Raw genomic sequence first — 114,004 nt, 5'->3', positions numbered from 1 at the left:
GTTGATCGATGGCAACAACCAGGACCTGCAGACCCAGGCGTGGGTGAACTATCTGCTGGTCGGAATGCTGATCGCGTACACCGCGGTCTCGGTCGTCAACACGATGGTGTCGGCCACGGTCCGCCGGCGCCGGGAGTTCGGTCTGCAGCGGCTCACCGGATCCACCCGCGGCCAGGTCCTCCGCATGCTGACCACCGAAGGCGTCCTGGTCGCCTTCGCCGGCATCACCCTCGGCACCCTGGTAGCCCTGGCCAGCCTGCTCCCCTTCGCTGCCGCAGTCTCGTCCTCGGCATTCCCGAGCGGCCCGATCTGGATCTACCTGGTCATCATCGCCACGGCCTTCTTCCTGACCCTCTTCTCCACCCTCCTCCCGGCCACCACGACCCTCCGAACCCGCCCCGCCGAAGCCGCCGCCCGAACCGACTAACCACCCCACCCCCAGCGCGGGCCGGCACCCCGGCCCGCGCTCTCCCCTGTCCCGGACGTGCTCTTGCAGCTGACCTCCTGCTCGGCGTTCCGCGTCGGCGTACCGGCTGTCAGAGGTCGAGGTCGCGGTAGAGGCTGCGGTAGTAGTCGGCGACGCGGACGAGGTACTTGCCGCGGTCGCCGCGGCAGGGATCCGACGGAGGCGCGGCCTTGATCTCAGCGAGACTGCAGTCGAGCTGGACCCGGTGTTCGTAGTGGTCGACGTACTGCACGGTCCCGACCGGCAGCGCGATCCGCTGCGCCGCCACCCAGGCACTGGTATCGACGATCAGCGCCTGCAGCCCGGCGAACGCCAGGAACCCGTCCACCTCGCCGACCTCGCCCTCAGTGGCCAGAACCGAATAGCCGATCAGCCTCGTCGGCTCGCCGCAACCAACACCCAGCCGGAACTCCCAAGGCTCGAACGGACTCCTCGTCCCAGCTTCCGTTCTCGCGGCATCATGCATCATCCGGTCGATGGTGCGGCGGATCCCGGACGCCGTGACCGTGGCGTTCTTCAGCCGCAGTACGAGCCGCTCGGCAACCAGATTCAGTTGCATGTTGTACTGCTCGGCGTACCACTTCAGCAGCGCGACCGCGGCGTCCGCGCTCATGCCGTACGCGAGCATCAGCGCACCCTTCGCCTGCTCGATCGCCGCCCGGTTCTCCAGCTCGGCCCGTACGACCTCGGTCCCCACCGGGAGCGCCTGCGATGGCTCGGCGTCGGTGAGGTCGATCGCGTATCCCTCGACCCTGCTGACCGTCTCGGCAGCGTCACGCGCGGTGGTGCCGATCACCACGATGTTCCGGCTCCGCCCGGTGGTGTCGACGATGCGATGCGGGAAGCAGAACGGCTCGCCCTCACTCAGCACCTTCTCCAGCACTTCCCGCGGCGGGATCAGGTCATCGGGATGCTTGAACGCCAGCAACATCTCGGTAGTGACCCGGGACCCGGCCGGCAGCCCGTGCATGGCGCAGGTAGCCGGCGACAGCCACCAGGTGTCCTCTGCCACCAGATAGCTGAAGGTTCCAACCTGTTCGGCCCCCGTGATCACGCCTCCGGCAAGGGAGGGTGTGCCGGGTTCGATACCGGACATCCTTCAGGATTACCCCACCGACTCTCCCGAGGGAACCGTCGACCGATCCCCAACCCCCCAACCGTCCGCTCAGCGTTCGCCAGTACTCCGAACACCTGCACGACCGCAGTACTCGCGATCAAGCTGGAATCACCCCGGCCCACCAGCCCGAGCGCACTCCCGCTACCGCACCCGAGACCAGACCAGACCCACCACGAGCCAGGTTGGATTCTTGCGGCTGGACCTCGGGTCGGCTGCACTACTGGGCTGGGGTGGGTTCTGCTACTGGCTGGAGGGCGATAGTCGTTGCCTGGACCAGGCCGGCGTTGTTGCGGATCCAGGCCGAGACCGGCAGTTGCAGGTCCTCGAAATCGCGCTCCTCCAGCGCCACGGGCGGCGTCGGCACACTCGCACCGAGCTCCGCGAGCACCGGGCGCAGGTGCAGATCCGCCAGCAACTTGTGACTCGGCGCGGCCGACACCGTCACCGGCACCACGACCGACCCAGCCAGCGCCTGCGGTGGCAGCACATCCAGGAAGCTCTTGAGCAGCCCGGTGTAGCTGCCCTTGTAGACAGGCGTCGCGAGCACCAGCAGAGACGCGGACGACGCCAGCTCGATCGCGCTGTCCAGCGCCTCCCGATCCTCCTCCGAGGCGGCTTCCCCCTGGAAGATCGCCGACGCGAACGTGACCAGATCCACCAGCTCGTCGATCCGGTACGGCGTACCGAGCTCGGAGGCGAGTAGTTCCGCGACGGAGGCGGCCGCGGCGGCGGTCCGCGACGCCGCCTTGGGGTTACCCACCACGGTGACGACGGACTGCGGCCAGACGGGCGGGTCCGGCACGATCCGTGGCTCGAAGGCGACTGAGGGCATCGGGACGCATCTCCCAGGGTTCGGCAGTGAGATCTCGAGCCTAACCAAAGTCGAGCGGACTACTGGACATTCTCAGATGGTGAACGCCTGGCTCTGAGCTTGACCACAATGAACCACACCACCGCCAGCACAGCCGCCGCCAGGACGACCCACTGCAGCACCCCGACATAGGACTCGACCACGTTCCACTTCTCGCCCAGCAGGTAGCCCGCAATGATCAGCGCTGAGTTCCACACCAGGCTGCCGATCGCGGTCAGCGCCAGGAAGAGCGACAACCGCATCCGCTCCACTCCGGCGGGGATCGAGATGAGACTGCGCACCACCGGCACCACCCGGCCGATCAGCACCGCCTTCGCGCCGTGCCGGGCGAACCAGGCCTCGGCTTTGTCGACGTCCTCCAGTTTCATCAGCGGGATGCGTGCTGCCAGCGCCCTGGTCCGGTCGCGGCCGAGGATCGCGCCCACGCCGTACAGGGCGAGCGCTCCGACCACGGAGCCGAGAGTGGTGAAGAAGATGGCGCTGACGAGCCCGAGGTCGCCGCGGTTGGCGGCGAAACCGGCGAGCGGCAGGATCACCTCGCTGGGCAGCGGCGGGAACAGGTTCTCCAGCGCCACCGCGAGACCGGCACCCGGGGCTCCCAGCCTGTCCATCAGGTCGACAGCCCAGCCGGCCACTCCACCGGTCGGTTCCTGTGTCGCTTGTGCCAGCGCGGTCATCATCACCTGGTTCGTCGAGATCATGGCGTCGACGCTAGGTCTGCGAACACTGCTCGCACCCTGCGGTCGACCGTAAGATTTCCTCGGCTTTTCCACAGTACAGAACTGCGGAAAACCACAGTCCGCTGTCCTTCGGTGCCCACTAACCTTGCGGACATGCGAGAACGGGGACTGGCCGAGAAGCGCGACGCGACTGATGTCCGTCCCGCGCAGCATGGGCCTGTGCGGAAGAGTGCGAACCTCTTGGCGGGCGTTGCGCTCGGCGCGGTGCTGGCGGTCGCCGAGTTCGCCTTCCTGCTGGTGTCGAGTGTCGGTCTGGTGCCGATCATCGCGGCGCCGCGGTCACGCGATCGAGTGGTGGGTTTCGTTCATCGTTGCTCACGGCAACTCGTCGTGCTCGAGCAACGACGCCTGGCCCGCTTCCACGACATCGAGGACCTGGGCCCGTACTCCGATCGCAACGCCTTCCGCTACATCGCCAGACGCTGGCCGGTCGGTGGGCTCGGCGGGCTCGTCCTGCTGCTGCTCCTGTTCGGCCTGGTCGTGGCCGGCTCCATGGTCACCGCCTGGATCACCGGGGGGAGCTGGGCCCTGATCGAGGACGGTGCCGACCGCATCAGCACCGCGACCGTCATCGTCGCGGCCATTCCCGGCGCGCTGCTGCTCTATCTCAACATCATGGGCATCGTCGGGATCGCCGGACTGGACGAGCGCCTGGCCCGCCGACACCTGGCACCCTCAGCGGAGGAAGTACTGGCGCGTCGCGTCTCGGAGCTCACCTTGAGCCGCGCCGAGGTGGTCCAGGTGATCAACGACGAACGTCGCCGGATCGAGCGGGACCTGCACGACGGCGTACAACAACGCCTGGTCGCGCTCGGGATGTTGCTCAGCCGCGCACGTCGGACCGACGACCCGGACCACGCGTCCGCGCTGGTCAAGCAAGCGCACGAGGAGTCCCAGCAGGCACTCGACGACCTCCGCCAAGTCGCCTGGCGCGTCTACCCGACCGTGCTCGACCAGCAGGGCCTGCGCGACGTCATCGCCGTACTGGCCGAGCGATCGAGTATCCCGGTCACCTTGCACTACGACTTACCCACCCGCCCACCGGCGACGATCGAGACCGTGGCGTACTTCGTCGTCGCCGAGGCCGTCACCAACGCCGCCAAACACTCTGGCGCGACCCAGATCGACATAACCCTCCGCCTGCTGGCTTGGCCCCCACCCTCTGCGACCGCCTCGTCGGCGACGTCAGGGGCAGTCGGGGCCGCCGCGAGAGTCGAAGCGGCCAAGGCGGCCGGGATAGTCGGGGCGGTCGAGGTATCCGGAGTTGCCGGGGTACCGGGAGTGTCCGACGCGGCCGGAGTGGCCGAGGTATCGGGGGTGGCCGGGGCAGTCGGAATGGCCAGGGTGTCCGCGGCGACTGGGACGACCTCACTGGCAGGAATGAGGGCGGCGCCCGAGACGACATCGCCGACGGGAACGTCGTGGGCGGCGGCACCGACAGGGGCCGCGATGACGGGGGTGCTGGTGACTGTGACGGACGACGGACGGGGTGGGGCGGACCCGGCTGGACGAGGACTCAGCGGACTGGCGGGCCGGGTCGCGGCGAGTGACGGGAACTTCAGCGTTCACAGCCCGGTCGGCGGTCCGACCACCATCAGAGCGGAGCTACCGTGCGAGTGATCCTGGCCGAGGACCACGCGTTACTGCGGCAAGGGATGATCCTTCTGCTGGAGGAGGAGAAGCACGACGTGGTGGCTGCCGTTGGCGACGGGGACGCGCTCGTCGCCGCAGTGGAAGCCTGCGGAGAAGACCTTCCTGATGTCGTCGTGGTCGATGTGCGGATGCCGCCGACGCACACCGACGAGGGCATTCGCGCCGCGCTGACCATCCGCGAACGCTGGCCGGCCGTCGGCGTCCTGGTGCTCTCCCAATACGTCGAAAAGGTCTACGCCACCGAGCTGATCACCTCACAGCAGGACGGCGTCGGGTACCTCCTGAAGGATCGGTTGTCGGATGTCGGGGAATTCCTCGCCGCTCTGGAACGCGTCGGCGCGGGCGGTGTGGCCTTCGACCCGGACATGGTCCGCCAACTGCTCGCGCGCACCACCCACACAGACCCGCTCAGCCAGCTCACCAAGCGGGAGCAGGAAGTCCTGGCCGCAATGGCCGAGGGTCACACCAACCCGAGCATTGCCGAGCAACTCTTCATCTCCCAGAGCGCCGTCGAGAAACACATCAACTCGATCTTCGACAAGTTCGCCCTCAACCACGTCACCGGCTACAGCCGCCGAGTCCTAGCCATCCTCCGCTACCTGGGCACCTGACCCTCCATCAGCAGGTGGGACCGGCTGCGGGTCGATCAGACCTGCCCGCATGCGGGGTGGTCGGGCCTGCGCCGGGTAGGGGTGGTCTGGGCTGGGTGCCGGGGTTAGGAGGAGGTGGGGTGAGGGGTGGGTAGGCCGGGTCCGGATAGGTGGGAGTGGGCTGGGGTGGGGCGGTTGGTCAGGAGGAGCAGTAGGGCAGAGATGGGGCCGCGGATCTCGGGGCCCTGGCCGACGGTCCAGGTGATGTCGGTGGCGACCAGGCGGACCCCGGCCAGGCGTTTGCGGGCCTTGAACGGGAAGGACTTCATCCAGATGCGGTCAGCCGCGACCCTGGCTGCTTCTGGCGGCATCTCGCGGTGGCGACCGAGCGGTACGGCAATGTCCTGGCCGTGGATCAGCACGTCGAGCAGCGGATCCGCCGGCGTCGTACCGAGTGGGTGGCGGCGCGATCCGGCGTACTGGTGGAACTGCGCGACGATCTGCTCGGGTGAGTACGACGCGGCCGCGCGCTGGCCTTCCTCGAGGATGAGCCGGTTGAAGTCGCCCCTGGTCCGGATCAGCCCGACCACTACCGGCCAAGCGCGAACCTGCGGCGAGGAGATCACGTGCGCGGCGACCGCCTGGACGGTCCAACCCGAGCACAGGGAGGGTGTAGTCCACTCGGTGGCGCTCAGCCCGGACAGGAATTCGGCGAGACTCGCGCGCTCGGAGTCGACGTACCGCCAGATCTGCTCAACTTCCACATCTGCCCCCAGATATTCGCGACGATCTAGTAAGCCTCTCTGACCATATTAGACAGCTTCTCTGACTACCGGTCAAGATGGGGAGGTGCCGGACGACCTGAATCTCGGATTGCTGCTGTTCATCCCGTACCGCGCGCTGGAGAACCGGGTGTTCGATGCACTCAGGGCAGCGGGGTTCGACGACTTCACCCCGGCGCAGGCGCGCATCTTCCAGCGGATCGGTCAGGACGGCACGCGGCTGACCGAGCTCGCCGAACAGGCCCGGGTGACCAAGCAGACGGCCGGATTCCTCGTCGATCAGCTTGAGCGCTCGGGCTACGTCCGCCGTGTCCCGGACCCGACGGACGCCAGGGCCCGCCTGGTCCAGATCGCTGAGCGGGGACACCGGACGATGCCCGTCGCCGACGCAGTCGTCGCCGAGGTCGAAGCCGAATGGACCGCCCACCTCGGTGCCGCTCAAGCCGCCCAGCTCCGCAAAGCCCTGACCTCCTTGCGAGAGATCACAGACCCGTACGCCTAGCCACCCAAGCCGACTGCCCATCGGCCACCCCGCCCTCGCGCCGCAAGGTGATCTGGATGGGTCACGAGCAGCTCAGGCGGTTATATTCCTGGTATGGCAACTACGTTCGAGGTGCTCGCCGAGCCGCGGCGGCGGGAGATCCTCGACCTGCTCCGCGGGGGCGAGCGGCCGGTCGGGGAACTGGTCGAGCAACTCGCGCTCAGTCAGCCCGCCGTGTCGAAGCACCTGAAGGTACTGCGCGACGCCGGGCTGGTCGACGTACGTCAGGACGCCCAGCGCCGGTGGTATCGCCTCCGGCCGGCGCCTCTCGCCGAGATCGACGCCTGGCTGGAGCCGTACCGCGATCTGTGGCGCGACCGCCTGGACGCGCTGGAATCCCACCTCGACCGGATGAGCGACGACCAGTGACTCCTGAAGAACAGCGCGCTCGCCGATGGTGGGTGCGGGGCCGCCGGGTCGGCTCTGTGCAGAGAGCCGGCAAGTTCGTGGAGGACGTCGGCTTCGCGCTGCTCTTCCCGGCACCGCGGCCGATCGGCCCTTCTTTGTGGGAGGCCGTCGCCGGCGAGGATGACGAGCCGTTCGGCACCGGCATGGGCGAGAACGAGCAGAAGGTCTGGAGCTGGAAGGACGAACTCCCCCGCCGCGGACTGGCTTGGTACGGCGCTTACCTCGGCGGGCGGGGCTCGTTCCTGTCGCCCGCGCTCCTGGCCGTCCTCTATCCGGGAGCGGGCGAGCTCGACGACCACGAGGAACTCGAGTTGTCACCAGCGGCGCACGAGATCGCCGCAGCCCTGGCGGTGGAGCCCCTCTCGAGTGCCGCCCTGCGATCCCTGCTCGGCGACCGCAACAGGTACCAGCGAGCGATCGCTGAACTGCAGCGCAATCTGCTCGTCACCACGGCGGGCGTCGACGAGTCCAGCAACGGGTGGCCCGCCGCGCTCCTGACGCTGACCTGCGAGCAATTCGACGTCGGCGGCCGCCGCGATCACAGCCAGGCGACCGTGCAGTACCTCGACACGATGCTCGACACCTCCCCCGCCGAACTGGCCCGCGCCTTCCGTTGGTCCACACCGCAGGCCCGCGAGCTCCTCGACGAACTGGTCGACACCGACCGCGCGACCTCAGACGGCCGCCGCTACCAACCCATCACTTCCTGACGCCGGTCCACCGCCACCAATCCACTACTTCCTGACGCTGCACGGCCGCCCCTACCAGGCCGGAAGTACCTGACGCGGCGGGCCGAAGTGGGGTGCCCAGCGCGTCAGGGAGTCAACGGATCCGTCAACGAGTCAGCGGATCTCGGCGAGGTCGAAGACGTTGCCTTCCGGGTCGGCGAGGGTGACCCAGTGCGCGCCGTACTCGTCGTACTCGCCGACCCGCTTGGCGCCCAGCCCGACGATCCGGTCCACCTCGGCGGCCCAGTCGGCGGTCGCGAGGTCGAGGTGCAGCCGGTTCTTGCCGGCCCGCTCCTCCGGTACCTGGATGAACATCAGCGCCGGTCCGTCGCCCGCCTTGTTCACCGTGGCGAAGAACTCGTTGCCGTCAGCATCGACCTGCTGGGACATCACCTGGGCCCAGAAGCCGGCCAGCGCGGCGGCGTCGGCGCAGTCAAAGGTGACGTGCTCGAGAATGATGGGCATGGGAATCAACCTTTCGGAGTGGGGATCCGCTGGATCGGCCAGCAGATCTCGGTACGGAAGTCGTCGGGGCTGGCGTTGTCGCCCGGGCCCACGACGTACAGCTCGCGGATCGGTCCGGGCGCGATCTCGCAGTACTCCGCGACGTGGCTGCCGAGGGCGCCGTAGGTGCGGTCGAAGTCGGTGAACGGCCCTTCGTGCACGGTCACCGCGAAGAACGAGGCCGGCAGGTCGACCAGCCCGACGCGCTCGATCGCCGGCTGGTTCGGCGCCACCGGCAGGAACCCGACCACCTCGCCGATATCCTCGGTGAAGAACTCGTCGCTGTACGTCGCTCCCGCCGTCGCCGTGATCCCCTGCGTGCCGGCGATCTCGCCCAGCAGGCCGAAGGTGGTCTCGCACCACTCGTCGATCCGCGTTCTCTCCACCCGCTCGGACAAGGAGTACGCGCGGAAGGCAGGTACGAACCGGTACTCGACGGAGAAGTCCGAGATCGGCAACGTCAGCATCGACCGGAGCGACGCGACCACCTCGCGGGTGTGGACGAGCTCGTGCTCCATCTGGTCCAGGTGTTGCCGCAGCGCCTGATCCCGGGATGCGACGTCTGGCGCCTCGACCACTGAGCGGACCTGGGCCAGCGGCATCTGCAGATCCCGGAGCCGGCGGATCAGCTGCGCGGTCGGGACCTGGGTGGTCTCGTACCGTCGGTACCCCGAGGATGGGTCGATCCGGGCCGGGGCGAGCAGGCCGATCTCGTGGTAGTGATGCAGCGTCTTCACGCTCAGATGTGTGAGCCGGGAGAACTCACCGATGGTCACCGACGCGGTCATGACCACAGCCTCTACCCTCCGGCGACCGGAGGGTCAAACCCCCTCCCGAAAATCACCCGGCCGGACGCGGATCGACCGCCACCGGGGGCGCGGTGACGGTCGATCCGGAGGTGTCCCCGTGCGGACACCCGGTCCGTGGGTGGTCAGACGTTCCACTTCTGGTTCGCGGCGCCTGTGCAGGACCAGATCTGCAGCGGCGTGCCGTTCGCGGAGTTGTTGCCGGTGACATCGAGGCACTTGTTCGCCTGTGGATTCACCAGATCCCGCCCACTCGTATAGGTCCACTGCTGAGCAGCACTGCCGTTGCACGAGTACAGCTGCACCTTGGCGCCGTCGGCGGTCGAACCGGCGCTGACGTCGAGGCACTTGCCGAGCGCGCGGACCGTGCCGTCACCGGGCCGGGTCCACTGCTGGGCCACCGTACCGTTGCAGTCGTACAGGTCGACAACGGTGCCATCGGCGCTGTTCGCTCCGGCGACGTCGATGCACTTGCCGGCCAGACCGGTGATCTGACCACCGCCGCCACCGCTCTGTTGGCCGGACCAGGTGAAGGTCGCCGAGGTCTTGGTGGGCAGGGTGTAGACGAAGGACTGGTTGCCCCAGTTCACCCGCACCGACTGCGAGCCACCGGTGGTGTTGTAGGCGATCAGCGCCTTCGACCCGTCCGGGTTCTTCCACGCCACGTTCTTCACCGAGTTGTTCGCGTCGGACTGGATCCGCGCCGCACCGGGCTTCACGAACTTGGTCAGGTGACCCATCGTGTAGTACTCGACGGTCTTGTCGACTTGGCCGGCCCGGGCGCCGCCGCGCTGGATGGTGACGAGCCCGGTGCACACGTTGCACCCGGCACCGACGTACGGAAGCATGTTCTGGTCCTGGCCGAGGCTCCACTTGACCCAGGACTTGCTCCAGTTCCGGGTGTAGTCGATCAGGTTGTTCATGTCCTCGGTCTGCTGGTTCGCGATCCAGGTGCCGCCGGAGTGCTCGGTCATGTAGTGGTTCACGGCCGGGTACTGGTTGTGCACCGTCGTCTGCAGGTTCACGTCACCGCCGTACCCGTGCCAGGCGATACCGCCGAACAGCGGGTCGTTGCGGAGCCCGGCATCCGCGAGCGGGACGGAGCCGAGGTCGTTGTAGTTGCCCCAGTTGTAGTCGAGGATCAGCACCTTCGTCGTGATCCCGGCCGCCCGGAACGCCGGGATGAGGTGGTTCTTGGTGAAGTTCAGCAGCCCGGCGCCGTTCCAGTTCATCGACGCGTAGCCGGTGTCGTCCGTACCGCAGCAGGTCGGCTCGTTCTGCACCGACACGTAGTCGATCTTGAGCCCCTGCGCCGCGTTCTGCTGGACGTACTTCACGAAGTACTGCGCGTAGAGCGGGTAGTACTCCGCCTTGAGCCAGCCGCGGTTGGTGAACTTGTTGTTGTCCTTCATCCAGGCCGGCGCGCTCCACGGCGCGCCCTTGACCTTGAGCGCCGGATTCAACTGCTTCGCCTGCTTGGTCAGCGGGACCACGTCCGCCAGGTCATGGTTGATGCTGAAGTCGTTCAGGTCGCAGCAGGTGTCGTCGTAGGAGTAGTTGAACCGAGCCAGATCCGAGGCCCCCATCGGGTTGCGGGTGAAGGCCAGGCCGATGCCGTTCACCGGGTCGAACAGGTCCTTCATCACCTGGTTGCGGGTCGCGGCGGTGATCGTGTTGCTGCTGTTCAGCAGCCAGGCGGCGCTGTCGGTGAAGGACGCGCCACCACCCTCGAACGTTTGGTACGTCGTGTTCTCGTTGACGTTGACGGTCTGGTTCGCGCTGCCGCCGGCCGGGCCGAAGTTGACCGGGGTCTGCTGCTGCAGCCCGCGCGTCACGTTCCGGCCGCCGGCGTCGTTCGTCGTGGTCAGCCAGACGTTCACCTGCTCACCCGCGGCGTGCGCGGGCTGCGAGGTGCCGATGCTCAGACCGGTCGCGGTCACGCACAGGGTGGCGAGCCCTGCCAGGGCAGGAAGAAGGCGTCGGCGGCGAGTGCCGCGGCGTGAGGTCCCGTTCGGGGGCATGGCGGAATCTCCCTTTTGCTCAAGGGCTTTCACAGGGCGGATGGGACCCCGTGTGTCGGCGTCTGCCCGCGCCGCAACAGGTGGTCACCACGAGGTAACCATCGGTACAGGGCGGTGTCAACGCCACGGCGAGACTTTTTTCACGTCTTATATTTATGCCTGGTCTTGACGTGGGAGCGTTCTCACACCAAGCTGCCTCCCAGCGATTCCCTGTCTCGTTCCAGTCCCGCCCCCGCCCCCACGGCCGGACTATCGACCGTCCGGCCGAACGAGAAATGAGGCACGCATGAGGTTCCAGCGTCCCCGATTCCGAACCACCGCCCTGCTCGCGGCCGGCGCCGCACTGCTCGGCACCGCTCTGCTCCAATCCTCCGCAACTGCCGGTACTACGGCCGCCGATTCCGCTCACCCGGGTGTTCCGATGGCTGCCACGGCAGTGGGTCCGACCATCTGGGAGGACAACTTCGACGGCCCGTCCGGCCAGGCGCCGGACTCCAGCAAGTGGCGCTACGACATCGGTGGCTCCGGCTGGGGCAACGACGAGCGGCAGTACTACACCAACAGCACCCGCAACGCCGCCAAGGACGGCGCCGGAAACCTGGTGATCACGGCGCGCCAGGAGAGCGGCGGCTTCACCTGCCACTACGGCCCCTGCCAGTACACGTCGGCCCGGCTGCTCACCGCCCAGACCTTCACCCAGACGTACGGGCGTTTCGAGGCGCGGATCAAGATCCCCGGCACCCAAGGGGTCTGGCCCGCCTTCTGGATGCTCGGCGGCGGCAACTGGCCGACCGACGGCGAGATCGACATCATGGAGAACATCGGCCGGGAGCCGAACATCGTGCACGGCACCATCCACGGGCCGGGCTACTCCGGCGCCGGCGGGATCGGCGCGGCGTACAACTCGCCCAACGGACAGCCGTTCAGGAACGGGTTCCACACCTACACGGTCGACTGGGAGCCGAACTCGATCACGTGGTACGTCGACGGAGTCCAGTACCAGCGGCGTACTCCGGCCGACCTCGGCGGCAAGACCTGGGTCTACAACCACCCGTTCTTCATGATCATGAACGTCGCGGTCGGCGGCTACTGGCCGGGCTACCCCGACGGCAGCACGCAGATGCCGCAGACGATGACGGTCGACTACGTCCGGGTCAGCAGCCTCAGCGGAGGCGGAGGTGGTGGCGGCCAGATCACGGCGCTCGGCAAGTGCATGGATGTCGCCGCCGCGAACTCGGCCGACGGTACGCCGGTCCAGCTGTACGACTGCAACGGCTCCGGCGCCCAGCAGTGGACCCGTCCGGGTGACGGCACGATCCGCGCCCTCGGCAAGTGCCTGGACGTCGCCGGAGGCGGAACCGCCGACGGCACCAAGCTCCAGATAGCCACCTGCAGCGGCAACGCGGCCCAGCAGTTCACCTACACCGGCGCCCACGACCTGGTGAACCCGCAAGCCAACAAATGCGTAGACATCCCGTCCGGCAACGCCGCCAACGGCAACCGCCTACAGATCTGGACCTGCAACGGCTCCCCAGCCCAGAAGTGGACCATCTAGCCCTTCCAGCACCCCAACCCCGTTCGGCCTCCTCTCGGGGGTAACCCCCGAGAGGAGGAGGTGGGTGGGTCAGGGGGCGCGGTGGGTTTGAATCAGGTTGGTGTAGGTCTTGCCGCTGGTTTTCATGACGCGCTTGCCGGTCGGGTAGTCGACGTGCGCGAGGCCGAAGCGTGGGGCGTACCCGTAAGCCCACTCGAAGTTGTCCATCAGGGACCAGGCGAAGTAGCCGGCCAGCGGGGCGCCCTGTTCGACGGCGCGGACGCAGGCGGCCAGATGGCCTTCCAGATAAGCGGTTCGGTCGGTGTCGTCGACGTTGAAGGACGCGTCGGGTGAGTCGACCCAGGCGGAACCGTTCTCGGTGATGTAGATCTTCTCGGCGCCGTACTCCTTGGTCAGCCGGAGGATCAGCTCCTCGAGACCGGCCGGGTGGACCTCCCAGTCGAGCATCGTGTGCTCGGGATTCGGGCCCTCGACCTGGCTGAATCCCAGCACAGGAACGGATTCGTCGGCCTTGATGAGCTGGCGGAAGTAGTAGTTCAACCCGACGAAATCCGTCGGCGCCGCGATGATCTCGGCGTCACCCGGCTGCTCGGGAAGCTCCACGCCGTACGCCTCGGTCATGTCCGCCGGGAAGCCGCGGCCGAACAGCGGGTCAAGCCACCAGCGGTTGATGTGGCCGTCGGCGATCTGCGACGCGCGGATGTCGGCGGCGCCGGCGCTCGCCGGCTCGCACGGGCTGAGGTTGACGACGAGCCCGACCGACGGGGGCTCCGGCGCGGACTCGCGCAGCGCTGCCACTCCGAGACCATGCGCCAGCATCAGGTTGTACGACGCGCGCACCGCGATCGCCGGGTCCTTGATGCCCGGCGCCATCCGCCCTTCCCAGTGGCCGATCCAGGCCGAGCACAACGGCTCGTTCAGGGTCACCCAGTCGCGGACCCGGTCGCCGAGCTTCGCGCCGACGACCCCCGCGTACTCCGCGAACCGGTAGGCCGTGTCGCGGTTCTCCCAGCCGCCGAGATCCTGCAACGCCTGCGGCAGATCCCAGTGGTACAAGGTGACGAACGGTTTGATGCCCTCGGCAAGCAGATCGTCGACCATCCGGTCGTAGTAGTCCAGACCGGGCGCGTTCACGGCGCCGGAGCCGGTGGGGATCACCCGCGGCCAGGCGATCGAGAAGCGGTACGCGTCCACCCCGAGCTGCTTCAGCAGGGCGAGATCCTCCGGCCAGCGGTGGTACGAGTCGCACGCGACGTCACCGGTGTCGCCGTTGTCGATCGCACCGGGCACCCGGCAGAAGGTGTCCCAGATCGACGGCAACCGGCCGTCGGCGTCGATCGCGCCTTCGATCTGGTACGCCGACGTGGCGGTACCCCAGACGAAGTCCTGCCGGAGCGGGGAGAGCTCGACCATCGGTGACCCCCAAGGGGTAGAAGTAGGTTTCTTCAAAGGATAGTTGAAGTCCTGAACCCGCAGAAGCAGACAGCCGCGTTCCGGGACGAGACGACCGCCGTCAGCGGCCGGCGCGGCGCTTAGCGGGAGGCGGGCGGCCTGAGCGGCGGCGTGGCGTCAGCGGGCTCGGGCGATGAGGCCTGGTTCGCGCGGGGTGGCGCCGCCTTCGCGGAGGAGGCGGAGTACCGGCAGGGTGGCGGCGCCCATCGCCACGGCGTCCCGGCCGAGCTCGCACAGCTCGATGGTGACCTGGGCGTACGGCTGACGGAGTGCGTGCTTGCCGACGGCCTCGCGGAGTTGCGGGAGGTACCGCTCGCCCAGCAACAGCCCGGACCAGCCGCCAAGCACGATCCGCTCCGGGTTGACGAGGTTCACCAGGTTGGCGAATCCCGCGCCGAGGTACCCGATGGTGTCCTCGACCACCTTGGCCGCGACCTCCGACGTACCGACCGAGTCGAGCAGGCCGATGAAGGCCGCCTCCTCGTCGCCACCCGGTGCGGGCTGTCCGCCGTTGGCTAGCTGGAACCGCTCGAGCACGCCCTCGGCGCCGACGTACGCCTCCAGGCATCCTTCGGCACCACACCTGCACTGGCGACCGCCGTACACGATCGTCGTGTGGCCCCACTCGCCGGCGCTGCTGCGGGTGCCGCGGTAGCTGGTTCCACCCGTGACAAGGGCCGCGCCGACGCCAGAGCCGACCAGTGCCACCACGGCATCGGTCGCACCGCGGCCGGCGCCGAACCACATCTCGGCCTGGCCGAGGGTGTTCGCGCCGTTGTCGACCTGGATCGGGATGTCGGTCCCGGCGGCGAGCATCGCACCCAGCGGTACGGCGTCCCAGCCGAGCGTCTGCGCGTGGACGACCGCATCCGCGGGCCCCTCGACAACACCCGCGACCGCGACCCCCATGCCGAGGACCTGCCCGGGCGAGATTCCCACCTCGCCGATCACCGCGTTGAGGCCTTGCAGCACGTACTTCACGGCCAGTTCGGGAGCAGGCTTCGCCGTCTCGATCGGGTAGACCTCTGTCGCGAGCACCTTCATCGCAAGGTCGAAAAGCTCAACCCGGACGCGGGTCTCCCCCACTTCCGCCCCGACGACATACCCGAAGGTCGGGGCGACCCGCAGCAGTACGCGCGGCCGACCGCCGTCGGACTCGACCGACCCGGCCTCCTCGACGACACCTTCGTCCAGCAGTTCGCCGACCAGGTTGCTGACGCTCGCGGCGCTCAAGGAGGTCTGGTGGCCCAGTTCGTAACGGCTGAGCGGGCCGTCGCGGTAGATGCTGGTCAGGATCACGGAGCGGTTGGACCGGCGCATGTCGCGCACAGTGGTCCGACGTACATCCATTTCGTGTGACCCCGCCCTTGAAAGTGCCGCCGACAGCTCGTGCGGACCGCTGAAATCGATCCCGCATCCCGAAGTCCATCATGCACCAGGACCGGACCGGAAGGGCTGGAGCACACCAGCGCGGCGGACTTCCTACAAATCGTGAACTTAGGCCTGGTTTCGTTATCCCGCCGTGATTGACGTGACCTGACTCACTCCGCTTCACTCTACGGAACCGCTTCCGAAACCGGTTCCGAACAGCGCGTTCACACACCGGCAACAGAAGGCCCGCCCACGCCCCGACCGCCCGAGGGGAGCTGAAGTGTCGATCACCATCGCCGACGTCGCGGCCCGAGCCGGAGTCAGCAAGACCACCGTCTCGCGCGTCCTCAACGGCAAGGGCGAGCTCGACCTCCGCACCGCCGAGCGGGTTCGCCAGGTGATCGCGGAGCTCGGCTACGTGCCCAGCGCCCGCGCCGTCGGCCTCGCCCGTGGCCGGACCCGGATCGTCGGGATGCTGGTTCCCTCGCTCACCTGGCCCTGGATGGGCGAGGTGCTGCAAGGCGCGGTGGATGTGGTCGAGTCCGAGGGCTACGGCCTGCTGCTGTTCACCTGCAACCGGGGTGAGGAATCCATGCAGCAGTTCGCCTCCCAGGTCTCGGCGCAGTCCTTCGACGGCCTGCTGGTGATCGAGCCGGAAGGCGCGCTCGCCTACATCGAACAACTGCACTCCCGCGGGCTGCCCGTCGTACTGATCGACGACCGGGCCAAGCAGCCGTTGTTCCCGTCCGTCGCCACCACCAACCGCGCCGGCGGCGCGGCCGCGGCCCAGCATCTGCTGGAGCTCGGCCGGCACCGGCCGCTGGTAATCACCGGCGTGGGCTGGTTCGGCTGCACCCACGAACGTCTGGACGGTTTCCGCGATACCTATGCGGCGGCCGGCATCGAGCTGGACCCACGGCTCGTCTTCGAAGGCGACTTCACCCACGACTGCGGCCGCCGAGGCGTCCAGCAGGCACTCGACGCAGGCCTGAAGTTCGACTCGATCTTCGCGCACAACGACCTGTCCGCCGGTGGCGCCATCCAGGCCGTCCGGGAGACCGGGCGGAACGTTCCGAACGACGTGTCGGTGGTCGGCTTCGACGACATCCCCTACGCCCAGCACACCGAACCGCCGCTGACCACGGTGCATCAGCCGATGCGCCAGATGGGTCAGGCGGCGGCCCGGATGCTGATGGGCTACTTCGGCGGCCAGCCGCTGTCCGAGGAGCCCAAAGTGCTGCCGACGACGCTGATCGTCCGCAGCTCAACCGCCCCCGCGTCCGCCCGCCCAGCTCAGCACACCTAGGACCCCGGCGGCGGGGTAGCTGCCCCTGCCCCGCCGCTCGGACAAAAGACACCGATACCGATCTGTTAGCGCCGCCGATATTCCCATGAGAGCGCTTTCACGGCACGATGCGAAGGCCCCCCAGGCTCCACCCGACAGTCATCCGACAGTCATCCGCCAACCAGTTGGACGAAACACAGGAGGAACGATGCGAGCTCGACGCTCAGTCGCGCTAGCCCTCACGGGCCTGCTCGCGGCAGTCACACTTGCTGCCTGCAGCAACGGGGATGGAAACAACGAAACCGCCGGCTCAACCAGTACCACCACGGTGCTGAACGTGGGCATGCCGAACGGCCCGCAGACGGAGAACCACAACCCGTTCCTCAGCTCGTCGTCGGGCGCGTCGCTGGGTTACCGCTGGATGATCTACGAACCGCTGGTGATGATCAACGGCATCAAGCCGGCCGAGGCCGGCAAGCCGTGGCTGGCCACCGAGTGGAAGTGGGCCGACAACTTCACCAAGCTCTCGCTCACCATCCGCGACGGCGTCAAGTTCACCGACGGTACGCCGATGACCGCCGACGACGTCGCCTACTCGTTCCAGCTCCGCAAGGACAACGAGGGCCTGAACGGTGACGCGATCCCCTACGGCACCATCACCGCGTCGGGCAACAAGGTGGACCTGACCTTCACCCGGTCGCAGTTCGTGAACCAGAACAAGGTGCTCACCGTCTTCGTGGTGCCGAAGGCCCAGTGGTCCACGCTCAAGGACCCGACCCAGGACACCATCAAGAACCCGATCGGCACCGGCCCGTACAAGCTGAAGTCGTTCACCCCGCAGACCACGACGCTCGAGCTGCGCGACTCGTACTGGCAGGAGCTCCCGAAGGTCAAGGAGCTGCGGTACACGTCGTACAACGACAACAACGCGCAGACCACCGCGCTGGCCAACGGCGCCTCGGAGTGGAGCTTCGTCTTCGTCCCGAACGTCAAGGCGGTCTACCAGGACAAGGACCCGGCGCACCACAAGCTCTGGTTCCCGGCGAACCTCGGCATCCACGGTCTGTGGATCAACACCACCAAGAAGCCCTTCGACAACCCCGCTCTGCGGCGTGCGATGGACAAGGTGATCAGCCGCGACGACATCTTCGTGCAGGGTGAGGCCGGCTACTTCTACCCGAAGGTCGAGTCCGTCACCGGTATCCCGACCCCGGCCGGTGAGTCCTTCATCGCGCCGGAGTTCAAGGACAAGTTGCACTCGGTGGACGTGGACGGCGCCAAGGCCGAGCTCGCCTCGGCCGGCTTCAAGCTCGAGGGCGACGTGCTGAAGGACCCGTCCGGCAAGCCCGTCACGATCACGCTGACCGACCCGGCCGGCTGGTCCGACTACATCACCGACCTCGAGATCATCAAGGACAACCTGTCCACGATCGGGATCAAGGCCACCGTCGACAAGGCGAACCAGGACGCCTGGTTCAAGGCCATCGACGAGGGCAACTTCGACGCCGCGATGCACTGGACCAACGGTGGCTCGACGCCGTACGACATCTACCAGAACATCATGGACGGCAAGATCCTGAAGCCCGTCGGCACCGGCAAGGTCAGCGGTAACTACGGCCGGTTCAGCAACGCCGAGGCGACCAAGGCGCTGGACGAGTACGCCAACGCCACCGATGACGCGGCTCGCACCGCCGCGCTGAACACGCTGCAGAAGATCATGGTCGACCAGATGCCCGTCATCCCGACCTCGGCGTCCAACGTCGGCGGCCTCTACAGCACCAAGAACTGGGAAGGCTGGCCGGACGAGCAGAACCAGTACGCTCCGGCCCAGCCGACGCAGCAGAACGCACTCCAGATCGTCCTGAACCTGAAGCCCGCAGGCGCCTAGCCAGATGGGCCGGGACTCCGTGCGTTGGCTCCGCCGTCCAGGTGGGTGCATCGCAAGGCGGAGAAGCGTCCTCGATGCGGAGCATCGTGGACGGTTCTCCAACGCAGCGAGGTGCCTGCCTGGGCGGGGGAGACGACGTGCGGAGGCCCGGCGCATGTGGCTTCAGGAATCGTCGCGGCCGGGACTCCTCCACCTGGGGGTCCCGGCCGCGGTGCCGCGATCAAGCTAGGAGTTCCCAACGTCATGACGGCGACCCAGACAGACCCGGTGACCACCGGCGACGTGGTACTCGAGGCCGAGGGCCTCACCAAACACTTCCCCGTCCGGCGGGGCCTGCGCGACCTGTTCACCAAGGAGCGCAAAGCGGTGCACGCGGTGGACGACATCCGGCTGACGCTTCGCCGGGGCCGGGTCACCGCGCTTGTCGGCGAATCCGGCTCGGGCAAGTCCACCGTCGCGCGGTTGCTGGCCCAGCTGTACTCCCGCACCGACGGCGACATCCGGTTGCACGGCAAGTCGGTCACCGTGCACGGCGGGCGCAAGTTCCGCGCGTACTGCCGCCAGGTGCAGATGATCTTCCAGGACCCGTTCGCCTCGCTGAACCCGGTCCACACGGTGCGCTACCACCTGACCCGGTCGCTCAAGATCCACGGCCGCGCGGGCAAGACGTCCGCCGAGCTGGAACAGAACCTCAACGACCTGCTGCTGCGCGTGCAACTCACCCCGCCCGAGCGCTACCTGGACAAGTTCCCGCACGAACTGTCCGGCGGCCAGCGCCAGCGGGTGTCGATCGCCCGCGCGCTCGGCGCCGACCCAGAGGCACTGCTCGCCGACGAGCCGGTGTCGATGCTGGACGTGTCGATCCGGCTCGGCGTGCTGAACCTGCTGCGGGACCTGAAGGAGCGGCTCAACCTCGCCATCCTCTACATCACCCACGACATCGCGTCCGCGCGCTACTTCGCCGACGAGACGATGGTGATGTACGCCGGCCGGATGGTCGAGGGCGGCGACTCCGAAACGGTCACGCAGAACCCCGCCCACCCGTACACCCGGCTGCTGATCGAGAGCGCGCCGGACCCCGACCGGCTGGACCGGGTCGGCGATCCGAAGGACGCGCCCGAGGACGGAGCGGGCGGTGAGCCGCCGAGCCTGATCGCGCCGCCGACCGGCTGCCGGTTCCACCCGCGCTGCGTGCACGCGATGCCGAAGTGCTCCACCGACCTGCCGCCTCGCTTCGAGCTCCCGGTGGTCGACTCCGGTACCGAGCACTGGGCGGCCTGCTGGCTCTACGAGGAAGGAGCCGCGAAGTGAAGTTCCTGCTGCAGCGGATCGTGTTCTACCTGTTCACCGCGTGGGCCGCGATCACGATCAACTTCTTCATCCCGCGGATGATCCCGGGTGACCCGGTCACCTCGCTGATCAACAAGTTCCAGGGCCAGATGAGCACCGAGGCGATCAACTCGCTCTACGTGCTCTTCGGCCTGGACAAGAACGCCAGCCTGTGGAGCCAGTACGTCGACTACTGGGGCCAGATCTTCCACGGCGACCTCGGGTTGTCGTTCACCTTCTTCCCCACGCCGGTCTCGGAGATTCTCAAGCAGAGCCTGCCGTGGACGATCGCGCTGGTCGGCATCACCACCTTCGCCAGCTTCATGATCGGGACGTCGCTGGGCGTGCTGGCCGGCTGGCGGCGTGGTTCCTGGCTGGACGGGTTGTTGCCGGTGACAACGTTCCTGTCGTCCATCCCGTACTTCTGGCTCGGGCTGCTCGCCATCACCCTGTTCGCCGGCCCCGACAGCTTCTTCCCGTCCTCGGGCGGTTACGAGCCCGGGCTGGTGCCGTCCTGGGACCGCGAGTTCATCGCCAGCGCGATCCAGCACAGCCTGCTGCCGGCGATCACCATCCTGATCTCCTCGGTCAGCGGCTGGATCCTCAGCATGCGGAACATGATGGTCACGGTGGCGTCGGAGGACTACATCACCGTCGGGCACGCCAAGGGCCTGAGCGAGCGCCGGGTGATGGTCAGCTACGCCGCCCGCAACGCGCTGCTGCCGAACGTGTCCGGGTTCGCCCTGTCGCTCGGCTTCATCGTCGGCGGGACCCTGCTGGTGGAGATCGTCTTCTCCTACCCCGGCATCGGCTACAACCTCTTCCAGGCCGTCGGTTCCAAGGACTACCCGTTGATGCAGGGCGTCTTCCTGGTCATCACGATGTCGGTCCTGGTCGCCAACCTGGTGGCGGATGTCGCGTATCTGCTGCTCGATCCCCGCACCCGCAAGGAGGGCTGACCGATGTCCGCACCAGCCACCACCATCGTCGCGGCCACGCCCGACGGACCCGTCGACGCGGCCGCCGCGGCCAAGCGCCGGCGGCTGCGGTTCGTCGCCAACCCGAAGGCCGCCACCGGCCTCGTCGTGCTCGGCTTCTTCTGCCTGATCGCGATCATCGGCCCGTGGATCGCGCCGTTCGACCCGTCCGCCCGCAGCAGCGACCTGATCCAGAGTCCGTCGGGCAAGCACTGGTTCGGCACCACCCACCTGGGCCAGGACATCTTCAGCCAGGTGCTGGTCGGCACCCGCGGGGTGATGTTCGTCGGCCTGCTGGCCGGCGTGATCGCGACCGCGCTGTCGGTTCTGATCGGGGTCAGCTCCGGCTTCCTCGGCGGCGCGGCGGACGAGAGTCTGTCCGCGTTGTCGAACGTCTTCCTGGTGATCCCGGCCCTGCCTCTGATCATCATCGTGGCCTCCACCATCCCCAGCGCCGGCGACCTGATGGTCGCCCTCGTCATCGGCCTGACGTCATGGGCCTGGGGAGCACGCATACTCCGGGCCCAGACGCTGTCGCTGCGACGGCGGGACTACGTCGAGGCGGCCCGCGCCACCGGTGAGAGCACCTGGCGGATCATCACCGTCGAGATCCTGCCGAACCTGACCGCGATCATCGCGTCGGGCTTCGTCGGCACCGTGATCTTCGCGGTGATGTCCGAGATCACCCTGGCCTTCATCGGGATCTCGACCATCTCCGAGTGGAACTGGGGCACCATCCTCTTCTGGGCGCAGAGCCAGCAGGCCCTCGCCCAGGGCGCCTGGTGGTGGTTCGTCCCGGCCGGTCTGGCGATCGCGTTCCTCGGCACCGCGCTGTCACTGATCAACTTCGGCATCGACGAGTTCGTCAGCCCGCGGCTGCGCAGCAGCGGGCACACCAAGGTGAAGACCACGGACGGCCACACCGTCAAGATGCGGGTTGGCTTCACCCCGGTGCTGAGCACGACCGGCAAGGACGCCCCGGTCACCCCGGTCGTGCGCAAGACCTCCGAGAAAGCGAAGGGTGCCGCCTGATGCAGACCTCAAATCGAGTGAAGGCTCCGGTACTGGAGATCAAGAACTTCAACGTGGACTACGGCCTCGGCGACGAGGCGGTCCAGGCGGTCCGTGACGTCACCCTGACCCTGCACCGCGGTGAGGTGCTCGGGCTGGCCGGCGAGTCCGGCAGCGGCAAGTCCACCCTCGCGTACGGCGTCACCCGGCTGCTCCCGCCGCCCGGCGTGATCAGCGGAGGAAGCGTCGTCTACCACCCGCCGACCGGCGATTCGTACGACGTGATGGGGCTGACCAACGCCGAACTGCGAGCGTTCCGCTGGGCCGAGACCTCGATCGTGTTCCAGGGGGCGATGAACTCGCTGAACCCGGTGCACAAGGTCTCGACCCAGATGCTCGACGTGATCCGCGCGCACGAGCCGCAGCTGAGCCAGGAGGCGCGGGTCGCCCGGGCCAAGGAGATGCTCAAGCTGGTCGGTATCTCGGCCGACCGGATGGACGCCTACCCACACCAACTGTCCGGCGGTATGCGCCAGCGGGTGATGATCGGGATGGCGCTCGTGCTCGAGCCGCAGGTCGTGATCATGGACGAGCCGACCACCGCGCTGGACGTGGTGATGCAGCGCCAGATCCTGGCCCAGCTGGTCGAACTGCGCGAGCGGCTCGGGTTCTCGGTGCTGTTCATCACCCACGACCTGTCCCTGCTGGTCGAGTTCTCCGACCGGATCGCGATCATGTACGGCGGTCGCATCGTCGAGGAGGCCCGGTCGGCAGATCTCTACAAGGACTCCCTGCACCCTTACAGCGAAGGGCTGCTCAAGTCCTTCCCCGCCCTGCGTGGCCCCCGCCGGCAACTGTCCGGGATCCCCGGGTCGCCGCCCGACCTGCGCGGCATGCCCAGCGGCTGCGCCTTCCACCCGCGCTGCCCGCACGCTTTCGACCGCTGCTCCACGGAGATCCCCGTCCTAGGTGTTCCCGAGGCCAGGAACGACCCGGACCGCTCGGTGGCCTGCTGGCTGCCCGGTCGCGTCCCGGTCGCCTGACCCTCGCCTCGCCACCGCCCCTCTCCAGCGCCGTCCCGAAGGGAGCCAGTACGGCGCACGCCCACCGGCGCGCGCCGTACGTTCACCATGAACACAACAGCTGTCCCCACCACCTCAACTGTCGCGTTCACCGCACAGGCGGCCGAGCAGGAGCTGATCGCCGGCCTGCCGTCGGACTTCCGCTGGGGCGTCGCCACCTCCGCCTACCAGATCGAGGGAGCCGTCGACGTCGACGGCCGGACCCCGTCGATCTGGGACACGTTCTGCCGGGTCCCAGGCGCGATCGACAACGGCGACACCGGAGACATCGCCTGCGAGCACTACACCCGGATGCCCGCGGACGTTGCCCTGATCAAGGACCTCGGCCTGGACACGTACCGGTTCTCGGTGTCCTGGCCGCGGGTCCAACCGCACGGCACGGGCCCGGTCAACCCCGCCGGCCTCGCCTTCTACGACCGCCTGGTCGACGAACTCCTTGCCCAGGGCATCGACCCGTGGGTGACGCTGTACCACTGGGACCTGCCGCAGGAGCTCGAGGATGCCGGTGGTTGGCCGGTACGCGACACGGCGTACCGGTTCGCCGACTACTCGATGCTCGTGTTCGATGCGCTGAGCGACCGGGTGAACACCTGGACCACGCTGAACGAACCGTGGTGCTCGGCGATGCTCGGTTACGCGTACGGCGCCCACGCGCCCGGCCGGAAGGATTACCCCGCAGCCGTGGCGGCGGTGCACCACCTGCTACTCGGACACGGCCTGGCCACCGAGCGGATGCGCGCGGCGGCTCCCCGCGCCATCGACATCGGGATCACCCTGAACGCGGCGACGGCGTACCCGGCGAGCGACGCCCAACCCGACCTCGAGGCGGCGCGGCGCGCGGACGGGATGGGCGCACGGCTGTACCTGGACCCGTTGGTGCACGGACGCTACCCGGCCGACGTGATCGCCGACCTCGCGGCCGAAGGTATCGAGATCCCAGTGCAGGAAGGCGATCTGCCGACGATCTCCGCGCCGATCGACGTCCTCGGGGTCAACTACTACTTCAGCCAGAAGTTCACCGGGTTCGACGAGAACGGTCGCACGGTCGGTGACAACGGGCTCCCGATCAGCCGGACGCTGCCGCTCGACAAGCCGCGTACTGCGATGGACTGGGAGATCGTGCCGGAGGGCTTCACCGACCTGCTGGTCCGGATCAGCCGCGACTACCCCGGCCTCCCGATGGTCGTCACCGAGAACGGCGCCGCCTTCGACGACACCCCCGACACCAACGGCTACGTCGTCGACGACGGCCGCACCGCCTACTTCTCGTCCCACCTGGCCGCCGTCGCCGCCGCGATCAAGCAGGGCGCCGACATCCGCGGCTACCTCGCCTGGTCCCTCCTCGACAACTTCGAATGGGCCTACGGCTATGAAAAGCGCTTCGGCATCGTCCGAGTCGACTACGACACTCAAGCCCGCACCCCGAAACAAAGCGCTCTCTACCTGCGCGACCTCATCCAACAACACCGCACCAACTGACTCTGGATGAAGGCGAAGCGGTCGGCCGCTGAACTGACTGGCCATCCCGCCTGAATGCCGAAGCGTCGCGATCTACTGGTGATCGGTGTACCGACCGACAGGAAGTGGTTGGTGGTGGCAGGACTTGTTGCGCTGAGGTCGGCGGTGGGTGCGCCTCGCTCGCGGAGCATTTCCTGTCGCTCGGTACGCCATTGCGAACGACCTGCAGCCGACGGGCACCTTCAGCCAGCACCACGGGTTCGTAGTACGGGGCGTCATGGCTGGATGTTGTGGGTTCGGTGGAAGACGTTGGTGGGGTCGTACTGGCTTTTGACGGTGGTGAGTCTGGTGAGGTCGGGGGTGGAGTAGACGCGGCGCAGGGCGGCTGTGCCGGCCTCGGCCAGGGTGTTGACGTAGGTGCCGCTGGCGAACGGTTCGAGGCCGGCGGCGTAACGGCGGGTGGTCTCGATCCTGGCTTCGTCCTCGGTCGGGTCCGTCCAGCCGGCCGAGGTGGTGAACTCGACCAGTGCGTCGCGATGGCTGTACGCCGACGCTCCGGGCGGCACGTCCGCGATCGCGCCGTGGTTCATGGCCAGCCGGGCGCCTCCTTCGTTGCCCAGAGCAAGGAAAGCGTCGATCGCGGCGTCGGGGAGTTCGCGCAGGTAGTGGCCCTCGCAGTAGGCCTTCGCGGGATTCGCTGAACTCTGGTGGGCGCCGTACGCCCACGCGGCCGGGGCTGAGCTCGCAGTCGTCGCAGGTCTGCCCGATGCCGAGCGCTGGCTGGCGGCCGCTGCCCCGACCGCCGCCGAGAACGACTGGGCCGAGGCATGCCTGACTCGCGCCACCGCCCGATTGTCCGGTGATACCGCCGCCATGCTTGAGGCCGCCGACGGTTTCGCCCGGATCAATGCCCGGTTCGAACACGCCTGCACCCTGGTACTGATCCCCGACCGCGCCGACGAAGGCCTGGCCGCTCTCTCGGAACTAGGCACTCCGCCGGAGCTACTGGCTGAGCCCGGCCTGGGTTCGCCGCGCTCACGCGGTCAGGTAGTGCAGGGCCAGGACGGTGAAGACGCCTAGGGCGCAGGCGATGGTGACGTTGCGGGTCTGGTAGGCGACTGCGGTGATGATGGCGGCGGCTGCCAGGAGAGCGGTGGCTTGGGTAGGCGAGGCACCGCGGAGCAAGGTCACTAGTTCTACGGCCACGATGGACGCCAGTACGGCGGGCGCGAGGTGGTCGAGGGCGGTCTGGAAGCGGGTCGGTAGGCGCTCGGCGGGTAGCAGGGTGATGAAGGCGATGCGGAATACCCAGGAGACCGCGCCGAGGATGAGCATCGACAGTAGTGCGGTCATCGTCGTACTGCCGATCCAGCTACGACGCCTGCGATCGCTCCCCCGAGGATGCCGAGTTCCGGGCGCACGAGGCCGATGGTGGCGGCCACCAGTCCTCCCGTCACTGCGGCCGTGACGGCGGGGCGGTTCGTCAGGCGGGGTGCCAGCATGCCCAGGAACATGGCGGTGCCGACGAACACGAGGTGAGGCAACTCGGGCAGTGCGGGCCCGGCGAGGATGCCGACAGCCATCGACGACGACCAGAACACCAGGACGAGGAAGCCGAGCCAGAGCCAGTACCGCCGGAACGTGCGTGGGTCGAGATCAGGGCGGGCGTTCGACAGCAGGTACGTCTGGTCGACGATGAAGTGCGGGGCCAGCCAGCGGAACCAGGTCGGCTGCTCCCTGAACCGCCGCGACAACGACGCGCCGTACAGCATCAACCGCGAGTTCACGATGGCGGCCGACGCGACGACGACTGCGAACGCGGCGCCTTGATGGACCAGCGTCACGGCGGTGAGTTGCGCACTTCCGCCGTACACCACTCCCGCACCGACCAGACCCGGCAAGGTGCCGAAGCCGAGCGCGGAGATCGTCACGCCCAGCGTCACGCCGAACGCGGCCAGGCCCGGTGCGACCGAAGCGACGTCGTGCAGGGCCATCACCTGCGGCGGCGCTGTCTTGCCGAGAAGAGACCTCATGACGCAACCGTCCTGCTGATCGCGTACGACGGCTTGGCGGCCAGGCGGTGGAAATGTGGAGAAACGTGGCGACTGGTCCTCCACCCCGCCTCCACCTCGTCTCCAAGCTTCTGGCGGCGACCCCACCGCAGAGTCGTCGTGACGAAATGGGGCGGAAATGAGCAGGTACGACGTTGTGGTGGTGGGCGCACGGTGTGCCGGAGCCGCGACCGCGATGTTGCTGGCCGAGCTGGGCCACGACGTCGTGATGGTGGACAAAGCGCGACTGCCGAGCGACACGCTGTCGACCCACGCGATCGCTCGAGGCGGTGTCGTCCAGCTCGCGCGGTGGGGACTGCTCGACCGGATCGGCGCGCCGCCGGTCAGGAACGTGGTCTTCGACATCGAGGGCAGCGCGATAACCCGCCCGATCAAGGACCGTGCGGGTGTCGACGCCCTGATCGCCCCGAGACGCCACCTGCTCGACGGTGTCCTCGCTGACGCTGCACAGCAATCCGGCGCCGGCCTTGTCACGGGCCTGACCGCGACCGGCGTACTGCGGTCCAGCGAAGGTCGGGTCACCGGCATCACCGCCCACACCTCGAGTGGCGAATGCCTGGAAGTGCCCGCGCGGTTCGTGGTCGGTGCGGACGGACGCCAGTCGCGGATGGCCGGGTTCATGGGTGCCGAGACGCTGGAGCACTTCACCCCGACCTGCTCGACCTACTACACCTATGTGGCCGGTCTCGGATCGGACAGCTTCGAGTTCCATGTCGCGCCCGGTGCCTACGCCGGGGTCTTCCCGACCCACGACGACCTGGCCTGCGTCTGGCTGATCCAGCCGACCGATGCGCTGGATTCGGTGCGTACGGCGGGTTCCGCGCGCATCCCGGCGTTCCTCCAGGCACTCGAACAGCTGGTGCCCGGCCTCGGGCGTCGCGTGCGCGCCGGTCGGGTGACAGCGCCGGTCCGCGGTGCTGTCGAGCTGCCGAACTACCTTCGCCGACCGTATGGTCCAGGGTGGGCGCTGGTCGGTGACGCCGGCTACCACCGCGACCCGATCACCGGACACGGCATCACCGACGCGTTCCGTGATGCGGAGTTGCTGGCGACCGCCCTCGATCACAGCCTCCGGGACCCCACGGTCGAGCGGGCCGCCATGGCGTCGTACCAGGACGTCCGGGACGCGATGCTGCGCGAGGTCTTCGACCTGACCCGCGCCCTGACCGCCTTCCCACCGATGGACCGCTTCGTCGAGCTGCAGATCCAGCTCAGCGTGGCACTCGACCGCGAGGCCGAACAACTGGCCGGATTCCCCGGCCGCAACGACCTGATCGCTTGTTGAAGGGAACAGAACCATGACCACCACCACGACCGACAACCGCCGCAACGGCGTCGACACCGCGACACTCTTCGCGACGCTCGACGCGGTCAAGGCACAGCCCGAGATCGCCCGGTTCCAGTTCCGCGCCACCAACAGGTGGATCAGCGGCACGCACAACCGCGGCGTGATCAACGGGTACTACGGGGCCGGGCAGGAGAACACCCGCCCGGCGGACTTCACCTTCGACGCCGACCACCCGCCGGTGCTGGTCGGCGGCGACAACGGTCCGACGCCGGCTGAGCACCTGCTGCATGCCTTGGCCGCCTGCCTCACCAGTGGTCTGGCCAACATCGCCGCCGCCCGCGGGATCCACCTCGAGGAGGTCTCGTCGACAGTCGAAGGCGACATCAACCTCCTCGGCATCCTCGGGCTCGACCCGGAGGTTCGCAACGGGTACGAGGGGATCCGCGTCGTCTTCCACGTCAAAGGCGACGCCGACGCCGAGAAGCTGGCGGGCCTGGTCGAGCAGTCCCGTCGGCGCTCAGCGGTGTACGACGTGATCACGCACGGCGTGCCGGTGACGATCGACGTCGCGACCGCCTGATCACCCCCCACAGACCGGTCTGCCCTTCCCCGGGCAGGCCGGCCTTCATTGCGCGGCGACCGCCAGGAAAGCCTCGAAGCCATCAAGAGGTTCAGTCACTACGCCCGAACCGGCGATCAGATCACACACCGCCGACGAGAGCCACAACGATCCCGGCGTCGCCAGATCGGCCAGCGTGATCGCGAGCTGAACGCCGTGCGCGTCGAGCTTGGTCTCGTCACGCGGTACCTCCGCGATCGCGACTCCAAGCTTGTCGCCGGCGCGCAGCTGGGCGAGTCCGGCGCGCACCGCGGTCGCGGGACCATCGAACAGCACCACTTCACGATCCCCGGGACCCGAGCACAGGCGACCACCGGCCGCGGCCAGCCCGGACGCCAGATCACCGGCCCGCGGTCCAGCCGGCGCGGCCGCGGCAGCCAGCGCGAGCGGGCGGTCTACCGCATCGGGCAGGTCTGCCACGAACCGCTCGATCGCGTCGACGATCTGGTCAGGATTCCCCGAGACGAAGTGGTCGTCACCTTCGAGCAGTTCCAGCCGGGCGCCGGGAATGCGCTCGGCGATGAACTGCGCACCCCCGACATCGACGAGCGCATCGCCGACCCGGTGCAGCACGAGCGTCGGAACCCGTACCGCCGGCAACGCGTCCCGCACATCCACCAGCGAGTTCATGTCCATCAGCGCTCGTACGGTCGACGGCGTCGCGGCCGCTCGCATGCGCTGCGCCCACCACCGCTGCATCGGCCCGTCGGCCGACGGGCAGCGCATCCGCATGTCGGCCTCCCAGTCCCAGCCGTTGACGAGCCGGTCCGTGTAGGCCTCGCGTTCCTGCTGTTTCTGCGCCCACGGGTAGTCCTCGGACCAGACCCGCTTGGCGTACGTGCCGTACAGCACCAACCCCGCGACCCGCTCGGGATGAGCCGCCGCGCACAGGATCGCCATCGGCCCGCCTTCCGAGTACCCGACGAGTACCGCCCGGCGGGAGCCGACGGCGTCCATGACGGCCAGTACGTCGTGCATCCGCGTCTCGACATCCGGCAGACCGGACGGCCGGTCCGACATCCCGGTGCCCCGCTTGTCGAACCGGATCAGGCGTCCGTACGACGCCAACCGGTGCAGGAAATGCGCGTGCCGTGGATCCGCCCAGTCCAGCTCGAGGTGCGACACGAACCCTGAGATCAGCACGATGTCGAGCTCACCGCCGCCGGTCACCTGGTAGGCGATGTGGAGTCCGTCGCTGACGGTGTACCGGATCGGCTCGATCGACCGCTGCTCAGCCCGCGCCTCGACCGGCGCGACGAACCGGTAGCCCCGGCCGTGCAGCGTCCGGATCATCCGCTGACTGTGGCCGTCGTCGCCGAGAGCCCGCCGGACCTGCTTGATCCGGCTGGTGACGGCCGTCTCGCTGACGAAACGGCCGCCCCAGACCCCGTCCATCAGTTCCTCTTTCGGAACCACTCGATCACGGTGCGACACGAGATAGGCCAGCACATCGAAGGCCTGCGGCTCCAACGGCACCGCAACCCCACCCCGCCGCACCTCGAACAAGACCGGGTCGAACTCCACATCCCCACCGAACCCAAGCACCACACCTCGACTATGCGCCTTCGATCGTCACGAGGCGAGCGGGCGGATGTCACTACCGAACGGCGAGTCGGCAAACTCGGTAGGAATTTGTCGCGGGAGCGCTGTGCCCAAAGAGTTGAAGTTCTGATCAAATAGACGAAGTGGTGGTCGGTGTTCCCGCGAAGTCACCGACCACCACCTCAAGCACACTCCCCCGGCCGCAACTCAGCGTCGACTGCAGGGACCTTGCCGACTGGTGGCCTCAGCTGTAGAAGCCCCCCGAAGCGTCAGCAGGTGGCCGTGGGTGCGGCCCAGTCGGCGCGGTCGTTGTAGCCGCCGTCACCCGCGTCGCCGACCATCAGGTCGAGCACCCGGACGCCGGTCAGGTCCACGTCGACCTGCTTCGGGTTGTCCCGGTCGACGGTGCCGCTGTCGTACAGGACCTTGCCGTCGCCGATCACCTGGAAGGTCGACGTGCCACCCTCCGGACCGACGTTGCGGACGGCGTCGTCGATGCCGACGGTCGCGATCAACCGGCTGCACTGCTGGCCGAGGTAGTACCGGACCTGGGACGGCGAGGCGACCCCGATGCCGGTCGGGTAGGTCTGCCCGACCAAGCTGATCGGTGATCCACCGCCGACCGCCTCGTCGATGGTCGGCGACATCCAGCCACTGGTCGCGGTGATCCACTGGTGGTGCGACAGCGCCGAGGTACCGTCCGGCGGCGCCGGCGCCACGATCAGCGGCGAGACCGTTGCCTGACGCAACCGCCCGTGCCCGATCACGTCGTACGACGTGGTCGCGGTGAGGGCGGCGTTCCCGGCGGCGGCGCCGGCCGGGAGCTGCACCTTGAAGACCAAGGTGGTCTGCTGCCCACCGGCGAGGAGCGCTGGCGCCTTGCCGACCGGGGTCACCGTCCAGCCCGCAGGTGCGGTCAGCGCGACGGCCGGCTTGAAGACCGGGAGGAGACCATCATTGCGGACGGCAACCTCGGCACGGAGCTCGTCGCCACCGGCAACTACCGGTGCGGTGCCTTCGGGCAGCACCTGGCTGCCGACCTGGGTGACCTGCGGGATCCCCGCGGTCACATGCGGGATCCCCGGCAGACCGCGAGCGGGCTCGATCCGGAACAGCGCCGTACCGTGCGCGGGAACCGCCGCGCTGATGGTGCCCGCGCTCTCGGTGACGGAGTTCGTCCATGCGTTCTTCAGGGTGAAGCGGGCGCCGTTCAGACCGACGGCCGACGCCGTGGTGGTGAGAGTCTTCGCGCTCTCACCCCGGTTGAGCAGTACTACGGCACGGCCGCCGTCGGCGAGCCGCTTGACCCACGTCTCCGTAGTACCGGCTGCTCCCACGCGCACGGCCTGGACGGCGGCCTGGTCCTGGTTGATCGCGATCACGTCCGGGTCGGTCAGCATGCCGACGGTGGTAGCGCTCAGCTTGCGGATGTCGCTACCGACGACCAGCGGCGCGGCGGCCACCGACCACAGCGTCAGCTGGGTGCGGAACTCCTCGTCGGACATGCCCAGCTCGGGAGCGAGGTAGTCCGGGTCGCTGAACGCCCCGGGCTTGACGACCTCCGGGTGCCTGGCGTTCGCGTCGTAGTTGCGCAGTACATCCTTGAACTTGATGTCGCCCTGGAAGCCGACGTCGGTGTACGTGCGCCACGACTGCGCGATCCCCGGCGCGTAGGTCCAGGAGTTGATCGACTGCTGCGATTCCGGGTAGTTGCCCCAGTCGGGCGAGGTGACCGGGTTGCAGAGGTTGAAGATCATCGGCCGGTGGCTCGCGTTGTTCCGCAGCGCCTGGGCGAACTCGGTGAACACCGTCTTCGGATCGAGGTCCGCCGCGATACCGCAGAGGTAGTCGACCTTGACGGCATCGAAGCCCCACGCGGCGAACTGGTCGGCGTCGCGCTGGTAGTAGCCGCCGCTGCCGAGCCCGCACCTGCCCGGGATGTAAGGACCGGCGTCGGTGTAGATACCCGCCTTCAGGCCCTTGCTGTGGATGTAGTCGACGAGAGGCTTGAGGCCGTTCGGGAACTTGGCCGGGTTCGGGACCAGATCGCCCGCGTCACTGCGCGACTGGTCGGCCTGCCAGCCGCCGTCCAGCCAGACGATGTCGTAGCCGGCCTTCTTCAGGCCGCGGCTGACCAGCGAGTCGGCGACCGAGCGGATCGTGTCCTCGGTGAAGTCGCCGCCGAGACCGTAGTACGTGTTCCAGCCCATGTACGGCGTGGGGCTGATCACCTGCGCGGGAGTGGTCGGAGTGGCGGAAGCGGGAGCCGCGGTGGTCCCGAGCGAAGCGGTCACCAGGACCGCCGCGAGGAGACCGCCGAGCAAGGCGGATAGTCGTTTCACGTCGTCTTCCTTTGCTGCCGGTGATGGGCGGATCAGGCGTCGAGGGCCTCGACGACCAGGCAGTTCGAATCGGTCGTGCCGTCCCAGCGGACGCCGACCTGCAGCAGGTAGCTGCCCGGGTGGACCTCATCCCCCACCCGGTAGTTCTTCGTGGGATCCAGCTGGACCAGCGGGATCGCTCGGGGTCTCGTCGGCAAGGTGCCGCGGACGTTGGCGTCACAGGTGTTCCAGAGGAACACGACCGACCGATCGCCCCCGACGTACTGCGCGCCGACAACCGGCCCGTCGCTCAGCCAGTGGAGCTTGCCTTCAGCAATGGTCTGCCGGATCTCGCGGTACTGCGCGACGTGGCCGGCCGCGATCTCCAGCTGCTCGTCGCTCCACCGCGACAGGTCCGCGCCGATCCCGAGGCCGCCGGCCATCGCGACGTGGAAGCGGAAGCCGAGCGAGCGTTCACGCCCGTCATGGGTGCCTTCGGCATCCGTCACCCACGAGCTCATCAGGTGCGGCGAATAGCCGGTCAGGAAACCGCGCTGGATCTTCAACCGGTCGAGTGGCGCGGTGTTGTCGCTGGGCCAGAGGGTGTCAGCACGCGCGGCCATCCCGAGGTCGACGCGCGCTCCTCCCCCGGCGCAACCCTCGACGAATACGCGTGGGTGATCCGCCCGGAGCCGGTCGAGGATCTTGTAGAGGTTGGTGACGACGCCACCGTCGAGGTCCCGCCGCTGGTCACCCGCGTCGAGCCGTGAGCGGTTGGCGTCCCACTTGAGGTAGCTGATCTCGTACGACGACAGCAACCGGTCGAGCGTCTCCCAGATCCAGTCGGCGACGTCGTCGCGGCTCAGATCCAGCAGCAACTGGTTGCGAATCTGTACCGGCTCCCGGCCGTCGGTGCGCAGGATCCACTCGGGGTGTTTGGCGGCCAGCTCCGATCCCGGGCTGACCGACTCGGGTTCCACCCAGAGACCGAAGCCCAGGCCGAGATCCTTCAGGTTCGCGATGAAGGTGCCGAGCCCATCGGGGAAGGCGGCCGGATCAACCTCCCAGTCGCCCAGCCCCGCGGTGTCGTCGGTGCGACCGGTGAACCAGCCGTCGTCGACCACGAAGGTCTCGACCCCGGCCCGTACTGCGCGCCGCGCAAGCTCGAGCTGGTGGTTCGCCCGAACGTCGAACTCCGTCGCGAACCAGGAGTTGTAGAGCACCTTCCGCTCCAGCCCGAGCCTCTCCCCCGCCAGCGATCGCTGGTAGGCGTGGAAGACGCGAGCCAGTCCATCAGGTCCTTCGGTGCTGCACGCGCCGACGGCCACCGGGGAGACCCAGGACGCCCCAGGGGGAAGGGCGAGGCCAAGGGTGGACGGACCCCTGCCTGCTTGGACCCGGGTCTGCCCGGTGGTGTCGACGTCCGCGCTCAGCTGCCACGAACCGGACCACGCGAGCTGTACGCCCCACGTGGTACCGGTCGCGTCCGCAGCGTCCGCGACGGACAGGAACGGTGAGTAGGAATGCCCGGTGATCCCCTGCCGACTGTCGATGGTGAACCGCCCACGCCGCAGGTCGAGCTCGCCTCGCTGGAACTCGCTGTTCCACTCACCCCAGAGGTACCGGACGATGGCGCCGTTGGTCGTGGGGATGACGAACCCGGCGGAGTCGTGCTGGTGCAGTCGCAGCTGATCGGACCCGTCGTTGTGCGCGGAGACCCACCGCTCAACCACGTCGAGGTCGGCAGGCACGCGGTAGTGCAGCACAACCCGAAGCCCCCGCAACTCGTCTGCGAACGTCAACTCCAGCGAGTCGCCGCCTCCGGTGGCGCCGGTGAAGGTTGGGCGGAGTTCGTCGGAGCCGTCCGGGCCTGAGACCACGAGCTCTGTGGGGCTGGTGTAGCGGACGCCTCGTACTGCGTACTCGAGGGGTTCCACGTCGGCTCGGGGGAGGAAGTGTTCCGTGCCGACGGGGGCGATTGTGGAGGGGCCATCGGCGACACCGTGTGGGCCCCAGGCAACCAGGGCCGCCCACAGGCCGTGCTCAGGGATCTCCACCACGTAGGAGGTGGTTGCCCCACGCAACGTCCAGCGATTCACTTGACGGCTCCGATGGCCAGACCCGAGACGAAGTGCTTCTGGAACTTCAGGAACACCGCCAGCGTCGGGATCGCCGCGATCACCGTGCCGGCGGCGATCACGTTCCAGGACGACACGAACAGCCCTTGCAGGCCGAGCAACGCGGGCGTCACCGGCATCTTCTCGCCGGACCTGATCACCGTGATCGACCAGAGCAGGTCGTTGAAGATCCAGGTGAACGACAGCGCCCCCAGCGCGGCCATCGCGGGCCGGGTCAGCGGCAGGATCACGCTCGCGTAGATCTTGCCCGGCCCGGCGCCGTCGATCGTGGCGGCCTCCTGGATCTCCTTCGGCAGATCCCGCATGAACCCGTGCAGCACGAACGTGTAGAACCCGAGCCCGAACCCGACGTGGACCGCGATCAGCGCGTACAACGTGTCGTAGTACCCGGTCAGCTCCACGAAACGCGAGATCGGGATCAGCAGGATCTGCGGCGGCAGCAGATTGCCCATCAGCATCAGCAGCAGCACCGTCCGCCGGAACGGGATGTTGTACCGCGCCAGCCCGTACGCCGCCATCGAGGCGAACCCGAGGCTCAGGATCACCGCCGGGATCGTCACCACCAGCGAGTTGACCAGCGCCCGGAACTCGTCCGCGTCCTCCCAGGCCGACTTGTACGTCGAAAAGGTGAACGAGTGCGGCAATGACCCCAGGCCGTTGGCGGCGACGTCGTCGAAACTGCGGAACGAGATCACCACCACCCACAGGATCGGGGCGATCCAGAGGAAGGAGACGATGCTCATGGCCACGTGGTAGCCGGTACGACGGATCACGTCTCCTCCCGGAAGGCGCGGATCAGATAGCCGAGGATGACCGCGAGGGCGAGGATGAAGATCACCACGGCGATCGCGGACGCGTAGCCGAGCTGGGTGGACTGGAACGCGGTCGAGTACATGTAGGTGCTGAGCAGCTCGGACGAGTGATACGGGCCGCCCTTGGTCATCGACCAGACGATGTCGAACGACCTCAGCGAGTCGATCACGATCACCGACAGCACCACCGCGTTCACGCCCTTCAACTGCGGGATCGTGACGTACCGCGTGCGCTGCCAGGCGGAGGCCCCGTCCATCCGGGCCGCCTCGTAGAGAGCCGGGTCGACCGCCTTCAGGCCGGCCAGGTAGAGCACCATGACGTAGCCGATCTGCCGCCACAACGCAGGCAGGATCACGGCGTACAAGGCGGTGTCGGGATCCGCGAGCCAGGGCCTGATGAAGTCGCCCAGCCCGACGCCCCGCAGTACGGAGTCGACCAGGCCGTCGGGCTGGTAGAAGACGCGCCAGATCAGCGCGGTGACCACCAGCGAGAAGACGACCGGGGTGAACAACGCGGCACGGTAGATGCCGACCCCGCGGCGCTCCTTCTGCAGCAGCAGGGCCATCCCGAAGCCGCCGGCGACACTCAGGCCGCCGAACAGCACCAGCCAGATCGCGGTGTTCTTCAGCGCGGTCTTGAAGATCGGATCCGAGAACATGTCGCCGAAGTTGCCGAAGCCGACGAACTCCGGCGCGGACAGCCCGTCCCAGCTCGTCAGCGACAGCCAGAACCCTTGCAGAGCAGGCCAGAACACCCAGACGGCCTCGATCGCGAACGGAATGAAGACGAACGCGAGGATCAGCGGCGACACCCGCCACGGACGCTTCTCCGTCCGCGCGCGGGTTCTCGTCTGGATAGCTGTCGCGGTCACGCCTTAAATACCTTTTCCGCCGCGGCCTGCCAGTCCTTGAGGATCTTGTCGAGCTGGTCGGGCTTGTCCAGGAACTTGGTGAGCGCGGCATCCGCGGTCGGCTGCAGCGCGTCGCTGGAGTCACGGTTGAAGAACTGGGTCAGCTCCTCCGCGCTCTCGACCATCGCCTTGCCCTTCTGCACCAGCGGAGTGTCGGCGGACTTGCCCTCCGGGTTCGCGGGGATCGCCGTACCGGAGGAGCTCTGCACGTAGATCTCCTGCGCCTCGGGCGTCGCGAGCCAGGTCAGGAACTTCTTCACGCCCTCGGGGTCCTTGACCTTCTTGCTGGCGAAGTAGCCGTCGACGGGGGCCTCCTCGGCCACCGGTACGGCCGGGTCGATGATCGGGAACTGGAAGAAGTCGATGTCGTCGAGCGCGTCCTTCGGCGCCGAGTCGGCGAAGAAGGTGCCGATCAGGAACATCCCGGTCTTGCCCGCCAGCAACGCGGAAGTCGCCTCCTGGAAGGGGAACGACTTGCCCTTCGGGTCGAAGTACGGCAGCGCCTCCTGCCACTTGGTGAAGACGGCCTTCACCTTCGGGTCGTCGAAGCGGCCCTCGCCGGCCAGCAACTGACGGTGGAACGGCGCGCCGTTGATCCGGATGTTCAGGTAGTCGAACCAGGCCGACGCGACCCACGGGGTGTCGCCGAGACCGATGCCGATCGGCGGGACGCCCTTGCCCTGGATGGTCTTGCAGACCTGGAGGAACTCCTCCCAGGTCTTCGGCGGCGTGACGCCCCACTTGGCGAAGTTCGACTTGCGGTAGAACATTCCCCACCAGTAGTAGCTGGTCGGCACGAAGATCTTCTGGCCGTTGCTGCTGGTGGACAGCGTCTGCATCGACTGCGGATAGTTCTTCATGCTGTCCCAGACGCTGGAGACGTCCAGCAGCAGGTCCTTCTTGGCGTAGGAGTCCGCCACCGACCCGGCGTACCAGGTGTAGACGTCCGGCGGGTTGGCCGAGGTCAGGTACGTCGGGAGCTGGGTGCGGAAGATCTCCGAGGCGACGGTGTTCAGCTTCACCGTGGCGGCGCCGGACTTGTTGTAGGTCTCGACCAGCTTCTCCATCGCGGCCTTCGCCTGCTCCGAGGAGAGGTTCGACTGCAACGAGAGTGGCCCGGTCGAGCCGGTGCTGCTGCCCGACCCGGGTGAGGGTGTCGAGGTGGCACACCCCGGCACCAGGGCCGCGGCCCCGAGCACTCCGAGCCCTTTGAGGAACGTCCGCCGATCAGCTGCCAGACCCGTCATGCCGTACTCCTGAGAATCTCGGCACCGGCGGTGACCGCCGTGCCAGTCGATTGAGTGGTTCGTTCTGCGGAGGATCTTGCAGCCGTTGGCTCGGACGTGTCAATATTAATTCCTAAATTACGAGCAAATAGCTTGACGTGGCAGAGGGCTCACGATCAACTGGTGCCTCGTTCATCGTTGGAGACCCTTGCGGAGGCTTTGGTGCGTCTGGCTGATCGCGTCATCGTGGTGTCCGGTGCGGCTACCGGCATCGGTGCCGCCTGTGCTCAGCGAGCGCTCGACGAGGGCGCCTCGGTGGTGCAGGTCGACCTGCAGCCGTGCAAGGAGACCCCGGGCCGGGCGATCGCGGTACAGGGTGATGTGTCGTCTGCAGACACCTGGGACGAGGTGTTGTCGCGAGGGCGCGACGAGCTCGGACCGATCGACGGATTCGTCAGCAACGCCTTCACCGTCGACGTGCGGCCGGCTCACGAGCTGACCCAGGCCTCGTGGCAACGCCAGCTCGACGTGAACTTGACCGCCGCCTTCCTCGGCTTCAAGACCCTGTACGCCGATCTGTCGGCGCGCGGCGGGTCCGCAGTACTGGTGTCGTCCGTGCACGCGCTGGCCGGGATCCCCGGGCATCCCGCGTACGCCGCGACCAAGGGGGCACTGGTAGCACTCGGCCGGCAGCTCGCGGTCGAGTACGGCGGGTCGATCCGGGTGAACACTGTGCTTCCAGGCCCGGTCGACACCGCCGCTTGGGATCGGGTCACCGCCGAGGGCAAGGCCCAGAGCGCCCGGGCCACCGCGATCGGGCGGCTCGGGCTGCCCGACGAGGTAGCAGCTGTGGTGACCTTCCTGCTGTCGGAGGAAGCTTCGTTCGTGACGGCTGCCAGCCTGGTGGTCGATGGTGGCTGGTCAGCGGTCAAGGACTCGGCATGAGGGTGATGGGGAGAGCGGCGTGACGGGGATTCAGCGCGGGGTGTCGCGGGGTTTGCATGGCCAGATCGTGGAGGTGATGGCGCAACGCATCCTGTCGGGGCAGATCCCCGAAGGATCGACGATCAACGTGCCCGATCTGCAGGCGGATCTCGGGGTCAGCCTGACCGCCGTCCGCGAGGCGCTGAAGGTGCTGACAGCCAAGGGGCTCGTCGACGCCCGGCAGAAGCGCGGCACGTTCGTGCGGCCGCGGTCCGACTGGAACCTGCTGGACGCGGACATGATCCGCTGGCACTTCGATGACGACGTCCGGCCCGAACTGCTCGAGGAGTTGCACGAGGTACGCGGCATCGTCGAACCGGCCGCCGCCCGGCTGGCCGCGGTACGGGCCTCGGATGCGCAGGTACTCGCGCTCGATGAAGCTTTGGCCGCAATGTCCTCGGCCGCCGACGATCTGGCTGCCGCTGAGGCGGATCTCACGTTCCACAAGGCTTTGCTCGCTGCGACCGGCAACGAGTTGCTCACCAAGATGGAGGTCATCATGGAGACCGGCCTGGCCGATCGCGACCGGCTGGTGCACCGGGTGAAGCCCTCCGACGATTCGGTACCGAGCCACGCGCGCGTGGTCGAGGCCGTCCGGGCGCACGATCCCGAAGGAGCCGAACTGGCGATGCGCGAACTGCTGGCGAAGGCTGCCGAGGACTTGTCGGCAGTGCGCGACTCCTCGGGCAGGCCGTCAGCCAACGGAGACGTGCGCAAACCCTCCGGCCGGGGTCGCAAGTGAAGATCGAACGGATCGAGACCTTCCTGGTTCCCCCGCGGTGGCTGTTCTGCCGGATCGAGACGAGCGACGGTGTCGTCGGCTGGGGTGAGCCTGTCGTCGAGGGCCGCGCGGAGGTGGTGCGGACCGCGATCGAGGTGCTCTCGGAGTACCTGGTCGGCCAGGACCCTCTGCAGATCGAGCGGCACTGGCAGATCATGTCGAAGGGCGGCTTCTACCGCGGCGGTCCGGTGCTGAGCAGCGCCGTCGCGGGGCTCGACCACGCGCTGTGGGACATCGCGGGCAAGGTGTACGGCGCTCCGGTCGCGTCGTTGCTCGGTGGCCGGGTGCGGGATCGGGTGCGGGTCTACGCGTGGGTCGGCGGGGACGAGCCGGCCGAGATCGCGGACCAGGTCGCAGCGCAGGTCGAGGCCGGGATGACCGCCGTGAAGATGAATGCGAGCGGCCGGATCCAGCCCTCACCATCGCTTGCCGAGATCAACGGGATCGTCTCTCGTCTTGCGGCCGCCCGTTCTGTACTAGGTGATTCCCGGGATGTCGCGATCGATCTGCACGGCCGGGTGGGTGTTGCCGCGGCCCGGCGGATTCTGCGCAGTGTCGAGGAGTTGCATCCGCTGTTCGTCGAGGAGCCGGTGCTGCCGGAACATCTGCATCACCTGCCGGAGGTGATCAGTAGTTCCACCGTGCCTGTTGCCCTGGGCGAGCGGTTGTACAACCGGTCGGAGTTCGTTCCCGCGTTGGACGCCGGAGTTGCCGTGGTTCAACCCGATGTGTCGCACGCCGGTGGAATCTCGGAGTTGCGGCGGATCGCAGTACTGGCCGAGACGCATGGGGCGTTGCTCGCTCCGCACTGCCCGCTGGGGCCGATCTCGCTGGCCGCCAGCCTGCAGGTTTCGTTCGCGACGCCGAACTTCCTGATCCAGGAGCAGAGTCGCGGACTGCACTACAACGGTGAGAACGACCTGATCTCGTATGTGACGGATCCGGCGCCCTTCACCTGGGTGAACGGGCATGCCGAGTGGAATCCCCTTCCTGGGTTGGGGATCACGGTCGACGAGGACGCCGTACGTGCGGCCGACCAGAAGGGGCACAGCTGGCGCAACCCGGTCTGGACCCACGACGACGGGTCGTTCGCCGAATGGTGACGGATCTGCCCGAGAACGAGGTCGTGCTGGATCTCGAGGACGGTGGCCGGTGGACGTCGTTGCGGATGGCCGGCCGCGAGTGGCTCTGGCAGGGACCCGGTCTCGTCTCGGGATCCCGCGAGGGCATGACCTCGTACGTCGATGTCGGCGGCCTCGACGAGTGCTTCCCCACCGTGCGGGGAACGCCCGACCACGGCGGTCTGTGGAACCAGCCGTGGTTGCCTTTGGAGGGTGACGAGGACTGGGACGCAGTTCAGTACGAGGATGCAGTGCTGCTTCGCCGGTTCAACGGCGGGGACGTGCCGGACAGTACGGAGACCCACACGATCTGGGCGGACTATCGACTGATCGCCCCGGCCGGCTTTCGCTTCGTCTGGGCGGCTCACGCCTTGCTCGACTGCTCGGTCGGCGCCTTCCTGGATGTCGCGGACGGCACGACTTGTCGCCTCTACCCAGAGGCCGCTTCAAAGCTGGACTGGCCCGAGGGAGCTCCCTGGATTGCGGCGAGCTGGCCTACGCCTTTTGGGGTTGACTTGGCCACCTACGGGCCTTCCGACGGGACCGCCATCGGAGCCGTGCTGGTCGACTGCCCGGCTGCTTCCGTGGTGGACGGCGCTCTCGAGCTCACCTTGTCTCTGAGTTGCCCTGGGCAACCGGTGTCCACCGCGCTGTGGCGGAACCTCGGCGGGTTTCCGGTCGACTCGCCGTACCGGAGTCTGGGTGTGGAGCCGATGCTGGGGCGAGTGTTCGATCTGGCCGAGGCGGGACCTGGTGACGCCGCGGTGGTGCCGGAGTCGGGTGAACTGATCTGGAGGCTCGTGGTCTCCGCCAGAACAGTTTGAGCTGATGCCTCGATTGCCTCGCGCCCTCGGCCAGAACCCCGTCCTATCTCATCGGTCGAGCACCTCCGCGAGGTCGTCCGCGCGCGGTGCAATACGGTGAACCCGTCTCTGAAGGAGTGCACATGGACCTGCTTGCCGACCTCAGCCAGCGCAAGGTGCTCGCGATCATCCGGGCCGACGGACCGGACCGGGCCCTGGAGTGCATCCGCACTCTGGTGACCGCCGGAATCACCATCCTCGAGGTGTCTCTCACGACGCCCGGCGGCGCGGAGGCGATCGCGAAGGCCCGCTCGGAGTTCGACCCCTCGGTGCTGATCGGCGCCGGCACCGTCGTCAGTGCGGCCCAGGCCGACGAGGTCGCCGCGGCGGGAGCCGGCTTCGTCGTCACCCCGGCCATCACCCGCGGCGCCCACCGCAGCGTTGAACTCGGCCTGCCGCTGCTGTGTGGCGCGCTGACCCCGACCGAGGTCGTCGGCGCCCTCGATCTCGGCGCACTCGCGGTCAAGATCTTCCCGGCCAAACTGCACGGCCCCGGCTACTTCCGCGAACTCCGCGCTCCCCTGCCGAACGCCCCGCTGATCGCCGTCGGCGGCGTCGACGCCGCCTCGACCCCCGAGTACCTCGCCGCGGGTGCCTTCGCCGTCGGCATCGGTTCTCCCCTCCTCGGCGACGCCGGCACCGGTGGCTCGCAGGCCGACCTCGCCGCCCGCGCGGCCGACTTCCTCAGGGCGGTTGCCGATGCCTGACGTTCTCACCTTCGGCGAGGCGATGGTCTCGATCCGTACCCAAGCACCGATGCGCCTGGGCGGTGCGGCGCACTTGTCGGTGGCCGGCTCGGAGAGCAACGTGGCGATCGGCCTGGCCCGACTCGGCCACCACCCGGCCTGGATAGGTGCCGTTGGCAACGATGAACCGGGTCGCCTGATCCAGCGGACCCTCCGCGCCGAAGGCGTCGACACCAGCTACCTCCGCTTCTCCGACGACTCCTTCACCGGCTTCATCGCCTTCGACCAGCCGGCCCACGACATCACCCGCGTCAGCTACCACCGCCGCGGCTCGGCCGCCTCCACCCTGACCGGCGAGGAATGCGTCGCCGCGATCACAGCAACTCTTGACCAGGCGGCTCCGCGGCTGCTGCACGTCACCGGGATCACGCCTGCGATCTCAGAGTCCGCTCGCGCCGCGACGCTGGCCGCAGTACAGGCTGGTGCTGCGGCCGGGCTTGGGGTGTCTCTGGACGTCAACTACCGCGCTCGGCTGTGGTCTCGCCGCGAAGCGGCCACCGCCCTGCGTGACCTACTTCCTTACGTGACAACGGTTTTCGCGTCGGACGACGAGCTCGACATCCTCACCGACGCCACTGAGCCCATCCCCGATCTGCTCTCGCGTGGTATCGCCGAGGTCGTCGTGACAGCCGGCGGTAAGGGCGCTTGGTCGCACTCCATCGACGGCACCATCCACCGCCCGGCCCTACCCGTCGCCGTGGTCGACTCCATCGGAGCTGGCGACGCCTTCGTCTCCGGCTACCTCTCCGCGACCCTCGACAACCTCACCACCGAAGCCCGCTTGGACCGCGCCACCTCCTCCGGCGCCTTCTGCGTAGGAGCCCACGGCGACTGGGAATCCCTCCCCACCCGCGAGGACCTGACCCTCCTGACCCACACCCACGGCACCGCCCTCCGCTGACCTCCGTCCGCGAAGGCGACTCAGCAGCTCTGGCCTGGGGCCGACGACTCGACGCCGCCGCCACTCTGCTGTCCTGAGCCTGCGCCTACAGCAGGTCGCCCTGGGCGGCGACCTCGGATTCGGGGTCGATGGGGAGCACGATCTTGAAGCGGGTTTCGCCTGGCTTCGACTCCACTCGGAGGTCGCCGTGGTGCTTCTTGACGACGATGCGCCAGGAGATGTCGAGGCCCAGGCCAGTGCCTTCGCCGATCGGCTTGGTAGTGAAGAACGGCTCGAAGATCCGGTTGCGGATCTCGTCGGGGATGCCCGGTCCGGTGTCGCCGATCTCGACCACGGCGTAGGCGCCGTCGCGCTTGGTGCGCAGCGTCAGGGTGCCGGAGCCGCTCATCGCGCCGACCGCGTTGTCGATGATGTTGGTCCAGACCTGGTTCAGCTCGGCCGCGTACGCCGGGATCGGGGGCAGCTCGGGATCGAAGTCCTTCACCACCGTGATGCCGTCCAGCTTGCTCGACATCATCACCAGCGTCGACTTCAGCAGCTCGCGCAGATCCACCACCTGGAAGGGCGCCCGGTCGATCTGCGAGTACTGCTTGGCCGCGCCGACCAGGGTGGAGATCCGGGTCACGGAGTCGTCGATCTCGTTCATCAGCGACTCGGTGTCGATCGTGTACATCAGCCAGCGGACCGCACCCTCCAGGTACTCCGGACCGACGGCGGTCAGCACCTCCTCCATCCACGGCACGTCCAGGCCGACCGCGGCCAGCACCGGCGCGACGTCCCAGCTGTTGCGCACATCGTGGTCTTCCAGCCAGTCGGTCAGGGAGTCCTCGGCGTCGCTGAGCTCCATCGGCGAGAGCTCCCGCGCCTTCGCCACCCGCTCGACCGCGTCCTCCTGGATCGCGACGAGCTGGTGCAGCTTCGTCGTGTCAAGGGTGCCGTCGGCAAGCATCGCCAGCTTGCTGCGCATCCCGGCGACCCGTTGGCGCAGGGTCGCGGCAGCGCGGACAGCGGCGGCGGCCGGGTTGTTGAGCTCGTGCGTGAGGCCGGCCGACAAGGAACCGAGGGCGAGCAACCGCTCGCGCTGCCCCATCGTCTCGTTGGTCCGGCGCATCCCCATCACGAAGCCCTCGATCAGGTGCACCGCCATCGGGAACCAGGTGTTCATCATCGTCGCCATCGTGGCGGCGTCGATGACGAAGAACTCCGACGGCTCGAGCACGTACATCGACGCCGTGTAGGCCTTGCGGTCGTCGGCGCCGAAGAACGCGTTGAAGGCACCGGAGTACACGCCGCGCTGGGCGGTCCGGTTGATCTCCACCTCTTCGCCCTGGAGCAGCTTGCACATCCGGATCGAGCCCGAGGTCATGATGTAGCAGCAGCTGGCCTCGTCGCCCTCCCTGAACACCCGGCCCTCGTCGACCTTGATGACGTAGCCCTCGCGGGACAGCCAGTCGAGCTGGTCGTCGTTCAGGTGCTCGAACAGGAACAGGGTGCGCAGCTCGTCGCGACTCATCCGGAGGGTGTCATCGGTCGTCGTCATCAGAGCATCTCCAGGTATCGGTGCACCAAGGTCACTGCCATCGCTCCGTCGCCCACCGCGGAGGCGACCCGCTTCACCGACTCGGCCCGGACGTCGCCGGCCGCGAAGACTCCCGGCATGCTCGTCTCCAGGTGGTACGGATCGCGGTCCAGACTCCAGCCCGGCGGCCGGCCCCGCAGGTCCGGCCCGGTCAGGACGAAGCCCCGGTCGTCGCGCAGCAGGTCACCCGGCAGCCAGTCGGTCCGCGGTGCCGCTCCGATGAACACGAACATCCACTCCGTGTCCACCTCCCGGCTCTCGCCCGTCGCGCTGTTGGTCAGCGTCACCCGTTCCAGGTGGTCGGAACCCTTGCAGGAGACCACCTGAGTGCAGGTGTGCACCTCGATGTTGTCGATGCCGTCGATCTGATCGATCAGGTACGACGACATGGTCGCCTCGAGTGAGGGACCTCTTACCAGCATATGCACGCGTTTCGCGTGTTTCGAGAAATAGACCGCGGCCTGCCCGGCGGAGTTCGCGCCGCCGATGATGTAGACCTCCTGGCCGGCGCAGCTCGGGCCCTCGGTGGTCGCCGAGCCGTAGTAGATCCCACGGCCGCAGAGGTCGTCCACGCCGGGAGCATCCAGGGTCCGGTAGGAGACGCCGGTCGCCAGGATCACCGAGTGCGCGGAGATCTCGCTGCCGTCGGAGAACTCCAGCCGCCGGGCGGATCCGATCGTCTCCAGCCCGACCACCTGCCGGGCCGTGAGCAGCTCGGCGCCGAAGCGGATCGCCTGCCGCCGGGCGCGATCGGTCAGCTGAGCCCCCGACACCCCGTCGGGGAACCCGAGGTAGTTCTCGATCCGGCTCGACTGGCCGGCCTGGCCGCCCGTCGCGACAGACTCCACCAGTACCGTGCGGAGTCCCTCGCTCGCGCCGTACACCGCGGCTCCGAGCCCGGCGGGACCGCCGCCGACCACGACCAGGTCGTAGAACTCCTCGGCGGGATGGGTGGACAGCCCGACCTTGTCCGCGAGCTCGGCCTCGCTCGGGCGGATCAGCACGGTACCGTCCGGGGTGATCACCACGGGCAGGGTCGCCCCGTCCACTCCGGCCGCCTCGAGCAGGCGCTTGCTCTCGTCGTCGTCGACGCCCATCCAGCGGTAGGGCACGGCATTGCGGGCCAGGAAGTCCCGGGCCTCGAACGACGGGGCCGACCAGCGATGACCGATCACCCGGGTCTCGTCGGTGGGCAGCTCCGGGGTCGACCGCCAGAGGTCCAGCATCGAGTCGACCACCGGGTAGAGCTTCTCCTCCGGCGGGTTCCACGGCTTCAGCAGGTAGTGGTCGAGGTCGACCACGTTGATCGCCTGGATGGCCGCATCGGTGTCCGCGTACGCCGTGAGGAGGACTCGCCGGGCGAGCGGGAACAGGTCCATCGCGGCCTCGAGGAAGTCGATCCCGGACATCCCGGGCATCCGGTAGTCCGCCAGCAGCAGCGCGACCGGCTCGCCCCGCAGCTTGAGCTCGCGGAGTGCCTCGAGGGCCTGGTCCGGCGCTTCCGCCCGGACGATCCGGTTCTCCTCGCCGTACCGGCGGCGCAGGTCGCGGGCGATCGAGCGGGAGACCCCCGGGTCGTCGTCCACGGTCAGGATCACCGGGCGGGCAGATGACGTAGGCATGCTCCTTTCATACCAGCGCGGGGCGAATTCCGGCGCACGTTAATCCACAGGCGTAAGCCGACTCCCGGCAATCGGACGTCACGGCAGGGCCGCGAGGTACGGCGCGTGGCTGTTCTGGAACTCCCAGTCGTAGTACCGGTCCCAGTTGATCGACCACGTCATCAGTCCCCGGAACGATGGGGACGAGCCGCCGCACGCATGGATCCTCCAGCGGTGGGGGTGCATTTAGTAGAGAGGTTCCGAAACTCCCGGTCAATGCGTCGCGCTGTCGGAAAGCCGACGGTGTGGGAAAGCCGCCGCGGGCCGGTGGCAGTTTTTCGCCAGCGGCCAGTTGAAGCCAAAACGGTGAACAGGCGGTGACTTGTGCGGGACGCTCTGAGACGTCCGGGCTCGGGGGCGGGCGACCGGGGCGACAGCCGCGGTCAGGACACGAGGGACGCACATCCGCCCGTCCCTCCAGCACTGGAGGAATCGCGTGAACCATCTGTCCTTGCGTCGGAGGACCGCGTTGATCGCGGCCGCCGTCCTCAGCACCGCCGCCTTCGCGGCCCCGGCCGGGAACGCGGTACTGCCCGCGGCTTCTCCGGGCTCTCCCCCACCGGACGACCTCGCCACCTCGATGCGGCTGCCCAAGTTCGCGCCCGGCAAGTACGTCGTGACGCTGGCCGACCAGCCGCTCGCAACCTACCAGGGTGGGGTGGCCGGGCTGAAGGCCACCAAGCCCGCCAAGGGCCGCAAGGTCGACACCGCGAGCCCTGACTCGAAGGCCTACCGCGGCTTCCTCGACGGCCGCCACAACCAGGTCGCGGCGAAGGTCGGCGCCAAGGCGACCCGGCACTACTCGACGGCGATCAACGCGTTCGCGGCGAACCTGACGAGCGCCCAGGTCAGCCAGCTGAGCAAGACGCCGGGTGTCGTCGCGGTGACGCCGGACCAGTTGCACAAGGCGCTGGACGACAAGAAGCCCGCGGACTTCCTCAAGCTGTCCGGCGAGTCCGGTGTCTGGTCCGCCCTGGGCGGCAACGCCGAAGCCGGCAAGGGCGTCGTCGTCGGCGTCGTGGACACCGGCATCTGGCCGGAGAGCGCGTCGCTGTCGGGCCCGCAGCTCGGGACGAAGCCGACCGCGGCGGACCCCTACCAGCCGTACCGCTCCGGCGACACCATCGTCATGCACAAGGCCGACGGGAACGACTTCACCGGCGCCTGACAGGCCGGCGAGAACTTCACCGCCGACCTGTGCAACACCAAGCTCATCAGCGCCAAGTTCTTCGGCGACGCCTGGCTCGGCGCGACCCCGCCTGCGGCCCGGGACGACTGGGCCTCGCCGCGTGACGGTGGCGGCCACGGCACGCACACCGCGACGACCGCGGCCGGCCGGGCCGGGGTGGACGTCGCAGAGGGCGGTATCAACTTCGGCACCATCTCCGGGATCGCCCCGGCGGCCAAGATCGCCGTCTACAAGGCGCTGTGGACCGGCAAGGACGACGTCGGCTCGGGCGGCTACACGTCCGACATCCTCGCGGCGATCGACCAGGCCGTCGCGGACGGCGTCGACGTGATCAACTACTCCGTCGGCTCGATCTTCGAGTCCTCGCACACGGACCCGGTCCAGCTCGCCTTCCTGTCCGCTGCTTCGGCCGGCATCTTCGTATCAGCCGCGGGCGGCAACTCGGGCCCCTACGAGTCCACGCTGGACAACACCTCCCCCTGGGTGACCACCGTCGCCGCGAGCACCGTCGCGCCGTACGAGTCGACTGTTGTCCTGGGCAACGGTGAGGAGTACGCCGGGCTCAGCACCAGCGTCGCCAGCTCGGTCAGCAGCAAGCCACTGGTCACCGGCGCGGCCGCCAGGACCGCCACCAGCACCGAGTACGACGGCTCGCAGTGCCTGCCGAACACCCTCGACTCGGCCCAGGCGGCCGGCAAGATCGTGGTCTGCGATCGCGGCGTCGGCGCTCGCGTCGACAAGTCCGCCGAGGTCAAGCGTGTGGGCGGCGTCGGCATGGTCCTGCTCAACCTCACCGACCAGGACATGGTGGCCGACTCGCACTCCGTCCCGACGGTGCACCTGAACACCCCGGGATCCCTGTCCGTCAAGACCTACGCCGGTACTACGGGCGCCACGGCACAACTGATTCCGGGCAACCTGACCACCAAGACCACGCCGTACCCGCAGATCGCGGACTTCTCCTCGCGTGGTCCGTCCCTGTCCAGCAAGGGTGACCTGCTCAAGCCGGACCTGGCCGCACCGGGCGTGAACGTCCTGGCCGCGGTCGCGCCGCCCAGCAACGACGGCCACAGCTTCGCCTTCTACTCGGGCACCTCGATGGCGGCTCCGCACATCGCCGGTCTGGCCGCGCTCTACCTGAGCAAGCACCCCGACTGGACTCCGATGATGGTCAAGTCCGCTCTCATGACGACCACCAGCGACGTCAAGACGGCCAGTGGTGCTGTCAACGACGACCCATTCGCTCGTGGTGCCGGCGAGGTCCAGCCGTCGAAGATGCTCACCCCTGGGCTCGTCTACGACTCCGGTGACGCCGACTGGCTCGGCTACCTGGAAGGCACCGGCGTCAACACCGGTACCGGCGTACCGGCGATCGACCCGAGCAACTACAACACCCCGTCGATCGCGGTCGGCCAACTGGTCGGCACGCAGACGATCACCCGCCGGGTGACCGCTGTGACCGGCGGTCTGTACCGGGCGACCGTGTCCGTGCCCGGGATGAAGGCCGTCGTCACTCCGTCGATCCTGAACCTGCAGGCGGGCCAGACGAAGTCCTTCACCGTCAAGCTCACCCTGGACACCGGGTTGTCGAACGTGAGCACCACCGGTTGGCTGACCTGGCAGGGCGCCAACACGTCGGTCCGCAGCCCGATCGTCGTCAAGCCGACCTCCGTCGTCGCGCCGAGCGCGGTCTCGGGTTCCGGGGCGACCGGTAGCGTCTCCTTCGACGTCACCGCGGGCAAGGCCGGCGTACCGATCAAGGCCAACGGCGTCGTCTCGGCACCGCTGGTTCCGGGCTCGGTCCCCGCTGGTGCGGCGGATGCCGACCTGCCGAACTACCCCGTCACCGTGACTGCCTCGACGAAGGCCGTCCAGTGGAACATCAAGACAGTGGACCCGGCGGGCAGCATCTGGCTCGTCCTCTACAAGGTGGTCAACGGTCAGATGCAGGCGTTGTCCTTCGAGGGCGACGGCTCGAACCAGGCGTCCGCGACCTTGGCCGCGCCCGAACCCGGCGTCTGGGGTGTCCTCGCGATCACCCTCTCGAACCCACCGGGCGCCGACACCACGCAGTACACGATGCAGACCAACGTGGTGACCGGTGGCAGCGGGCTGACGGTGACGCCGTCGGTCACGCCGGCGGCAGGCAAGCCCTTCCAGGTCACGGCCTCGTGGTCCGGGCTGCCGACGAACCAGCGCTCCACCGGCTTCGTCGAATTCCCGAACCGGGCCGGCACGGTCGTGACGATCAACTAGCACCGCGGAGCTGAACCGCCCATGGGGCAAAGGGCGGTTCAGATCCAGCGGCGGCGTGCGGCTTGCACGCCGGCCTGGAACCGGGTCTGCGCGCCGAGGGATTCCATCAGCGCGCGGACCCGGCGCTGGGTGGTCCGGGGACTGATCCGCAGGTGGCGGCTGATCTTGTCGTCCGTGGCTCCGCCGGCCAGCAGAAGCAGGATGTCGCGGTCGGCGGGCCGCAGGCTCGTGAAGTCGCCGCTGAACGGCAGGGCCGGCATCGGGATCGAGAGTGCCCAGAGCATCTCGAAGGTCGCGATCAGTCCGTCCAGCAAGCCCGACGACCGGATCAGCAGGTGGTAGTCGCCGACGGCCCGCTTGGTCAGCCCGATCAAGGCGGTGTCGTCATCACCGACCGCCATCTTCATCGGCACCTGGGCGAGGACGCGACTCACCTCCCCCGCCGACTGCAACTCCGGCAGCACCCCCATGATGTCCAGGCTCTCGAAGACCTCCGTGCCGTAGATCGCCCGATAACAGACCCCGGCCCGCAGCCGATCCAGCTCCAACTGCTGCTGGTTCGACGGCGGAGTCACGTAAGGCGGCCGATCGAGCACCCGTACTTCGCGCTTCGCGTCCTCCTGCAGCCGCTCGTACGTCCGGAGCAGGGTCGGGCCGTCCTCGATCAGCTCGACCTGGTTCCCGGTCAGCACCGCCTTGCCGCGGGACCCGCGCAGCTCATCCGCCACGCTGCGCAACCTCGACAACTGCGCGTCGAGCTCGTCCAGCGGATCCGCGAGAGTCTCTTCGTCCTCCACTACGCGTTCATCCTGCGCTGCCTGGTCGTCGTACACCGCCGGCCTCTTCGTCCGCTCGCCATCACCCACAGAGGGTCAGAGTAGACCGCCTCACAGTGAGCTGACACCGTTGTCTCAGCGGGCATGCAGCCCGACCGCTCCCTACGGCCCACAGCTGAGGCACGGCCAGAGCTGCCCGCACCGGACGCACAACCCGTCCGCACCGGCCGCCGGAATCCACAACGCCCCCTGCGCCGAGTCCTGTCGCAGTGTCTTTCCGGCGGCAGGTCCCAGCGCAGGAGCACTGCGGGCGGTTGGCGCTGGGCTTGGGGTTGTCGTTGGGTTTGGACTTGTGGTTGGGAGCCAGCGGATCGTGGTGTCACCGGTCTGGCCGTGAGCAGCCAGCACTGCTGCGACTCCACCACTCCACACCGACACCGCCGGCCACTGCCCCAGCCACCGCAGCGTCACCGCCCCGTCCGCCCACTCGACCCCCTCAGCCACCGCCCCGAGCACCAGCCCACCTGCTCCTTCAATGCGGTCTACTGCAACCCCAGCGCCCGGAGCAGGGCGGAGCAGCTGGAAGAGTCTCGGCTCCCGCTGCGGCGTGGTCTGCTGGTTCACCTCTGCAGGCTGACCGGTGCGGGGGCGTGGTCACCAGGTGTGAGCTGTGGGCTGTTCGGACCGCCCACAGGCCGCCACAAGTGCTTGTGGGCTTGCGATGCCGGGCCGGACGCCGCTGCGTCGTGTTCTGTCGGTAGGCCCTTGTAGCGTTCCCGGTACGCACCGCAACCACCAGGCGTGACCAGTGGGCCGGCCAGCCCGGCCCGCAGCTCGAGCGGGGGAGGATCCTGTGGCTGAGGCAGCGTTCGGCGTGCAGTTGAGGCGGTCCCGGCAGGCGGCCGTTCTGAGCTTGCGGCAGCTTGCGACCCGGGTGGGCTACGACCACAGCTACCTGTCCCAGGTGGAGCGCGGGCAGCGGCCGGGGTCGGCCCACCTGGCCCGGCTCTGCGACCGGGAGCTGGGAACAGGCGACACCTTGGCGACCGCCTACGCAGAGGCCCGCCCACTCCCCCGGCCGGCCGGTCCCCCGGCGCCCACCCTGCTCAAGACGCCGACGGCCGGAGTCGACGTGCTGGAGGCCGTACGGCGCGGCCTGGCCGGCTCGGTGGGCAAGGTGCTCCACGCCGACGAGTGGAGCGCGGTGACCACGAACCACGCGCGCGACTTCCTGGTGACTCCGCTGGTCGAGCTCCTCCCAGAGCTCACCGGAGACCTCCAGCTCCTCCGGGCCGAAGCAACGGAGACGTCGGCTGCGGCCGGGTGGACCTCCCCGGAGCTCGCAGTCCCGACCGCCGAGCTGAGTGTGCTGATCGCGCTGACCCTGACCGGAATCGGCCGCCTCCGGGTCGCGGAGAGATGGTGGCGGACCGCCCGCGCCGCGGCTGACAATTCCGCTGAGCCACGGGTGAGGAGCCTGGCGCGCGGCTGGGAGGCGATCAGTGGATTGTCCGAGCGCCGCCCGCTCGCCGACCTCCTGGAGCTGGCCGAGGACGCGCTGGCTCTGGCCGATCGCCCCAGCTGCAGCGCCCGCGCACTAGCGGCCCGTGCCCAGATCCTGGCGCAGCTCGACCGAGCGGAGGACGCCCGGCGAGCCCTGCAGGATCTCCTGGCGGTGACCGACGATCTGCCGGTCCAGCCCGTCGGAGCCACCTCGCTGTTCGACTGGTCGGAGTACAAGACGTCGTGGGTGGAGGGTCTCGTGCAGGCGGCGCTTGGCGAGACGGACTCGGCGTATGTGGCGCTGGATCGCGCGCTGGCGTTGTGCCCGACCGGGAGTCTGCGCGAGCGAGCCGAGGTCGAGTTGGTGCTCGCACGCTGCCTGGTCCTGGACGGCGAGGTTGCTGCCGGGCTGGCGGTGGCAATGCGCGTACTGGTCGAACTGCCGGACCAATGGCACACCCACTACTTGTACGAAGCCGCCGGGCGCGTGCTGTCCGCAGTACAAGGCAAGGACCTTGGCCGGGCTGCCGTGCGGGACTACCGCGAGCTACTGGTGCGCAGGCCGTACCACAACCGGAGTGTGGGCAGCGGGTCGAGCTATGCCTAGCCGCAGGGGTAGCGTGCCGAGAGTGACAGTCGAAAATCGGGTAGCGACGGTGTCAGGCGCGTGGGACTTCGAGGTCGAGTTGAGGAGCGACCCGGCGACGACGGAGGCGCGTACCGCAGTACTGGACAAGCCAGGCTTCGGCCAGGCCTTCACCGACCACATGGTGCTCGCATCGTGGACCAGCGACCTCGGCTGGCATAACCCGAAGGTGACCGCCTACGCGCCGCTGCGGGTCAGCCCGGCCGCCGCGGTGCTGCACTACGCACAGGAGATCTTCGAGGGTCTGAAGGCGTTCCGGCACCAGGACGGCTCGGTCTGGGCGTTCCGGCCCGAGGTGAACGCCGCACGGTTCAGCAGGAGCGCCCAGCGACTCGCACTCCCCGAGGTGCCGCAGGAGGACTTCGTCGCGGCTTTGCGTGCACTGGTGACCGTCGACGAGGTCTGGGTGCCGCCGGCGGGCAGTGGTGAGACCAGCCTCTACCTCCGGCCGTACATGATCGCCACCGAGGCCGCACTGAGCGTCCGGCCGGCTCGTGAGGTGCTGTTCGGCGTCATCGCGTCACCTGCCGGCCCGTACTTCAACACGGGCCCGAAGCCGGTCTCCATCTGGCTGACGACCACCTCGATCCGGGCGACGCCGGGTGGCACGGGTGCGGCCAAGTGCGGCGGCAACTACGCCGCGAGCCTCGCCGCGCTGGCCGAGGCGGTTGCCAACGGCTGCGACCAGGTCGTCTACCTCGACGCGGTGGAGCGCCGCTGGATCGAGGAGAGCGGCAGCATGAACGTCTTCTTCGTGTGCTCCGACGGCCGGATCGTGACGCCTGAGTTGTCCGGCTCGATCCTGGAGGGCGTCACCCGCGCCTCGGTGCTCGAGCTGGCGGAGGACCTCGGCCACAAGATCGAGGAGCACCGCATCTCCGCGGACGAGTGGCGCGAGGGGGTGCGCAGCGGCGAGATCACCGAGGCGTTCGCCTCCGGCACGGCCGCGGTGATCACCCCGATCGGCCGGCTCGCCTGGGCCGAGGGCGACCTGACCATCGGCGACCACTCCGTCGACCACGGCGTCGGCCCCGTCACCGCCTCGCTCCGCGCATCCCTTCTCGACCTGCAGTACGGCCGCGTCCCCGACCCCCGAGGCTGGCTCACCCGCCTCGCCTAGGAGCGAATGTCCCCCGGGGCGGTTAGGTTGGCGGCATGGCAGAGTCCAAGGCGGCCAAGAAGAAGACGCCGGCGATCGAGATCCAGGTCGGGGAACGCACGGTCCGGATCTCCAATCCCGACCGGGTCTACTTCCCTGCACGCGGCGAGACGAAGCTCGATCTCGTCAACTACTACCTGTCCGTCGGCGACGGGATCGTCCGCGCGCTGCGCGAGCGCCCGTGCATGATGCACCGGTTCCCCGAGGGTGTCGCCGGCGAGAAGGTGCACCAGAAGCGCCTGCCGCACGGCGCTCCGCCTTGGATGGAGACGGTGCGCGTGCACTTCCCGCGGTACAACCGGACAGCCGACGAGTTGTGCGTCACCGAACTCGCGCATGTCGCCTGGGCCGTGCAGATGTCCACGGTCGAGTTCCACCCCTGGAACTCCCGCCGCGCCGACACCGAGAAGCCCGACGAGTGGCGGATCGACCTCGACCCGATGCCCGACTGCCCCTTCGACCGGGTCCGCCGTGTCGCCCATGTGGCCCGGGAGGTCCTCGACGATCTGGGCGCCACCGGGTACCCGAAGACCTCGGGTGGTTCCGGCATCCACATCTACGTGCGGATCAAGCCCGAGCACGGCTTCTCCGACGTACGCCGGGCGGCGCTGGCCTTCGCGCGCGAGGTGGAGCGCCGCGCACCCGAAGATGTCACCACGACCTGGTGGCGCAAGGACCGCGACCCGAAGAAGCTGTTCGTGGACTACAACCAGAACGCGCGCGACCACACGATCGCCAGCGCGTACTCGGTCCGCGGCAACCCCGAGGGCACGGTGTCGACGCCGATCCACTGGGACGAGATCGACGACGTCGACCCGAAGGCGTTCACCATCGCCACGGTCCCCGCGCGGTTCGCCGAACTGGGCGACCTGCACGCCACCATCGACGACACCGCCTACTCCCTCGACACTCTGCTCGAGTGGGCCGCCCGAGACGAACGCGAAGGCGCCGAAGAACCCCCACCCCCGGACGAGTGACCAGCATTCGCAGGGGGTAACCCCCGAGATGTGTCGCCACCACCGCCTCAGCGATGGCGACCCGGGGTTTCGCTGGCGGGTCGTTCGGCCACTAGCGCCTTCTAAGCCGCCAGCCAGCGCACAACCCGCCAGCGGTCAAGCACTCCGCCGGCACCAGACCCCGAAATCGGCGCCGGGCACGGGCCGGAGTACCGGACTTGGCGTTGACCTCCTCTGCGTCGTCGCGGTGGCGCTGTCTCCTACCGGCCGGTGAAGCCGTGGTGGAGGAGGTTGGTGAGGAGGGTGATGGCTTCCTCGTCGGGGATGGTCTGGCCGGCGGCGGGGTTGACCACCAGCCAGGTGTAGGCGAAGCCCTCCATCAAGGAGTTCATGGCCGAGATCTGGAGCAGAGGATCGGGCTGCGGGCTGGGCAGGTGGGAGAGGTGCTCGACCATGTGGGCATCGTCGTCAACCATGATCTGCTGCAGCCGGCGGCCTAGGTCGGGGTTGACCATCGCCGCCTGCTTCAGAGCGACCATCTCCGGGATGTGCGCCCGGTAGAAGCGCCAGAAGGCGGCGACGTGCCAGCGGATCGACTCGATCTTGCTGAAGTCCGCGTCGTGCGCGGCGTCGACGAGGACGGCCTCGTCCGCCTCGGCGAGCATGTCCTTCAGCAACGCTTCGAGAATCTCCTCCTTGCCGGCGAAATGGTTGTAGAACGACCCCGTCGCCCGGCCTGCCGCAGCGGTGATGTCGGTGATCTTGGTGTTCACATAACCGCGCTCGGCGAACACCTCCCGGGCAGCCTGCTTCAGCGCCGCCTCCGTCCCGGCCGCCTGCTCCCTGCGAGTGGTCGTCACGACACCTCCTCCTTGACAGAGCACCCTAGCGAGGTTCATCCTGAATCAAGATTCAGTGAACGACAATTCAGTCAAGAGGAGAACCGGATGAACGTGCTGATCGCGGGAGCCGGACCGACCGGCCTGACGCTGGCCATCGACCTGGCCCGGCGCGGCGTCGGAGTACGGCTGATCGAGAAGGCGGCCGACTACTTCAACGGCTCGCGAGGTGATGGGCTCCAGCCGCGCACGCTGGAGGTGTTCGACGACCTCGGCGTGATCGACCAGGTCCTCGCGCAGGGCATACCGATGCCGGTGATGCGGATCTCGATCGGCGGCAAGTTCGTCGGCGAGCGCCGCATGAGCGAGCCCGCGGACCCGACGCCGGACGTGCCGTACCCGAACGCCTGGATGCTCGGCCAGTCGCGCACCGAGGCGATCCTCCGCGCCCGGCTCGAGGAGTTCGGCGTCAAGGTCGAGCTCAACACCGAGCTCACCAGTTTCACCCAGACCGACGACGGAGTGACGGCCGGGCTCTCCACCGGGGAGACGGTCGAGGTCGACTACCTCGTCGGCGCGGACGGCGGCCGCAGCTTCGTTCGCAAGACCCTTGGCATCGCCTTCGAAGGCACCACCGACGAGTCGATCCGGATGCTCCTGGGCGATGTCTCCGCCGACGGCCTGGACCACGATTACGGCCACTGGTTCGCAGGTCCGGGCAACCCAATGGCCGGGATCGCGATGACCCCGCTGTCCGGCGGCGACCAGTTCCAGTTCGGTACGCCGCTCGACGACGACCAGGTGGATCCTTCGCTGGCAACGCTGCAGGAACTCGTCGACCGGTTCGCCGGCGAGGGAGTCGCCAAGCTGCGCAACCTCACCTGGTCCACGATCTGGCGACCCAACGTCCGTCTGGCCGAACGGTTCCGGGTGGGACGGGTCTTCATCGCGGGCGACGCCGCGCACGTCCATCCTCCGACGGGTGGCCAGGGCCTCAACACGGGAGTCCAGGACGGCTACAACCTCGGCTGGAAACTCGCGGACGGACGCGAGGAGGTCCTCGAGACCTATGAGAGCGAGCGCCGCGCGAACGCAGCCAGAGTCCTCGGCATCAGCGAAGACCTGATGCAGAAGCACCGCGACGGCGACGAGCGAGCCCTGGAACGTGGCGAACAGACCCGCCAGCTCGACGTCAGCTATCGCGCGGCCGACGACACCGCCCCGCTTACCTCCGGCGATCGAGCTCCGGACTCGCCGCTGATCGATGCCCAAGGCAATCACCTGCGCCTCTTCGACCTGTTCCGCGGCCCGTCGGAAACCCTGCTGCGGTTCTCCCCCACCACCCCGACGACCCACCCGCACGCGATGGCCGTAGTACGCAGTACTCGGCCGGATGCCTACACATCACCTGAAGCCTTCGAGTTCTACTACGCGTCAGACGGCGACGAGATCCTGATCCGCCCGGACGGCTATCTCGCCTGACCAATCCTGGCCGGGGCCTGACAAGATCTCGGGGTGCAGCTGAATCGAGAGACCGCCCTGACTCGCGCCATCGCGCTGGCCACCAGTGGCCGCCGCGCGATCCTCGGCATCACCGGCGCGCCCGCGGCCGGCAAGTCGACGTACGCCGAACAGCTCACGGCCGACCTGGTTGCCCGGGGCCACCAGGTCGCGCTGGTTCCGATGGACGGGTACCACCTGGCGCAGGCGGCGCTGGAATCACTCGGGCTCGCCGCGGTCAAGGGTGCGCCGCAGACTTTCGACGGGTACGGGTTCGTTGCCTTGCTCAAGCGACTGAAGGAGTCTGCCGACGAGACGATCTGGGCGCCACGGTTCGATCGGGAGCTCGAGGATTCCATCGCCGCCAGCATCGCCATCGCGCCGGAGGTGTCGCTGGTGGTTACCGAGGGCAACTACCTGTTGTTCGACGAGGCGCCCTGGGCAACAAGTCGGGCACTGCTGGACGAATGCTGGTACATCGATCTCGACGACGACGTCAGACATGAACGCCTGCAGGCCCGGCACATGCGTTACGGCCGATCCGCCGAGGAAGCCCGGCAGAAGACCTACGGGAGCGATGAGGCGAACGCCTTGCTGATCGCTGCGACGGCCCCAGCCGCCGACGCGATCCTGAAACTGTCCTAGCCGGTCATCCGCGCGATGAAGCCGGCCACCCCGTCCAGGTAGAGCTGCAGCCCGAAGTCGAAGTCCGCGTCGGCATCATCGGTGAATGACGACGCTGACTCGTCGAACACCCCGGCCGCGAGCACCGCCGCGAGCGCCGGAAGCTGGCGCGGATCGACCACCCGCGCCAGCGTCGCGCCGTACCGGCTGAAGGCGTCGGGGTTGTCGGCGTACCCGGCGGCGAGGTCCGAGCTGAGGCGCATCTCGCCCTGCACGTACGTCATCAGGCCCATCACCACGCCGACCTTGCCCTCCTCGGTCAGGCCGGTGTCCTTCAGCGCGCCGAGTGCCGAGTCGAACCAGGCGAGGTTGTTCGGCCCGGCGGGCGGCCCGGAGATCGGTAGTTGCGCGTACCAGCGGTGGGCCCGCACTGCGGTCATCACCCCGTGCGCCCAGAAGACCAGCCCGGTCCGCCAGTCGATCCCCTCAGGCAGCGGCTGGGGACGCTCGAGCGCGGCATCGGACATCAGTACCAGCAACTCGTCCTTGCTTTTCACGTGCCGGTAGAGGGCCATCGTCGAGTTGCCGAGCCGCTCCGCCACCCGCGCCATCGAGACCGCGCCCAGCCCCTCGGCGTCGGCGATCCCGATCGCGGCCCGGGTGATGTCCTCGACCGACAGCGACGGCTTGGGGCCGCGCTTGGTGACGGCCTGCAGCCCCCACATCAGGGCGACGTCGGCCGGCAGGTCGGGCTGCTCGCTCATCTCCACCGCCTCAGTCTAGAAACCTGTACTGCGTACCTGCTACGCTAATTAGCGTAGCTAATACGCAATGCGGAGGGGGACCCATGATCGTCGAAGCAGTGGAGCTGCGGAAATCGTTCGGGCCGACCTCAGTTCTGGAGGGCGTCGACCTCTCCGTACCCGAGGGGTCGGTGCTCGCCCTGCTCGGGCCGAACGGCGCGGGCAAGACCACGATCGTCCGGATCCTGACGACGCTGGCCAGGCCGGACGCGGGGCACGCGACGATCGCCGGGTACGACGTGGTCCGCGAGCCGGCCAAGGTCCGCGGGGTGATCAGCCTGACGGGTCAGCACGCGGCGGTCGACGACAACCAGACCGGCCTCGAGAACCTCGTGATGGTCGGCCGGCTGATGCATCTCGGTCACCGCAGGGCGCGGCAGCGCGCGTGGGAGTTGCTCGAGCAGTTCGAGCTGACCGGTGCGATGAACCGGCGCGCCAAGACCTACTCGGGCGGGATGAGCCGGCGCCTCGACCTGGCGATGAGCCTGGTTGCGCGACCGCGGGTGATCTTCCTCGACGAGCCGACCACCGGCCTCGACCCGGCCAGCCGGCTGACCATGTGGGACGCGATCGGCGACCTCGTCCGCGACGGCACCACGATCCTGCTCACCACCCAGTACCTCGAGGAGGCCGACCGCCTGGCCGACCGGATCGTGCTGCTCGACAAGGGCCGGATCACCGCGTCCGGAACGGCCGATGCACTGAAGACCCAGATCGGTGGCGAACGGATCGAGTTGTACTTCGCCGACGAGGTGGCGGCCCTCAAGGCGGCCGGGTTCCTCGGTGGTCTGGCGGACGGGCCACTGCTGAACCTGCCATCGGACGGGACCGCCGCGCACCTTCACCACGTGCTCGATCAGCTTCGCGACGAGGGGCTGCTCCCGAGCCGCGTCTCGTCCCACCGCCCGACACTCGACGACGTCTTTCTGACCCTTACCGCCCAGTGTCCTGCGTCGGGTGTTGTTTGAGTGATTGCGGTGGTCAGGTGCGTGCATCGCGGTGCTGGACGAGCGTCCTCGATGCGGAGCATCGTGGACGCTTGGCCAGCGCCGCGAGGTGCGTGCCTGGGCGCCACAAGCACTCAAACAACACCCGACGCAGGACACTAAGGAGTGGCAGTGACCCACGACGGCTTCGGCGCCGCGGCGAGCGACACGGCGACCATGATCGACCGCAGCATCCGGCTGACCCGGCGCAACGTCGACACCTTGTTCGTGTCGATCCTGCTGCCACTGCTGATGATGGCGTTGTTCGTCTACGTCTTCGGCGGCGCGATCAGCACCGGGACGGAGTACATCAATTATGTTGTCCCCGGCATCTTGTTGCTGACCACCGGGTACGGCGCCTCGAACACCGCGATGGCGGTCGCCGACGACATGACGTCCGGCATGATCGACCGCTTGCGGTCGCTGCCGATCCGCAGCTTCGCCGTCCTCACCGGACACGTGACGGCGAGCGTCGCGCGCAACGCGATCTCCACCGCGATCGTCCTGCTCGCGTCGCTGGCGATGGGCTTCCGCCCGAACGCCGGTCCGCTGGACTGGCTGGGCGCGACCGGCTTGCTCTTGCTGTACGTCGTCGCGCTCTCCTGGCTGGCGGCCGCACTCGGGGTGATCGCCAAGTCGGTCGAGTCGGCGAGCACGCTGAGCTTCTTCATGCTGTTCGTGCCCTACCTGAGCAGCGCCTTCGTCCAGGTCGAGACGATGCCCGCGTTCTTGCGACCGATCAGCGAGCACCAGCCGATCACACCCGTCATCGAGACCGTGCGCAGCCTCCTGACCGGTACTAGTCTGAATGGCACCGGGTGGGTCGCCCTGGCCTGGTGCACTGGTCTATTCCTGTTCTCGTTCACGTTGGCGACGGTGCTCTTCCGTCGTCGTGCAAGGGCCTGAACGACCCATTGAGCGCAGGCTCCGAACCGCTTAGCGGACAGATTAGTGAGAATCGCCGGTCTCGTTCCGTGCTGACCCTGGCGCCGAGATAAATTTGGAGTCCCCCCACGTGTGGTGGTCCCACTCCCCCCGGGACCCGCACGGGCGAGTGCCCCGGTCGTCGATCGGGGCATTCGTTTGTCCGGACGCCTTCGGTTGAACGCGCAAGCTGCCAAGAAAAAGCCCCAGAAATCTTCGCGACGCGTGTCTATTTCGGTCGACCTGATCCGACGTACCAGTAAGAGCACAACCAAGGGAGAGGGTCAGGATGTTCGAGAACAGCACCAACCAGATGATCGTCACCATGCTGGCCGAGGGGAACCCCGTCTGGTTCGTCGCCGCGATGGTGAACATGCGCAGCCACGACGTCTACATGATCGGCAGAGCCGCCGGCTATCCCGACAAAGCCCAACTCCGCCGAGCCGTCTGGGCGAACCGCAACCGCACCCGCGCAGCCGCTTGATCCGCTGCTTCCAGCGACCTGTACAGCATCGCCTCTTCCTTGGCCCCGGCCAACTGCGGACTTCGAACTCCGCGGCTAGCCGGGGTCGCGGACGTAATGGCTAGGCCGACGTGTCGATCAGGCCGGCGAAGTAGCGGGCGACCACAGGGGTGACGGACCGGCCGGAGTGGGCCACGCCCTCGACGATATCGAAGGTGACGTCCAGGCCGTGCGCGAGGTAGTTGCGCTCCAGCGTCCGCAACCGCTCGATCCGGGTGGTGCCGGTCTTCTCGGCGCCGTCCATCCAGTTCGACTCACCGCGGTTCATGATCTCCCAGGTCTCGGTGTCCTCGCTGCCGACGACCATCTGGATCGGCACCTTGCGCAGCGCGGGGACATCGATCGCCTGGCCGAACCTCTGCTCGAACCCCTTGGTACCGAGCCACCAGTCCAGGCTGTCGTCCAGTTCGGTGATCCGGCCCGGCGCGCCGATCGACAGCCCGGCCAGCCGCTCGGGGTGCAGGTAGAAGAACCGATGGACGAACTGCCCGCCGCCGGAGAACCCGTGCAGGTAGAACTGCGCGGACTCGACCGGGTACCGCTCGGCCACCTCGTCGATGATCGCGAGCAGCATGTGGTCGAACCGGATGCCCTCGTACTCGATGAACTTGAAGTTGTGCAGGTCGGTCGGATCCACCAGTCCCGCCGGGAAGATCGGGGTCAGGATCACCACCCCGTGGTCCTCGGAGAACTGCTTCCACTCATCGCGGTACTTCGTCGCCGACCGGGCGGTGCCGTGCTGGATCACGACCAGCGGCGCCTTGTCCTCCGGGGCCACGTTCGCCGGCACGTACAGGCAGTAGTGCAGTCGCGGATCGGCCTGTGACGCGAAGATCGGGGTCGAACCACGCTGGTAGAACGTCGAGGTGTGGGTCATCAATGTCCTTCGGTGAGTGCGGGGGACATACCATCTAGAGCAGAACCGCCTACTACAGAACTACGAGCCTTGAACTGTTCGTTACAGCTCGATGGGATCGGATGATACACAGATGATCGATGACGTAACAGGGGTTACCAAGAATGCGGCGATCGTCGAGCTGCGATCCCGGATCCGGGAGCACTGGGATGCGTTCACCCCGGCCGCACGTTCAGTGTGCCGGTCCCTTTCGGAGATCTCGCCCGAGCGGCTGCTCTACCTGTCCGCCCAGGACCTCGGCGTGGAGAGCAAGACGAGCAACGCGACCGTGATCCGGACGCTGCAACTGCTGGGCTACGCCGGACTGGCCGAGCTGAAGGACATGGTCGCGGCACCGTTCACGCAGGCTCATCGCGAGGAGCGGCTGCGCAACCGGATGGAGATGACCGGCGGCGACCCCAAGCACGTCTGGGACCGGGTGATCAGAGAGGCGATCGAGCGGATCGAGTTTCTGGACGAGCACCTGGCGATGGACTCGTACAAGGAAGCGGTCCGGCTGATGCTCGAGGCCCGCGAGATCACCACCTACGGCTTCGGCGCCAACTACGTCGCCGCCGAGCACCTGACGCTGAAGCTCCGCCGCCTCGGCCGGCGCAGCCGTTGCATCCAGACAGCGGGCTTCCGGCTGGCCGACGACCTGCTCGCGATCGAGCGCGGCGACGTCGTCATCGTGATCGCGCCGGGCCGCCTGATCATCGACGCCCAGACGGTGATCGACCGGGCCCGGGCCGTCGGCGCCGGCATCATCCTGCTCAGCGAGCAACTGGTCGCCGAGAAGCTGGCGAACGACGTCACCGTCGCCATCCACGTGCCGAACACGGTCACCGGCATCACCGCCGAGGTCCTCACCACCATCGTCGTGACCGACGCCCTGGCCCAGGCCGTCGCTGCAGCCGACACCGAGCAGACGCTGGAGTCCGCCCACACCCTGGAGACGATCCGCCAGCAGCTCGGCTTCTGAGGCCCTGTAGCGTTGAGTACGGATCCCCGTAACGGTGTAGTATCCGCTACAACCACGCTCTGAGAGGGGACTCCCCGATGGTCTCTGACAGCTCGACCACCCTGGCGTTGATCGGCGGAGGCAACATGGGCTCCGCGATGCTCGCTGGCCTCCTGGGCGGCGAATCCCCGCCGTACACACCTGACCGGATCCTGGTGGTCGAGGCGTCGCCCGAGCGAGCGGCGTACCTGACCAGCACCTTCGGCGTCGCGACCACCACGCTCGACGAGGCACCGCGGCGAGCCGGGACCATCCTCATCGTCGTCAAGCCGTACCACGTGGCCGCCGTACTCGCCGAGCTCTCCACGAACCTCACCGACGACCACCTGATCATCTCGGCGGCGGGTGCGATCGGCATCGCGCAGATCGAGGAGACGCTGGGCGGTAAGAACCCAGTGGTGCGCTGCATGCCGAACACGGCCGCCTCCGTCGGCGAGGGCATGATCGCCATCAGCGCCGGCACTCATGCTCAGCCGGCCGACCTGGACAAGGTTCAGAGCCTGATGGAATGCGTGGGCCGCGTCGTCCGGGTCCCCGAGAGCCAACTGGACGCGGTCACGGCGCTCTCGGGCAGCGGCCCGGCGTACTTCTTCTACCTGGCTGAAGCGCTGATCGACGCCGGCGTCCTGCTCGGGCTGTCGCGGCCGCTCGCCGTCGAACTTGTGAACCAGACGGCTGTCGGCGCCGGCCTCATGCTGCGGGAAGCGGGCGACGACGCGGTCCGGCTGCGGGCTGAGGTCAGCAGCCCCGGCGGTATGACGATCGCGGCCATCCGCGCCTTGGAGAGCGGTGCTGTCCGGGCGGCCGTGATGTCAGCCGCGGAGGCAGCTCGCGACAGGTCCGTCGAACAGAGGAGCGCGTGATGCCGGAGCCCGTGACCGTCACCGACTACCACACCGCCGGCGAGCCCTTCCGGATCGTCACCGAGGGCTTCGGCGAGATCTCCGGCTCGACCGTTCCCGAGCGCCGTGAGTTCGCCCGATCCTCCGCGAAGGTCGATTCGATCCGGCAACTACTCGTGAACGAGCCCCGCGGACATGCCGACATGTACGGCGGGTTCGTTGTCCCCGGCAACGACGACGGCGCTGACTTCGGCGTGCTCTTCTGGCACAAGGACGGCTACTCGACCGCCTGCGGACACGGCACGATCGCGCTCGGCACCTGGGCGGTGGAGACCGGACGAGTCGCCGCGTCGGCCGACGGCGACACCGAGATCGTGATCGACGTACCCTCCGGCCGGGTCGTTGCCCGGGTCACCTGTTCCGGCGGCGTGGTGCAACGCGTCGCCTTCCGCAACGTCCCCTCGTACGTCGTGACTCGCGCGGCCAAGGTGATGACGCGATGGGGACTCGTCCTGGCCGACATCAGCTTCGGCGGCGCGTTCTACGCATCGGTCCAGGCTTCGTCGGTCGGCCTCGCGGTGACGCCCGAGAACTACGCCGACCTGATCGCGCTCGGCCGCGAGGTGAAGTGGGCGCTGAACGAAACCCCCTGGGCGCGCCATCCGAGCGACAGCCGCCTGGACGGCATCTACGGCACCCTCCTGTACGACGACCTGGGCTCCTCTGACGAGGGTGGTCCGCACCAGCGCAACGTCGCGATCTTCGCCGACGGAGAGGTCGACCGGTCGCCGTGCGGCTCGGGTACCTCTGCCCGGATCGCGCTGCTCGCCGACGAGGGGCGGCTGGGGCCGGGTCAGGTGCTCCGGCACGACTCCATCGTCGGCACCACCTTCCTCGGTCGCGTGGTCGAGGAGGTCGTCGCGGAGGACCGTGCCGCGGTGATCACCGAGGTCGAAGGCAGCGCGTACCGCACCGGCACGGCCACCTTCACCCTCGATCCCCGCGACCCACTTGGCACTGGTTTCACCTTGCGCTGAGTGGTTCCGCCGTACCGGCTGGCCTACTGCGGCCGGTTCCGGCGTATCGCAGTACAGGGCTGTCTCGAAATGACACATCCGGAGTCCGGTGGACCTCGATAGCATCGCCCTGTCGTGTCCTCGTTCCAGGGAGTCCAGTCATGATCTTCATCACCGCCAAGTTCCGGGTCCTGCCCGAGCACGCCGACAAGTGGCCGGAGATCTCAGCTGAGTTCACCGCCGCGACCCGGAGCGAGCCGGGCTGCCTGTGGTTCGACTGGTCCCGCAGCCTCGACGACCCGACCGAGTACGTCCTGGTCGAAGCCTTCCGCGACGACGAGGCCGCCGGCGCCCACGTCAACTCCCCCCACTTCAAGGCCGCTCAGCAGTCCCTCCCACCCCACCTCACCGAGACTCCCCGAATCGTCAACTTCAAACTCCCCCAGGACGACTGGTCCGAACTAGGCGAGTTGGCCGTCAACCGCTGACCTCAGTCCGGTACTACGACGGTGTTCTGGGCGGCGGCTATCTGCCAGTGGGTGCCGTCCTTGGCGAGGAAGTAGACCGGGCTGCCGTGGTCGTCGGGGGTTTCGCCGTCGCCGTGGATGTAGGTCTGGTTGACGTTGACCACCGCGACGTCGGGGCGAACGAAGAGCAGGTGATCCGGCGTGTAGGTCGCGTAGGAGTCCTTGGTCGCACCCGGGAGAACGCGTCGGGTGAACTCGTGGATGGTGTCGCGGCCGTAGAGCCGCTTGCCATGTCCCGTCACCCAGAGCGCGTCCTCCCTGAAGAGCGCGATGAACCCATCGACGTCCTCCGTCTGCTGCGCCACCTCGACCGCCGCCACCAACGCCAGAATCGCCTCAACATCACCCTGACTGGGAACCTGCCCCGAGATCTCGATATCCATACCCGAGATCCTCATGCTTGAAGCCAACTTGAGGTCAAGCCTCGTCGAACTCAGCGTCTGAAGTACTTGACGATCTGGCCGATGTCCTCGTTGGTGGCGTCCGGGTAGGCGGTGAGGCGGTCGTGGATCGTGGTCGCGATTGGCAACTTGGCTGCCGCTGTCGCAAGCGCAACATCCTTGGCAGCAAGGCGAACCGGGAAGTAGGCGCCCTCGGCAAATGCTCTGCCGGCGATGCCCGCCAGCGGTGACGTCGCCATCGCGCGCTTGACCTGCTCCTCCGGCAGGCCGAACGAATCCGCGAGCGCCATCGCCTCACCGATCAGCGCCACTCCGTTGACGATCCCGTTGATCAGTACAAGCTTCATCGCTGCCCCGGTCCCGGCCGCCCCGGTCCGATTCACCGTGCCGAAGATCTCCAGCAACGGCATCACCTCGTCGGCGTCACCACCGACCATCAGCGACAGTTCGCCGCTCGTCGCCCGGTCGACGCTACCCATCACCGGGGCATCCACGACGTTGATGCCGTCCGGAATCAGCGCGGTCACCTCGGCCAGCGCCGCCGGCCCGATCGTCGAGGCCTCGACCAGCGTCGCGCCCGGCTTGAGCTCAGCGGCCAGCGCGCCCACCACCTCACGAACAGCCGCCGGATCAGCCAGCATCGTCACCACGACATCCGCATCCCGGACCGCCTCCCCCGGCGACGCGGCAACCTTCTCGAATCCTTCCGACCGTCCCGCCGAGCGGTTCCACACCGTCAACGGATAGCCGGCCTCAGCCACTCGCCGAGCCATCGGGCCACCCATCGATCCCAACCCCAAAAACGCAATCTTGGTGTTCTTGTCCATGACTCCACGCTAGGCACGCCCGAGCAGTGTGAGTAGCGAATGTCTAGCATGGGATCCATGCCCGCTCCGCATGACTTCTCGACCCCACTCCTGCGGGTCTTCGTCGAGGTCGCCCGGCTCGGTTCGTTCACCGCGGCCGCGCCCGTGCTTGGCTACACGCAATCCGCCGTCTCCCGCCAGATCTCAACCCTGGAAGACGAAGCCGGTACTGCGCTGTTCGACCGCCTGCCGCGGGGAGTCCGCCTGACCGAGCCCGGCCGGCGCCTCCTCATTCACGCGGAAGCCGTGCTCGACCGACTCGACGCTGCCCGGCGAGAACTCACGGAGCTCCGCGAACTGGCTACCGGCCGCCTTCGAGTAGCCGCCTTCGCCACAGCCGACGCCGCCCTGGTCCCCCAGGCCATCGCGACCTTCCAGCACCGCCACCCCGACGTCACCGTCACCCTGCGCGAAGGATTCACTCCCGGCTTGCTCGAACTGCTCGGCGCGGGCGACGCGGACGTGGCGGTGGTGAGCTACCCGACGGTCCACCACCTCGACGGCTTCGACCTGCGCAAGATCTGCGACGACTTCATGTACGTCGCCCTGCCGCCCGGCCACCGCCTCGCGGGCAAGCGCCAGCTCCGCCTGACGGACCTCCAGGACGAGGAGTGGATCGCCGGCAGCTCGCGCCCCGAGGACACCCTGATCAGCGCCTGCCTGCGGACCGGGTTCCAGCCGCGGATCGGATTCGTCGCCCGCGACTGGATCGCCAAGCAGGGCTTGGTTGCCGCTGGCATCGGAATCACCTTGATCCCCTCGCTCGCCGTCGACGCCGTACGCCGAGACGTCAAGCTCGCGTTGATCCACCCGGACGACATCCCACCCCGGCAGGTGTACTCAGCAACCACCAGCGGGATCTCCACCTCCCCCGCCACCCGCGCCTTCCTCGAAGTACTGCACGATCAGGCTTGAAATAGTCAGCGCCTCGTACCATATTGATAACCGGGGGTGACTGCATGAACCTCGGCGCCTACCTCGCCGACTCCCACCCCGACGCCGCCACGCCCTCATCCTCTTCACCGCCTGACGGCCGATGGGATTCAGCTGCAGGCGGAGGAATCTTCAATTAGGGGGTGGCGGACGTACTGTCGGGGTGTGCCCAACTTTGGAGTCGTTACGCGTGATCATGTCATCAGCACTCTCGAGGAGTACGACGACCGTGGGGCGGACGACTTCCTGAGCGGGTACGGATTCGGCGAGGGGCGGGAGCAGGCGCTCCTGCACGAGGGGCGGAGCTACGACTCGAAGGCGATCCTCGGGGTGGCTCACAAGTACGCCACCGGCACCGTGGCCTCGGATTCGGCGTTCACGGACGGGACCGAGGACGCAGAGAAGATCCTGAGTGCGCTGGGCTTCGCTCTGGCCTCCGTGGAGCCCGTGGAGGCTGTCGACCGTCCGCTGAGCGGTGAGTGGCGCGAGTCCACGGATGTCGGGGTGAGCGAGACACAGGCTGCGTGGGCGGCCGCGGCGCGCGAAGTACTGCTGGATGCCGCCAGCCGCTATCAGGCCGTCGTCACCTACAAGGACCTCTCCCAAGAGGTGCAGTACCGCGCGGGTATTCGCACCAAGCAGCCGATGCGTCACTGGATCGGCGGTGTGCTCGACTTGGTCACAGCAGACTCCGCCAAGCGCGAAGAGCCGCTCCTCTCCTCCCTCTGCGTCAACATCGAAGGCAGTGTCGGTGAGGGGTACGCCGCAGCCGTGGCCGCCGCGACTGGTGAGACACCGGCCGATCCCGATGCTCACGCCGCCGGTGAACGCCTGGCTTGCTACCGCCACTTCGAGGCCACCGACATCCCGCGGGGCGGCGGCGCCCCCACCCTGATGCCGAAGCTGGCTGCGGCGCGCGAGAGAGCCCGCAAGGCTGCCATCGCCGAACGCCCCATCACCAAGTGCCCCAAGTGCAACCTCCAGGTACCGACCAGCGGCGCCTGCGACTACTGCGACTGACTGCGAATCACCAACCCCGCTTGACGAAGGCCCGGACCATCGCGGTCCGGGCCTTCGTTGTGCGAGCGGCTTGCACGGCGTCCGTGCTTCGGTGGTTACCGGCGGCCTCGCCACTTGGTGGAGGCGCCGATTCCGGCGAGGTGGAGGGCGATGCAGAGCAGGCCCGCCATCAGCAGGGTCTGGGGTGTGAACGCGTCGCTGACCGTGGCATCGGCCCAATCCAGAATGAGCGCCAACCCAAAGATCACTGCGGCGATGATCGCGAACATCAACATCTCCTATCGGAGTACGGGAGCGCTCATCTAACTCCCGCCACCCCCACCGCACAAGATCTCACCACCCCCGACCTTCACCCAACTTGAAGCACCCCACAAGTGCAGCAGGATGGCCAGATGACGCAACCACCAGGAGACCTGAAGCCCGTACTGCACGACGCCCTGCGCGCGGCCAGGGAGCACACTCTCAGCCGACTCGAAGGCCTCGACCCCACACTGCATCGACTTCGTCTTACTCGCAGGCCCGATCGACGTGGTGAACGCGGAGGTGACCTTCACCGGCAAGGTCGCGATGCCTGGCGGATGGGGCTACGTCTCGGACCATCTCGGGCTCCGCGTCGAGCTGGTGGTCGGCGAGTGGACGCAAAGCGGCCGGGGACGGTTGGGTCCCCGGCCGCGCTGCGTCTGCTGGTTAGCGGATCAGTTTCCAAGGTCCGTCCGGAGCGCCCGGTGCCTGGTTGCGGGTGTACCACTTGGCCTCGTACACGTGGCCCTGGTACGTCACCCGGTCGCCGGACTTGTAGACCGTCGAGGGTGTCCAGGCTGCCGGGCTGTTGTCCGGAGGCGTCGGCGCCTGCTCCTCCCAGGGACCGTTCGGGTCACCGGGAGCCTGGTCGCGGGTATACCACTGAGCGCGGAACGTCTTGTCCTTGTAGAGAACGATGTCCCCACTGTTGAAGATCCGCGACGCCGTCCAGAGGGTGGCGCCGTCCTCCGTCATGGCCAGCTCCTGCCAAGCGCCAGTCGGATCGCCCGGCTTCTGGTTCTTGCTCGCCCACGCGGCCAGGTACGGCTTGCCGTTGTAGCTGACCTTCGCGCCGGCCTTGTACAGCGGCACCGAAGTCCACGCCGACGGCAGATTCACCGTCACCGTGACAGTGCCCTGGGCTGCCTCGAGAAGGTCGCTGCCGGAGTACGACGCGGTCAGCGCGCGGCTGCCGGCCGCAAGTCCTACCGGAAGCGGGAGCGTCGCGCTACCGCCAGACAGAGCAGCAGAGCCACGGACCGTCGTGCCTTCGCGCAACTCGACTGTGCCCGACACCGGTACTGCGCCCGCCGCGACCTTCACAGTCACCTTCGCCGCCGTGCCCCAGTCCACCGGCGCCGAGGTCACGGTCACCGTCGGCTGACCCTTGGCAGTGCGGAACACAGCCGGCTGCGCGGCCGCAGTACCGTCGTCCGCGCTCTTCGCCGAGACGATCCACGCGTACGACGTGGCCGGTGCGAGGCCGGACCACGTCACCGTGGCCGTGCCGTTCGCCGTCACGCTGTCCGTCCCGATCACACCAGTCGGCACGTACGCCGCGAGCGAGTCGGTCGAGAACGACGTCTTCCGCGTGGTGAGGTCGACCGGCAGGGTCAGGTTGTCCTCCGCACCGTTGTACCGCGGCTTGGTCTGACTGCCGTCCTGTCGTACGTCGTACTCGGTCGCCCCGAAGTTGCCCAGGAACGGGGAGTACGTGTCGATGTGCATCTCCGCACGGTCGACGTCGAACTGCAGCAGCCGCAGGAAGCTCGCGCCGAACTGCAGCCGATCGGTGGACTTGTGGTCCGGCGTACCGTCGCCGTTGACGTCGATGTTGCCTTGAGCATCGACCAGCTTGGGCCAGAGCTCGCCGGCAGGCACCGTATAGAACTGGTAGTCCGCGAGCAGCTCGACGACGTCGTGGGCGACCGTGACGCCGATCTTCGTCTTCAGGTTGGTGCCGACGCCGTGCTCATGCCCGGCCAGGACCAGGAAGACATTCGGGTTGTTCTCGACGACCTGCTTGTACAGCGGCGAGCCGTCCGGTGCGGAGAACGCCGCGTCCCGGCCGTCGGGGTTGGCCGACGGCTTGAGGTAGTCGTGGGACAGCAGAATCCCGTTGCGGTCCTTGTACCGCTTGAAGATCGAGTCGGCCCACTTGGCCTCCTCCGGCGTCACGCCGTACGACAGGCCGACCGCGACGAAGTCCAGGCCGCCGGCGGAGTACAGGACGTAGTTGTTCTGGTTGTCCTTGCCCGGTGTCACGCTGCCGTCGGGATTGGTCCGCTCGTCCCACGCGTGATACTCGGTTCCGGCCGGCCACGACGTCGCCAGCTGGTGGTACCGGTCGGCGCTGAACATCTTGCTGAACCGCGAGTCCGGGCCGGTCTCGGCGCCGAGCTGGTTGTCGTGGTTGCCGGCGATGACCTGGTTCACCACGCCGTTCTTGTCCAGGATCTCCTGGTAGCTCGAGGCCAGCGCGAGCTCCTTGTCGACCTCGGCGTTCAGGCCGGGCCGCTGCAGCGAGCCGTCCGGGTTCTTGGCCAGCGGGTCGTAGTAGTCGTTCTCGATGATGTCGCCGGTGTGGGCGGCGTACGCGATCTTGCGGCCCGCGGCGTTGTCGGCGATCCACTGAGTCTCGTTGCGGTACGCCGCGGCCCAGATCGCCTGTTCCTCGGCGGTCTCGACGTCCGACGGCTCGTCCTTGCCGTCCCAGTCGTTGTACGTGCCGCCGGCCGCGCCCTCGGTGAGGTACTGCGTGTCGGTGAAGTGCGCGATCGAGAAGTCGTACGAGTTCGGGTCCTCGAAGCGGTCCTTGTCGTTCTGCGCGGACGAGTCGCGCGGCGACAGGTCGTCGGCGAACGGGTCCTCACCGGTGACCAGGACGTGCACGGTGTTGCCGTCGCGGTACTGCGGGTCCAACTGCGCGGTGAGCACGGTGCTGTGCCCGGCCTCGCCGCGGGAACTGGTGAGCGCGACCCACTTCTGCCCGGCCTTGTCCCAGACGCGCAGGGCCACAACCCGGGCCGGGTCGATGCTGCCCTCCCAGCGCAAGGTCGGAGTCTGCTCGGTGGTGCCCAGGCTCAGGTCGTACCGCTGGAAGACCACATCCCGCCCGGACGCCGTATCGATGGTCTTGCCGTCGAGCGGACGCAGCGAGTCGACCACGACGGACGCGTCGTGTGCGACGTCAAGCGTGGTCGGTACTGCGCTCGCCTGGCCCTGGTAGCCCGCGGACGGGATGACGACGTCCGCCTTGGTGAACGTGGCCGTGAGCGGTACGCCGTCCTCGCCGGGAATCCTCGCGGCCAGTGCGGCCGACGGGGCGTTGATCCCGGTCACCGTCGCCTTGAGGTCGGTCGGGACGTCCGGAATGCTCGCGCTGGTGAAGTGGATCTGCCGGGTGGCGGTGTTGCCGAGAGTGTCGGTCGCGGTGACCGCGATCGTGTGCGCTCCGGCGGGCAGGCCGTGGCCGATCTGGTCGCCCTGCTTGACCGCCTTGCCGTCCAAGGTGATCGCAGGAGTCCCCGCGACGGCCGAGGCGTCCCTGACCTTGACGGTGAGCGCGACGGTCGAGGTCAGCCGCTGACCTTCGGCCGGAACGCTGCTGTCGACCTCCGGCGCCGTGTTGTCGACGGTGAACTTGCGGGTCGAGGTCTTGTCGCCGACGACGGCCTCGATCGTGTGCGCGCCGTCTGGGATCTCCGTCGTGTCGACGTCCGCCCGCAGGCCGAGCGCCCGAGCAGCGGAGCCGTCCGTGGCGGTGACGTCAAACAGGATCGTCTTGTCCAGAACAGAGTTGTGGGTGCTGCCGCAGGTACCGTCACCTACGAATACAGTCACCGGCGTACCGGCCGGGTAGCTCGCCGAGCCGATGGTGACGGTGTTCCCGGCGATCTCCTTCGTCAACTGCGTCGCCTTGGCGCCCGCTGGCGAGAGCTCGAAGTCCCGCAGCGTGAAGTCGTCGTAGTTGTCGCAGCCGCCCGGCTTGGCGCTGCCGTGATCGCTGCCCGCGACGAACTCGAGGACGTTGACGCCCGGGACGAGCCACTCGTTCGGGAAGGAGAGGTCGGCGACCTCCTTCTCCCAGACACCCAGATCCAGCGGGATGCCGTTGATCAGCACTCGGTTGTCGAAGCCGTTGTCGGCACCGTTACCGCCGATGAAGACCTTCAGATGCGCGTCGCCGCCACTGCCGAGGCTCTCGACCGTGCGCGTAGTCGGAGCACCCTCGATGCCGAAGTGGAACTCCGCCTCGTTGTTGGGGCCGCAGGTGCCGTCGCCCAGTGCGAGCGAGGCTGCCGTTGTCGCCGCCTTCGTCACCGTCGAGCCAGTGGTTGTCACCAGGTACGTCGTACCGGTGGTGACCGTACCGGCCGTGCTCAACGCGAGGGCCGCCGTACTGCGGGTGATCTTGAAGTCGTCGTGGTTCGCGCAGGTCGCACCGCCCGAGGTGCCGTTGTAGTCGCCGGTCTTGACCTGGACGACGTTGTCGCCGGGGTGCAGGTACCGGTTGGGGACCTTGAGGGACACCGCCTCGGCACCGCTGACGCCGTAGTCGCCGCCGAGGTCGACGCGGTTGCCGTTGACGAGCAGGTAGTTGTGGTACTTCGCCTCCGCGGAGTTGCCGGCCTCGATGGCGAAGCCGAGGGTCGCCGTTCCCACCGCGAGCGTCTCGTCGTTCTGGGCGGGGGCGCCATCGATCGCGAGCGACTCGACGGTGTCCTGGCTGCCGTTCGGCAAGGCGGCGATCACCGGCTGCCGGCCGCGGATGAGAGCACCGTCGGCCGGGGTCACCTTGGCGGCGCCGGCCGGCGCGTTGTTGACCTGCACCGACACACTCTGCGTCAGGCCCGCCTCGGTGGTCGCGGCGATGGTGTGCGTCCCGTTAGCCAGCGAGGTGGTGTCCAGCTCCTTGCTCAGACCCGCCGTACTGCCGGGCTCGCCGGAGATCACGAAGGTCAGGTCCTGCGTCAGCAGGTGCTTCCCACTACCGCAGGTGCCGTCCCCGAAGCTGTAGCTGAATGCGTTCTGCTCGCCGTCGATGACCACCCCGAGCAGGCTCAGGCTGATGCTGCTCAACGGGAAGTCGTCGTAGTTGGGGCAGCGCGCGCCCTCGCCGTTCGGCAGCAGCTCGTAGCCCACGGCGCTCGTGTTGGTCGTGTCGACCCAGTTCGCTCCGGCGTGAACCGTGACCGTGTTGACGCCGCTGTGCAGCCAGTCGCCGGGGAGGTCGAGAGTGCCGTTGCTCCCACCGGCGACATCGGGGAAGTAGATGCGATCGGCGTCGGCAGCGCGGCCGTTGACGGTGAGGTAGTTGTGGTACCGCGCCTCGGTGCCGTTGCCGCCCATGTCGAACGCGAAGTGCGCAGTACCGGCGGTCCGCTCGGCGTCGACAGCCTTGCCGTCGACGCTCAGCGAGGCGACGGAGTCGTTCTCTGTGGCCGGCTCGGCCGTGACGCGGACCTTGCCTTCCAGCGTCTGCCCGGCTCGGAGGTTGAGCGTCGGCGCGTCATCGGCGAGCGGTGCGTCCTCGGCACCAGCAGTGGTCGGGACGATCGCGGCGCCTGATCCGGCGACGAGCGCGACCGCCAGTGCAGCCCAGAGGACGCGCATCGGGCTTCTGCCCCTGCGCGGTCGGTGTTTCATGGCGAGGTGTCTCCTTCAGGGAACGGGCGGGTTCAGAGAACAGCGGTGAGGTGTAACGCTGCTAGTGCGGTCATTCCGACGCCGGCCACCGTGAGGCCGGACGCGGCAAGAACTGGGGCCACCCGAGTGGCGAGACGCAGTACGGCGCGCGACTGGGCGCCGCGGACGATCACCGAGCTGCCCGCGAGCGCGAGCAGGCCGACGCCGAACAGGACGACTGCCATCCCGATGCCGAACGCCATCACCAGGAGTAGGGCGAAGCCGGCGCGTCCGATGAACAGCCCGGCCACCAGGACGAGGAAGGCGGCTGGGGACGGAGTGAGGCCGCCGGAGATGCCGAGCATGAGCAGCCCTGGACGCTCGGCTTCGTGCTCGTGGTCATGGCCGTGCCCGTGACCATGGCCGTGTCCATGCCCGTGTCCGTGACCATGTCCGTGACCATGGGCGGCGGCGCGGAGGTGCCGACGAGCCAGCCAGAGGCCGGTGGTGGCGACCAGCAGACCGGCTACAAGTTGCAAGCCGGTGGTGAGTTGCTGCATCTGGATGACATCGGCGAGTGAGAGGAAGGTCCACGCCAGGGCGACCACCAGCACCGAGACCGTGTGCATGACAGCCACCGAGCCACCCAGCCAGGCGGCGTCGCGGATCCGGCCGCGAGACCCGACCAAGTACGCCGCGGCGACGCTCTTGCCATGCCCCGGCATGACGGCGTGCCCGGCTCCGGCGACGAACGCGAGTGCGAAGGCGGTCGGCGGCACACCGGGTGAGTTGACGAAGTTCTGCAACTGGTCCGAGAGCGACTGCGCGACGACAACCCCTGTCATACGGCAGCCCTGCTTCCCTGTGCCTCCGGTACCGCGCTCTGCCCGGCCCGCCGCCGTCGGCTCACCCTGCGGAACCCCAGCAGCGCAGCTGCGACGAGGACCACGCCGCCGACAACCGCAGCGATCTGGACAACGGCGCTGCGGCCGGCATGCGTAGTACTAGCGGTCGCTTGGGTGCTGTCGAGGACCCAGTCATGGGAGACCTGATCCGCCGCGTACACCGCGCGTTCGCCGTTCGGGCCCGTCGCCAGCGTCCGGTACGCAGGGTTGAGATCGGTCAGCATCCGGACCGTGACCGAGGCAGCACCGACCGTCTCGGGACAGGTGTACTCGATCGCCACACCGGTCTTGGCCAGGTCACTCGGCGGCTGGACGGACCCAGCGCATGCCTGTCCCCCGCTGTCGACCGTGATCTGCTTCAGCAGGTACTCGTTGAACTTGCCGGAGGCGCTGATCGCCGCCGCATCCGAATCCTGGAAGAAGACTGCACCATCGAGCATCACGCGGTCCTGCGGCACTAGGCCGAGCGCGACCCCGAGTAACGTCAGGTCGTCGAGTCCCCCGACCTTCCACCGGACCTGCACGACCTGGGGATGTTCCCGATCGAGCGCGATAGCCACCGTCTGCGGATCCCCGAACGGATGCGCCTGCGCCGGAGCCGCCTGAACGAACCCGCCTGCCATCAACGCGACGACGCCCACCAACCCGCAGTACAGGCGTCCGGGTGTGCCCAAGGTCAACGCTCCGAGTCTCAGATGCTGTAGCGCGCAAGGAACGCGACCAGCCCGGACTGTGCCGCCTCTCCGAGAACTCCCAGGCTCTCCCCAGTGATCCCCAGGAAACGCTCACGTGAACGATTAACTGCACCGTCAACCATCTCCGTGACCTGGCTCCGCCGTCGCCAAGCCGTCGCCGGGCAGCATCCCGCGGCGTAACGTGACGAGAGGAGAGGGCGGGCCCTCCGGGTCCGCTTGGGGAGGTAGTCATGACCACAGCACAACAAGGGGATGTAGCGCTTCTGCAGGACCCGGTCGCACAAGAGCTTCTCGGATCCCGTGAACCGGCGCGACTGGCGTACACGTGGACCGACGGGACCCCGCGGGTGGTGCCGATCTGGTTCACCTGGACCGGCGAGGAGATCGTGTTCGGCAGCCCACCGAGAGCACCGAAGCTGAAGGCGCTGGCCGCCAACGGCGCCTCCGCGGTCTCCATCGACGACGCATCGGTCTGGCCGTACAAGGCGTTGCTGGTGCGCGGCCACGCCACGGTCGAGTTCCTCGACGACGTCTGCCCGGAATACGCCCAAGCCGCCACCCGCTACTTCGGCTCCGAGCAAGGCAACGCCTGGGTCTCACAACTACGCGGTCAACCAATGGCCCGAGTAGCCGTCCAGCCGACCTGGGCAGCAGTCCTGGACTTCGAAACCCGCTACCCCAGCGCCCTGTCCCTCTAACCACTCGAACCTGCGGACTCACGCTCTCAAGTCGAGTGCTGTCCATCAGACGGCTCTCGGTTGAGAACCCTCCGGAAGGTGGCAGGATCCGCCGGCATCATCACCACGAGGTTCTGCCCCGGCGCGCACTGCAAGCTGAGGAACTCGTTGAAGAATTCCATCTCGCCAAAGCCTGGATGGTGCAGGATTTTCCTTTCGTGCAGCCAGGTCGAAACGCGGTGATCTCGCCAGAGACGGCGAAACAGCGCGCTCTCCGAGGTGAGTTCTTCGACCAGCTCAGCGAGACGGGGATGATCCGGAAGGTGACCGGCGTCAGCCCTCAGCATGCCGATCATCTCGCTGGCCGCAGCCTCCCATGCGTGCCCATAGCGTTCACGCGCCGTAGGCGACAGGAGCATCCATCTGAGACCGTTCCGTTCGCGCGCAGGCATAGCATTGAAGTCGGCCCACAGGAAAGCCGCCGCCCGATTGGCAGTGACTATTTCGACGAAAGGTCCACATAGCATGACTGGCGTGTCGCCCATCACGTCAATCACGCGTTGAACCCTGCGGTCGACAGTCCGGGACGCCAGCTCGGAAGCGTGATCCACACGCGCCACTCCGGCGAGCGTATACAAATGCTCTTGTTCGTAGTTGTGAGACGGAGCGCCGTCGTCAGGCTGTCGAGCACTTGCGGTGACGCCGTTCGCTGGCGCCCCTGCTCCAGCCGCGTGTAGTAGTCGGGACTCACCCCGGCGAGGTGCGCGACCTCTTCCCTGCGCAGGCCGCGGACCCTCCGCCCGTCCGTATACGGCAGGCCGACGTCCAGCGGCTCGACCCGAGCCCGGCACGAGCGCAGGAAGTCCCCGAGTTCGCGGTTTCTTGACGCGGTCACGGCTGTGGCCCTGTGGTGCGGATCACACAAAAAGGGTAGCAGTCCGCTTCCTAGGTATCGGATGCCCCCTTAACGCATTGTCCGCCCCGAATCTCCGATGTTTCATCGTCTTCAGGGGGAGAACAGCGATTGGCTATCTGATGGATTTGGTGAACACGACATGGAACAACGCGCCATTGGAAGTCTCGGCCTGACGTCCTCCGACGATGAACCCTGAAGGCCGACGAGCCCTTGCTCGAGTTGTATCGCTGGATGCGGCACGGGAGATCGAAGGTCGCCCGCAGAAACGGCCATCGAGGAATGACAGGGAGCTCACCTCCTACCTCATCAGGTCAGCCGAGCCTGTAAACGCGGAAGTTCAAAGCACAAGGAGTCAGCAACACCGTGAGTATCGACAACGCGTCAAACTACGACACGCAACGAAAGAACTACGACACCATCATCGTCGGCGGCGGGGCCGCTGGATGCGTGTTGGCTGCACGCCTGAGTGAGGACCCGGAGCGTAGGGTCCTGCTGCTCGAGTCGGGCGACGCGGACACCGACCCTGCCATCCCCGCACCGCACGGCGCGTTCGCGGTGCAGTCCGGGGCGCTCAACTGGTCCGACCTGAGTGTTCCGCAGGAGAAGCTGGGCGAACGCCGGGTCATGGTGTCGAGCGGACATGTTCTCGGCGGCGGTGGCACCATCAACTTCCTCGCCTGGTTCCGGGGAGTCCCACTCGACTACGACGGCTGGGCCAAGCGGGGTATGACCGGCTGGGGCTGGGACGACGTACTCCCCTACTTCCGCCGCGCGGAGGACAACGAACTGGGCGCGTCCACACTCCACGGCACGGGCGGTCCCATGCCCGTGACCACGGCGCCTGACGTCAACCCCCTCTCGCTCGCCTTCATCACGGCGGGAGTCGAGCAAGGGCTCGACCTGAACCGTGACTTCAACGGCGTACGCCGCGACGGCGTCGGTCTCATGTACAGCAACGTTCGCGACGGCGAACGGGTCAGCGCTGCGCGCGGCTATCTCCACCCCGCCCTCGACCGGACCGGCCTCACCGTCCTCACGGGTGCCACCACCCGACGCGTAGTGACCCGGAACCGCGCCGTGACCGGCGTGGAGTACACCGATGCCGAGGGCCGACGGCACCTCGCGCAGTCACCCTCGGTCGTCCTGTCCGCCGGAACGCTGCGCACTCCGCACCTACTCATGCTGTCCGGCATCGGCCCCGCCGACGAACTCACCGCGGCAGGCATCGAGGTTGTCACCGGTCTGCCCGGGGTGGGGCACAACCTCCATGACCACCCCATCGTCTCGGCCGGCTGGCCGGTCACCCGGGGCGAAACGTGGGCCGACGCAGCGAGCCCGGAGAACACCGAGCGGTACGCCGCATCCCGGCGCGGCCCTCTGGCCTCGATCGGCCAGGCCGCCGCCTTCCTACGCTGTGGCCCTGATGCTCCCGCCCCTGACATCCAATTCACCCCGATGCTGATGGACTTCACCACCATGTCGCTCTCCGGGTTCTCCTGCATCGTCACGCTGCTGACACCAGGGAGCAGAGGTCAAGTACGCCTGCGCCCGGACAACCCACAGGCGGCGCCGCTGGTGGACCCCGCCTATCTCACCGACGAGACGGACGCGCCGCGCCTGATTGCGGGGCTCCGGCGGGCGCTGGATCTCGGCTCGACGGCATCGATGCGAGCTCTCATCGGGGCGGAGAACCTGCCGAAGGCGGACTGGGACGACGACCAGCTGCTGAGTTACGTACGGGACAGCCTCACGTCTATGAATCACCCGGTCGGCACCTGCCGTTCAGGCACGGACGACGCCTCCGTCGTGGATCCCGAACTGCGGGTGCAGAGGGTACAGGGCCTCCACGTCGCGGACGCGTCGATCATGCCGGACACCGTACGCGGCAACACGCACGCCACGGCGGTCATGATCGGTGAACGGGCCGCCGACCTGGTCGGCTGAACAGGACAACCCACCGGTCACCACGGTCACAAAACGAAGGCCCGGACCTGTTCGTCCAGGACATCGAGTGCTCGCGAGCGGACGTGGATCTCATCCGCTGAGGTTGATGCCGTTCCGCGTATGTCGGCTGAGGATTGAACTGCTGTAGGTCAGCCGGCCGACGCGAACCGGCTCTGTCCGGCCAAAGCAAGCACAAGGGAGTGAGCGACAGTGACCGATCAGGCAGCATCGCAGTACCGAGCCGCCAGCGAGGAGCAGGCTACCAGCGGCTGGGCGGTGGGATTCATCTTGTTCGCCGGCGTAGTGATGGTCACAGCCGGTATCTTCCAGGCCTTCGACGGCCTGGTGGCGCTGTTCAATGACGAGTTCTTCGTCGCGACCCGCAACTACTTCTTCCAGTTCGACATCACCGCGTGGGGTTGGATCCACCTGCTGATGGGCGTGCTGGTCATGCTGGCGGGCTTCGGAGTGATCGCTGGTCAGACCTGGGCGCGGGTGGTGGGCATCACCATGGCGGTCCTGAGTGCTCTCGCCAACTTCGCTTTCATCCCCTACTACCCGTTCTGGGCACTGACCATCATCGCGCTGGACGTCTTCGTCATCTGGGCCCTGGCCGCTCATGGTCGTGACGTCAGGGTCTGAGGACTGAGGCCGGAGCGAACAGGCCGTAGTCGCGATGCAACGAGAGTCGGCGGGTTCGCGCGACGGGGCGGTGGCCCGCTCGCTGCTCCACGTCAATCTCGTTGCCGCTGTGGCCTTCATGCTTGGCGGCTCATTCTTCGCACTGGGCGCCGCCTTCGCTCAACTCGCGGTCGGCAGCATGGAAACGGTCAACATCACCTACCTGATCGGAGGCTTCTTCTTCAGTCTCGGCGGATATGCGTCGATCCTGCTCGTCGTCAACATGACCAACGTCGAGCGGGGGTCGACCAAGGTCACGCGGACGCGATGGTGGACTCACCAGCCCCATCAGCTCGGCTGGTCGAGTGCAGTCGTGTTGTTCGTCGGGACACTCCTGTTCGCGGTCAGCCTGGTGGCTGCCTTCGCCGCAGGACTGACGCCGCGCCAGTCGAATGGATGGATCTGGCTGCCAGACATCCTCGGATGCGTCTGCTTCCTCGTCTCGGGACACCTCGCAATGCTCGATGTCTGCGGCGGCCACATCGGACTACGCGTCCACAGCCTCGGCTGGTGGGTCGTCGCGGTCAACCAGTTCGGGTCCGTCCTGTTCTTCCTCGCGGGACTCGCGGCGTTCACTCGTCCGGCGACCTCCCGTTCCCTAGACATCGCTCTGGTCAACTGGGGGACCTTCGCGGGTGCTGTCTGTTTCGCAATCGGTGGTGGCCTGCAGATGTTCGACAAGCCCGAGCCGGCAAGGAGGGAGGTTCAATGCAATCCATGACGAAGCTCAATGAGGCAGAAGCTGTAGCGCTCTTCGGCAATCGGTTCCTGACCGAGATGGCACCTTCGACCGCGTTCCCCGAGAGCGGGATGCGCCCCCTCGATGCCCTGCGGTTGGTTGGCGCGGAGCTCACCATGGAAGGGGATCCGCAGCGCAATCTGGCCACCTTCGTTACGACCTGGATGGAGCCCGAGGCCCAGCGGATCATCGCCGAGAACCTCCACCGCAACTTCATCGACCATGCCGAGTACCCGATCTCGGCCGAGATCGAGCAGCGCTGCGTGCGGATGCTGGCCGACCTGTTCCACGCGCCCGGCGAGACCACCGGCTGTCGCACTCAGGGCTCGTCCGAGGCGATCATGCTCGGCGCCCTCTCCTTGAAGTGGAAGTGGAGGGAGCGACGCCAGGCGGCGAAACTCTCGACAGACAGACCCAACCTCGTGTTCGGCGGAGACGTCCACGTGGTGTGGGAGAAGTTCTGTCGCTACTTCGACGTCGAACCACGAATCGTCCCCCTCGCGGAGAACAAGTACACGATCGGGCCCGAGGACGTGGCGCCGCACCTCGACGAGAACACGATCGGCGTCGCGGCCGTCCTCGGCACCACGTTCACCGGACACATGGACGACATCGCCGGTATCAACGAGCTCCTTCTCGACGTCAAGAAGCAACGCAGCCTGGACATCCCGCTCCACGTCGACGGCGCCAGTGGTGGGTTCGTGTGGCCGTTCCTCTATCCCGACTCCAAGTGGGATTTCCGGCTCGAGCAGGTTCGCTCGATCAACGTATCGGGCCACAAGTACGGGCTCGTCTATCCCGGAATCGGCTGGCTGATCTTCCGCGAGAAGGCCGACCTCGCCGAGGATCTCGTCTTCTATGAGAACTACCTCGGCAAGACCGACTCGACGTTCACGCTGAACTTCTCGACGGGCGCGGCGATGGTGCTCGCGCAGTACTACAACTTCGTCCGGCTCGGGCGCGGAGGCTATACCTACGTGATGAGCCAGTTGCAGGAGAATGCCCGGGCGCTCGCGGCCAACCTGCGCGAGAGCGGCCGGTTCGAGGTGATCGGCGACGAACTCGAGCAGCTTCCGCTGGTCGCCTTCCGGCTCTCGGGCAAGAACAACGCGTACGACGAGTCCGACATCGCTTGGCAGCTGTCTGCGGAGCGGGGCTGGATGGTGCCGGCGTACACACTTCCTCCCAACGCCGAGAAGGTGAAGATCATGCGTGCGCTGGTCAAGGAGACCATGAATCGCGAACAGGTCGAACGGCTGACGGAGGATATTGCAAACGCCTGCACAACACTCGACCTCAAGGGCGGGGCGTCGCAGATCGAGCGCGAGAAGGCGAAGACGGGAACCGGATACTGACGACTACCCGGCAGAGAGGCGATGGGCGAGCTGACGAACCAGTGTGAAGGCCCGGACCTGTTGGTCCGGGCCTTCTTTGGTAGTCCTGGGATCAGTGTCCTGCTCGCCGGGCCGCGCCCGGCTGTCGTCTCGGGTCCTGTCCGTCGTACCCACCGTGCCAGGAGGTCCACAGACTGGCATAGGCGCCGCCCGCACTGACGAGTTGGTCGTGGGTGCCCAGCTCGACCAGTTCCCCCGCTTCCAGCACCGCCACTCGGTCGGCGTCGTGCGCGGTCTGCAGCCGGTGGGCAATTGCGATGACCGTGCGCCCGCGCAGTACCGCCGCCAGCGACTGCTCCGTCTCCCTCGCGGTCGTCGGGTCGAGCAGCGCCGTTGCCTCGTCCAGGATCAGCGTGTGCGGGTCGGCAAGCACGACCCGCGCCAGCGACAGCTGCTGGGCACGCGCGCCATCGAGGCTGATAACGGCGCCGACCTCCGTATCCAGGCCCTGCGGCAAGTCGTCGATCCAGCGCGCGCCCAGAGCCTCCAGCGCGCCGCGCAGTTCCTCGTCGGTGGCGTTCGGTTTCACCACCCGTAGGTTGTCGCGCACCGTGTCGTGAAAGACGTGGTGGTCCTGGGTGACCAGCACTACCTGTTCGCGCAGCCGGTCCGGCGGGAGGTCCGCCACCGGCGTCCCTCCCACGGTCACCGACCCGGTGCGGGGTCGGTCGAGGCCCGCCAGCAGCCGGGCCAGCGTGGACTTCCCTGCCCCTGAGGTGCCGATGATGGCCAGCCGCTCGCCGGGCCGCACCACCAGGTCGACTCCACGCAGCACGTCCCGGCCGCCGTCGTAGGCGTAGCGGACGCCGGACACCTCGATGCGGTCGTCTGCCGGGGATGCAGCGGGCCTGGGCTCCTCGCGCGGTACCTCCGCAAGTCCCTCGATTCGCGCATAGGACGCGATCGCGCCCTGCAACTGCTCCACCCACAGCGTCAGCGTGTCCAATGGACCCACCAGCTGCCGCATGTACACCGTCGCGGCCACCACCACGCCGACGCTGACTAGACCGTTCGCGTGCAGCGCCCCACCCACCAGCAGAACACCGACGGCTGGCAGCGCGCACGAGACATCGAACGACGGGAACAGCACCGTCCGCAGCCACAGTGTCCGCAGCCGGGCGGCCTTTGCGTCGGCGACTGCTCCGTCCGCGGCCTCTGCGCGTCGGCCTTCCAGTGCGAGCGCCTCAATCGTGCGGGCGCCCTTCGCGGTGCTCGTGACGACGTCGGCGAGCTGCGCGCCGGTGGCCGCTTCGGTCAGGTAGGCCGGACGGGCACGCGGCAGGTACCAGCGCAGCGCAGCGCCCACGCCGAGGAGGCACACCAGCCCGCACAGCCCGAGCAGCGGGTTCAGCACAAGCACCGCGGCGATGAGGAACACAGCCTGGACGAGGGCCACGAGGACCTCGGGCACCGCCCGCCGCAGCGTCAACGCCACCACGGAGGCGTCCGTACTACCGCGGGCGATCAGGTCGCCGGCAGGCACATGCTCCGCGACAGACGGCGGCAGCGCGAGCGCACGCTCCAGGAACCGCTCGCGAACCCGACCCGCCGTGCGCTCGCCGAACCGGTAGCCTACTGCGAGCGCCCACCGTCCTAGCAGCATCTGCGCGACGGTGAACACCAGCGCGCCGAACGCCAGGCGATCCACGGTGCCGAGCACGTCGCCGGAGCCCGCCCTGACTGCGTCGACGATCCGGCCGAGCAGCAACGGCCCGACCAGCCCCGCAGCAGAGGCCATGCCGTTGAGCAGCAGGAGGCCGGCTACCGCGCCGCGGTCCGCGAGTAGGTCGCCCCACGCCGCGGCCCGAACCCGGGTTGCCCCTGCGACAGGCAGCGCCGCACTCACGAGCCCGCCTGCCCGTCCTGCACGCGGGAGACCAGGTCGCGGTAGGCGGCGTTGTCGCGCAGCAGCTCCTCATGCGTGCCGGACGCCGTGGCGCGGCCGTGGGCCAGGAAGATGACCTCGTCGGCCTGGTCGAGTACCAGCGGCGACGTCGTAGTGACCACCGTCGTGAGGCGCCTCCTGGCCACGCGTAACCAGTCGACTACGGCGGCCTCGGTGAGCGCGTCGACTGCGGAGGTCGGCTCGACAGCCAGCAACACGTCCGGTGCGGCATAGAGGGCGCGCGCCAGGCGGAGCCGCTGCCGCTGCCCACCTGACAATGTGCTGGCGCCCCACGTGACGGGCGCGTCCAGACCGCCGGGCAGCGCCTCCACGACGTCCTCTGCCACGGCGGTCTGCACTGCCGCATGGACCCGCTTGTCGTCGGGCTCGAACCGACCCGCGACGGCAGCGCGTACCGTACCTGCGAACAGTTCGGCGTTGTTGTCAGCGACGACCAACCGCTCCCGCAACTGGTCGGCCGCAACCGCGTCGACCCGCACTCCTGCCCACGTCGCGTCGGTGCGAGTGAACCGGCCCAACCTCTCCACCACTGCGATCGCTTCATCGGGACGCGCGCTCACCAGCGCAGTCAATAGTCCGGGCCGCACCAGGACGCCGGACTCCGGGTCGGCCAGCGGCCCGCAGCCGGCTGGGAGGTCGATCACGCCGTGGAGGCTGTCGCGTTCGGGCCGCAGATTGAGCAGGTCGACGATGCGCCGGGCGGCTACCCGCGCGCGGGCGATTTCGCCACCGCTCTCGATGAAGGACGACACCGGTACAACAAGTACAGCGACGTAGCCGTAGACCGCGACGAGGTCTCCGATGGTGATTTCGCCCTGCGCGGTCATTCGCGCCGCCAGCCACACCACTGCGGCCAGAAACAGTGCGGGCAGCCCGCTCGCCAGAGCGCTCACCCAGCTCGCCGGGCTGCCGACGCGGTACCCACGCTCTACTAGTTCCCGCGACTGGCGCCGGTAGCGCCCGGCCGCAAACTCCTTGCCCCCGAGGCCGTTGAGCACACGCAGGCCGCCCAGGATGTCCACCAGGCGCGTGGTCAGCAGGCCTACGTCCACCCGGTAGTCGCCGCCGGTGCTCTCGATGCGCCGCAGTAACGGCCCGACGGTGGCAGCCAGCAGCGGTACCCCGGCAAGCACGACCAAGGCCAGAAGCGGCGACATAGTGAACAGCACCACAGCGACCACCGCGTACGCCACGACCGCGCCGAACCCCGGACCCGTCACGGTCAACGACTGCGCGACGATCTGTACGTCGGTGATACCGATCGTCACCACCTCACCCGTGCCGATCCGCCGGGACAGCGCGGAGCCCAATCGGGCGGTGTGCCGCACGACCGTGCGCACGGTGCGGAACGATGCGTCCATGCGGATCTTCGTCATGGTTCGGTGCCGGGAGATCGCCAGCACGGCGATGAGCATGCTCACCACCACCAGCACCACAGACCACGTGACCAGGGCTGCAGTGTCTCCAGCAACCAGACCATCATCGACCGCGTGGGACAGCACCCACGGCGGCACGGCCAGGCCGACCATCCAGGAACTCCCCAGCGCCGCGCCTGCCGCGACGCGCCGCGCCTGTGACCGGGCGAGCCAGAGCAGGAAGCGGAAGGGGCCACTCGTGTCGCGGGGCGCGGGAGGGACCCAGCCTTCGGCCAACCGATCCGTCGACGCGTGGCTGTTCGGCATCAGGCAACCCTAGCGGTGGCGTGCGCGTCGGCCCGACCCACTGCGAAACACTTACCGCCACGGTTGCTTTTGAAGACCGCTACTCCGTGCATGTGGGTGCTGGCAGCAACCACCGGAATGCGTCGCTCCGAACTGGGGGGTCGAGCGGCCAATGATCGACTTGGAGGACAGCTTCCTGGACATCGGAGATACGCGGGTAGTCGTCGGCGGGAAAGCACAGGCACCGGATGGTCCGACGCCGGCCGCCGAGGCATCCACTCGACACGTGCACGGCGATCTACGATCGGCAAGAGGCCCGGCACCGACGACTTGGGTACGGATCTGGGTAGGGATCGCGGAATTCTGGACGCAGACCCGGCCGACGAACTGGTGTGAAGCAGCTCACGGCCGCCACAAGCAGAGGATCTTCAGCAGGGCAAACCCGCAGGTCAGACCGCATATGACAAGGCGAAGGCCCGGACCTAGTGGTCCGGGCCTTCTTTTGTAGCGGGGGCAGGATTTGAACCTGCGACCTCTGGGTTATGAGCCCAGCGAGCTACCGAGCTGCTCCACCCCGCGCCGTTGTGTCTTTAGTTTAGAGGATCCGGGCCGTGCAACCAAATCGGCTCCCGGTGCGGCTGTGGGCAGCGTAAATCCGTGTCACGGGCGGGCTGTCCGGCGTACCGTCCGGGGTATGTCTCGTGTTGTCATCCGGCCGTTCGAGACGGCCGATCTGCCCGCTGCCGGCCGGTTGCTTGCCGAGCGGCACGCGCGCCACCGCCTGAAGCATCCGCTGCTGCGGGCGGAGTTCGAAGACCCGAAGCTCGCGCCGGTCGAGGTCACTGCCGCGTGGGAGTCCGAGGGCGCATCTGGTTCGGTGCTTGTCGATGGCGACGAGGTCACCGGTTACTTGCTGGGAGCCCCTAAGTCGTCACCGATCTGGGGTCCGAACATCTGGGTCGAGCAAGCTGGCCAGGCTGTGCGGGAGCCGGAGTACATGAGGGACCTGTACGGCGCTGCCGCGACCAAGTGGGTGGCGGACGGCCGCAGAGCGCAGTACGTGCTGGTGCCGGATGATGCAGAACTGGTCAACGCTTGGTTCCGGCTGGGCTTCGGCTCGCAGCACGCCCACGCAGTAAGGCCTGTACCGGCCGAGCCGCTTGCTGTCCGCCCAGACCTGACCGTCCGACGTGCTGGGCGCGGCGACATCGCAGTACTGGCTGAGCTGGATCTGGTACTGCCTCGGCACCAGGGGATGTCTCCTGTGTTCTCGGCCGGGGAGCTGCCGACGCTGGAGGAGGCGCTGGCTGACTGGGAGGAGTCGATCGACGACCGGGAGTACGCGACTTTCGTTGCCGAATACAACGGGCAGGTGATCGGCTCGTCCATCAGTTGCTCGATCGAGAAGTCCATTGCTCACAGCGGGCTCGCCCAGCCGGACAACGCGGGCTTCCTCGCTTACGCGGCGGTGCTGCCCGAGTCGCGCGGCGTCGGTGCCGGCCGGGCCTTGGGCGAGGCCGTGCTGAACTGGACCGGCGAGGTGGGCTACACCTCTGTCGTCGCGGACTGGCGGGTCACGAACCTGCTGGCCTCGCGGGCGTGGCCGCGGCTCGGGTTCGCCCAGACCTTCCACCGGCTGCATCGGCTCATCGGGTACTGAACACTGCGCAGCTGACTGAGCACTCTTAGTCGATCCGCGTCATCCACAGGCAGGGAATTCGTCGCCGGGAAAGCGAAGAACCGGTGCAACTTCTCTGGCAAGGAAACAGACGCCTGCAGCAGGGCAGGCGATGCGGATCCGCTCTAGGAGGCAGCCATGTCGTGTTCTTCTTCTTGGTCCACCGTCGCGCCGGCGACTCGACGTATCGTGATCGGCAGTGCGATCGGGGTCACCGCGCTGGCCGCCCTGGTGGCGACACCGGCGTCAGCGATGACGGCATCATCGGCGGCAGGACTCGCTGCGGAGTCGCGGTCCGGGAACCACCGGACTCCCCCATCGACCCAGCAGAGGGCGTGCATCTTGGACGGATTCGTCATCGAGAAACTGCCCGGCGGCATCGGTTCGCCGAGCGACTTCGAGTACGAGTGGGAGGAGGTCGTCTTCCACAGCAGGGTCTGGGAGACCGGACCGGATCCGGAGGGCGCCACCAAGGTGGACCTCACGGTCAAGACGGTCCGGGGCGAGAAGCTGATCGACCTGGAGTCACTGCGCACCTTCCTGACCGAGTACCACGAGAAGGATCCCGAGACGTGGGAGCTGACCGCTGTCGACGTCGGTGGGTACGGCGGTTATGCCGCGGAGGACCAGGTCTTCTTCTTCATCTCACCGGGCATCGCCGCGGAAGTGTCGATCGACCGCGGCCGCTTCACCGAGGAAGACCTGATGACCACAGCCGCGGGCTTCCACCCGGAGAGCTCCGCCTGATCGGTGCCCGCAGCCCGATCCCACCTCGCCTGTACTGCGAACGGCTGGTCGCCACGCGCAGGTAGCCCGGCCCGGGGCGCGATAGGTGCCCTGGGCAAGCAAGTCGTCCGGCGGTCACTGGGGTACCGCCGGTGGGTGGTGCGCTGGCGGGTGCCGGCGGTGCCGGGTGGAATAGAAGAACGGGCGGCGACGCCGAGGTTGGTCGGAGTCGCCGCCCGTTCTGTTCAACCGGTCAGCCTGTTGGCGAGCTGGGTGGGCTCGAGGGTGTGGCCGGTGTCGATGGTGCGCCGGACGGGGTCGGCGTCGGCGTCGGGGTTGCCGCGCCTGCCTTGACGGCTCGGTCGATCGCCGCCTTCATCTGATTCACCGCGGTCTGGTAGCCGGAGAGGTCGCCACGTCTCAAGGCGGCTTGGGCGTTGTCGTAGGCCGTCTGTGCCTCGGTGAGCGCCTGCTTGATCGTCTGGTTCGCCGGTGGAGTCGTCGGCTTGCTGCCGGGTGGCTCCTCGCCGGTGTCGACGTCGGTGTTGAAGACCTTGTTCAGGGCTTCCTGGAGGGTCGCGCCGAAGGCCACACGATCACCGAAACCGACCAGCACATACCGGAGGACCGGGTAGCTACCTGGACCACTGGTGCGGACCGAGTAGACCGGCTGGACGTAGAGCAGACCACCACCGAGCGGCAACGTCAGCAGGTTCCCGTACTGCGCTCTAGCGCCGCTGCTGGGCTGGTTGATCGGGAGCAGCGCCGCCCGGATCGAATCATCTGTCTGGAACTTGTTGGCGACTTGTCCGGGACCTGGGATCTGCACGTTGCCGGGCAATCGAAGGATCCGGAACTGGCCGTAGTCCGGCGAGGATGCCTCGGAATCGACAGCCATGAACGCGGTCAGGTTCTCCCGCTCCGCGTTCGGGACGTAGACGGAGGTGAGCGAGAACTTCGGATCCTGCTGGTCAGGCATCCGCAGTGACAAGTAGAACGGAGGCTGGTTGATGACCGAGGAGTCCGCGTTGGCCGCACCCTGCGTCGGGTCGGCCGGCACCCGCCACAGGTCGCTGTTCTGATACCAGGTGGTCGAGTCCGTCACGTGGTACTTCGCGAGCAGGTCGCGCTGCACCTTGAACATGTCCTCGGGGTACCGCAGGTGAGACATCAGCGCGGGCGAGATGTCCGAGCGCGGCTTCACCGTGTTCGGGAACGCCTTCATCCAGGTCTTCAGCAGCGGGTCGCTCTCGTCCCACGCGTACAGCTCGACCGAGCCGTCGTAGGCGTTCACGACCGCCTTGACGGAGTTGCGGATGTAGTTGATCTGCTCACTCGGCTGCTGGGCGATGGTGCCCCGGCCCGTGGTGGTGTCGCGAGTGCTGTCGTCGAGCGCGACCTTCTCGGAGTACGGGTAGTTCGCCGAGGTGGTGTAACCGTCGACGATCCAGACGACCTGCCCGTCGACGACCGCCGGGTACGGGTCGCCGTCGGGGGTCAGCCACGGGGCGGCCTTCTCGACGCGCTCGCGCGGGTTGCGGTCGTAGAGGATCTTCGAGTCGCTGTTCACCCGGCTCGAGAGCAGGATGTTCGCGTCGCGGAACTTGGTGGCGTAGAGCAGCCGGTTGCCGAACGAGCCGACCGGGACGCCGCCCTTGCCGACGTAGGTGTTCAGTGTCGGGTCGCCGCCGTTCTTGCCCTCCGGGGTGTCCAGCTCGACCGCCGAGCCGCCCTTCGGTCCGCCGACGATCGAGTAGTCCGGGGACTGCTCGCCGAAGTAGATCCGCGGCTCGTAGTCGCCGAGCTCACCGGTCGGCGGCAGGTCCTTCTCGGACCACACCGGCGAACCGTCCGCGGCGCGCTGGTTGCCGTTCGCGGCGACGACCCCGTAGCCGTGGGTGTAGACGGTGTGGTCGTTGTTCCAGTTACGCTGGCCGGCCGGCAACCGGTCGATCTCGACCTCGCGGACCGCGATCACGGTGTCCTTGACCTGGTCGCCGATCTTGTAGCGGTCGACGTCCAGGTCGGTCGGGAAGGAGTAGAAGCCCCGGACCTGCTGCAACTGCTCGAAGGTCGGGCCGACCACGCTCGGGTCGATCAGCCGGATACCCGGCAGCACCTCGGCGTCCGCCGACAGCTGGCCCGGCGAGGCGGTCGTCTTCGCCTCGTAGTTGATGATCTTCGTCTTCTCCAGGCCGTAGGCCTGGCGGGTCGCCTCGATGTTCTTGGATATGTACGAAGCTTCCTTGACCGGCTCGCTCGGGCGGACCCGGAGCTGCTGGAGGGCCGCCGGCCAGAGCGCACCGAGGAGGATCGCCGAAAGCACCAGGACGACTGTCCCGACACCCGGCAGCAGCCAGGTCTTGCGGACGACGTTCGCGAAGAAGAGCACGGCACAGAGCACTGCTATGACAGCCAGGATCTCCTTGCTGGGCAGGACTGCGTTGTCGCCCGTATAGGAGATACCAGTGAACAAACGACTGTCAGAGGTGGTCAACCCGAAGCGATCGAGCCAGTAGCTGAACGCCTTGAGCAGAACGAGCAGACCCAGGAGGACGGAGAACTGCACCTGCGCCGCTCCGGAGGCCTTCTGACCCTTCGCGGACGGGCGGAACCCGCCGTACAGGTAGTGGGTGATGATCGCGGCGACCAACGACAGCAGGACGATCGAGTAGCCGAAGCCGAGCAGGACGCGCAGCCACGGGTAATCAAAGACGAAGAACGAGATGTCCTTGTTGAAGTGCTTGTCGGTAACGCCGAACGGAGTGCGGTTCCGCCAGGCGAGGAAGACCTTCCACTCCCCCGAGGCTGCCGAACCACCGAAGACCAGCATCAGGCCGGCCAGCACGCCGATGGCGATCTTGCCGCGCTGCTTGAGGAGCTCGCCGTACCGCTCGAAGCCGGGGCTCGGCGACGGGGCGAGCGCGACCCGCGGCCTGGTGCGGAACGCGATGATCACGTTCGCGACCACGGCGCCCGCCATCAGCAGGCCGACCACGAAGAAGAGCAGCACCCGGGTGCCGAGCACGGTGCTGAAGACCGAGCCGAGGTCGACCGAGCGGTACCAGAGCCGTTGGGTCCAGACGTCGGTGAAGACGCTGAACAAGATGAGCAGCACGATCAGGGTGGCGATCGTGGGGAGCAGGGCCCGCGGGCGCTGCCCGGGCGTTCGCCGGGGCCGCCGCGGCTCCTCCGGCATGTCGTAGACGCCGTCGCTCATGGTCGCTTCTCCTTGTTGTCACTCAAACCGCGCACTGGGCCGTCACCGAGTGGCCTGTTGTCGAGAGGCCCGTCGTCGAGACCCCGGCCGACGGTGGCTCCGTCGACTGAAGGCTCGAATGTCAAAGACAGTACTTGGCAGAGGGTAGGGACCAAGTCGATACCGGTGAGCACCGCGCTGTCCTCGTCGTGGGTCCGCAGCCGGACAGCGCCGAACTGGCCGCCCTCACGGAGTACGCCGGCGACCATCCGGACCTCGTGCCGGCGCGGGTCGCTGCCCGCCATCCGGGCCAGTTCCGCGTCGGAGTCGGCGTCGGACAGACCCGCCTCGGCAGAGGCCGGCAGCACGATCCGCTCGACCGCGACCGCACAGCCGCTCACACCGTCCGGCCACTCGATCTGGGCCAGCGCGTCGGCCAGGTTCTCGTCGTCCAGGCCGCCGGGCAGCTCGCCCTGCGCGACCGGAGTCAGCGGCTGCGACGCGTCCTCGGCGCCGAGCTCGGCGGCCAGCTGTGGTTCGGCGCGGAGCAGGTCCTCGGTCGGAACCAGGGCGAACAACTGCGCGGGCTGGTCCCAGCCCGCGCTGCTGACGTGCCGCTCGATCTCGATCACCGCCTGGCTCAACGCGTCGGCGGGCGGGGTGCTGTCAGGTCCTACTTGGTGCATGCCGGGACGTCTCCAGTTCCACTGGCCAGTGCGGTCAGTGCGCCGATCGCCTCGTGCAGGGTGGTGATCTTCACCAGGCGGATGTCCTTGACCCCTGAGTGCAGGGCCGCTTCGCAGTTCGGTTCCGGAACCAGGAACACAGTGGCCCCGCTCTCCTTGGCTCCCGCGATCTTCTGCTGGATGCCGCCGATCGCGCCGACCTGGCCGAGCGCGTCGATGGTGCCGGTGCCGGCGACGTGCTTACCGTCCAGCAGCGGACCAGGCGTCAGCTTGTCGTAGATGGCCAGCGCGAACGCGGTACCGGCGCTCGGGCCGCCGATGTCCTGGCCGAGGTTCACGCTCACCTTGACCGGCGAGTCGACACCGACACTGATGCCGACCATCGGGCGGGTCTCCTCGGCGGGCGTCGCCGCGGTCTTCAGTACGACGGTCTGCTCGGCGCCGCCGCGACGGATCAGGAAGGTGACCTCGTCGCCGACCTTGTGCTTGCGGACCAGTTCGCCGACCTGCGTGACCTGGGTGGTGGCGACGCCGTCGACCTCGAGGATCACGTCACCGACCTTGAGCTTGCCGTCGGCCGGGCTGCCCTTGGCCACCGTCGAGACCTTCGGGCTGAAGGGGACCTTCGCCTCCTGCAGAGCCGCGGCGACCGCGCTGTCCTGTGAGCCGGTCATCTCCGCGGTGTTCTGCTGCTCCACCTGGTCGGCGCTCTGCTCCGGCGGATAGATGATGTCGCGCGGGAACAGGTCGTGGTGCGGGTCGAGCCAGTTCCGCATCGCCTGCGGCAGCGTGAGGTCGCGGTCCGGCGAGGTGACCGAGACCGTCGTCAGGTCGAGCTCACCGGTCGTCGGGTACGTCTGGTGGCCGGTGATCTCGATGACCGGCTTGGACTTCGACTCGCCGAGGGTGTTCTTCACCGGCCCCGGGCTGAAGGAGACGAACGGCACCGGGAAGACGGTGACCAGTCCGAGTGAGAGCACGAGCACGACGATCGAGGTGACCAGCGTGGCGGTACGACGTGTCACGAACCCTGCCCTGCGATCTTGAGTTTCCGGACGAGCCCGCGCAGGCCTCCGCGCGGCTCAGGGGTGGACCGGGGACCGGGCGCGGCCATCGCCTCGTTGAAGCGACGGAAGTCCTCCACCGACGCGAAGGCGCCACCGGACCGGCGTGGACCGCGGTTCCGCCCGCGCCAAGCCGCCCAGCACATCGCCAGGGCGGTGGCGACCAACGGGAACGCCAGCCACGCCAAGACCTTCATCCGGCCACCTTCATGCGCCCAGCGTACGTGTCAACAAGCGCCGACCCACTCGCTCGCACCGTCGGTGAAGTGCTGGTGTTTCCAAATCGGGACCTCCGCCTTGAGGTCGTCGATCAACCGGCGGCACGCGGCGAAGGCCACATCGCGGTGCGCGGCGGCGACAGCGACGATCACGGCGGCGTCGCCGATCTCCAGCACGCCGGTGCGGTGCACCGCGGCAAGCGCGATCACGGCGGGGTTCTCGCACACCCGCTCGGCGACCTTGCGGAGGTGCTGGAGGGCGTCCGGGTGGGCCTCGTAGCTCAGTTCGTCGACCGGGCGGTCGTGGTCGTGGTTGCGCACGGTGCCGATGAACAGCGCGGTACCACCGGCCGCCGGGTCGCTGATCGCGGCCAGCACTTCGTCGCTGGACAGCGCGGAATCGCGAATGTCCAGCAGCCTGATCGCCTCAGTCATGCCCATCCCTCGCTCTACCCCGGACCATCCCGTTATCGAACACCCCACCACACCACACAAGGTGAGAGTCTCCCTAGTCTGCCCGCTCGCTCGTCACCCACCGCACCCACCCCGCTCCACCCGACCCGAGCCCCGCACACACCCGGGTCGTCAGCCACCCGAAATCAGTTCAACATTCAGTCGCCAGGGGGCGCTGAGTTGGCCGGGGTGCCGGGTTGCAGGCGAGCGAGAACGGGGTGGGGTGAGCAGGTCAGGTGGGCGAGCGGGAGCGGCGACCGTAGGTGAGCTAGGTCGGGGCCGGGCGAGGAGGTCTGGCGGGCGAACCGGAGCGGGGACGGCGGGTGAGCTGGGTCGGGCGGGGTGGGTCGGTCAGGGTGGAGTTAGGGGGTTGCCGGGGATGTCACAGGGTGGTTGGGGGTTCGCTGGGCGCGGAATGGGGGCCTGGAACCAGTACGTTGGAGTTGTACGCCCCACCGCACAGGAAGGCCCCCTCCGATGAGCGACGAACCGGACAACCCGTTCAAGGGAACTCCGTTCGAGGCCATGTTCCAGCAGTTCTCCGGTGCGGCCGGCGCGGGCGGCGCCCCCGACCTGAACGCGATCCTCGCTCAGGTCCAGCAGCTGCTCAGCGGTTCGACCGACGGCAAGCCGGTGAACTGGGACCTTGCCAAGGACATCGCCCGCAAGACCGTCTCCGCCGCCGGTGACCGGTCCATCACGCCGACCGACACCGACCGGGTCGCCGACGCGGTCCGGCTCGCGGAGCACTGGCTGGACCCGGTCACGACGTTGCCCGAGGCCTCAACCACATCAGCGGCCTGGAGCCGGGCGGAATGGGTGGAGAACACCCTGCCGGTCTGGCAGACGGTCGTGGACCCGGTCGCCGAGCACGTGGCCGGTGCGATGGGCAGTGCGCTGCCCGCCGAGGCGCAGCAGCTCGCCGGACCGATGGCGGGGATGCTCCGCCAGCTCGGTGGCTCGATCTTCGGCGCCCAGGTCGGTCAGGCGCTCGGTGAGCTCGCAGGTGAGGTCGTGAGCTCGTCCGACATCGGCCTGCCGCTCGGCCCGGACGGGCAGGCGGTGCTGGTGCCTGACAACGTCGCGAAGTTCGCGGAAGGCCTGGGCCTGACCGACGAGGACGTCCGGCTGTACCTCGCGCTGCGCGAGTGCGCACACCAGCGGCTGTTCGCGGGAGTCCCGTGGCTGCGGCAGCACCTGTTCGCCGCGGTTGGCGACTACGCGTCCGGCATCGAGGTCGACACCGGCAAGATTGAGCGTGCCATGGCCGACGTTGACATGCAGAACCCCGAGGCGATGCAGGCCGCTCTGGCCGAGGGCCTGTTCGAGCCGGAGGATTCCGAGCAGCAGAAGGCCGCTCTGGTCCGCCTGGAGACCGCGCTCGCGCTGGTCGAGGGCTGGGTCGACGACGTCGTCCGCGAGGCCACGAAGGACCGGATGCCTGCTGCTGTCCAGCTTGCCGAGACCGTACGCCGTCGCCGCGCCGCGGGTGGTCCCGCGGAGCAGACGTTCGCCACCCTCGTCGGACTCCAGCTCCGCCCCCGGCGACTCCGGGACGCGGCGAACCTCTGGGCCGCAGTACGGGACGCGCGGGGTATCGAGGGGCGCGACGAGCTGTGGTCGCACCCGGACTTGTTGCCGAGCGCCACCGATCTGGACGACCCGATCGGGTTCGCCCAGCACTCCGGCGAGCTGGCCGACATCGACATCACCGACTTCATGACCGACGAGACTGGCTCTCAGGGCGAGGGCGAGCCGGGCGGACAAGATGACGAGGGCAACGAAAAGGGCACCGACGACAAGTGACGCTGCACGCCGACGCCACTGCCACGCTGACCAACTGGAACCCACCTGACGCTGAGCAGGCGGCGCTCCGCGATCACTACCTCGGCTACCTCGCCACGCATGAGGACGCGATGTGGCGCGTCAGCCGGCCGGAACATCTCACGGCGAGTGCTCTGCTCCTGGACTCCTCCGGGAGCAGAGCACTGCTGACTCTGCACAAGCTCGTCAACACGTGGCTGCAGCTGGGCGGGCATTGTGAGATGGGCGACACCACCCTCGCCGGCGCGGCACTGCGGGAGGCGACCGAGGAGTCCGGGCTCACCGGTCTGACGATCGACGCGAGCCCGCTCCAACTGTCCCGGCACAAGATCCTCGCCGGCGGGTGCAAGGACGCGTATCACCTCGACGTTCAGTTCCTGGTCACGGCCACGGCGGGTACGGAGTACGTGGTGAGCGAGGAATCGCACGATCTGGCCTGGTTCCGGCTGGACGCGCTGCCGGACGACCTCGACGGGACCGTCAGGGCCCTGGTGAAGAGGGTCTACCGACCGGTTACTTGATGGCGAACTGTCGGCGCGAAGCCGTACGCTCGTTGTCATCGTCGGATCGCGACCCATCCGGTCGCCTGAGTGTGCCGAAGGATCTCCGTGAGCTTCGACATCGATCACTACGCCCAGACTTCGACCCGAATCCGCTGGGACGACCTCGACATGTCCTCGTTCGAGACCAACCCGCTGTCCGAGGACGCACTCCGGTGCCTCAGCTACATGAGTGACGTCGAGACCCACACGGTCTGCTACCTGCGCGACCTGCTCGTCACCCCCTCCCACGCCGATCCCGAGGTCACCGTCTTCCTGACCATGTGGAATCTCGAGGAGTACTGGCACGGCGAGGTGCTCGACGAGGTGCTCGAGCGCCACGGCGTCCCGACCGGACCCGAGCACACCCGCGCGGTGCGCACCCGGCTCGGCTGGAAGGACCGGCTCGCGCCCATCCGGCAGTCGCTGCTGGCCAACATCATCGGCGAGGACTTCATCGCCACCCACATGGCGTGGGGCGCGATCAACGAGTGGTGCGCGCACTCGGCGTACACCCGGCTGATCGAGGCCGAGAGCCATCCCGTCCTGACGGAGATCCTGAAGCGGATCGCCAAGCAGGAGACCCGGCATGTCGCGTTCTACAACAGCCAGGCGCGCGATCGGCTCGAGCGGAGCCGGAAGGCGCAGAAGATCGCGCGGTTCGCGTTGGGCAAGGCCTGGGGGATCGTGGGGTCGACGATCATGCCCACGCCGGAGGTGAAGCACATGCTCACGTACTTGTACGGCGGGGAGCAGGGGTTGGCCGAGGTGCGGAAGATCGACGCGAAGATCGACGCTCTGCCGGGGCAGCGAGGGCTGCATCTGGTGGAGAAGGAACTGGTGAAGTACGGGGTTCTTGCTGGTTGATTCGTACTTCGGGGGGCTGGGGTTGGTGGGGCGCTCTACGTAGCTTCCGGTCGGGGCGTCGTCGCATCCCCTGGGCTGGGTGTCGGTAGTCGCCCCTGAACGGTACCGGCAGGCCAGTTGCGACGACGACCCGACTGATCCCCGTTAAGCCCCGCTGCCTGTGAAACGAGCCGGGATCAAGAAGGTGACGGCTCAAGCACCTCGAAGTATGGATCGGGTGGCGTCCCAGCCCTCGAGGCCTGGATCCAGTCGCGCTAGGTCAACGGGTGAGCGCAATCTGTGCCAACCAGGGCCGATCGCGACCGCGTGGCGGCGGGGCTTGGCAGCCTCCAGCGAAGCCAATGATGTGTCGAAGGTGGGTGACGCGTCGGCGACCCAAGGAGCGACGGGCAGGCTGACACCGATAGCAGCCAGGCTGCCGTCTTCGGCCGGGCAGACGGCGATGTCGGCCGAGCTCAGAGCGCGGAACAGCTTGCCGATCAGTAGGCCGGGCAGGTCCGGCACGTCGTGGCTGACGGCGACCACGGCGGCTGCAGGACCTACCGCAGCCACGGCGTCCAGCGCGGAAGACACGGAGTACACCGGAGTCCCGGGCCAGGTGAGGGCCGCAAGCTCGGCTAGAGCCGCCTCGTCGCCGTCGACGACCCCAACTGCAACGTCGACACGATCCAGCGATGCCAGTACCTCGTAGGTGTCCTCTGCCAGCGCCAGCCGCCAGGCCGAGTGCTCGCGGCCAGGCGGTGCCCAAGTGCCGACGGCCGGAACCACCAGTACTACGACCCGCCGGTCCAGGTGATCATTCACCGGTCGGACACTCCCAGGGACTCGAGATACGTGAACTTCCAGCAGAGAGTAGCCCTCCCGCCCAGAGCCGACACTTGTCGGCCAAAATGACCGACAGAGGCCCTGGATCAGTCCCTGAGCGTCTGCAGCAGTCTGAGCGCGACCTGTACGTCGAGCGCGTGCTCGGGTTGCTGCCATCCGTCGCCCAGCAACGCGGTGATCCGGTCCAGCCTCTGCTGCACGGTGTTCGGGTGGATGTGCATGGCCTTGGCCGCTCTCGTCGGACTCTGGCCGGCCGCGAAGTACTCCCGGAGGGTGCCGATCAGGTCGGTACCGCGCTGGGCGTCGTAGCTGACGACAGCACCGAGCACATGGTCCACATGAGCGCGGATGTCGACCTCTGCGGCGCCGACGAGTCCCGCGACGCCCAGGTCGTCAGGAGCGGCCGACTGACCCGCACGTCCCAGCCTCAGCATCGTGGTGACCAGGCGCACAGCCTGCTGGTGAGCCTCGACTAGTGCCTGCCCCAAGCCGGCCGGGCCAGTCACTGCGATCGTCACCCGGGTCTGGCGGGCTATCTCGGCCAGTGCTCGGGCACCCGACGCCGCATCAGGCAGAGCCAGCAGCAGAACGAGATCCCCGGCGTACAGGCCTGCTAGCTCAAGCCGGTCCTCCACCGGAGCCGACAGCCGAGCCAGTACTCCGCTGTGGTCGCCGCGGCAGACGGCGACCACCAGTTGGCCAGGGAGTTCCTTCTGCCGCTTGAGCAGACGGACTCGATCAGCCAGGGCTCTGGGGTCCGAGTTCCCGCTCAGGGCGTCGGCGAGGATGTCCGCCTGTGCTCGCTGGGACTGCTCGGCTGCCTGGCGCCGGAACAGCAGCACCAACGCGGTGACCACTGCGGCACGTTCCACGATGCGCTGATCCGCGCCGGAAAGGTCGTCGGCGCCACCGATCACCAGTGCGCCCAACCGCTCACCCTTGGCCGTGGCGGCGACCACCCAGCAGTCGCTCTCGCGAACTAGCCGCCCGGATGCCGAGGACGAGCCGGCCGCCTGGCCGACCTGGCTGCGGTCGACCTTGCCGGCGGCGGCGAGCTCGTTGCCGAGAGCATCGACCAGGATGACCCAGACGTCGAGCAGCTCGGCGAGAGCCGCGGCGATCGCGTCCACATCCCCACCGGACAAGACGATCTCGGCGAACCGGTCGTGCGCCGCGGCCGCGTGCTCGACCCCGGCATGGGCCGCCGACAACTGGTCGAGCGCCGCCGCGGTCTCCGCCGCCGCGCGCACCTGCACGATCGTGACCGCGGCCAGAGCTGCCAACGATCCGAGCAGCGATACCTCCTCACGGCTGAACGGCCTGCGGGTCCGGTTGGACGCGAACAGCACCCCGACGAACGCGCCGTCCACGATCAACGGCGTACCGCAGATCGCGACCAGGCCCTCTTCGCCGACCGCACTGTCAATCGGCGAGGTGTGCCGGAACCGCCGGTCGCCGGGATAGTCCGCGGTCCAGTAGGGCTTGTGCGTCTCCGCGACCAGGCCCCCGAGACCTGCACCGAGCGGCAGGCGCAACTGCTGGAAGGCGGCCGAGACGGACCCGTCGGTGGCCCGCATGAACGTGTCACCGCGCGCCGCGTCGTACAGGGTCAGGTAGGCGACATCGGTGCCGATCAGGGTGCGGGCGCGGTGCACGATCGTGTCGAGCACACCGCCGGGATCGCGGGCCGAGGCGAGTTCACGGGCCACGTCGACCAGGGCGGACAACTCCGCCTCGCGCTTCTTGCTGGCATCCATCCCGGCCCGGATCCGCAGCGCGAGATCCCGGGCGGCCTGGTCGGACCCGGCCGCCCGGGCCAGTTCACTGCCCGGCGCGTCTTCCGCCAGCAGCCTCAGCAACTCCTCCATCGACTCCACCTCCCTTGCTCAGTCAAAGCCTTGCGTCCGAAGAACCTTGGTCTATAGCCCAAGGTTCTTCGGACGCAAGTGGAGAGGGCAGAGGTCAGAGGGTGGCGAGGTCGCGCTGGCGGGTCTCGCCGTAGCTGGTCACGGCGATTATCGAGATCACCGAGCAGGCCGCGACGTAGATCGAGATGGCGTAGCCCGAGTCGTAGGCCTTCAGCAGCGCGACCGCGATGAACGGAGCCAGGCCGCCGGCGATGATCGAGGCCAACTTGTAGCCGACCGAGACACCGGAGTACCGCACCCTGGTGCCGAACAACTCGGTGAAGAAAGATGCCTGCGGCCCGTACATCGCGCCGTGCAGGACCAGGCCGACGGTGACGGCGAGCGCGGCGAGGGCGAAGTTCTTCGTGTCCACCAGGGCGATGAAGACGAACGCCCAGATGCCGACCCCGATCGCGCCCAGCAGGTACACCGGCTTGCGGCCGACCCGGTCGGACAACGCGCCCCACATCGGGATCGCGCAGAAGTGGATGGCCGCACCGATCAGTACCGCGTTCAGCGCGAACGACTTGTCCAGCTTGAGGTGTTCCTTGGCATAGGTGGCGATCACGATGGTGAAGATGTAGTAGCTGACGTTCTCCGCCATCCGCGCGCCCATTGCCGTCAGCACCTCACGCGGGTACTTCGTGATCACCTCGACGAACGGCAGCTTGTCGGTCGGCTCCTGCTTGTCCCGGGCCTGCCGGAACAGCGGCGACTCCTCGATCCGCAGCCGCACCCAGAGCCCGACCAGCACCAAAACCGCCGACAGCAGGAACGGGATACGCCAGCCCCAGCTGTTGAAGTCCTCGTCGCTCTGGAAGGCGGCCAGCCCGGCCAGGACGCCGTTCGCGATCAGCTGGCCCGCCGGAGCACCCGCCTGGGGCCAGGACGACCAGAACCCCCGCCGGGCCGGATCACCATGCTCCGACACGATCAGTACTGCGCCACCCCACTCGCCGCCGAGCGCGAAGCCCTGGATGAGCCGCAACACCGTCAGCAGGACCGGAGCGAGCGCACCGACCTGCGCGTACGTCGGGAGCAACCCGATGGCGAAGGTGGCCAGGCCCATCATCAGCAGGGACAGCACCAGCAGGTTCTTGCGGCCCAGCCGGTCCCCGAAGTGGCCGAAGACCACCCCGCCGATCGGCCGGGCGAAGAACCCGACCGCGAACGTGGCGAAGCTGAGCAGGGTGCCGGTGAGCTCCTCCCCCTTCGGGAAGAAGAGTTCCCCGAACACGACGGACGCGGCGACGCCGTACAGGAAGAAGTCGTACCACTCGACGGTGGTGCCGATCAGGCTGGCCCCGACCACCCTCGCGATCGGAGTCCTGGTCCTGGTCGGCTCTGTTGATGTTGCCATGGGCGGGCTCCTTCTAGGGGACTTAGTGGGCGGTCCAGCCGCCATCGAGGACGAGTGAGCTCCCCGTGAGCGAGGCCGAGGCGGGGCCGCAGAGCAGCGCGACCAGTTCGGCCACCTCGGCCGGCTCGATCAGCCGCTTCACCGCGACTGGCTCGAGCAGCACTTTCCCCAGCACCTCCGCCTCGGTTAGGCCGTGGGTGGCCGCCTGGTCGGCGAGCTGGGCGGTGACGAGCGGGGTCCGGACGTACGCCGGGTTCACGCAGTTGCTGGTGACTCCGTGCGCCGCACCCTCGAGTGCGACCACCTTGCTGAGCCCTTCCAGCCCGTGCTTGGCCGCGACGTACGCCGCCTTGAACGGGCTGGCCCGGAGGCCGTGCACCGAGGAGATATTGACCACCCGGCCCCAGCCGCGGCCGTACATGTGCGGCAGAGTATGCCGGATCAACCGGAACGGCGACTCCAGCATCAGCCGGAGGATGTAGCCGAACCGCTCCGGCGGGAACTGCTCGATCGGCGCCACCTGCTGCACGCCGGCGTTGTTCACCAGGATGTCGACGTCGGACGGCAGAGCGGTGAGCCCGTCCAGGTCGGCGAGGTCGGCGACGACCGGTTCGACGTTCTCCAGGCCGGCCAGCACTCGCAGCCCGTCGGCATCGTAGTCGACCGCGACCACGTGGACGCCGTCGGTGGCGAGCCGCCGGGTGCAGGCCTCGCCGATCCCCGATGCGGCGCCAGTGACGAGGGCGCGACGTGGTGTGGTCATGGCGGAGACCTTAGAAACGTCGAACCGCACAAACCATGGGCTGGCGGCACATACTCGTGCCACCAGCCCTGTGGTCTCCGCTCATGTCAGCGCACCAGCGCCACCTTCGACCAGTCGAGGTCCGAAGCCAGGTAGAACCCGGTGTACGAAGGCTGGTTGTACGCCGTGTTCTGCCGGGCCACCTCCTCGCGGTACTGCACATCGTGCATCAGCGATCCCTGGATGCGTGTACGGACGGGTAAACGCTTTCCACGCACGCTAGAGTGGGCGGCCGCGCGGTGTCGAGAGATCTGTCCGCAACTGGCCGCCCGTCGCCTTCATCGAACTGACCGCCGGCCATCTCCACCTGACTGACCCGGCCCACCTTCACCGGAACTGACACAGAGGTGACGCCTATCAAACCTGCCTGTGCTGATAGCAAGATTTACAGTTGAATCATGGTCGACATCGAACAGCCGAAGAAGAAGGCCGCCGGCGTCCCCGCCGTGCTCTCGTCGTTCAAGTTCGGTTTCCGCGAGATGGGACCGGCCCGGACCGGCAAGGTCTTCCTCAAGATGAACCAGGACGGCGGCTTCGACTGCCCGTCCTGCGCCTGGCCCGATCCCGACAGCAAACGCAAGCACGCCGCGGAGTTCTGCGAGAACGGCGCCAAGGCCGTCGCCTGGGAGGCCACCCGCAAGCGCGTCCCGCGGGAGTTCTTCGCCGGCCACTCGATCGACGAGCTGAACGAGGTCTCCGAGTTCGAGCTCGGCAAGCTCGGCCGGATCACCGAGCCGATGCTGCTCCGGGCCGGCAGCGACCGCTACGAGCCGGTCGGCTGGGAAGAGGCGTTCCAGGTCGTCGCCCGTCATCTGAAGGCCCTCGTCGACCCGAACGACGCGGTGTTCTACACCTCCGGCCGGACCAGCAACGAGGCCGCCTTCCTCTACCAGCTCTTCGTCCGCGCCTACGGCACGAACAACCTGCCCGACTGCTCGAACATGTGCCACGAGTCCTCCGGTACTGCGTTGTCGCGGGTGATCGGCAGCGGCAAGGGCGCGGTGACGCTGGAGATGCTCGAGGAGGCCGAGCTGATCGTCGTGGTCGGCCAGAACCCGGGCACCAACGCGCCCCGGATGCTCAGCCACCTGGAGATCGCGAAGAAGCACGGCGCGGACATCGTCTCCGTGAACCCGCTGCCCGAGCCCGGCCTGATGAACTTCAAGAACCCGCAGCGCCCGTCCGGCTGGGTCGGCAAGGGCACCGCGCTGGCCGACCAGCACCTGCAGATCCGGATCGGCGGCGACCAGGCGCTCTTCCTTGCCGTCGGCCACTTGTTGCTGGAGGCCGAGGCGGCCGCGCCGGGCACAGTGCTGGACAAGAGGTTCATCGAGCAGCACACCAGCGGGTACGAGCTTTACTCCAAGCACAACGCCGAGCTGGACTGGCCGGCCGTCGAGCAGGCGACCGGGCTGACCCGCGCCGAGATCGAGGAGTTCACCCAGCGGTTCATCAAGTCGAAAGCGACGGTGATCTGCTGGGCGATGGGGCTGACGCAACACCGCGAGGCCGTTGCCACCATCACCGAGATCGTAAACGTCCTGCTGCTGCAGGGAAACATCGGCAAGCCCGGCGCCGGACCGTGCCCGGTGCGCGGCCACTCGAACGTGCAGGGCGACCGCAGCATGGGGATCTGGGAGAAGATGCCGGACGCGTTCCTGGACAAGCTGGACGCCGAGTTCTCCTTCACCTCACCTCGCGAACACGGCATCGACGCGGCCGAGACGGTGCAGCGGTTGCAACGGGGTGGGGTCCGGGTGTTCTTCGCAATGGGTGGCAACTTCGCGATGGCGACACCGGACACCGCCGTTGTGCACAAGGGTTTGCGGGAGTGCGATCTGACCGTGCACGTCTCGACCAAGCTGAACCGCTCCCACACGGTGACCGGGCGGGAGGCGCTGATCCTGCCGACCCTGGGTCGCACGGACCATGACCAGACCGCCAACGGCCCGCAGTCGGTGACGGTCGAGGACTCCCAGGGCGCTGTGCACCTGTCGACCGGGAACCTGATGCCGCCGGCACCGGAGATCAAGTCGGAGATCGGCATCATCTGCGGCCTGGCGGCGCTGGTGGTCCCTGAGATTGGCCAGATCCCCTGGGCCGACTTCGCCGACGACTACAGCTTGATCCGGCATCGGATCGGGCGGGTCGCGGACGGGTACGAGGACATGGAGAACCGCCTGCGGGTCAAGGGCGGCTTCCTGCTCGCGCACGCCGCGCGGGACAAGCGCGAGTTCAAGACCTCCGACGCGAAGGCGCAGTTCAGCGCGAACGAACTGTCCTGGCTGCCGACGTCCGCCGGCCGGCTGCTCCTGCAGACGATGCGGAGTCACGACCAGTTCAACACCACGATCTACGGGCTCGAGGACCGGTACCGCGGCGTGCACGGCACCCGCGAGGTGGTCTTCGTCAACCCGGACGACCTGGTCGAGCTCGGCCTGGAGGACGGGCAGTACGTCGACATCGTCAGCGAGTTCGCCGGGGTGGAGCGGCGGGCCTCGAGGTTCCGGCTCGTCTCCTATCCGACGGCGCGGGGCTGCGTCGCGGCGTACTACCCGGAGACCAACGTCCTGATGGCTGCCGACGACGTCGCCAAGGGCAGCAACACCCCGGTGGCCAAGGGGTTGACGGTCCGCCTGGAGCCCATCAGCTGACGTCCTTGGGTCGGCTTCTGCTGAGCTGGCGGCGGATGGTGGGCTGGAGAACAGCCAGTACTACGGCCGCCAGCGCGCTCGTTGTCCACAGACCTGCCGGGCCGGTGGTGTCCAGGAGTTGGGTGACCGTCATCGGACCCACGGTGGTTGCGATGCCCCAACTGATTCCGAAGACGGCCAGATAGCGGCCACGCGCGTGGTCCGGGGCGATCGCCGAGACGATCGTGTAGTAGCGGCCGAGGAGCAGCAGGTCGCCGAGGCTCCAGATGACTGTGGCTGCGAGGAATACGGGCAGGCTGTGGGCCTGGCCGTTGGCGAACAGGCCGATCGCGAGCAGGACGTAGCCGATGGTCATACAGGTGAAGTCGTTGAGTCCGCGAAGTCTGTTCGTGTGCAGGAGTCTTTGGCCGGCGATGAGGGTCAGGGCCGAGACGGTCAGAAGGATGCCGATGCTCGATGTCGGCAGATTGCGCTCGATGAGGGTGAGGGGCAAGCCGAGGATGAGTTGCATGTAGAGGGCAGCGAAGACTGTTCCGCTGAGCAGGAGGATGAGTAGTCGCCGGTCGCGCCAGGCTGCCGTTTGCGTTGTCGGTACTTCGTTGCCGGAGGCCCTTGTGTCACTGGGTAGGGCGAAGGCGATGAGGGTTGCGCAGGCCAGACAGGTGATGGCGTCGATGGCGAAGAGCCAGCGCAGGTTCCAGTGGCTGAGTGCCGCGGCCAGGAGACCGGCGACCACCGCGGCGGCGGCCATCGCCGAGCCGAGCAAGCCGTAGGCGGCTGGGCGATCGGCGGGCTGGGTGACGTCGGCGATCGTCGCCTGGCTGGGTGGCTCGTAGATCTCGAAGACCAGACCTAGCAGGGTGACGGCGAGGACTGCCGACCACAGGCTGTTCGAGAGCGCGATCCAGGTCTGGGCGAGGGCGCAGCCGGTCAGACCGAGGACGATCGTGCTTCTGCGTCCCAGCCGGTCGGCGAGGTGGCCGCCGAAGATCCGGGACGGGATCGTGGCGAGGCCGAAGAGACTGAGGATCAGGCCGGTCTCGGCCAGGGTGGCACCGAGTTCGACGGTCAGGACCACGCCGAGGAAGGGCAGGGTGAAGGCGCCGAGCCGGTTCACGGCACGGGCTGCCACCAGGATCCAGACCGCCGGCGGGAGGCCCTGCCAGGGAGAGGTCCGGGATTCCGGCGCGATCGTCATGCGTCTCCCCTTCGCTCGCCGTGACTATCGAAAGCGGTATGGTCGGTCACGATGGCCGACACTACGGAGAGATGGAGTGACTAGTCAAGTGACGTTTGATAGTCATGTCCTCAGCGTGCTGACGACGTCGGTGGCGCTGGTGAACCGGCTGACGGGCGGCTACTTCGGGGGTGCTCCGCTGGAGGCGCCTCGAGGTGCATCGCAGGTCGAGGCGACCGCTGAGGCGCTGAGTGCTGACGGTCGGCAGCGGCCAGTGGTGCAACCGTCTGACGCCGAACACCTGGCTGAGGTGGCGGCGCGGATGAGGGTCGTGTTCGAGGCTTCGCATGCCGGGGAGATCGACCGGGCCGCGACCGAGGTCAACGCGATGCTGCTCGACACGCACGCACGCCCGCAATTGGACGGCGGCGGCGACAAGGGTTGGAGTCTGCACTTCCATGCGGCCGACGACACCCTGGCTCACGGGTGGGCGGCCGGCTGCGCAGCCGGTCTTGCTCTCGCGCTCGGCAGCGACCTGGCCGGCCGCCTCGGAGTCTGCGCCGCTCCCCAGTGCGACCGCGTCTTCGTAGACACCTCCCGCAACACCAAACGCCGCTTCTGCTCCCCCCAATGCCAAAGCCGAGTCAAAGCCGCCGCCCACCGAGCCCGCCAACACCCAACCCCCTGACCAACTAGCAGCGCCCCGCCCAGGGATTCCCCGGGCGGGGCGCTTCGTCGTACTAGATCAGCCGACGGGGGTGAGCTCGCGCTCGTCCTCAGGGGCTGCGGTGGGAGCGGCGTGCTTCGGGGTCTTGCCGCGGAGCCACTTCGGGGCCCACCAGTTGGCGTCGCCGAGCAGGGTCATGACGCTGGGGAGGACGACTGCCCGGATGATGGTGGCGTCGATCAGGATCGCCACCGCGAGGCCGACACCCAACTGCTTCATGTCCAGCGTGCTCAGGGTGGCGAACACCGCGAACACCCCGATCATCACGGCGGCCGCGCTCGTCACTACACCGGCCGAACCAGTGATGCCCTCGGCCACAGCCTGCTTGGTCGGCACCCCGCGCAGTACGGCCTCGCGGATCCGGCTGACCACGAACACGTGGTAGTCCATCGACAGCCCGAACAGCACCACGAAGAGGAACAGTGGCAACCAGGAGACGACCGCCCCGTTCGAACGGAAGTCGAGCAGCCCCTCGGCCCAGGTGTTCTGGAACACCGCCGTCACCACTCCGTACGCCGCGCCGGCGCTGAGCAGGTTCAGCCCGATCGCGGTGACCGCGACGACCACGGACCGGAAGGTCACCATCATCACGATCATCGTCAGCAGCAGCACGAACCCGATCACCAGCGGCAACTTCGCCCGGGTGTGGGCGGCGTAGTCCACATCGGCCGCGACGAACCCGCCGACGGCGTACTCCACGCCTGGCACCTTGCCGACCGTCTCCGGCATCAGTTCGTTGCGCAGCTTGGTCAGGGAGTCGCGGGCCTGCTGGCTGCCACCCTCGTACGGCGTGGCGACCTCGAGCACGGTCACTGTGCCGTCCTTGGAGACCTTCGGCGCCTCCAGACCGTCCTGCGCGAACAGGCTGTCGGACTGCGTCCGCTTGACCAGGTCCGCCAGCGCGGCCTGAACTGCGGCCTGCTGATCAGCCGGAGCCCGTACTGCGACCTCGTGGCTGGTGCCGGTGCTCGGGAAGGCCGCCGTCAGCCGGTCGTACGCCTTCATCACAGCGGTGTCGCGCGGCAGGTCCTCGGTCCCGGGGAACTTCAGCGTCATGCCGAGTGCGGGCGATGCCACCGCGAGCAGTGCGGTCACGGAGACCAGCAGCGTGGCGACCGGGTGCTTCAGCGCGGGCTTCAGCATGGCCGGCCAGAAGCGCGGCTTCGACTTGTTCGCGGTCAGCCGCCACAGCAGCGGGATCCGCGGGCGGTCCACCCACCGGCCGAGCTTTGCCAGCAGCGCCGGCAGTACGGTCAGCGAGCCCACGACGGCCACCGCGACGACCAGGATCGAGCCGACCGCGAAGGACGAGAACACCGCGTCCCGGGCCAGGAACAGCCCTGCCATCGAGATGATCACCGCGATACCGGAGACCACGACCGCATGGCCTGAAGTAGCCGCGGCGATCTCGACCGCGTCGACGTGACCGCGGCCCTTGGCTCGTTCCTCACGTTCACGGCGGAGGTAGAAGAGTGAGTAGTCGACGCCGACCGCCATGCCGATCAGCAGGATCACGCTGTTCACCGCGTCGACTGCGGGCACCAGTTGTGAAGCCGCGGCGGAGAGCCCGATCGCGGCGGCGACGGCCGACAGCGCGAGCACCAGCGGCACCGCCGCGGCGATCAGAGCGCCGAAGGCGATCAAGAGGATCGCCAGGGTCACCGGCAGGCTGAACATCTCGGCCCGCTGGAAGTCCTTGCCCAGGGTCTCGTTCAGCGCCTTCTCGATCGACTGCTCCCCGACCTCCTCGATCCGCAGGCCCGGGTAGTCCTGCTGGACCTTCGCGGTCGTGTCGAGCAGCGGCTGGATCCGCTCGCGGCCGCCGTCCTTCAACGTGACCCTGACGATCAGTGCGTCCTTCTTCGGCGACAGGATGGGCTGGGCGACCTCCGCGACCCCACCGAGGGCGCGCATCCGCTCAGTCACCACACCGGCGACCTTGTTGGCCTCTGCCTGGTCGAGGGCCCCCGAGTGCGGCGTGATCAGCACGCTCTCGACGTCCGGGTCCTCAAAGTTTCCGGACTTCACGATGTTGTCGGCCCGGGTCACCTCGCCGATGTCACCCTCGTTGGTGGACTCCTTCGTTCCCGTCATCGAACCGAGCGCGAAGCATGCGACGACGACCGCCACCCACATCGCGATCGCCCGCCACGGATGGGTGGCGCTCCAACGTGCCATCCGAACCGTGAGTTGTCCCCTGGCCATGACTCCTACCCCTCTGCGCCGCCTCTGGCGCACCCTCCCAGCCGGCCCGACGCCGTTCGCTGGCTACGGGTAACAGCCTTCGCGAAGTCCCCCGTCCGCCACCATGCAGGAAGCCACCGAGTTCACCCTGGTGCCAGCCCCACCCCACCCTGGGGATTGCCACAGGTTCCCCCTGCGGTCTCCCACACCCCGCGCATTTCCCGTACTCCGTACGACGTACTGAGCGTGGTCGTCCGTGTTCGCTGAGATGGGGCGAGTGCAGCAGCTCTCCTCGCGCCCGGCTCAGTGGCCGCCGAGTCGATCCTGAGATCCGGCTGAGGGTGACTCCGGGAAACTCTCAGGGTGAGCGACTCAGAAGTCTTCGAGGTCGAGGGAGGCGGCGGCGGAGACGCCCTCCAGATAGCCCTCGGCGCGCTCGGACCTGGGGTAGCGGTGGACCAGTTTCCAGAACGCTGCGTTGTGGGACGGTTCCACCAGGTGAGCGAGTTCGTGGACCAGGACGTAGTCCACCACCCAGGCCGGCATCGACTGCAGGCGGGTGCTCAGGCGGATCGAGCGGTCCGCCGGAGTGCAGGATCCCCACCGTCGATTCTGGTTCGAAACCCACCTGACCGACGCAGGTTCGGGCACTTCAGGCAGGTGACGACACGCGAGATCATGTGCTCTGGCCAACAATTTTTCGTCCGACACGCGGGATTTGCTGCGCTGCTTCTCGAGCCGCTGGAGCATGGTTTCGACCCACCGCGCTTCCTCGGCGGCGGACAGCCGGTCCGGCATCAGCACGACGACGCGCTCGCCGTCGCGGTAGGCGCTGACGGTCCGCTTGCGCCGCTTGCTGCGGCGGATATCCACGTACGACGGGATCGGGCGCGGTGGAGAGTCGGCCATGGGTCAGACCGTACCCCCGAAATCCACCAACTTTCTTCTGTCCACATCCTGTGCATAGGCGTTTTCCCAGGTCAGAGGCCAGTTCTTGCGGTCGTGCTCACGGGTTGTTCACATCCTGTTCCCCCGCTCGTCCACAGCGTCGCCCGGCGCGCCCCACAGCTTGCACACAGGTTTATCCACAGGGGTGGACAACCCGGCCTTGTCAGCGGGCCGGGCTGCTCCTAGCGTCGTCAGCAGCAGGCTCTCGGACCGCCTCCGGGGCCGTTCGGAGGGGAAGCCGAGCGGTTCCGGAGGCGGATCACCGGGAGCCTGTTCCGCGCCGCCGGGAAGTCTGGAAAGGGGTTTCCAGGCGGCGCGCTGGCCAGGAGTTGCGCTTGAGCGGCTCCCAGCCTGCCGTAGGGTGAATCCCGACTGGGCCGAACGGCCTACGGCAGGAAGGTCTGCCGTTAGCATCCACGACGGCCGGGGTTATATGCCTCGGCTGGTATTCAAAGCAAGGAGAGGGCCCTCATGGCAGAGACCTGGAGCGGCGAGTTCTACTGCGTCAAGTGCAAGGCCAAGCGCACCGCCGACGGCGAGGTCAAGGTCAACGACAAGGGCACGCGCATGGCCAAGGCCAAGTGCCCCGAGTGCGGTACGAACCTGAACCGGATCCTCGGCAAGGCCTGACGCACCAAGTCGTAGGGGCGGCGGTGCGACCCACCCGGGTCCACCGCCGCCCCTCCGCCGTTTCGTAACGCGACGCGCGGGTGCCCCGGCGAGGCTCCGGCTTGGGTGACCCGACAGAATGGGAAACGTGTCCGACCTCCCCCGCAAGGCGCTCAGCCGCACCGCGAAGCTGGCGAGCCTGCCACTAGGTGCCGCCGGGCGTGCGACCGTCGGACTGGGCAAGCGGATCGGCGGTGCTCCGGCCGAGACCGTGATGGCCGAGTTCCAGCGCCGGACCGCCGACCAGCTCTTCTCCGTCCTGGGTGAGCTCAAGGGCGGCGCGATGAAGTTCGGCCAGATGCTGAGCCTGATGGAATCGGCGATGCCCGAGGAGCTCGCAGCGCCGTACCGGGCGGCGCTGACCAAGCTGCAGGACTCCGCGCCGCCGATGCCGGCCTCGACCGTGGACACGATCCTGTCGCGGGAGCTCGGCAAGCGCTGGCGGGACCGGTTCGAGGAGTTCGACGACCTGCCCGCCGCGGCCGCGTCGATCGGCCAGGTGCATCACGGCATCCTGAAGGACGGCCGCGAGGTCGCGGTGAAACTCCAGTACCCCGGCGCCGCCGAGGCGTTGCGGGCCGACCTCAAGCAGCTCGGGCGCTTCGCCCGGACCTTCGGGGCGCTCGTTCCCGGCGTGGAGATGAAGCCGCTGGTCGCGGAGCTGCAGGAGCGGATCGGCGAGGAGCTCGACTACGACCGCGAGGCGCAGGCGCAGCAGCAGTACGCCGACGCCTTCAAGGGCCACCCCGAGTTCGTCGTCCCCCGGGTGATCAAGCACTCCCCGACGGTCATCGTGTCCGAGTGGATCGAGGGCAAGCCGCTGTCCGGCGTGATGACCAGCGGCACCAAGACCGAGCGGGACGAGATCGGGCTGAAGTACGTCCGGTTCATGTTCAGCGGACCCAAGCTCGCCGGGCTGCTGCACTCCGACCCGCATCCCGGCAACTTCCGGGTGATGCCGGACGGCCGCCTCGGCGTGGTCGACTTCGGCCTCTGCGCCCGGCTGCCCGACGGCCTGCCGCCCGCGATCGGCCGGCTGCTGAGGATCTCGCTCACCGGCGACGGGGTGGCGGTGCGCGACGGTCTCCGCGCCGAGGGCTTCATCAAGCCGCGGATGGACATCGACCCGGACCAGTTGATCGACTACCTGGCGCCGTTCGCGGAGCCCGCGCGGGCGGAGACGTTCCAGTTCAGCCGGGCCTGGATGCGCGAGCAGGCGAACCGCACCGGCGACTTCCGGTCCCCGAACGCGTCGCTGGCGCTCAAGATCAACCTGCCGCCGTCGTACCTGCTGATCCACCGCGTCTGGATCGGCGGTATCGCCGTGCTCTCGCAACTGGAGGCCGAGGCCCCTTTTCGGGCAACCCTGGAGGAGTTCCTCCCCGGCTTCGCCGAGGAGGACTGACCTCAGCCGGGGCTCACCACCGTCGGCGGTTCACCACCAGGCGCTGTCGAGTTTGCTCTCGATGCTGCGGACGTTCTCGCGCGCACAGCGGTCGCAGTACACGAGCCGCCGGCCGTTCTCCATCGACGTCACCCAGGTGAGCGGCAGGTGCTCGCTCTCGGCTTGCTGGCCGCACAGTGCACAGGTCGGATTCACCATGGCACCAGTCTGCTGCACCTGGCACCGCTGCCACCTCCGGGGGGGTCGCCTACTGCCCGGCGGCGTTCACCTCGGCATCCTTCGCGTCCGCAGCCTCCGGTTGACCGCCGAGAACCGGCAGGGGCCGCAGTACAACGGCCAGCAGGACGGCCATGCCGGTGATCACCACAGCGGCGATGGCGGCCGCCACGTGCAGCCCACTCGTGAACGCATCCCGCGCCTGATCCAGTACTGCGGACGGCAGGCCACCGGCAACCGCAGCAGCCAGCGAGTCCCCGGCCTCCACCGGTGCACCGTGGCGGTAGACCGCGGTCACGACGCTGCCGAGTAGTGCGATGCCCAGGGAGTAGCCGAACTCGTTGCCGGTCTGAGCAAGGGCGGCTGCCGAGCCGGCCTTCTCCGGCGGCGCAGACCCGATCACCAGGTTGGTCCCCAGTACTACGAGCGGCGCGACCCCCAGGCACTCCACCGCAAAGGCGATCGCGAAGGTTGTCGCGTTGTCGGCCATCGCCGTCACCACCAGCCCGGCCACGGTGAACAGCAGCGCGCCGGAGATCAGCCGACCCGGGCGGATCCACCGAGCCAGCAGCGGCGCCACCTGGAAGCTGATGGTCGACGTGACCATGCCGGGCACGAGTGCGAGGCCGGCCTCCAGCGGCGACAACCCCTCGACCAACTGGAAGTACTGCGCGATGAACACCATCACCCCGCCGGAGAGCAGGGAGTACGTCATCATGCTGCCGAGCGTCACGGTGAAGGTCCGCTTGCGGAACAGCGACAGGTCCAGCAGCGGATCGGCGAGAGCCCGCTGCCGCCTCAGGAAGAACCAGCCGACCACGAGCCCGAAGACGACCAGGCACGCCGGCACTGCGGACCACCCGGAGGCGGCGAACTGCTTCAGCCCCTGGATCACCGGCAGGATCGCCGCCAGCGACAGCGCGATGCTCGGCAGGTCGATCCGCCCGGCCGCGGGGTCGCGGTACTCGGGGAGCAGGATCGGTCCCGCGACCAGCAACAGCACCATCGCCGGGACGCCGATCAGGAACACCGAACCCCACCAGAAGTGGACCAGCAGGACGCCGCCGACGACGGGGCCGATCACGGCACCGACGGTGAAGCAGCCGCCCCAGATCCCGATCGCCGAGGCTTGCTGGCGTGGGTCGCGGAAGAGGTTCATCACCAGGGAGAGGGTGCACGGAGTGATCGCGGCGCCGGCGATGCCCAGGAGCGCGCGGGAGCCGATCAGCATGCCCGGGGTGGTCGAGTAGGCGGCCAGGACCGAGGCCGCGCCGAACACCACGGCCGCGATGAGCAATAGGCGACGCCGCCCGATCCGGTCCCCGAGCGACCCCATGGTGATCATGAAGCCGGCCACCATGAACCCGTAGACGTCCATGATCCACAACTGCTGACTGCTGCTCGCCCCGAGTCCGGCAGCCACCGGTGGAAGTGCCAGCAGCATCACAAAGGTGTCCAGCGACACCAGCAGCGTCGGCAACGCCAGTACTGCGAGCCCGATCCACTCCCGGCGTCCCGCCTTCGGCCCGACGTTCATACTCTCGTTCCTTCCATCAATCTGCCTTGCCTGATACCCGTGCGTCGTACGGGCCAGCGGTAGATCGACAGGCGGTATGGGACCTGGCGCGCCCGAAGCGGGACCTCGGACGCCAAGCCGGGACCTCGGACACGCAACGGCATGTCCCTGGCCCCCACAAGGTGTCCTAGGTCCCCGCAACGCGACGTCCACCGGCTCCTCGGGCCCCAGAACCTTGTCCCCGGTCCCCCACGCCCGCGCGCCATCCGCTCCGGGCCCGCCGATCGGCCACCCGATGACGGGTTATTCGGCCGCTGCCGCCTTGTACAAGCTGCCATCCGGCGAACAACCCGCCAGCGCCCCCACCGTTTCGGGGCGATCGGCCACCCGATGACGGGTTATTCGGCCGCTGGCGGCGTGCAAGGCGCCAGCCGGCGAACAGCCTGCCAGCCCGAGCCCGAGCGCCCCCGGGCTCGGCGCGATCAGCACTCACCCGGGCGAAAACCCCCCGGGCACCGCCTGCGTACCGAAGGACAGGTAGTCGTCGCCGAACGGACCACCCCGCCGGACCGCGCACGCCTGGGGCCTCGGGGATCGGCGCGGTACTGCCTGTCGCTCGGTACACCCCACCCCCGAAAACACCACCCCGACCCGGCTCAGACCCCTCCGCGGGATCCGCGTAGCTGCGTCCTTCCCTGGTCGAGATGGGGTGGGTCAAGAGTCGGAACTTGTTCCGATCCCGCAGGGACGCGAAGCGCTCACTGGTGCAGCATGGCTGGTGTCGGTGG

At 67.9% G+C, this 114,004-nt stretch carries 103 protein-coding genes and 1 tRNA gene (1 of these 104 cut by a window edge); 52 read left to right on the top strand and 52 right to left on the bottom strand.

Translation table 11 applies throughout. The features are described 5' to 3' along the window. Positions 1-427: the final stretch of an ABC transporter permease gene (locus ACFPJ1_RS26185; RefSeq protein ID WP_380107843.1), read on the top strand. The gene continues 2,081 nt to the left of window position 1, outside the view; the window shows 427 of its 2,508 coding nt (coding positions 2,082-2,508); its start codon lies off the left edge, out of view; the stop codon is at positions 425-427. 109 nt (positions 428-536) lie between these two features. On the opposite strand, the gene ACFPJ1_RS26180 is transcribed toward ACFPJ1_RS26185, so the two are convergent. From ACFPJ1_RS26180 to ACFPJ1_RS26170, 3 genes are all read right to left on the bottom strand, one after another. Continuing rightward, entirely contained in the window at positions 537-1,562 is a 1,026-nt protein-coding gene (locus ACFPJ1_RS26180) for an ANTAR domain-containing protein (protein ID WP_380107841.1), read from the bottom strand. Between the two features lie 238 nt (positions 1,563-1,800). Then, positions 1,801-2,415: an NADPH-dependent FMN reductase gene (locus ACFPJ1_RS26175; protein WP_380107839.1), complete on the bottom strand. Its 615-nt coding sequence runs from the start codon at positions 2,413-2,415 to the stop codon at positions 1,801-1,803. A gap of 59 nt (positions 2,416-2,474) precedes the next feature. Beyond that, on the bottom strand, positions 2,475-3,155 hold the full coding sequence (locus ACFPJ1_RS26170; protein WP_380107837.1) for a DedA family protein: 681 nt from the start codon (positions 3,153-3,155) through the stop codon (positions 2,475-2,477). A gap of 132 nt (positions 3,156-3,287) precedes the next feature. On the opposite strand from ACFPJ1_RS26170, the gene ACFPJ1_RS26165 reads away from it, so the two are divergent. Together ACFPJ1_RS26165 and ACFPJ1_RS26160 are read left to right on the top strand one after the other, a co-directional pair. Continuing rightward, positions 3,288-4,814 (top strand): histidine kinase, encoded by a 1,527-nt coding sequence (locus ACFPJ1_RS26165; protein ID WP_380107835.1) that lies wholly within the window; start codon positions 3,288-3,290, stop codon positions 4,812-4,814. Next, the gene (locus tag ACFPJ1_RS26160) at positions 4,805-5,458 is read left to right on the top strand and encodes a response regulator (protein WP_380107833.1); all 654 of its coding nucleotides are present in this window, start codon (positions 4,805-4,807) and stop codon (positions 5,456-5,458) included. The genes ACFPJ1_RS26165 and ACFPJ1_RS26160 overlap by 10 nt, the downstream gene beginning before the upstream one ends. 104 nt (positions 5,459-5,562) lie before the next feature. Here ACFPJ1_RS26160 and ACFPJ1_RS26155 read toward each other — a convergent pair whose 3' ends face one another. Beyond that, a complete protein-coding gene (locus ACFPJ1_RS26155; protein WP_380107832.1) occupies positions 5,563-6,201 on the bottom strand; it encodes a maleylpyruvate isomerase family mycothiol-dependent enzyme in 639 nt (212 codons plus the stop codon). Between the two features lie 85 nt (positions 6,202-6,286). Here ACFPJ1_RS26155 and ACFPJ1_RS26150 point away from each other — a divergent pair, with 85 nt between their 5' ends. From ACFPJ1_RS26150 to ACFPJ1_RS26140, 3 genes are all read left to right on the top strand, one after another. Further along, complete coding sequence (locus ACFPJ1_RS26150) at positions 6,287-6,721, top strand: MarR family winged helix-turn-helix transcriptional regulator (protein WP_380107831.1); 435 nt, start codon at positions 6,287-6,289, stop codon at positions 6,719-6,721. A 93-nt stretch (positions 6,722-6,814) separates the two neighbouring features. Beyond that, positions 6,815-7,129 (top strand): ArsR/SmtB family transcription factor, encoded by a 315-nt coding sequence (locus ACFPJ1_RS26145; protein WP_380107830.1) that lies wholly within the window; start codon positions 6,815-6,817, stop codon positions 7,127-7,129. A 56-nt stretch (positions 7,130-7,185) separates the two neighbouring features. Then, positions 7,186-7,878 carry an AlkZ-related protein gene (locus ACFPJ1_RS26140; RefSeq protein ID WP_380107828.1) on the top strand — a complete coding sequence of 231 codons (693 nt, stop codon included), beginning with the start codon at positions 7,186-7,188 and terminating at the stop codon, positions 7,876-7,878. Positions 7,879-8,010: 132 nt separating this feature from the next. On the opposite strand, the gene ACFPJ1_RS26135 is transcribed toward ACFPJ1_RS26140, so the two are convergent. From ACFPJ1_RS26135 to ACFPJ1_RS26125, 3 genes are all read right to left on the bottom strand, one after another. Next, on the bottom strand, positions 8,011-8,361 hold the full coding sequence (locus ACFPJ1_RS26135) for a VOC family protein (RefSeq protein ID WP_380107826.1): 351 nt from the start codon (positions 8,359-8,361) through the stop codon (positions 8,011-8,013). Between the two features lie 5 nt (positions 8,362-8,366). Further along, positions 8,367-9,188, bottom strand: coding sequence for a MerR family transcriptional regulator (locus ACFPJ1_RS26130; protein WP_380107824.1), 822 nt, complete (start codon positions 9,186-9,188; stop codon positions 8,367-8,369). Positions 9,189-9,331: 143 nt separating this feature from the next. Then, entirely contained in the window at positions 9,332-11,227 is a 1,896-nt protein-coding gene (locus ACFPJ1_RS26125) for a ricin-type beta-trefoil lectin domain protein (RefSeq protein ID WP_380107822.1), read from the bottom strand. 286 nt (positions 11,228-11,513) lie between these two features. Here ACFPJ1_RS26125 and ACFPJ1_RS26120 point away from each other — a divergent pair, with 286 nt between their 5' ends. Continuing rightward, entirely contained in the window at positions 11,514-12,782 is a 1,269-nt protein-coding gene (locus ACFPJ1_RS26120) for a family 16 glycosylhydrolase (protein ID WP_380107821.1), read from the top strand. Between the two features lie 69 nt (positions 12,783-12,851). Here the strand turns inward: ACFPJ1_RS26120 and ACFPJ1_RS26115 are convergent, their stop codons facing one another. Both ACFPJ1_RS26115 and ACFPJ1_RS26110 read right to left on the bottom strand, forming a co-directional pair. Continuing rightward, entirely contained in the window at positions 12,852-14,195 is a 1,344-nt protein-coding gene (locus ACFPJ1_RS26115; RefSeq protein WP_380107820.1) for a GH1 family beta-glucosidase, read from the bottom strand. 156 nt (positions 14,196-14,351) lie between these two features. Then, positions 14,352-15,584 carry an ROK family transcriptional regulator gene (locus tag ACFPJ1_RS26110; RefSeq protein ID WP_380107819.1) on the bottom strand — a complete coding sequence of 411 codons (1,233 nt, stop codon included), beginning with the start codon at positions 15,582-15,584 and terminating at the stop codon, positions 14,352-14,354. A gap of 301 nt (positions 15,585-15,885) precedes the next feature. Here ACFPJ1_RS26110 and ACFPJ1_RS26105 point away from each other — a divergent pair, with 301 nt between their 5' ends. The 7 genes from ACFPJ1_RS26105 to ACFPJ1_RS26075 all read left to right on the top strand — a co-directional run bounded on the left by ACFPJ1_RS26105 (position 15,886) and on the right by ACFPJ1_RS26075 (position 24,656). Next, positions 15,886-16,911, top strand: a complete 1,026-nt coding sequence (locus tag ACFPJ1_RS26105; RefSeq protein ID WP_380107818.1) for a LacI family DNA-binding transcriptional regulator — start codon at positions 15,886-15,888, stop codon at positions 16,909-16,911. Positions 16,912-17,098: 187 nt separating this feature from the next. Then, complete coding sequence (locus tag ACFPJ1_RS26100) at positions 17,099-18,778, top strand: ABC transporter substrate-binding protein (protein WP_380107817.1); 1,680 nt, start codon at positions 17,099-17,101, stop codon at positions 18,776-18,778. 243 nt (positions 18,779-19,021) lie between these two features. Continuing rightward, positions 19,022-20,089, top strand: a complete 1,068-nt coding sequence (locus ACFPJ1_RS26095; protein WP_380107816.1) for an ABC transporter ATP-binding protein — start codon at positions 19,022-19,024, stop codon at positions 20,087-20,089. Next, positions 20,086-21,066 carry an ABC transporter permease gene (locus ACFPJ1_RS26090; RefSeq protein WP_380107814.1) on the top strand — a complete coding sequence of 327 codons (981 nt, stop codon included), beginning with the start codon at positions 20,086-20,088 and terminating at the stop codon, positions 21,064-21,066. Before ACFPJ1_RS26095 ends, ACFPJ1_RS26090 begins: the two co-directional genes overlap by 4 nt. Before the next feature lie 3 nt (positions 21,067-21,069). Continuing rightward, entirely contained in the window at positions 21,070-22,116 is a 1,047-nt protein-coding gene (locus ACFPJ1_RS26085; protein WP_380107812.1) for an ABC transporter permease, read from the top strand. Then, positions 22,116-23,138: an ABC transporter ATP-binding protein gene (locus ACFPJ1_RS26080; RefSeq protein ID WP_380107810.1), complete on the top strand. Its 1,023-nt coding sequence runs from the start codon at positions 22,116-22,118 to the stop codon at positions 23,136-23,138. The genes ACFPJ1_RS26085 and ACFPJ1_RS26080 overlap by 1 nt, the downstream gene beginning before the upstream one ends. Positions 23,139-23,225: 87 nt before the next feature. Continuing rightward, on the top strand, positions 23,226-24,656 hold the full coding sequence (locus ACFPJ1_RS26075; protein ID WP_380107809.1) for a GH1 family beta-glucosidase: 1,431 nt from the start codon (positions 23,226-23,228) through the stop codon (positions 24,654-24,656). Between the two features lie 254 nt (positions 24,657-24,910). Here ACFPJ1_RS26075 and ACFPJ1_RS26070 read toward each other — a convergent pair whose 3' ends face one another. The 3 genes from ACFPJ1_RS26070 to ACFPJ1_RS26060 form a co-directional block, all read right to left on the bottom strand. Next, entirely contained in the window at positions 24,911-25,480 is a 570-nt protein-coding gene (locus tag ACFPJ1_RS26070; RefSeq protein ID WP_380107807.1) for a BBE domain-containing protein, read from the bottom strand. A 190-nt stretch (positions 25,481-25,670) separates the two neighbouring features. Beyond that, positions 25,671-25,988 (bottom strand): AzlD domain-containing protein, encoded by a 318-nt coding sequence (locus ACFPJ1_RS26065; RefSeq protein WP_380107805.1) that lies wholly within the window; start codon positions 25,986-25,988, stop codon positions 25,671-25,673. After that, positions 25,985-26,668, bottom strand: a complete 684-nt coding sequence (locus ACFPJ1_RS26060) for an AzlC family ABC transporter permease (protein WP_380107804.1) — start codon at positions 26,666-26,668, stop codon at positions 25,985-25,987. The genes ACFPJ1_RS26065 and ACFPJ1_RS26060 overlap by 4 nt, the downstream gene beginning before the upstream one ends. 157 nt (positions 26,669-26,825) lie before the next feature. Between ACFPJ1_RS26060 and ACFPJ1_RS26055 the strand changes: the two genes are divergently transcribed. Together ACFPJ1_RS26055 and ACFPJ1_RS26050 are read left to right on the top strand one after the other, a co-directional pair. Next, a complete protein-coding gene (locus ACFPJ1_RS26055) occupies positions 26,826-27,992 on the top strand; it encodes an NAD(P)/FAD-dependent oxidoreductase (protein WP_380107802.1) in 1,167 nt (388 codons plus the stop codon). A 13-nt stretch (positions 27,993-28,005) separates the two neighbouring features. Beyond that, the gene (locus ACFPJ1_RS26050) at positions 28,006-28,575 is read left to right on the top strand and encodes an OsmC family protein (protein ID WP_132193207.1); all 570 of its coding nucleotides are present in this window, start codon (positions 28,006-28,008) and stop codon (positions 28,573-28,575) included. Between the two features lie 45 nt (positions 28,576-28,620). On the opposite strand, the gene ACFPJ1_RS26045 is transcribed toward ACFPJ1_RS26050, so the two are convergent. The 6 genes from ACFPJ1_RS26045 to ACFPJ1_RS26020 form a co-directional block, all read right to left on the bottom strand. After that, a complete protein-coding gene (locus tag ACFPJ1_RS26045) occupies positions 28,621-30,162 on the bottom strand; it encodes an alpha/beta hydrolase (RefSeq protein ID WP_380107801.1) in 1,542 nt (513 codons plus the stop codon). Between the two features lie 263 nt (positions 30,163-30,425). Continuing rightward, entirely contained in the window at positions 30,426-32,498 is a 2,073-nt protein-coding gene (locus tag ACFPJ1_RS26040) for an NPCBM/NEW2 domain-containing protein (protein ID WP_380107799.1), read from the bottom strand. 32 nt (positions 32,499-32,530) lie between these two features. Further along, a complete protein-coding gene (locus ACFPJ1_RS26035) occupies positions 32,531-34,576 on the bottom strand; it encodes an alpha-galactosidase (RefSeq protein ID WP_380107798.1) in 2,046 nt (681 codons plus the stop codon). Next, entirely contained in the window at positions 34,573-35,388 is an 816-nt protein-coding gene (locus ACFPJ1_RS26030; RefSeq protein WP_380107797.1) for a carbohydrate ABC transporter permease, read from the bottom strand. The genes ACFPJ1_RS26035 and ACFPJ1_RS26030 overlap by 4 nt, the downstream gene beginning before the upstream one ends. Continuing rightward, the gene (locus tag ACFPJ1_RS26025) at positions 35,385-36,299 is read right to left on the bottom strand and encodes a carbohydrate ABC transporter permease (protein ID WP_380107795.1); all 915 of its coding nucleotides are present in this window, start codon (positions 36,297-36,299) and stop codon (positions 35,385-35,387) included. The genes ACFPJ1_RS26030 and ACFPJ1_RS26025 overlap by 4 nt, the downstream gene beginning before the upstream one ends. Continuing rightward, complete coding sequence (locus tag ACFPJ1_RS26020; RefSeq protein WP_380107794.1) at positions 36,296-37,585, bottom strand: ABC transporter substrate-binding protein; 1,290 nt, start codon at positions 37,583-37,585, stop codon at positions 36,296-36,298. Before ACFPJ1_RS26020 ends, ACFPJ1_RS26025 begins: the two co-directional genes overlap by 4 nt. A gap of 201 nt (positions 37,586-37,786) precedes the next feature. On the opposite strand from ACFPJ1_RS26020, the gene ACFPJ1_RS26015 reads away from it, so the two are divergent. The 6 genes from ACFPJ1_RS26015 to ACFPJ1_RS25990 all read left to right on the top strand — a co-directional run bounded on the left by ACFPJ1_RS26015 (position 37,787) and on the right by ACFPJ1_RS25990 (position 42,960). Further along, complete coding sequence (locus ACFPJ1_RS26015) at positions 37,787-38,509, top strand: SDR family NAD(P)-dependent oxidoreductase (protein ID WP_380107793.1); 723 nt, start codon at positions 37,787-37,789, stop codon at positions 38,507-38,509. Between the two features lie 19 nt (positions 38,510-38,528). Further along, entirely contained in the window at positions 38,529-39,290 is a 762-nt protein-coding gene (locus tag ACFPJ1_RS26010) for a FadR/GntR family transcriptional regulator (RefSeq protein ID WP_380107791.1), read from the top strand. Beyond that, entirely contained in the window at positions 39,287-40,432 is a 1,146-nt protein-coding gene (gene dgoD, locus ACFPJ1_RS26005; RefSeq protein WP_380107790.1) for a galactonate dehydratase, read from the top strand. The genes ACFPJ1_RS26010 and dgoD overlap by 4 nt, the downstream gene beginning before the upstream one ends. Then, entirely contained in the window at positions 40,426-41,274 is an 849-nt protein-coding gene (locus ACFPJ1_RS26000) for a hypothetical protein (protein ID WP_380107788.1), read from the top strand. Before dgoD ends, ACFPJ1_RS26000 begins: the two co-directional genes overlap by 7 nt. A gap of 122 nt (positions 41,275-41,396) precedes the next feature. Beyond that, on the top strand, positions 41,397-42,020 hold the full coding sequence (locus tag ACFPJ1_RS25995; protein ID WP_380107787.1) for a bifunctional 4-hydroxy-2-oxoglutarate aldolase/2-dehydro-3-deoxy-phosphogluconate aldolase: 624 nt from the start codon (positions 41,397-41,399) through the stop codon (positions 42,018-42,020). After that, positions 42,013-42,960, top strand: coding sequence for a sugar kinase (locus tag ACFPJ1_RS25990; RefSeq protein ID WP_380107786.1), 948 nt, complete (start codon positions 42,013-42,015; stop codon positions 42,958-42,960). Before ACFPJ1_RS25995 ends, ACFPJ1_RS25990 begins: the two co-directional genes overlap by 8 nt. Before the next feature lie 85 nt (positions 42,961-43,045). Here ACFPJ1_RS25990 and ACFPJ1_RS25985 read toward each other — a convergent pair whose 3' ends face one another. Together ACFPJ1_RS25985 and ACFPJ1_RS25980 are read right to left on the bottom strand one after the other, a co-directional pair. Then, entirely contained in the window at positions 43,046-44,500 is a 1,455-nt protein-coding gene (locus ACFPJ1_RS25985) for an ATP-binding protein (RefSeq protein ID WP_380107784.1), read from the bottom strand. After that, a complete protein-coding gene (locus ACFPJ1_RS25980; RefSeq protein ID WP_380107783.1) occupies positions 44,500-46,161 on the bottom strand; it encodes an NAD(P)/FAD-dependent oxidoreductase in 1,662 nt (553 codons plus the stop codon). The genes ACFPJ1_RS25985 and ACFPJ1_RS25980 overlap by 1 nt, the downstream gene beginning before the upstream one ends. A 475-nt stretch (positions 46,162-46,636) precedes the next feature. Between ACFPJ1_RS25980 and ACFPJ1_RS25975 the strand changes: the two genes are divergently transcribed. Beyond that, positions 46,637-47,368: a protease inhibitor I9 family protein gene (locus ACFPJ1_RS25975; RefSeq protein WP_380107781.1), complete on the top strand. Its 732-nt coding sequence runs from the start codon at positions 46,637-46,639 to the stop codon at positions 47,366-47,368. 27 nt (positions 47,369-47,395) lie between these two features. Continuing rightward, entirely contained in the window at positions 47,396-49,645 is a 2,250-nt protein-coding gene (locus ACFPJ1_RS25970; protein ID WP_380107852.1) for a S8 family serine peptidase, read from the top strand. 38 nt (positions 49,646-49,683) lie between these two features. On the opposite strand, the gene ACFPJ1_RS25965 is transcribed toward ACFPJ1_RS25970, so the two are convergent. After that, complete coding sequence (locus tag ACFPJ1_RS25965) at positions 49,684-50,511, bottom strand: helix-turn-helix transcriptional regulator (protein WP_380107779.1); 828 nt, start codon at positions 50,509-50,511, stop codon at positions 49,684-49,686. A 763-nt stretch (positions 50,512-51,274) separates the two neighbouring features. On the opposite strand from ACFPJ1_RS25965, the gene ACFPJ1_RS25960 reads away from it, so the two are divergent. From ACFPJ1_RS25960 to ligD, 3 genes are read left to right on the top strand one after another with little or no spacing between them, the layout of a single operon-like run. Continuing rightward, the gene (locus ACFPJ1_RS25960) at positions 51,275-52,531 is read left to right on the top strand and encodes a helix-turn-helix domain-containing protein (RefSeq protein WP_380107777.1); all 1,257 of its coding nucleotides are present in this window, start codon (positions 51,275-51,277) and stop codon (positions 52,529-52,531) included. 13 nt (positions 52,532-52,544) lie between these two features. Continuing rightward, positions 52,545-53,690 carry a branched-chain amino acid aminotransferase gene (locus ACFPJ1_RS25955; protein ID WP_380107776.1) on the top strand — a complete coding sequence of 382 codons (1,146 nt, stop codon included), beginning with the start codon at positions 52,545-52,547 and terminating at the stop codon, positions 53,688-53,690. A gap of 35 nt (positions 53,691-53,725) precedes the next feature. Continuing rightward, positions 53,726-54,706, top strand: a complete 981-nt coding sequence (gene ligD, locus ACFPJ1_RS25950) for a non-homologous end-joining DNA ligase (protein ID WP_380107774.1) — start codon at positions 53,726-53,728, stop codon at positions 54,704-54,706. A 239-nt stretch (positions 54,707-54,945) separates the two neighbouring features. Here ligD and ACFPJ1_RS25945 read toward each other — a convergent pair whose 3' ends face one another. After that, positions 54,946-55,545 (bottom strand): TetR/AcrR family transcriptional regulator, encoded by a 600-nt coding sequence (locus ACFPJ1_RS25945; protein ID WP_380107772.1) that lies wholly within the window; start codon positions 55,543-55,545, stop codon positions 54,946-54,948. A gap of 87 nt (positions 55,546-55,632) precedes the next feature. Here ACFPJ1_RS25945 and ACFPJ1_RS25940 point away from each other — a divergent pair, with 87 nt between their 5' ends. Together ACFPJ1_RS25940 and ACFPJ1_RS25935 are read left to right on the top strand one after the other, a co-directional pair. Continuing rightward, the gene (locus ACFPJ1_RS25940; RefSeq protein WP_380107771.1) at positions 55,633-57,006 is read left to right on the top strand and encodes an FAD-dependent monooxygenase; all 1,374 of its coding nucleotides are present in this window, start codon (positions 55,633-55,635) and stop codon (positions 57,004-57,006) included. Between the two features lie 33 nt (positions 57,007-57,039). Continuing rightward, positions 57,040-57,669 (top strand): nucleoside/nucleotide kinase family protein, encoded by a 630-nt coding sequence (locus ACFPJ1_RS25935; protein WP_380107769.1) that lies wholly within the window; start codon positions 57,040-57,042, stop codon positions 57,667-57,669. Here the strand turns inward: ACFPJ1_RS25935 and ACFPJ1_RS25930 are convergent. Next, entirely contained in the window at positions 57,666-58,412 is a 747-nt protein-coding gene (locus ACFPJ1_RS25930; protein ID WP_380107768.1) for a TetR/AcrR family transcriptional regulator, read from the bottom strand. The genes ACFPJ1_RS25935 and ACFPJ1_RS25930 overlap by 4 nt on opposite strands. An 83-nt stretch (positions 58,413-58,495) precedes the next feature. Between ACFPJ1_RS25930 and ACFPJ1_RS25925 the strand changes: the two genes are divergently transcribed. From ACFPJ1_RS25925 to ACFPJ1_RS25915, 3 genes are all read left to right on the top strand, one after another. Beyond that, positions 58,496-59,419 (top strand): ATP-binding cassette domain-containing protein, encoded by a 924-nt coding sequence (locus ACFPJ1_RS25925; RefSeq protein WP_380107766.1) that lies wholly within the window; start codon positions 58,496-58,498, stop codon positions 59,417-59,419. Between the two features lie 150 nt (positions 59,420-59,569). After that, positions 59,570-60,343 (top strand): ABC transporter permease, encoded by a 774-nt coding sequence (locus ACFPJ1_RS25920; protein ID WP_380107764.1) that lies wholly within the window; start codon positions 59,570-59,572, stop codon positions 60,341-60,343. 307 nt (positions 60,344-60,650) lie between these two features. Continuing rightward, a complete protein-coding gene (locus ACFPJ1_RS25915; RefSeq protein ID WP_380107762.1) occupies positions 60,651-60,845 on the top strand; it encodes a hypothetical protein in 195 nt (64 codons plus the stop codon). 100 nt (positions 60,846-60,945) lie between these two features. Here the strand turns inward: ACFPJ1_RS25915 and ACFPJ1_RS25910 are convergent, their stop codons facing one another. Beyond that, positions 60,946-61,761 carry an alpha/beta hydrolase gene (locus ACFPJ1_RS25910; protein WP_380107760.1) on the bottom strand — a complete coding sequence of 272 codons (816 nt, stop codon included), beginning with the start codon at positions 61,759-61,761 and terminating at the stop codon, positions 60,946-60,948. 112 nt (positions 61,762-61,873) lie between these two features. Between ACFPJ1_RS25910 and ACFPJ1_RS25905 the strand changes: the two genes are divergently transcribed. From ACFPJ1_RS25905 to ACFPJ1_RS25890, 4 genes are all read left to right on the top strand, one after another. Then, the gene (locus ACFPJ1_RS25905; RefSeq protein ID WP_380107759.1) at positions 61,874-62,761 is read left to right on the top strand and encodes a MurR/RpiR family transcriptional regulator; all 888 of its coding nucleotides are present in this window, start codon (positions 61,874-61,876) and stop codon (positions 62,759-62,761) included. A gap of 77 nt (positions 62,762-62,838) precedes the next feature. Then, entirely contained in the window at positions 62,839-63,663 is an 825-nt protein-coding gene (gene proC, locus ACFPJ1_RS25900; RefSeq protein ID WP_380107757.1) for a pyrroline-5-carboxylate reductase, read from the top strand. Next, the gene (locus tag ACFPJ1_RS25895) at positions 63,663-64,679 is read left to right on the top strand and encodes a proline racemase family protein (protein ID WP_380107755.1); all 1,017 of its coding nucleotides are present in this window, start codon (positions 63,663-63,665) and stop codon (positions 64,677-64,679) included. The genes proC and ACFPJ1_RS25895 overlap by 1 nt, the downstream gene beginning before the upstream one ends. 140 nt (positions 64,680-64,819) lie before the next feature. After that, positions 64,820-65,146, top strand: a complete 327-nt coding sequence (locus tag ACFPJ1_RS25890) for a putative quinol monooxygenase (protein WP_380107753.1) — start codon at positions 64,820-64,822, stop codon at positions 65,144-65,146. A 2-nt stretch (positions 65,147-65,148) separates the two neighbouring features. On the opposite strand, the gene ACFPJ1_RS25885 is transcribed toward ACFPJ1_RS25890, so the two are convergent. Both ACFPJ1_RS25885 and ACFPJ1_RS25880 read right to left on the bottom strand, forming a co-directional pair. Next, positions 65,149-65,568 (bottom strand): SgcJ/EcaC family oxidoreductase, encoded by a 420-nt coding sequence (locus ACFPJ1_RS25885; RefSeq protein ID WP_380107752.1) that lies wholly within the window; start codon positions 65,566-65,568, stop codon positions 65,149-65,151. Positions 65,569-65,618: 50 nt separating this feature from the next. Further along, positions 65,619-66,413 carry an NAD(P)-dependent oxidoreductase gene (locus ACFPJ1_RS25880; protein ID WP_380107750.1) on the bottom strand — a complete coding sequence of 265 codons (795 nt, stop codon included), beginning with the start codon at positions 66,411-66,413 and terminating at the stop codon, positions 65,619-65,621. 57 nt (positions 66,414-66,470) lie between these two features. On the opposite strand from ACFPJ1_RS25880, the gene ACFPJ1_RS25875 reads away from it, so the two are divergent. Continuing rightward, positions 66,471-67,367: a LysR family transcriptional regulator gene (locus ACFPJ1_RS25875; protein ID WP_380107748.1), complete on the top strand. Its 897-nt coding sequence runs from the start codon at positions 66,471-66,473 to the stop codon at positions 67,365-67,367. Positions 67,368-67,550: 183 nt separating this feature from the next. Then, the gene (locus tag ACFPJ1_RS25870; RefSeq protein WP_380107747.1) at positions 67,551-68,405 is read left to right on the top strand and encodes a ScoMcrA-related endonuclease; all 855 of its coding nucleotides are present in this window, start codon (positions 67,551-67,553) and stop codon (positions 68,403-68,405) included. A 95-nt stretch (positions 68,406-68,500) separates the two neighbouring features. On the opposite strand, the gene ACFPJ1_RS25865 is transcribed toward ACFPJ1_RS25870, so the two are convergent. The 5 genes from ACFPJ1_RS25865 to ACFPJ1_RS25845 all read right to left on the bottom strand — a co-directional run bounded on the left by ACFPJ1_RS25865 (position 68,501) and on the right by ACFPJ1_RS25845 (position 75,639). Continuing rightward, a complete protein-coding gene (locus ACFPJ1_RS25865) occupies positions 68,501-68,674 on the bottom strand; it encodes a hypothetical protein (RefSeq protein ID WP_199234582.1) in 174 nt (57 codons plus the stop codon). A 33-nt stretch (positions 68,675-68,707) separates the two neighbouring features. Further along, on the bottom strand, positions 68,708-68,959 hold the full coding sequence (locus ACFPJ1_RS25860) for a hypothetical protein (RefSeq protein WP_380107745.1): 252 nt from the start codon (positions 68,957-68,959) through the stop codon (positions 68,708-68,710). Positions 68,960-69,092: 133 nt separating this feature from the next. Next, positions 69,093-74,042, bottom strand: coding sequence for a carbohydrate-binding protein (locus tag ACFPJ1_RS25855; protein ID WP_380107744.1), 4,950 nt, complete (start codon positions 74,040-74,042; stop codon positions 69,093-69,095). A 65-nt stretch (positions 74,043-74,107) separates the two neighbouring features. Then, positions 74,108-74,899, bottom strand: coding sequence for a HoxN/HupN/NixA family nickel/cobalt transporter (locus ACFPJ1_RS25850; RefSeq protein ID WP_380107742.1), 792 nt, complete (start codon positions 74,897-74,899; stop codon positions 74,108-74,110). Next, complete coding sequence (locus ACFPJ1_RS25845) at positions 74,896-75,639, bottom strand: hypothetical protein (protein ID WP_380107741.1); 744 nt, start codon at positions 75,637-75,639, stop codon at positions 74,896-74,898. The genes ACFPJ1_RS25850 and ACFPJ1_RS25845 overlap by 4 nt, the downstream gene beginning before the upstream one ends. Positions 75,640-75,884: 245 nt before the next feature. On the opposite strand from ACFPJ1_RS25845, the gene ACFPJ1_RS25840 reads away from it, so the two are divergent. Further along, positions 75,885-76,352: a pyridoxamine 5'-phosphate oxidase family protein gene (locus ACFPJ1_RS25840; RefSeq protein WP_380107740.1), complete on the top strand. Its 468-nt coding sequence runs from the start codon at positions 75,885-75,887 to the stop codon at positions 76,350-76,352. A 26-nt stretch (positions 76,353-76,378) separates the two neighbouring features. Here the strand turns inward: ACFPJ1_RS25840 and ACFPJ1_RS25835 are convergent, their stop codons facing one another. Both ACFPJ1_RS25835 and ACFPJ1_RS25830 read right to left on the bottom strand, forming a co-directional pair. Continuing rightward, a complete protein-coding gene (locus tag ACFPJ1_RS25835) occupies positions 76,379-76,888 on the bottom strand; it encodes an MmyB family transcriptional regulator (protein WP_380107738.1) in 510 nt (169 codons plus the stop codon). Beyond that, a complete protein-coding gene (locus tag ACFPJ1_RS25830; protein WP_380107737.1) occupies positions 76,885-77,226 on the bottom strand; it encodes a helix-turn-helix domain-containing protein in 342 nt (113 codons plus the stop codon). The genes ACFPJ1_RS25835 and ACFPJ1_RS25830 overlap by 4 nt, the downstream gene beginning before the upstream one ends. Before the next feature lie 384 nt (positions 77,227-77,610). On the opposite strand from ACFPJ1_RS25830, the gene ACFPJ1_RS25825 reads away from it, so the two are divergent. The 4 genes from ACFPJ1_RS25825 to ACFPJ1_RS25810 all read left to right on the top strand — a co-directional run bounded on the left by ACFPJ1_RS25825 (position 77,611) and on the right by ACFPJ1_RS25810 (position 81,966). Next, on the top strand, positions 77,611-79,191 hold the full coding sequence (locus tag ACFPJ1_RS25825; RefSeq protein ID WP_380107735.1) for a GMC family oxidoreductase: 1,581 nt from the start codon (positions 77,611-77,613) through the stop codon (positions 79,189-79,191). 210 nt (positions 79,192-79,401) lie between these two features. Further along, positions 79,402-79,833, top strand: a complete 432-nt coding sequence (locus ACFPJ1_RS25820; RefSeq protein WP_380107734.1) for a DUF7144 family membrane protein — start codon at positions 79,402-79,404, stop codon at positions 79,831-79,833. A 34-nt stretch (positions 79,834-79,867) separates the two neighbouring features. Then, the gene (locus ACFPJ1_RS25815) at positions 79,868-80,593 is read left to right on the top strand and encodes a hypothetical protein (RefSeq protein ID WP_380107732.1); all 726 of its coding nucleotides are present in this window, start codon (positions 79,868-79,870) and stop codon (positions 80,591-80,593) included. Beyond that, a complete protein-coding gene (locus ACFPJ1_RS25810) occupies positions 80,590-81,966 on the top strand; it encodes a glutamate decarboxylase (protein WP_380107731.1) in 1,377 nt (458 codons plus the stop codon). Before ACFPJ1_RS25815 ends, ACFPJ1_RS25810 begins: the two co-directional genes overlap by 4 nt. A gap of 91 nt (positions 81,967-82,057) precedes the next feature. On the opposite strand, the gene ACFPJ1_RS25805 is transcribed toward ACFPJ1_RS25810, so the two are convergent. The 3 genes from ACFPJ1_RS25805 to ACFPJ1_RS25795 all read right to left on the bottom strand — a co-directional run bounded on the left by ACFPJ1_RS25805 (position 82,058) and on the right by ACFPJ1_RS25795 (position 86,151). Further along, complete coding sequence (locus ACFPJ1_RS25805) at positions 82,058-83,851, bottom strand: ABC transporter ATP-binding protein (RefSeq protein ID WP_380107729.1); 1,794 nt, start codon at positions 83,849-83,851, stop codon at positions 82,058-82,060. Next, a complete protein-coding gene (locus ACFPJ1_RS25800) occupies positions 83,848-85,593 on the bottom strand; it encodes an ABC transporter transmembrane domain-containing protein (RefSeq protein WP_380107726.1) in 1,746 nt (581 codons plus the stop codon). Before ACFPJ1_RS25800 ends, ACFPJ1_RS25805 begins: the two co-directional genes overlap by 4 nt. Positions 85,594-86,077: 484 nt before the next feature. Further along, positions 86,078-86,151, bottom strand: a tRNA-Met gene (locus tag ACFPJ1_RS25795). Positions 86,152-86,266: 115 nt separating this feature from the next. Between ACFPJ1_RS25795 and ACFPJ1_RS25790 the strand changes: the two genes are divergently transcribed. Then, positions 86,267-87,232 (top strand): GNAT family N-acetyltransferase, encoded by a 966-nt coding sequence (locus ACFPJ1_RS25790; RefSeq protein WP_380107724.1) that lies wholly within the window; start codon positions 86,267-86,269, stop codon positions 87,230-87,232. Positions 87,233-87,375: 143 nt separating this feature from the next. On the opposite strand, the gene ACFPJ1_RS25785 is transcribed toward ACFPJ1_RS25790, so the two are convergent. After that, on the bottom strand, positions 87,376-87,609 hold the full coding sequence (locus ACFPJ1_RS25785) for a hypothetical protein (protein WP_380107722.1): 234 nt from the start codon (positions 87,607-87,609) through the stop codon (positions 87,376-87,378). On the opposite strand from ACFPJ1_RS25785, the gene ACFPJ1_RS25780 reads away from it, so the two are divergent. Beyond that, positions 87,593-87,997 carry a hypothetical protein gene (locus ACFPJ1_RS25780; protein ID WP_380107720.1) on the top strand — a complete coding sequence of 135 codons (405 nt, stop codon included), beginning with the start codon at positions 87,593-87,595 and terminating at the stop codon, positions 87,995-87,997. The genes ACFPJ1_RS25785 and ACFPJ1_RS25780 overlap by 17 nt on opposite strands. A 232-nt stretch (positions 87,998-88,229) precedes the next feature. On the opposite strand, the gene ACFPJ1_RS25775 is transcribed toward ACFPJ1_RS25780, so the two are convergent. Genes ACFPJ1_RS25775 through ACFPJ1_RS25755 form a run of 5 tightly spaced genes read right to left on the bottom strand, consistent with a single transcriptional unit; the run spans position 88,230 to position 93,578 of the window. Next, a complete protein-coding gene (locus ACFPJ1_RS25775; RefSeq protein ID WP_380107719.1) occupies positions 88,230-91,196 on the bottom strand; it encodes a UPF0182 family membrane protein in 2,967 nt (988 codons plus the stop codon). Beyond that, positions 91,193-91,861 (bottom strand): PPA1309 family protein, encoded by a 669-nt coding sequence (locus ACFPJ1_RS25770; RefSeq protein ID WP_380107717.1) that lies wholly within the window; start codon positions 91,859-91,861, stop codon positions 91,193-91,195. Before ACFPJ1_RS25770 ends, ACFPJ1_RS25775 begins: the two co-directional genes overlap by 4 nt. Further along, on the bottom strand, positions 91,849-92,886 hold the full coding sequence (locus ACFPJ1_RS25765; protein WP_380107716.1) for a YlbL family protein: 1,038 nt from the start codon (positions 92,884-92,886) through the stop codon (positions 91,849-91,851). The genes ACFPJ1_RS25770 and ACFPJ1_RS25765 overlap by 13 nt, the downstream gene beginning before the upstream one ends. Next, positions 92,883-93,122 (bottom strand): hypothetical protein, encoded by a 240-nt coding sequence (locus ACFPJ1_RS25760; protein WP_132193305.1) that lies wholly within the window; start codon positions 93,120-93,122, stop codon positions 92,883-92,885. The genes ACFPJ1_RS25765 and ACFPJ1_RS25760 overlap by 4 nt, the downstream gene beginning before the upstream one ends. Before the next feature lie 30 nt (positions 93,123-93,152). After that, positions 93,153-93,578 (bottom strand): molybdenum cofactor biosynthesis protein MoaE, encoded by a 426-nt coding sequence (locus tag ACFPJ1_RS25755; RefSeq protein WP_380107714.1) that lies wholly within the window; start codon positions 93,576-93,578, stop codon positions 93,153-93,155. A gap of 495 nt (positions 93,579-94,073) precedes the next feature. Between ACFPJ1_RS25755 and ACFPJ1_RS25750 the strand changes: the two genes are divergently transcribed. The 3 genes from ACFPJ1_RS25750 to ACFPJ1_RS25740 all read left to right on the top strand — a co-directional run bounded on the left by ACFPJ1_RS25750 (position 94,074) and on the right by ACFPJ1_RS25740 (position 96,826). After that, a complete protein-coding gene (locus tag ACFPJ1_RS25750) occupies positions 94,074-95,402 on the top strand; it encodes a zinc-dependent metalloprotease (protein ID WP_380107712.1) in 1,329 nt (442 codons plus the stop codon). Next, the gene (locus tag ACFPJ1_RS25745; RefSeq protein ID WP_380107711.1) at positions 95,399-95,941 is read left to right on the top strand and encodes an NUDIX hydrolase; all 543 of its coding nucleotides are present in this window, start codon (positions 95,399-95,401) and stop codon (positions 95,939-95,941) included. The genes ACFPJ1_RS25750 and ACFPJ1_RS25745 overlap by 4 nt, the downstream gene beginning before the upstream one ends. 87 nt (positions 95,942-96,028) lie before the next feature. After that, on the top strand, positions 96,029-96,826 hold the full coding sequence (locus tag ACFPJ1_RS25740; RefSeq protein WP_380107709.1) for a ferritin-like domain-containing protein: 798 nt from the start codon (positions 96,029-96,031) through the stop codon (positions 96,824-96,826). A gap of 192 nt (positions 96,827-97,018) precedes the next feature. Here ACFPJ1_RS25740 and ACFPJ1_RS25735 read toward each other — a convergent pair whose 3' ends face one another. From ACFPJ1_RS25735 to ACFPJ1_RS25715, 5 genes are all read right to left on the bottom strand, one after another. Then, positions 97,019-97,630: a hypothetical protein gene (locus tag ACFPJ1_RS25735; RefSeq protein WP_380107707.1), complete on the bottom strand. Its 612-nt coding sequence runs from the start codon at positions 97,628-97,630 to the stop codon at positions 97,019-97,021. A 107-nt stretch (positions 97,631-97,737) separates the two neighbouring features. Then, positions 97,738-99,519: a helix-turn-helix domain-containing protein gene (locus ACFPJ1_RS25730; protein ID WP_380107705.1), complete on the bottom strand. Its 1,782-nt coding sequence runs from the start codon at positions 99,517-99,519 to the stop codon at positions 97,738-97,740. Positions 99,520-99,613: 94 nt separating this feature from the next. Then, positions 99,614-100,918, bottom strand: coding sequence for an MFS transporter (locus ACFPJ1_RS25725; RefSeq protein ID WP_380107703.1), 1,305 nt, complete (start codon positions 100,916-100,918; stop codon positions 99,614-99,616). Positions 100,919-100,940: 22 nt separating this feature from the next. Continuing rightward, the gene (locus ACFPJ1_RS25720) at positions 100,941-101,681 is read right to left on the bottom strand and encodes an SDR family NAD(P)-dependent oxidoreductase (RefSeq protein WP_380107701.1); all 741 of its coding nucleotides are present in this window, start codon (positions 101,679-101,681) and stop codon (positions 100,941-100,943) included. Positions 101,682-101,767: 86 nt separating this feature from the next. Next, positions 101,768-101,938 carry a rhamnogalacturonan lyase family protein gene (locus ACFPJ1_RS25715; RefSeq protein WP_380107699.1) on the bottom strand — a complete coding sequence of 57 codons (171 nt, stop codon included), beginning with the start codon at positions 101,936-101,938 and terminating at the stop codon, positions 101,768-101,770. A gap of 180 nt (positions 101,939-102,118) precedes the next feature. Between ACFPJ1_RS25715 and ACFPJ1_RS25710 the strand changes: the two genes are divergently transcribed. Further along, complete coding sequence (locus ACFPJ1_RS25710) at positions 102,119-104,374, top strand: FdhF/YdeP family oxidoreductase (protein WP_380107698.1); 2,256 nt, start codon at positions 102,119-102,121, stop codon at positions 104,372-104,374. Here ACFPJ1_RS25710 and ACFPJ1_RS25705 read toward each other — a convergent pair. Beyond that, positions 104,367-105,572 (bottom strand): MFS transporter, encoded by a 1,206-nt coding sequence (locus tag ACFPJ1_RS25705; protein ID WP_380107697.1) that lies wholly within the window; start codon positions 105,570-105,572, stop codon positions 104,367-104,369. The genes ACFPJ1_RS25710 and ACFPJ1_RS25705 overlap by 8 nt on opposite strands. A gap of 88 nt (positions 105,573-105,660) precedes the next feature. Between ACFPJ1_RS25705 and ACFPJ1_RS25700 the strand changes: the two genes are divergently transcribed. Next, entirely contained in the window at positions 105,661-106,239 is a 579-nt protein-coding gene (locus tag ACFPJ1_RS25700) for a CGNR zinc finger domain-containing protein (protein ID WP_380107696.1), read from the top strand. Between the two features lie 57 nt (positions 106,240-106,296). Here the strand turns inward: ACFPJ1_RS25700 and ACFPJ1_RS25695 are convergent, their stop codons facing one another. Then, positions 106,297-108,456: an MMPL family transporter gene (locus ACFPJ1_RS25695; RefSeq protein WP_380107694.1), complete on the bottom strand. Its 2,160-nt coding sequence runs from the start codon at positions 108,454-108,456 to the stop codon at positions 106,297-106,299. Positions 108,457-108,834: 378 nt separating this feature from the next. Then, positions 108,835-109,371, bottom strand: a complete 537-nt coding sequence (locus ACFPJ1_RS25690) for a M48 family metallopeptidase (protein ID WP_132193327.1) — start codon at positions 109,369-109,371, stop codon at positions 108,835-108,837. Positions 109,372-109,881: 510 nt separating this feature from the next. Between ACFPJ1_RS25690 and ACFPJ1_RS25685 the strand changes: the two genes are divergently transcribed. Both ACFPJ1_RS25685 and ACFPJ1_RS25680 read left to right on the top strand, forming a co-directional pair. After that, on the top strand, positions 109,882-110,040 hold the full coding sequence (locus tag ACFPJ1_RS25685) for a DUF5679 domain-containing protein (RefSeq protein ID WP_012922897.1): 159 nt from the start codon (positions 109,882-109,884) through the stop codon (positions 110,038-110,040). Between the two features lie 118 nt (positions 110,041-110,158). Further along, positions 110,159-111,484, top strand: a complete 1,326-nt coding sequence (locus tag ACFPJ1_RS25680) for an ABC1 kinase family protein (RefSeq protein ID WP_380107693.1) — start codon at positions 110,159-110,161, stop codon at positions 111,482-111,484. 30 nt (positions 111,485-111,514) lie between these two features. Here the strand turns inward: ACFPJ1_RS25680 and ACFPJ1_RS25675 are convergent, their stop codons facing one another. Together ACFPJ1_RS25675 and ACFPJ1_RS25670 are read right to left on the bottom strand one after the other, a co-directional pair. Then, positions 111,515-111,682, bottom strand: coding sequence for a hypothetical protein (locus ACFPJ1_RS25675; protein ID WP_380107691.1), 168 nt, complete (start codon positions 111,680-111,682; stop codon positions 111,515-111,517). A gap of 49 nt (positions 111,683-111,731) precedes the next feature. Further along, positions 111,732-113,237, bottom strand: coding sequence for an MFS transporter (locus ACFPJ1_RS25670; protein WP_380107690.1), 1,506 nt, complete (start codon positions 113,235-113,237; stop codon positions 111,732-111,734). Between the last annotated feature and the right edge of the window lie 767 nt (positions 113,238-114,004).

Origin of the sequence: Kribbella qitaiheensis, assembly GCF_042657745.1 — a bacterium.
Lineage (GTDB): Bacteria > Actinomycetota > Actinomycetes > Propionibacteriales > Kribbellaceae > Kribbella > Kribbella qitaiheensis.
Note: the sequence above shows the minus strand (reverse complement) of the source record. Positions and strands in the feature narration are given on the sequence as shown.

Coding starts and splice junctions, on each gene's coding strand:
- ACFPJ1_RS26180 (WP_380107841.1), bottom strand. CDS start 1,562: ATGTCCGGTATCGAACCCGGCACACCCTCCCTTGCCGGAGGCGTGATC.
- ACFPJ1_RS26175 (WP_380107839.1), bottom strand. CDS start 2,415: ATGCCCTCAGTCGCCTTCGAGCCACGGATCGTGCCGGACCCGCCCGTC.
- ACFPJ1_RS26170 (WP_380107837.1), bottom strand. CDS start 3,155: ATGATCTCGACGAACCAGGTGATGATGACCGCGCTGGCACAAGCGACA.
- ACFPJ1_RS26165 (WP_380107835.1), top strand. CDS start 3,288: ATGCGAGAACGGGGACTGGCCGAGAAGCGCGACGCGACTGATGTCCGT.
- ACFPJ1_RS26145 (WP_380107830.1), top strand. CDS start 6,815: ATGGCAACTACGTTCGAGGTGCTCGCCGAGCCGCGGCGGCGGGAGATC.
- ACFPJ1_RS26135 (WP_380107826.1), bottom strand. CDS start 8,361: ATGCCCATCATTCTCGAGCACGTCACCTTTGACTGCGCCGACGCCGCC.
- ACFPJ1_RS26130 (WP_380107824.1), bottom strand. CDS start 9,188: ATGACCGCGTCGGTGACCATCGGTGAGTTCTCCCGGCTCACACATCTG.
- ACFPJ1_RS26125 (WP_380107822.1), bottom strand. CDS start 11,227: ATGCCCCCGAACGGGACCTCACGCCGCGGCACTCGCCGCCGACGCCTT.
- ACFPJ1_RS26120 (WP_380107821.1), top strand. CDS start 11,514: ATGAGGTTCCAGCGTCCCCGATTCCGAACCACCGCCCTGCTCGCGGCC.
- ACFPJ1_RS26115 (WP_380107820.1), bottom strand. CDS start 14,195: ATGGTCGAGCTCTCCCCGCTCCGGCAGGACTTCGTCTGGGGTACCGCC.
- ACFPJ1_RS26110 (WP_380107819.1), bottom strand. CDS start 15,584: ATGGATGTACGTCGGACCACTGTGCGCGACATGCGCCGGTCCAACCGC.
- ACFPJ1_RS26100 (WP_380107817.1), top strand. CDS start 17,099: ATGCGAGCTCGACGCTCAGTCGCGCTAGCCCTCACGGGCCTGCTCGCG.
- ACFPJ1_RS26095 (WP_380107816.1), top strand. CDS start 19,022: ATGACGGCGACCCAGACAGACCCGGTGACCACCGGCGACGTGGTACTC.
- ACFPJ1_RS26085 (WP_380107812.1), top strand. CDS start 21,070: ATGTCCGCACCAGCCACCACCATCGTCGCGGCCACGCCCGACGGACCC.
- ACFPJ1_RS26080 (WP_380107810.1), top strand. CDS start 22,116: ATGCAGACCTCAAATCGAGTGAAGGCTCCGGTACTGGAGATCAAGAAC.
- ACFPJ1_RS26075 (WP_380107809.1), top strand. CDS start 23,226: ATGAACACAACAGCTGTCCCCACCACCTCAACTGTCGCGTTCACCGCA.
- ACFPJ1_RS26065 (WP_380107805.1), bottom strand. CDS start 25,988: ATGACCGCACTACTGTCGATGCTCATCCTCGGCGCGGTCTCCTGGGTA.
- ACFPJ1_RS26060 (WP_380107804.1), bottom strand. CDS start 26,668: ATGAGGTCTCTTCTCGGCAAGACAGCGCCGCCGCAGGTGATGGCCCTG.
- ACFPJ1_RS26055 (WP_380107802.1), top strand. CDS start 26,826: ATGAGCAGGTACGACGTTGTGGTGGTGGGCGCACGGTGTGCCGGAGCC.
- ACFPJ1_RS26050 (WP_132193207.1), top strand. CDS start 28,006: ATGACCACCACCACGACCGACAACCGCCGCAACGGCGTCGACACCGCG.
- ACFPJ1_RS26020 (WP_380107794.1), bottom strand. CDS start 37,585: ATGACGGGTCTGGCAGCTGATCGGCGGACGTTCCTCAAAGGGCTCGGA.
- ACFPJ1_RS26000 (WP_380107788.1), top strand. CDS start 40,426: ATGGTGACGGATCTGCCCGAGAACGAGGTCGTGCTGGATCTCGAGGAC.
- ACFPJ1_RS25995 (WP_380107787.1), top strand. CDS start 41,397: ATGGACCTGCTTGCCGACCTCAGCCAGCGCAAGGTGCTCGCGATCATC.
- ACFPJ1_RS25990 (WP_380107786.1), top strand. CDS start 42,013: ATGCCTGACGTTCTCACCTTCGGCGAGGCGATGGTCTCGATCCGTACC.
- ACFPJ1_RS25985 (WP_380107784.1), bottom strand. CDS start 44,500: ATGACGACGACCGATGACACCCTCCGGATGAGTCGCGACGAGCTGCGC.
- ACFPJ1_RS25980 (WP_380107783.1), bottom strand. CDS start 46,161: ATGCCTACGTCATCTGCCCGCCCGGTGATCCTGACCGTGGACGACGAC.
- ligD (WP_380107774.1), top strand. CDS start 53,726: ATGGCAGAGTCCAAGGCGGCCAAGAAGAAGACGCCGGCGATCGAGATC.
- ACFPJ1_RS25940 (WP_380107771.1), top strand. CDS start 55,633: ATGAACGTGCTGATCGCGGGAGCCGGACCGACCGGCCTGACGCTGGCC.
- ACFPJ1_RS25930 (WP_380107768.1), bottom strand. CDS start 58,412: ATGAGCGAGCAGCCCGACCTGCCGGCCGACGTCGCCCTGATGTGGGGG.
- ACFPJ1_RS25925 (WP_380107766.1), top strand. CDS start 58,496: ATGATCGTCGAAGCAGTGGAGCTGCGGAAATCGTTCGGGCCGACCTCA.
- ACFPJ1_RS25915 (WP_380107762.1), top strand. CDS start 60,651: ATGTTCGAGAACAGCACCAACCAGATGATCGTCACCATGCTGGCCGAG.
- ACFPJ1_RS25910 (WP_380107760.1), bottom strand. CDS start 61,761: ATGACCCACACCTCGACGTTCTACCAGCGTGGTTCGACCCCGATCTTC.
- ACFPJ1_RS25905 (WP_380107759.1), top strand. CDS start 61,874: ATGATCGATGACGTAACAGGGGTTACCAAGAATGCGGCGATCGTCGAG.
- proC (WP_380107757.1), top strand. CDS start 62,839: ATGGTCTCTGACAGCTCGACCACCCTGGCGTTGATCGGCGGAGGCAAC.
- ACFPJ1_RS25895 (WP_380107755.1), top strand. CDS start 63,663: ATGCCGGAGCCCGTGACCGTCACCGACTACCACACCGCCGGCGAGCCC.
- ACFPJ1_RS25890 (WP_380107753.1), top strand. CDS start 64,820: ATGATCTTCATCACCGCCAAGTTCCGGGTCCTGCCCGAGCACGCCGAC.
- ACFPJ1_RS25885 (WP_380107752.1), bottom strand. CDS start 65,568: ATGGATATCGAGATCTCGGGGCAGGTTCCCAGTCAGGGTGATGTTGAG.
- ACFPJ1_RS25880 (WP_380107750.1), bottom strand. CDS start 66,413: ATGGACAAGAACACCAAGATTGCGTTTTTGGGGTTGGGATCGATGGGT.
- ACFPJ1_RS25875 (WP_380107748.1), top strand. CDS start 66,471: ATGCCCGCTCCGCATGACTTCTCGACCCCACTCCTGCGGGTCTTCGTC.
- ACFPJ1_RS25865 (WP_199234582.1), bottom strand. CDS start 68,674: ATGTTCGCGATCATCGCCGCAGTGATCTTTGGGTTGGCGCTCATTCTG.
- ACFPJ1_RS25855 (WP_380107744.1), bottom strand. CDS start 74,042: ATGCGCGTCCTCTGGGCTGCACTGGCGGTCGCGCTCGTCGCCGGATCA.
- ACFPJ1_RS25850 (WP_380107742.1), bottom strand. CDS start 74,899: ATGACAGGGGTTGTCGTCGCGCAGTCGCTCTCGGACCAGTTGCAGAAC.
- ACFPJ1_RS25840 (WP_380107740.1), top strand. CDS start 75,885: ATGACCACAGCACAACAAGGGGATGTAGCGCTTCTGCAGGACCCGGTC.
- ACFPJ1_RS25815 (WP_380107732.1), top strand. CDS start 79,868: ATGCAACGAGAGTCGGCGGGTTCGCGCGACGGGGCGGTGGCCCGCTCG.
- ACFPJ1_RS25810 (WP_380107731.1), top strand. CDS start 80,590: ATGACGAAGCTCAATGAGGCAGAAGCTGTAGCGCTCTTCGGCAATCGG.
- ACFPJ1_RS25800 (WP_380107726.1), bottom strand. CDS start 85,593: ATGCCGAACAGCCACGCGTCGACGGATCGGTTGGCCGAAGGCTGGGTC.
- ACFPJ1_RS25790 (WP_380107724.1), top strand. CDS start 86,267: ATGTCTCGTGTTGTCATCCGGCCGTTCGAGACGGCCGATCTGCCCGCT.
- ACFPJ1_RS25785 (WP_380107722.1), bottom strand. CDS start 87,609: ATGACGAATCCGTCCAAGATGCACGCCCTCTGCTGGGTCGATGGGGGA.
- ACFPJ1_RS25775 (WP_380107719.1), bottom strand. CDS start 91,196: ATGAGCGACGGCGTCTACGACATGCCGGAGGAGCCGCGGCGGCCCCGG.
- ACFPJ1_RS25770 (WP_380107717.1), bottom strand. CDS start 91,861: ATGCACCAAGTAGGACCTGACAGCACCCCGCCCGCCGACGCGTTGAGC.
- ACFPJ1_RS25760 (WP_132193305.1), bottom strand. CDS start 93,122: ATGAAGGTCTTGGCGTGGCTGGCGTTCCCGTTGGTCGCCACCGCCCTG.
- ACFPJ1_RS25755 (WP_380107714.1), bottom strand. CDS start 93,578: ATGACTGAGGCGATCAGGCTGCTGGACATTCGCGATTCCGCGCTGTCC.
- ACFPJ1_RS25750 (WP_380107712.1), top strand. CDS start 94,074: ATGAGCGACGAACCGGACAACCCGTTCAAGGGAACTCCGTTCGAGGCC.
- ACFPJ1_RS25730 (WP_380107705.1), bottom strand. CDS start 99,519: ATGGAGGAGTTGCTGAGGCTGCTGGCGGAAGACGCGCCGGGCAGTGAA.
- ACFPJ1_RS25725 (WP_380107703.1), bottom strand. CDS start 100,918: ATGGCAACATCAACAGAGCCGACCAGGACCAGGACTCCGATCGCGAGG.
- ACFPJ1_RS25720 (WP_380107701.1), bottom strand. CDS start 101,681: ATGACCACACCACGTCGCGCCCTCGTCACTGGCGCCGCATCGGGGATC.
- ACFPJ1_RS25710 (WP_380107698.1), top strand. CDS start 102,119: ATGGTCGACATCGAACAGCCGAAGAAGAAGGCCGCCGGCGTCCCCGCC.
- ACFPJ1_RS25705 (WP_380107697.1), bottom strand. CDS start 105,572: ATGACGATCGCGCCGGAATCCCGGACCTCTCCCTGGCAGGGCCTCCCG.
- ACFPJ1_RS25695 (WP_380107694.1), bottom strand. CDS start 108,456: ATGGCACGTTGGAGCGCCACCCATCCGTGGCGGGCGATCGCGATGTGG.
- ACFPJ1_RS25690 (WP_132193327.1), bottom strand. CDS start 109,371: ATGGCCGACTCTCCACCGCGCCCGATCCCGTCGTACGTGGATATCCGC.
- ACFPJ1_RS25685 (WP_012922897.1), top strand. CDS start 109,882: ATGGCAGAGACCTGGAGCGGCGAGTTCTACTGCGTCAAGTGCAAGGCC.
- ACFPJ1_RS25680 (WP_380107693.1), top strand. CDS start 110,159: ATGGGAAACGTGTCCGACCTCCCCCGCAAGGCGCTCAGCCGCACCGCG.
- ACFPJ1_RS25675 (WP_380107691.1), bottom strand. CDS start 111,682: ATGGTGAATCCGACCTGTGCACTGTGCGGCCAGCAAGCCGAGAGCGAG.
- ACFPJ1_RS25670 (WP_380107690.1), bottom strand. CDS start 113,237: ATGAACGTCGGGCCGAAGGCGGGACGCCGGGAGTGGATCGGGCTCGCA.